Source organism: Gordonia hirsuta DSM 44140 = NBRC 16056 (assembly GCF_000333015.1).
Taxonomy (GTDB): Bacteria; Actinomycetota; Actinomycetes; order Mycobacteriales; family Mycobacteriaceae; genus Gordonia; species Gordonia hirsuta.
In genome coordinates, this window is sequence record NZ_BANT01000002.1 from 172123 (window position 1) to 279701 (window position 107579).

At 68.0% G+C, this 107579-nt stretch carries 97 protein-coding genes, 2 tRNA genes and 1 riboswitch (1 of these 100 running past the window's edge); of the genes, 65 read left to right on the top strand and 34 right to left on the bottom strand.

Annotation, left to right across the window (positions count from 1 at the left end; genetic code table 11):
• The 6 genes from scpB to GOHSU_RS00955 all read left to right on the top strand — a co-directional run.
• Nucleotides 1-56: the end of an SMC-Scp complex subunit ScpB gene (gene scpB / locus GOHSU_RS00930; protein WP_005935343.1), read on the top strand. 664 nt of this gene lie to the left of the window's left edge; 56 of the gene's 720 nt are visible here — the last part of the coding sequence; the start codon falls outside the window, past its left edge; its stop codon occupies nt 54-56.
• Nucleotides 57-136: 80 nt separating this feature from the next.
• Nucleotides 137-1258, top strand: a complete 1122-nt coding sequence (locus tag GOHSU_RS00935) for a pseudouridine synthase (RefSeq protein ID WP_005935345.1) — start codon at nt 137-139, stop codon at nt 1256-1258.
• A complete protein-coding gene (gene cmk / locus GOHSU_RS00940) occupies nt 1255-1956 on the top strand; it encodes a (d)CMP kinase (RefSeq protein WP_005935347.1) in 702 nt (233 codons plus the stop codon). Before GOHSU_RS00935 ends, cmk begins: the two co-directional genes overlap by 4 nt.
• On the top strand, nt 1949-3379 hold the full coding sequence (gene der / locus GOHSU_RS00945; RefSeq protein WP_005935349.1) for a ribosome biogenesis GTPase Der: 1431 nt from the start codon (nt 1949-1951) through the stop codon (nt 3377-3379). The genes cmk and der overlap by 8 nt, the downstream gene beginning before the upstream one ends.
• Nucleotides 3380-3420: 41 nt before the next feature.
• A complete protein-coding gene (locus GOHSU_RS00950) occupies nt 3421-3720 on the top strand; it encodes a GlsB/YeaQ/YmgE family stress response membrane protein (protein WP_005935351.1) in 300 nt (99 codons plus the stop codon).
• Between the two features lie 64 nt (nt 3721-3784).
• Nucleotides 3785-3858 (top strand) — tRNA-Pro (locus GOHSU_RS00955).
• Between the two features lie 238 nt (nt 3859-4096).
• Here GOHSU_RS00955 and GOHSU_RS00965 read toward each other — a convergent pair.
• The gene (locus GOHSU_RS00965; protein WP_155820845.1) at nt 4097-4393 is read right to left on the bottom strand and encodes a hypothetical protein; all 297 of its coding nucleotides are present in this window, start codon (nt 4391-4393) and stop codon (nt 4097-4099) included.
• A 338-nt stretch (nt 4394-4731) separates the two neighbouring features.
• Between GOHSU_RS00965 and GOHSU_RS00970 the strand changes: the two genes are divergently transcribed.
• Both GOHSU_RS00970 and GOHSU_RS00975 read left to right on the top strand, forming a co-directional pair.
• Entirely contained in the window at nt 4732-5856 is a 1125-nt protein-coding gene (locus tag GOHSU_RS00970; RefSeq protein ID WP_005935354.1) for a type I restriction endonuclease, read from the top strand.
• Between the two features lie 407 nt (nt 5857-6263).
• A complete protein-coding gene (locus GOHSU_RS00975; protein ID WP_005935356.1) occupies nt 6264-7301 on the top strand; it encodes an FUSC family protein in 1038 nt (345 codons plus the stop codon).
• 3 nt (nt 7302-7304) lie between these two features.
• Here GOHSU_RS00975 and GOHSU_RS00980 read toward each other — a convergent pair whose 3' ends face one another.
• Complete coding sequence (locus GOHSU_RS00980; RefSeq protein WP_005935361.1) at nt 7305-8216, bottom strand: alpha/beta fold hydrolase; 912 nt, start codon at nt 8214-8216, stop codon at nt 7305-7307.
• A 143-nt stretch (nt 8217-8359) separates the two neighbouring features.
• Between GOHSU_RS00980 and GOHSU_RS00985 the strand changes: the two genes are divergently transcribed.
• Together GOHSU_RS00985 and GOHSU_RS00990 are read left to right on the top strand one after the other, a co-directional pair.
• Nucleotides 8360-9400: a fused (3R)-hydroxyacyl-ACP dehydratase subunits HadA/HadB gene (locus GOHSU_RS00985; protein WP_005935363.1), complete on the top strand. Its 1041-nt coding sequence runs from the start codon at nt 8360-8362 to the stop codon at nt 9398-9400.
• Nucleotides 9401-9453: 53 nt separating this feature from the next.
• Nucleotides 9454-9873: a VOC family protein gene (locus GOHSU_RS00990; protein ID WP_005935365.1), complete on the top strand. Its 420-nt coding sequence runs from the start codon at nt 9454-9456 to the stop codon at nt 9871-9873.
• Nucleotides 9874-9919: 46 nt separating this feature from the next.
• Here the strand turns inward: GOHSU_RS00990 and GOHSU_RS00995 are convergent, their stop codons facing one another.
• Entirely contained in the window at nt 9920-11092 is a 1173-nt protein-coding gene (locus GOHSU_RS00995) for an alkaline phosphatase family protein (RefSeq protein WP_005935368.1), read from the bottom strand.
• Between the two features lie 168 nt (nt 11093-11260).
• Here GOHSU_RS00995 and GOHSU_RS01000 point away from each other — a divergent pair, with 168 nt between their 5' ends.
• The 3 genes from GOHSU_RS01000 (at nt 11261) to thiD (ending at nt 13216) form a co-directional block, all read left to right on the top strand.
• On the top strand, nt 11261-11464 hold the full coding sequence (locus GOHSU_RS01000; RefSeq protein WP_005935372.1) for a cold-shock protein: 204 nt from the start codon (nt 11261-11263) through the stop codon (nt 11462-11464).
• Between the two features lie 115 nt (nt 11465-11579).
• The gene (locus tag GOHSU_RS01005; RefSeq protein WP_005935375.1) at nt 11580-12344 is read left to right on the top strand and encodes a YggS family pyridoxal phosphate-dependent enzyme; all 765 of its coding nucleotides are present in this window, start codon (nt 11580-11582) and stop codon (nt 12342-12344) included.
• Nucleotides 12345-12382: 38 nt separating this feature from the next.
• Nucleotides 12383-13216 carry a bifunctional hydroxymethylpyrimidine kinase/phosphomethylpyrimidine kinase gene (gene thiD, locus GOHSU_RS01010; protein ID WP_024332681.1) on the top strand — a complete coding sequence of 278 codons (834 nt, stop codon included), beginning with the start codon at nt 12383-12385 and terminating at the stop codon, nt 13214-13216.
• A 27-nt stretch (nt 13217-13243) separates the two neighbouring features.
• On the opposite strand, the gene GOHSU_RS01015 is transcribed toward thiD, so the two are convergent.
• The gene (locus GOHSU_RS01015; RefSeq protein ID WP_005935383.1) at nt 13244-13636 is read right to left on the bottom strand and encodes an NUDIX hydrolase; all 393 of its coding nucleotides are present in this window, start codon (nt 13634-13636) and stop codon (nt 13244-13246) included.
• A gap of 63 nt (nt 13637-13699) precedes the next feature.
• On the opposite strand from GOHSU_RS01015, the gene GOHSU_RS01020 reads away from it, so the two are divergent.
• Entirely contained in the window at nt 13700-14179 is a 480-nt protein-coding gene (locus tag GOHSU_RS01020) for a hypothetical protein (protein WP_155820847.1), read from the top strand.
• Here GOHSU_RS01020 and GOHSU_RS01025 read toward each other — a convergent pair.
• From GOHSU_RS01025 to GOHSU_RS01035, 3 genes are all read right to left on the bottom strand, one after another.
• Nucleotides 14136-14504, bottom strand: a complete 369-nt coding sequence (locus GOHSU_RS01025; RefSeq protein WP_005935387.1) for a DUF488 domain-containing protein — start codon at nt 14502-14504, stop codon at nt 14136-14138. The genes GOHSU_RS01020 and GOHSU_RS01025 overlap by 44 nt on opposite strands.
• Nucleotides 14461-15195, bottom strand: coding sequence for a uracil-DNA glycosylase (locus GOHSU_RS01030; RefSeq protein ID WP_081597677.1), 735 nt, complete (start codon nt 15193-15195; stop codon nt 14461-14463). Before GOHSU_RS01030 ends, GOHSU_RS01025 begins: the two co-directional genes overlap by 44 nt.
• A 71-nt stretch (nt 15196-15266) precedes the next feature.
• Nucleotides 15267-16049: an ABC transporter ATP-binding protein gene (locus GOHSU_RS01035; RefSeq protein WP_005935393.1), complete on the bottom strand. Its 783-nt coding sequence runs from the start codon at nt 16047-16049 to the stop codon at nt 15267-15269.
• 114 nt (nt 16050-16163) lie between these two features.
• On the opposite strand from GOHSU_RS01035, the gene GOHSU_RS01040 reads away from it, so the two are divergent.
• From GOHSU_RS01040 to GOHSU_RS01060, 5 genes are all read left to right on the top strand, one after another.
• A complete protein-coding gene (locus GOHSU_RS01040) occupies nt 16164-16646 on the top strand; it encodes a M15 family metallopeptidase (protein ID WP_051139501.1) in 483 nt (160 codons plus the stop codon).
• A gap of 59 nt (nt 16647-16705) precedes the next feature.
• Entirely contained in the window at nt 16706-17365 is a 660-nt protein-coding gene (locus tag GOHSU_RS01045) for a hypothetical protein (RefSeq protein ID WP_005935399.1), read from the top strand.
• Between the two features lie 25 nt (nt 17366-17390).
• On the top strand, nt 17391-18389 hold the full coding sequence (locus GOHSU_RS01050) for a glutathione S-transferase family protein (protein ID WP_005935402.1): 999 nt from the start codon (nt 17391-17393) through the stop codon (nt 18387-18389).
• A 94-nt stretch (nt 18390-18483) separates the two neighbouring features.
• A complete protein-coding gene (locus GOHSU_RS01055; RefSeq protein ID WP_024332683.1) occupies nt 18484-18858 on the top strand; it encodes a zinc ribbon domain-containing protein YjdM in 375 nt (124 codons plus the stop codon).
• 32 nt (nt 18859-18890) lie between these two features.
• Nucleotides 18891-20174: an MFS transporter gene (locus tag GOHSU_RS01060; RefSeq protein ID WP_024332684.1), complete on the top strand. Its 1284-nt coding sequence runs from the start codon at nt 18891-18893 to the stop codon at nt 20172-20174.
• Here the strand turns inward: GOHSU_RS01060 and GOHSU_RS01065 are convergent, their stop codons facing one another.
• Complete coding sequence (locus tag GOHSU_RS01065) at nt 20175-20879, bottom strand: hypothetical protein (protein ID WP_005935412.1); 705 nt, start codon at nt 20877-20879, stop codon at nt 20175-20177.
• A 181-nt stretch (nt 20880-21060) separates the two neighbouring features.
• Here GOHSU_RS01065 and GOHSU_RS01070 point away from each other — a divergent pair, with 181 nt between their 5' ends.
• Nucleotides 21061-23430, top strand: a complete 2370-nt coding sequence (locus GOHSU_RS01070; protein WP_005935415.1) for a Tex family protein — start codon at nt 21061-21063, stop codon at nt 23428-23430.
• A 179-nt stretch (nt 23431-23609) separates the two neighbouring features.
• Here the strand turns inward: GOHSU_RS01070 and GOHSU_RS01075 are convergent, their stop codons facing one another.
• From GOHSU_RS01075 to GOHSU_RS16685, 5 genes are all read right to left on the bottom strand, one after another.
• Complete coding sequence (locus tag GOHSU_RS01075; protein ID WP_005935418.1) at nt 23610-23906, bottom strand: DUF503 domain-containing protein; 297 nt, start codon at nt 23904-23906, stop codon at nt 23610-23612.
• A 13-nt stretch (nt 23907-23919) separates the two neighbouring features.
• Nucleotides 23920-25149: a polysaccharide pyruvyl transferase family protein gene (locus GOHSU_RS01080; protein WP_005935421.1), complete on the bottom strand. Its 1230-nt coding sequence runs from the start codon at nt 25147-25149 to the stop codon at nt 23920-23922.
• Complete coding sequence (ppk2, locus tag GOHSU_RS01085; protein WP_005935424.1) at nt 25146-26000, bottom strand: polyphosphate kinase 2; 855 nt, start codon at nt 25998-26000, stop codon at nt 25146-25148. The genes GOHSU_RS01080 and ppk2 overlap by 4 nt, the downstream gene beginning before the upstream one ends.
• 80 nt (nt 26001-26080) lie before the next feature.
• Nucleotides 26081-27088, bottom strand: a complete 1008-nt coding sequence (locus GOHSU_RS01090; protein ID WP_005935427.1) for a malate dehydrogenase — start codon at nt 27086-27088, stop codon at nt 26081-26083.
• Nucleotides 27089-27150: 62 nt separating this feature from the next.
• Entirely contained in the window at nt 27151-27942 is a 792-nt protein-coding gene (locus GOHSU_RS16685; protein WP_005935429.1) for an META domain-containing protein, read from the bottom strand.
• Between the two features lie 127 nt (nt 27943-28069).
• Here GOHSU_RS16685 and secA2 point away from each other — a divergent pair, with 127 nt between their 5' ends.
• The 8 genes from secA2 to gcvP all read left to right on the top strand — a co-directional run bounded on the left by secA2 (nt 28070) and on the right by gcvP (nt 37682).
• A complete protein-coding gene (secA2, locus tag GOHSU_RS01100; protein ID WP_005935433.1) occupies nt 28070-30361 on the top strand; it encodes an accessory Sec system translocase SecA2 in 2292 nt (763 codons plus the stop codon).
• A gap of 77 nt (nt 30362-30438) precedes the next feature.
• The gene (locus GOHSU_RS01105; RefSeq protein WP_029759893.1) at nt 30439-31038 is read left to right on the top strand and encodes a CDP-alcohol phosphatidyltransferase family protein; all 600 of its coding nucleotides are present in this window, start codon (nt 30439-30441) and stop codon (nt 31036-31038) included.
• Between the two features lie 85 nt (nt 31039-31123).
• On the top strand, nt 31124-31522 hold the full coding sequence (gene gcvH / locus GOHSU_RS01110) for a glycine cleavage system protein GcvH (protein WP_005935440.1): 399 nt from the start codon (nt 31124-31126) through the stop codon (nt 31520-31522).
• Between the two features lie 187 nt (nt 31523-31709).
• On the top strand, nt 31710-32153 hold the full coding sequence (gene garA / locus GOHSU_RS01115; RefSeq protein ID WP_005935443.1) for a glycogen accumulation regulator GarA: 444 nt from the start codon (nt 31710-31712) through the stop codon (nt 32151-32153).
• Nucleotides 32154-32218: 65 nt separating this feature from the next.
• Nucleotides 32219-32899 (top strand): transcriptional regulator FtsR, encoded by a 681-nt coding sequence (gene ftsR / locus GOHSU_RS01120; RefSeq protein ID WP_024332686.1) that lies wholly within the window; start codon nt 32219-32221, stop codon nt 32897-32899.
• A gap of 44 nt (nt 32900-32943) precedes the next feature.
• A complete protein-coding gene (locus GOHSU_RS01125) occupies nt 32944-33444 on the top strand; it encodes a bifunctional nuclease family protein (protein WP_005935450.1) in 501 nt (166 codons plus the stop codon).
• Between the two features lie 415 nt (nt 33445-33859).
• Nucleotides 33860-34465, top strand: a complete 606-nt coding sequence (locus tag GOHSU_RS01130; RefSeq protein ID WP_051139502.1) for a MerR family transcriptional regulator — start codon at nt 33860-33862, stop codon at nt 34463-34465.
• A 64-nt stretch (nt 34466-34529) separates the two neighbouring features.
• Nucleotides 34530-34618, top strand: a riboswitch (glycine riboswitch).
• 178 nt (nt 34619-34796) lie between these two features.
• The gene (gene gcvP / locus GOHSU_RS01135; protein WP_005935456.1) at nt 34797-37682 is read left to right on the top strand and encodes an aminomethyl-transferring glycine dehydrogenase; all 2886 of its coding nucleotides are present in this window, start codon (nt 34797-34799) and stop codon (nt 37680-37682) included.
• 60 nt (nt 37683-37742) lie between these two features.
• Here the strand turns inward: gcvP and GOHSU_RS01140 are convergent, their stop codons facing one another.
• The 9 genes from GOHSU_RS01140 to GOHSU_RS01180 all read right to left on the bottom strand — a co-directional run bounded on the left by GOHSU_RS01140 (nt 37743) and on the right by GOHSU_RS01180 (nt 49114).
• Complete coding sequence (locus tag GOHSU_RS01140; RefSeq protein WP_024332687.1) at nt 37743-39119, bottom strand: flavin monoamine oxidase family protein; 1377 nt, start codon at nt 39117-39119, stop codon at nt 37743-37745.
• A gap of 89 nt (nt 39120-39208) precedes the next feature.
• Entirely contained in the window at nt 39209-40390 is a 1182-nt protein-coding gene (locus tag GOHSU_RS01145; protein WP_155820851.1) for a hypothetical protein, read from the bottom strand.
• Between the two features lie 30 nt (nt 40391-40420).
• Nucleotides 40421-42637, bottom strand: coding sequence for a malate synthase G (locus GOHSU_RS01150; RefSeq protein WP_005935465.1), 2217 nt, complete (start codon nt 42635-42637; stop codon nt 40421-40423).
• 102 nt (nt 42638-42739) lie between these two features.
• Nucleotides 42740-43648, bottom strand: a complete 909-nt coding sequence (locus GOHSU_RS01155; protein WP_005935468.1) for a hypothetical protein — start codon at nt 43646-43648, stop codon at nt 42740-42742.
• A complete protein-coding gene (locus GOHSU_RS01160) occupies nt 43648-44727 on the bottom strand; it encodes a hemolysin family protein (protein ID WP_005935470.1) in 1080 nt (359 codons plus the stop codon). The genes GOHSU_RS01155 and GOHSU_RS01160 overlap by 1 nt, the downstream gene beginning before the upstream one ends.
• A complete protein-coding gene (locus tag GOHSU_RS01165; protein ID WP_005935474.1) occupies nt 44720-46144 on the bottom strand; it encodes a hemolysin family protein in 1425 nt (474 codons plus the stop codon). The genes GOHSU_RS01160 and GOHSU_RS01165 overlap by 8 nt, the downstream gene beginning before the upstream one ends.
• 10 nt (nt 46145-46154) lie before the next feature.
• Entirely contained in the window at nt 46155-47594 is a 1440-nt protein-coding gene (gene guaB1 / locus GOHSU_RS01170) for a GMP reductase (protein WP_005935478.1), read from the bottom strand.
• Between the two features lie 36 nt (nt 47595-47630).
• Nucleotides 47631-48575, bottom strand: coding sequence for a M56 family metallopeptidase (locus tag GOHSU_RS01175; protein WP_005935481.1), 945 nt, complete (start codon nt 48573-48575; stop codon nt 47631-47633).
• A 146-nt stretch (nt 48576-48721) separates the two neighbouring features.
• Entirely contained in the window at nt 48722-49114 is a 393-nt protein-coding gene (locus tag GOHSU_RS01180; protein WP_024332688.1) for a BlaI/MecI/CopY family transcriptional regulator, read from the bottom strand.
• Nucleotides 49115-49412: 298 nt separating this feature from the next.
• Here GOHSU_RS01180 and GOHSU_RS01185 point away from each other — a divergent pair, with 298 nt between their 5' ends.
• The gene (locus GOHSU_RS01185; protein WP_024332689.1) at nt 49413-49832 is read left to right on the top strand and encodes a PaaI family thioesterase; all 420 of its coding nucleotides are present in this window, start codon (nt 49413-49415) and stop codon (nt 49830-49832) included.
• A gap of 178 nt (nt 49833-50010) precedes the next feature.
• Here the strand turns inward: GOHSU_RS01185 and GOHSU_RS01190 are convergent, their stop codons facing one another.
• Both GOHSU_RS01190 and GOHSU_RS01195 read right to left on the bottom strand, forming a co-directional pair.
• Nucleotides 50011-51534, bottom strand: coding sequence for an NAD(P)/FAD-dependent oxidoreductase (locus tag GOHSU_RS01190; RefSeq protein WP_005935489.1), 1524 nt, complete (start codon nt 51532-51534; stop codon nt 50011-50013).
• A 92-nt stretch (nt 51535-51626) separates the two neighbouring features.
• Nucleotides 51627-52253, bottom strand: coding sequence for a GNAT family N-acetyltransferase (locus GOHSU_RS01195; RefSeq protein ID WP_024332690.1), 627 nt, complete (start codon nt 52251-52253; stop codon nt 51627-51629).
• Nucleotides 52254-52313: 60 nt separating this feature from the next.
• Between GOHSU_RS01195 and GOHSU_RS01200 the strand changes: the two genes are divergently transcribed.
• From GOHSU_RS01200 to recD, 4 genes are all read left to right on the top strand, one after another.
• Complete coding sequence (locus tag GOHSU_RS01200; RefSeq protein ID WP_005935497.1) at nt 52314-52763, top strand: acyl-CoA thioesterase; 450 nt, start codon at nt 52314-52316, stop codon at nt 52761-52763.
• A gap of 105 nt (nt 52764-52868) precedes the next feature.
• Nucleotides 52869-56204, top strand: coding sequence for an exodeoxyribonuclease V subunit gamma (recC, locus tag GOHSU_RS01205; protein ID WP_005935501.1), 3336 nt, complete (start codon nt 52869-52871; stop codon nt 56202-56204).
• Entirely contained in the window at nt 56201-59539 is a 3339-nt protein-coding gene (locus tag GOHSU_RS01210) for a UvrD-helicase domain-containing protein (RefSeq protein ID WP_005935503.1), read from the top strand. Before recC ends, GOHSU_RS01210 begins: the two co-directional genes overlap by 4 nt.
• Nucleotides 59536-61407 carry an exodeoxyribonuclease V subunit alpha gene (gene recD / locus GOHSU_RS01215; protein ID WP_005935505.1) on the top strand — a complete coding sequence of 624 codons (1872 nt, stop codon included), beginning with the start codon at nt 59536-59538 and terminating at the stop codon, nt 61405-61407. The genes GOHSU_RS01210 and recD overlap by 4 nt, the downstream gene beginning before the upstream one ends.
• 50 nt (nt 61408-61457) lie before the next feature.
• Here the strand turns inward: recD and GOHSU_RS01220 are convergent, their stop codons facing one another.
• Nucleotides 61458-62243 (bottom strand): PIG-L family deacetylase, encoded by a 786-nt coding sequence (locus tag GOHSU_RS01220; protein WP_005935507.1) that lies wholly within the window; start codon nt 62241-62243, stop codon nt 61458-61460.
• 92 nt (nt 62244-62335) lie between these two features.
• Between GOHSU_RS01220 and htpG the strand changes: the two genes are divergently transcribed.
• Nucleotides 62336-64252: a molecular chaperone HtpG gene (htpG, locus tag GOHSU_RS01225; protein WP_005935509.1), complete on the top strand. Its 1917-nt coding sequence runs from the start codon at nt 62336-62338 to the stop codon at nt 64250-64252.
• Nucleotides 64253-64259: 7 nt separating this feature from the next.
• Nucleotides 64260-64760, top strand: a complete 501-nt coding sequence (locus tag GOHSU_RS01230) for a nitroreductase family deazaflavin-dependent oxidoreductase (protein ID WP_005935511.1) — start codon at nt 64260-64262, stop codon at nt 64758-64760.
• Nucleotides 64761-64772: 12 nt separating this feature from the next.
• Here GOHSU_RS01230 and GOHSU_RS01235 read toward each other — a convergent pair whose 3' ends face one another.
• Both GOHSU_RS01235 and GOHSU_RS01240 read right to left on the bottom strand, forming a co-directional pair.
• Nucleotides 64773-65606, bottom strand: a complete 834-nt coding sequence (locus GOHSU_RS01235; RefSeq protein ID WP_005935513.1) for a crotonase/enoyl-CoA hydratase family protein — start codon at nt 65604-65606, stop codon at nt 64773-64775.
• 82 nt (nt 65607-65688) lie between these two features.
• A complete protein-coding gene (locus GOHSU_RS01240) occupies nt 65689-67458 on the bottom strand; it encodes an alpha/beta hydrolase (RefSeq protein ID WP_005935515.1) in 1770 nt (589 codons plus the stop codon).
• Nucleotides 67459-67609: 151 nt separating this feature from the next.
• On the opposite strand from GOHSU_RS01240, the gene GOHSU_RS01245 reads away from it, so the two are divergent.
• Nucleotides 67610-68341 carry a VOC family protein gene (locus tag GOHSU_RS01245; RefSeq protein ID WP_024332693.1) on the top strand — a complete coding sequence of 244 codons (732 nt, stop codon included), beginning with the start codon at nt 67610-67612 and terminating at the stop codon, nt 68339-68341.
• An 87-nt stretch (nt 68342-68428) separates the two neighbouring features.
• Entirely contained in the window at nt 68429-69322 is an 894-nt protein-coding gene (locus GOHSU_RS01250; RefSeq protein ID WP_155820853.1) for a YciC family protein, read from the top strand.
• A 44-nt stretch (nt 69323-69366) separates the two neighbouring features.
• On the opposite strand, the gene GOHSU_RS17125 is transcribed toward GOHSU_RS01250, so the two are convergent.
• The 3 genes from GOHSU_RS17125 to GOHSU_RS01260 all read right to left on the bottom strand — a co-directional run bounded on the left by GOHSU_RS17125 (nt 69367) and on the right by GOHSU_RS01260 (nt 70966).
• Nucleotides 69367-69669, bottom strand: a complete 303-nt coding sequence (locus tag GOHSU_RS17125) for a chloride channel protein (RefSeq protein ID WP_345917282.1) — start codon at nt 69667-69669, stop codon at nt 69367-69369.
• Nucleotides 69585-70757, bottom strand: coding sequence for a chloride channel protein (locus tag GOHSU_RS01255; protein ID WP_005935523.1), 1173 nt, complete (start codon nt 70755-70757; stop codon nt 69585-69587). The genes GOHSU_RS17125 and GOHSU_RS01255 overlap by 85 nt, the downstream gene beginning before the upstream one ends.
• Before the next feature lie 123 nt (nt 70758-70880).
• Nucleotides 70881-70966: transfer RNA gene (locus GOHSU_RS01260), tRNA-Leu, on the bottom strand.
• A 128-nt stretch (nt 70967-71094) separates the two neighbouring features.
• Between GOHSU_RS01260 and GOHSU_RS01265 the strand changes: the two genes are divergently transcribed.
• The 4 genes from GOHSU_RS01265 (at nt 71095) to GOHSU_RS01280 (ending at nt 74775) form a co-directional block, all read left to right on the top strand.
• Nucleotides 71095-72447, top strand: coding sequence for a M20/M25/M40 family metallo-hydrolase (locus tag GOHSU_RS01265; protein ID WP_428829738.1), 1353 nt, complete (start codon nt 71095-71097; stop codon nt 72445-72447).
• A gap of 189 nt (nt 72448-72636) precedes the next feature.
• Nucleotides 72637-73326, top strand: coding sequence for a hypothetical protein (locus GOHSU_RS01270; RefSeq protein ID WP_005935527.1), 690 nt, complete (start codon nt 72637-72639; stop codon nt 73324-73326).
• A gap of 115 nt (nt 73327-73441) precedes the next feature.
• A complete protein-coding gene (locus tag GOHSU_RS01275; protein WP_005935529.1) occupies nt 73442-73984 on the top strand; it encodes a YbhB/YbcL family Raf kinase inhibitor-like protein in 543 nt (180 codons plus the stop codon).
• Nucleotides 73985-74148: 164 nt separating this feature from the next.
• Nucleotides 74149-74775, top strand: a complete 627-nt coding sequence (locus tag GOHSU_RS01280; protein WP_005935532.1) for a hypothetical protein — start codon at nt 74149-74151, stop codon at nt 74773-74775.
• Nucleotides 74776-74929: 154 nt separating this feature from the next.
• Here the strand turns inward: GOHSU_RS01280 and GOHSU_RS01285 are convergent, their stop codons facing one another.
• Both GOHSU_RS01285 and GOHSU_RS01290 read right to left on the bottom strand, forming a co-directional pair.
• Nucleotides 74930-76060 carry a quinone-dependent dihydroorotate dehydrogenase gene (locus GOHSU_RS01285; RefSeq protein ID WP_005935534.1) on the bottom strand — a complete coding sequence of 377 codons (1131 nt, stop codon included), beginning with the start codon at nt 76058-76060 and terminating at the stop codon, nt 74930-74932.
• Nucleotides 76061-76074: 14 nt separating this feature from the next.
• Nucleotides 76075-77115, bottom strand: a complete 1041-nt coding sequence (locus GOHSU_RS01290) for a WD40 repeat domain-containing protein (protein WP_005935537.1) — start codon at nt 77113-77115, stop codon at nt 76075-76077.
• A 73-nt stretch (nt 77116-77188) separates the two neighbouring features.
• Here GOHSU_RS01290 and GOHSU_RS01295 point away from each other — a divergent pair, with 73 nt between their 5' ends.
• The 6 genes from GOHSU_RS01295 (at nt 77189) to GOHSU_RS01320 (ending at nt 82098) form a co-directional block, all read left to right on the top strand.
• Complete coding sequence (locus tag GOHSU_RS01295; RefSeq protein WP_005935541.1) at nt 77189-78028, top strand: undecaprenyl-diphosphate phosphatase; 840 nt, start codon at nt 77189-77191, stop codon at nt 78026-78028.
• Nucleotides 78029-78098: 70 nt separating this feature from the next.
• Nucleotides 78099-78788, top strand: coding sequence for an MSMEG_4193 family putative phosphomutase (locus GOHSU_RS01300; RefSeq protein ID WP_005935544.1), 690 nt, complete (start codon nt 78099-78101; stop codon nt 78786-78788).
• Between the two features lie 58 nt (nt 78789-78846).
• Nucleotides 78847-79677: a DUF3090 domain-containing protein gene (locus tag GOHSU_RS01305; protein ID WP_005935547.1), complete on the top strand. Its 831-nt coding sequence runs from the start codon at nt 78847-78849 to the stop codon at nt 79675-79677.
• Nucleotides 79674-80489, top strand: coding sequence for an SCO1664 family protein (locus GOHSU_RS01310; RefSeq protein ID WP_005935550.1), 816 nt, complete (start codon nt 79674-79676; stop codon nt 80487-80489). The genes GOHSU_RS01305 and GOHSU_RS01310 overlap by 4 nt, the downstream gene beginning before the upstream one ends.
• A gap of 22 nt (nt 80490-80511) precedes the next feature.
• Nucleotides 80512-81780 (top strand): cysteine--1-D-myo-inosityl 2-amino-2-deoxy-alpha-D-glucopyranoside ligase, encoded by a 1269-nt coding sequence (mshC, locus tag GOHSU_RS01315; RefSeq protein ID WP_005935553.1) that lies wholly within the window; start codon nt 80512-80514, stop codon nt 81778-81780.
• A 9-nt stretch (nt 81781-81789) separates the two neighbouring features.
• Nucleotides 81790-82098: a hypothetical protein gene (locus GOHSU_RS01320; protein ID WP_005935555.1), complete on the top strand. Its 309-nt coding sequence runs from the start codon at nt 81790-81792 to the stop codon at nt 82096-82098.
• A gap of 28 nt (nt 82099-82126) precedes the next feature.
• On the opposite strand, the gene GOHSU_RS01325 is transcribed toward GOHSU_RS01320, so the two are convergent.
• Nucleotides 82127-83002, bottom strand: coding sequence for a PAC2 family protein (locus tag GOHSU_RS01325; protein ID WP_005935560.1), 876 nt, complete (start codon nt 83000-83002; stop codon nt 82127-82129).
• A gap of 51 nt (nt 83003-83053) precedes the next feature.
• On the opposite strand from GOHSU_RS01325, the gene metH reads away from it, so the two are divergent.
• The 5 genes from metH (at nt 83054) to hisG (ending at nt 89642) form a co-directional block, all read left to right on the top strand.
• Nucleotides 83054-86662, top strand: a complete 3609-nt coding sequence (gene metH / locus GOHSU_RS01330) for a methionine synthase (protein WP_024332695.1) — start codon at nt 83054-83056, stop codon at nt 86660-86662.
• 103 nt (nt 86663-86765) lie between these two features.
• Nucleotides 86766-87719, top strand: coding sequence for a DMT family transporter (locus GOHSU_RS01335; RefSeq protein WP_169317519.1), 954 nt, complete (start codon nt 86766-86768; stop codon nt 87717-87719).
• Nucleotides 87720-87732: 13 nt separating this feature from the next.
• Nucleotides 87733-88437 (top strand): HAD family hydrolase, encoded by a 705-nt coding sequence (locus tag GOHSU_RS01340; protein ID WP_005935571.1) that lies wholly within the window; start codon nt 87733-87735, stop codon nt 88435-88437.
• 26 nt (nt 88438-88463) lie between these two features.
• Nucleotides 88464-88727 carry a phosphoribosyl-ATP diphosphatase gene (locus tag GOHSU_RS01345; RefSeq protein ID WP_005935574.1) on the top strand — a complete coding sequence of 88 codons (264 nt, stop codon included), beginning with the start codon at nt 88464-88466 and terminating at the stop codon, nt 88725-88727.
• A gap of 66 nt (nt 88728-88793) precedes the next feature.
• On the top strand, nt 88794-89642 hold the full coding sequence (hisG, locus tag GOHSU_RS01350; protein ID WP_024332696.1) for an ATP phosphoribosyltransferase: 849 nt from the start codon (nt 88794-88796) through the stop codon (nt 89640-89642).
• Between the two features lie 63 nt (nt 89643-89705).
• On the opposite strand, the gene GOHSU_RS01355 is transcribed toward hisG, so the two are convergent.
• Complete coding sequence (locus tag GOHSU_RS01355) at nt 89706-90569, bottom strand: thioesterase family protein (protein WP_005935580.1); 864 nt, start codon at nt 90567-90569, stop codon at nt 89706-89708.
• A gap of 180 nt (nt 90570-90749) precedes the next feature.
• On the opposite strand from GOHSU_RS01355, the gene GOHSU_RS01360 reads away from it, so the two are divergent.
• From GOHSU_RS01360 to GOHSU_RS01420, 13 genes are all read left to right on the top strand, one after another.
• Entirely contained in the window at nt 90750-91580 is an 831-nt protein-coding gene (locus GOHSU_RS01360; protein WP_005935583.1) for a tRNA (adenine-N1)-methyltransferase, read from the top strand.
• Nucleotides 91581-91665: 85 nt separating this feature from the next.
• Nucleotides 91666-93354 carry a proteasome ATPase gene (gene arc, locus GOHSU_RS01365; RefSeq protein ID WP_005935587.1) on the top strand — a complete coding sequence of 563 codons (1689 nt, stop codon included), beginning with the start codon at nt 91666-91668 and terminating at the stop codon, nt 93352-93354.
• Nucleotides 93355-93409: 55 nt separating this feature from the next.
• The gene (locus tag GOHSU_RS01370; protein WP_005935591.1) at nt 93410-95986 is read left to right on the top strand and encodes an FHA domain-containing protein; all 2577 of its coding nucleotides are present in this window, start codon (nt 93410-93412) and stop codon (nt 95984-95986) included.
• A 68-nt stretch (nt 95987-96054) separates the two neighbouring features.
• On the top strand, nt 96055-97557 hold the full coding sequence (dop, locus tag GOHSU_RS01375) for a depupylase/deamidase Dop (RefSeq protein WP_005935594.1): 1503 nt from the start codon (nt 96055-96057) through the stop codon (nt 97555-97557).
• 68 nt (nt 97558-97625) lie between these two features.
• Nucleotides 97626-97817 carry a ubiquitin-like protein Pup gene (locus tag GOHSU_RS01380; protein WP_024332697.1) on the top strand — a complete coding sequence of 64 codons (192 nt, stop codon included), beginning with the start codon at nt 97626-97628 and terminating at the stop codon, nt 97815-97817.
• Entirely contained in the window at nt 97814-98668 is an 855-nt protein-coding gene (gene prcB, locus GOHSU_RS01385) for a proteasome subunit beta (protein WP_005935601.1), read from the top strand. Before GOHSU_RS01380 ends, prcB begins: the two co-directional genes overlap by 4 nt.
• Nucleotides 98665-99459, top strand: coding sequence for a proteasome subunit alpha (gene prcA / locus GOHSU_RS01390; protein WP_005935604.1), 795 nt, complete (start codon nt 98665-98667; stop codon nt 99457-99459). The genes prcB and prcA overlap by 4 nt, the downstream gene beginning before the upstream one ends.
• A gap of 5 nt (nt 99460-99464) precedes the next feature.
• On the top strand, nt 99465-100823 hold the full coding sequence (gene pafA / locus GOHSU_RS01395; RefSeq protein ID WP_005935607.1) for a Pup--protein ligase: 1359 nt from the start codon (nt 99465-99467) through the stop codon (nt 100821-100823).
• Nucleotides 100824-100840: 17 nt separating this feature from the next.
• Complete coding sequence (locus GOHSU_RS01400) at nt 100841-101857, top strand: helix-turn-helix transcriptional regulator (RefSeq protein ID WP_005935609.1); 1017 nt, start codon at nt 100841-100843, stop codon at nt 101855-101857.
• Entirely contained in the window at nt 101854-102813 is a 960-nt protein-coding gene (locus tag GOHSU_RS01405) for a helix-turn-helix transcriptional regulator (RefSeq protein WP_005935611.1), read from the top strand. The genes GOHSU_RS01400 and GOHSU_RS01405 overlap by 4 nt, the downstream gene beginning before the upstream one ends.
• A gap of 55 nt (nt 102814-102868) precedes the next feature.
• Nucleotides 102869-103120: a Sec-independent protein translocase subunit TatA gene (gene tatA / locus GOHSU_RS01410; RefSeq protein WP_005935614.1), complete on the top strand. Its 252-nt coding sequence runs from the start codon at nt 102869-102871 to the stop codon at nt 103118-103120.
• Between the two features lie 17 nt (nt 103121-103137).
• Nucleotides 103138-104145, top strand: a complete 1008-nt coding sequence (tatC, locus tag GOHSU_RS01415; protein ID WP_005935617.1) for a twin-arginine translocase subunit TatC — start codon at nt 103138-103140, stop codon at nt 104143-104145.
• A 28-nt stretch (nt 104146-104173) separates the two neighbouring features.
• Entirely contained in the window at nt 104174-106972 is a 2799-nt protein-coding gene (locus GOHSU_RS01420) for a DEAD/DEAH box helicase (RefSeq protein WP_024332699.1), read from the top strand.
• Nucleotides 106973-107579: the final 607 nt, after the last annotated feature.

Genomic DNA, 107579 nt, shown 5'->3' on the forward strand with positions numbered 1-107579 from the left:
CAGAATCGTCCGTGGACGCATCGGCGGAAGTCCTCCGGGAAGCCGACGGTCAGTAGCGTCAACCGGCGCCGAGCGTGGCGCACGATAGTGCGACTTCGCGCGCCAGCACATAAGAACAACACATAAGGAAGACCTCATGGGAACCGCTAGCCGAGACGGCAGACCGGGACAGGGCAAAGGCCGCCAGGGCCGGAACGAACAGCGCGGTGGCGAACAGCGCCGCAGCGGACACGGCCGTGGTGAACAAGCCCGTGGTGAACAAGCCCGTGGCGAGCAGCGTGGCGAGCGCAGCAAGGCCGCCGCCGGTAAGCGGGCCCGGAAGGCCGGCCCGGGTCAGCGTGCCGGGACAGGGAAAGCGGGTCGGCCGGCGCAGCAGGGCGGCCCCGGCCAGCACGCGTCCAGCCGCAAGCCACATCGCAAGGGCGCGCAACCGGACATCGCCTCCGGCCGGGTCCGGCTGAACAACGCCAAGCCCGCGCGCAATCAGCGCGTGGAGGCCGAGGGGCCGGGCGCCACCTACGTTTCCGACGGTATGCGTCTGCAGAAGGTGCTGGCGGCCGCCGGCGTGGCCTCGCGCCGCGGCGCCGAAGAACTCATCGCTGCCGGACGCGTGGAGGTCGACGGCCAGATCGTCGTCGAACAGGGGCTGAGGATCGATCCGTCGACCGCGATCATCAAGGTCGACGGTGCGCGCGTGGTGATCGACGAGTCCAAGCAGTACCTCGCTTTGAACAAGCCCAAGGGCTGGCAGTCGACGATGAGCGACGAACAGGGGCGCCCCTGCATCGGGGACCTGGTGTCCGAGCGGGTGATGGCCGGTCAGCGGCTGTTCCACGTCGGACGGCTCGACGCGGACACCGAAGGACTGATCCTGCTGACCAACGACGGCGAGCTCGCCCACCGGCTGATGCATCCGTCGTTCGAGGTGCCCAAGACCTACCTGGCGAGCGTCCGCGGACAGGTTCCGCGCGGTCTGGGCCGCGTCCTGCGTCAGGGCGTGGAGCTCGACGACGGGCCCGCCGCGGTCGACGAATTCGCGGTCCTGGAACTCAACGAGGGACGCAGTCTTGTGCGACTGATCCTGCATGAGGGACGCAAGCACATCGTGCGCCGGCTGCTGGCCGAGGTGGGGTTCCCGGTGGAGTCCCTGGTGCGCACCGATATCGGGCCGATCACCTTGGGTAAACAGCGCCCGGGCAGCCTGCGCGTTCTCGACAGCAAGGAGATCGGCGCACTGTACAAGGCGGTGGGAATGTGAGCACGGTGAACGATTCGGTCGATGTGATCGCGATCGACGGGCCTGCCGGGACCGGGAAGTCCACGGTGGCCGGACTGCTCGCCGAGCGCGTGGGTGCGCACTATCTGGACACCGGTGCGATGTACCGTGCGGCGACGCTGGCGGTGCTGCGAGCGGGCGTCGACCCGGCCGATGCGACTGCGGTCGGGCAGGTCGTCGGGCCGCGGCAGATCCGGGTGATGGCCGGCAGTACCGGTGAGACGGTGGTCTACCTCGACGGTGCCGATGTCTCGCGGGAGATCCGCACCGATGCGGTCACCGGCGCGGTGTCGGCGGTGTCGGCGCATCCGGCGGTGCGGGACAAACTGGTGGCACTGCAGCGCAGTCATGCCGAATCGGAGTTCTTGGTGGTCGAGGGCCGGGACATCGGCACCGTCGTCTTCCCGAATGCGGCGGTGAAGGTGTTCCTGACCGCGACGCCGCAGGCGCGCGCGCAGCGGCGTCACCTGCAGAACCTGGAGGCGGGCCGCGACAGCGACCTGTCAGCGGTGCTCGAGAGCGTGAATCGCCGTGACCACCTGGACTCGACCCGCGCGGTCAGTCCACTACGTGCCGCCGACGATGCGGTGCAGATCGATACCAGTGACCTGACCTTGGACGAGGTGCTCGACCGGCTGACGGAGCTCGTCGGCGAGCGGATCGGAGTACGTGATGTCTGACGAGATCTTTGACGAGGGTGCCCTGCCCGGTGACGGGACCTGGAGCGATGAGGCCGACTGGGAACTCTCCGACTTCGTGATCGACGAGGACGGCGGCGAGACCGAGAAGCTGCCGGTCGTCGCCATCGTCGGACGCCCCAACGTCGGCAAGTCGACGCTGGTGAACCGGATCATCGGGCGCCGCGAGGCCGTGGTGGAGGACGTCCCCGGGGTGACCCGCGACCGGGTCTCGTATCCGGCGTTGTGGAACGGCCGCCGCTTCATGGTCACCGACACCGGCGGGTGGGAGCCCGACGCCAAGGGGCTGCAGCAGTCGATCAGCGAGCAGGCCGAACTGGCCATGCGTACCGCCGATCTGATCGTGCTGGTCGTCGATGCGACGGTGGGTGCGACGACGACCGATGAGGCGGTCGCACGGGCGCTGCGTCGATCCAAGACCCCGGTCCTGCTGGCGGCCAACAAGGTCGACTCCGAGCGGGTCGAAGCCGATGCGGCGACCCTGTGGTCGCTGGGGCTGGGGGAGCCGCACATGATCTCGGCATCGCACGGGCGCGGCACCGCTGACCTGCTCGATCTGATCCTGGAGGAGCTTCCCGAGACCCCGCGTGAGCGCTTCGTCGCCGGTGGACCGCGACGGATCGCACTGCTGGGTAAGCCGAACGTCGGTAAGAGCTCACTGCTGAATCGTCTTGCCGGGGAAGAGCGTTCGGTGGTCGACGATGTCGCCGGCACCACCGTCGACCCGGTCGACGAGATCATCGAGCTGGACGGGCGACTGTGGCAGTTCGTGGATACCGCAGGCCTGCGACGGAAGGTCCGGACCGCCACCGGGCACGAGTACTACGCCTCCCTGCGGACGCGTTCGGCGCTGGACTCGTCGGAGTTGGCACTGCTGCTGATCGACGCGAGCCAGACGATCACCGAACAGGATCTGCGGGTGCTGTCGATGATCATCGACTCCGGCCGGGCATTGGTCGTCGTCTTCAACAAGTGGGATCTGGTCGACGAGGACCGCCGGTACGACCTGGACAAGGAGATCGACCGGGAACTGGCCCGCGTGCCGTGGGCCCGCCGCATCAACATCTCCGCCGAGACCGGTCGCAGTGTGCAGAAACTGGTGCCGGTGATGGAGCAGGCGCTGGCGTCGTGGGACAAGCGAGTGCCCACGGGCCGCCTGAACAGCTGGCTCAAGGACATCGTGGCCGCCAACCCGCCGCCGGCGCGCGGTGGACGGGCTCCGCGGGTGATGTTCGCCACCCAGGCGGCGACCCGTCCGCCGACGTTCGTGCTGTTCACCACGGGCTTCCTGGAGGCCGGCTATCGCCGTTTCGTCGAGCGCAAACTGCGGGAGGAATTCGACTTCACCGGCTCGCCGGTGCGGGTGAACGTCCGGGTGCGCGAAAAGCGCGACCGCAAGAAGTAGCGAGACCCGAGGGCGGCGGTGGCTGTGGAATACTGCGGGTCATGCTGATCATCGGAATCATCCTCTGGGGAATGCTCATCGGCGCTGCCGCGCAGCTGCTGCTGGGCGCCAACAAGCACGGTGGAGTCAACTGGACCGTGGCCTTGGCGGCCGGAATCGTGGGCTCCTTCCTGGGCGGATTGATCATCGGGCTGATCACCGGACACGGTTTCGAGTTCCGTCCCAGCGGCATCATCGGCTCGCTGGTGGGGGCGTTGATCCTGACCGCACTGTGGGTCTGGTTCGATCGAAACAAGGGCAATCCGGCGCTGATGGCCGACGCCGGCAAGGGCGATTCGTGAACGCTGTAGCGCGTGCGCTAAGGTAACAATCGCTCCGCACGAAGGAGTGCTCCGCAAGGAGAAACGGGCTGTGGCGCAGCTTGGTAGCGCACTTGACTGGGGGTCAAGGGGTCGCAGGTTCAAATCCTGTCAGCCCGACCGTTTATGCAGGTCAACCGGCCTTCCCGAATCTCGGGAAGGCCGGTTTTCTGTATTCACCCCCAAACCGCCCGGAACGCTGTCGAAGCCCATGTCGCCACCGCCGACATCACGCTCGACGCGGTCCTGGACGCTGCGATTGTCCCGGTCATATTTGTTGCTGCTGACATGGTGGTGGACGCCTAGATCACGGTGCTGGTGGACACGTTGGGCAGTGGAGTCAAGCTCGGCGCAGACATCACCGCTGAGGTGGAGTGTCGGAGGATGTGCAGCAGGACAGACCGGTCACCGCTTCAATCGCCACCGCGATCACGGTGTCGGGCATCGTGGCCGCCACAGGAATGACTGGCGAACACGCCACGGCACCCATCACCCAAACTGGCTCGGTGTCGGCGCCGTCGGACAAGGTCACCACCTTGCATATGGAGCGGATCGGCGGGGCATGAGTTGTCTGGATCGGCACCACCATCACCACCGGATTCGGCGGCAACGCGACCTCGAACGCGCTCCCGGGTTCCAGCTCATGGTCGGCCACCCTCCACCTAATAGTCAATGTCGGCTCGCAGTGGGTCATCGACGGAGCTGTCGAAAGCGCAATCGGAGCGGGCACCGCTTCGATGACCCGCACTATTTCGGCGTCAACGTCGATCGGCCTCTACATCACAGTTGGTGGGACCACCTCGAACACCTCTTGTTTGGAGATCGTGCCCGCCTAACGCCCGCACTTTGGCCGCCTCACCTACGGAAGGGGCGGTTTTTTTGTGCATCCCCGGGTCACCCGTTCAGCCGACAGGTAGTCCGAACCAGGTAACACCGACACCACCGGCGACTAGGGTTCCCAACCATCCGTGCCTAGGGGAGGGACCTGCACCAGTGAGCATCGCTGAAGCCATCAAGAATCTGGCTAAGAAAGTCCAGAACACCAAAGACACCATCGCTACCGAAGAGGCCACCAAGAACGCCCTCATCATGCCGTTCATCTCCAATGTCTTGGGCTATGACGTCTTCGACCCCACCGAAGTCGTCCCAGAGTTCACAGCCGATGTCGGGCTCAAGAAGGGCGAGAAAGTCGACTACGCGATCTTCCACAACGGCGCCGTGCAGATCCTCATCGAATGCAAACCGATCGGCGCCACGCTCGACCTGCACCACGCCGGCCAACTATTCCGCTACTTCTCGGTCACCTCGGCGCGGATCGCGATCCTCACCAACGGCCGGGAATACCAGATCTTCACCGACGGTGACATGCCCAACCGGATGGACGAGAAACCGTTCCTGGTCTTCGATCTCCTCGACCTGGACCGCAGTCTCCTGCCGGAGGTGCAGAAGCTCGCCAAGGATTCGTTCGACCTGGACTCGGTCATCAACGCCGCCCAGGAACTCAAGTACGTCGGCGGTATCCGCCGGATCATCAGCAACGAAGTGAAAGCTCCCTCCGACGACTGGATCCGGTACTTCGTCAGCCGTGTCTACGATGGCAAAGCAACGCAGCGGGTCCTCGAACAGTTCCGGCCGCTGGTATCCAAAGCGGTCAACCAGTACATCGGCGCCCAGGTCAACGATCGCCTCAAGACAGCACTGGGTGAGGATGCGGCGTCGGCGACGAACGAACCGGAACCCGCACGCCCAGCCGCGGCCGTCGACACACCAGCCGCCCAAGAGATTGCCGCGGCGCCGGAGCCGGATCCGGAATCGGACATCGTCACCACCGAAGAGGAACTCGAGGGATTCAACATCGTGCGCGCGATCGCCGTAGCGGAGGTTCCACCAGAGCGGGTCGTCTACCGGGACGCTAAAGCCTATTTCGCGGTGCTGCTCGACGACAACAACCGCAAACCGATTATCCGGCTGCACCTCAACGGCAAGACAGTCAAGTATGTGACGACGTTCGAGACCAGCAACGCCGGCACGCGTCACGACATCGAATCGGTCATCGACATCTACAACGTGGCTGATCCGATCCGGGCGGCGATCCGTCGGCACGAACGGGAAGCATGAGTGTCGACGACTTCGAGGCGCCTGACCCGATCGGGCTGTAGGCGCTGGTGGAGCTCGCGCAGGTCGACGTGATGGCCCGTGTCGAAGCACTGCTCGAAGCGGTGGTCAGGTCTAAACCCTTACCGCTCCGTAAGACCTGAGACCGACAGTACTGTTCGGACGGTGCGATACTCGCTGACACTTGGACGTGCATCGACACCAGACGACCCCCGAAACATGATAATTCGTGTACATGGGGTCGCAGGTTCAGTTCTTGTCAGCCCGACCGGTTATGCAGTTCAGCCGGCCGTCCCGAATCTCGGGGAGGGCGGTTTTCTGCAGCTTCGACCGGACTCGGAGCTAGGTGCTGCGACGACGGGGTCTGCCGCCACTGCGCGTGCGGTCCGGACACGGTAACTTGCCTGAACATGACCTCGAGCTCAACAGCCGACGCGCCGCGAACGAAGCCCCACCGGCTCGCTCTGCCGAAGCAGACCATCGTCTACGCGCTGATCCTGCTGGTGGCCTCGGCGCTCGTACTGGGCGGCACCCGCTATTGGATCGGTCCGAACACGGCGCAGTCGGGGTATCTGGCGATCCTGTTGCTCCTGTCGCCGGCCCGGGCCTTCCCGCTGAAGTGGCGGATCGGCGCCGGTGTGTGGACGGTGGCCGTGGCGATGGCCGGGTACGCGGCCGGTACGGCCGGTCAGTTGTGGGTGGTGCTCGTCGGGCTGGCCGCGGTCTCCCTGGTTCAAGGATTGTTCGGCATCGGTCACGTCGCGGCGATGACCCGATCACCGGTGAACTTCGTCGCCTTCTCGACCCTGGCCGCATCCGGGGCCCAGTGGGGGAGCGTGGTGGTCGGGTCGATCCTCGGCGTTGCGTTGATCACGTTGATGACGGTGCTTTTTCCGGCCAAGGACGTCGACACCGACGTCGCCGAGCATCGTGCACCGGCGCCGGCGGTGCCGTTGGACCGACGCATGGATTCGGGTGTGCTGGTGGGGATCGGTGCGATCATCATCGTGCTGATCGGGGAGCTGACCGACTACTCGTATTCGTCGTGGGCGCTGCTCTCGTACTGCCTGATCGTGGCTGTTGGTTTCGACGATCGCTTCACCCGCGCCTTCGATCGCCTCGGCGGCACCGTACTGGGAGCAGCCATCGCGGTCGCGGTGTCGTTCGCACCGGCGCCGTGGCCGTATGTGGTCGCGGGGATCAGCATGCTGCTGTGTATCGCCTACCTGCGCAACAACAACTACGCGATGTTCGTCGCCTTCCTGACTCCCGCGATCCTGTTGACCACCAGTACCGATGAGCCCGCGTTCTCGCTGGGGCTGGGCCGCATCGGAGCGGTGGCGTTGGCCGCGGCGCTCGCGCTCGTGCTCGGTTGGCTGGTGCTGCGTCTGGAACCTGCCGAACGCATTCACTCGCTATGGTCCTCGCACGCCCGCAAGCGGGTCTGAGGGCTACGGTCGCTGCGCGAAGTGCCCGGTCAGGGCCGTGACGATCTCATCCCACAATGGTTCGGGCAGATCGTGCGCCATACCGTCGACCATGGTGAGCCGGGCACCAGGCACGGCGCGGGCGATCGCTTTGGCGCCCGAAGGCCGCATGAGTCTGTCGTGGGTGCCGTGCAGCACCAGCGTCGGTGCGGTGGTCCGCTTGTTGTAACCGACCAGGGAGCCGGTGCCCTGGATCGCCGCGAACTGCCGCAGGAACCCGGCCGGATAGTAGTTGCGGTCGAAGTATTCGGCGCTGTGGGCCAGCGACTGCTCCCAGCTGGCCGGATGGACCGGGCTGCCGATGATCCGGCCGACCTTCGCGCGGTGGGCGATGAGCCGCTCGCGGTCGGCCCCGCGCGGCGGGGGACTGATCAGCGCACGCAACTGCTGGGGTCCGGGGGGAGGCAGGAACGCCTGGTTGTTGCTCGACATGATGACGGTGGCCGTCGAGGTGCGGTCGGCGTGCTCGGCGGCGAAGACCTGGGTGATCATCCCGCCCATCGACGCGCCGACGATATGGGCGCGTTCCACGTCCAGGTGATCGAGGACGGCCCGGGCGTCACTCGCCATGTCGAGCAGGGTGTACGGCGCCCCGGAGACCGGCCGGCCCAGGAAAGTCTGTCCCAGGCGCAGCGGAAGCGGTGGACCGCCGACCCGCACCCCGTCGAGTTTGCTGGTCAGCCCGACGTCCCGGTTGTCGAAGCGGATCACCCGGTAGCCGTCGTCGGCGATGCGGCGGCAGAAGTCTTCGCGCCAGTAGACCATCTGCGCGCCCAGCCCCATGATGAGCAATACCGGCGGCGCCTGCCGATCACCGAATTCGTCGTAGACCACCTCGAGGTCGCCGGCCCGGGCGACACCTGATCGCTGTTCCATTCTTCCATGATGCACCGGTGTCCCGGTACGAGGATGCATCGCCGCCCCGGCGCGACGGAACAGCACGTAGACGGGCCGCGTGATTTCAGGACACCCACGGGTGCGGACTACCATCTCTTCGTCGGCTAACCGTTAGGAAGAACATGACCTCCACCGAGACTGTCGCGGAGAACAGCGCGCTCATGGCGCGTGTCGGGCACTATTACGTCCGCGAGCAGACCTATGTGGTCGGCCGCGAGAAGGTGCGCGAGTACGCCCGCGCCGTGCAGGACTACCATCCCGCCCACTGGGACGAGGCCGCCGCAGCCGCGCTCGGCTACAGCGGTCTGGTCGCTCCGCTGACGTTCACCTCAATCCCGGCGATGGCGGCGAACCAGAAGCTGATGCAGGAGGTCGTCGTCGGCTACGAGACCTATGTGCAGACCGAACAGGTCTTCGAGCAGTACCGGCCGATCGTCGTCGGCGATGAGCTGACCACCGACGTCGAACTGTCCTCGGTGCGCCGCATCGCCGGCAAAGACATGATCACCATCACCAATACCTTCGTCGACGCACACGGGGAGACGGTGCATCGGATGCACACCACCGTGGTCGGGGTGTCCGCCGACGAGGTGGATCCGGGGATCTCCGCGGCGGTGGCGAAGGTGATGATGCACGACGTCGACATCCTGTCGGTGGAGGCCTCGGCCGCCGACTACGTCAAGACTGTTCGGCAGGGCCAGGCTCCGGCCGATTCGGAGGCGGTCGCCACGCGCACCGTCGGCTCGCGCAACTTCGACGAACTGACCAAGGGTGATCTGATTCCCGAGCACCAGACGAAGCTGTCCCGCGGTGATCTGGTGAACTATGCCGGTGTCTCCGGAGATGCGAACCCGATCCACTGGGATGCCGATATCGCCAAGCTGGCCGGGCTGCCCGATGTGATCGCCCACGGCATGCTCACGATGGGGCTGGGAGCCGGTGTGATCTCGGAATGGTCGGGAGATCCCGGTGCAGTGCGTAAGTACTCGGTGCGGTTGTCGGCGCCGGCGATCGTGCCGTCCGACGGTCGCGGCGACGTGGTGTACGGCGGCAAGGTCAAGTCGCTGGACCCGGAGACCCGCAGCGGCGTGGTGATCCTGACCGCGAAGGCCAACGAGAAGAAGATCTTCGGCATGGCGACGCTGGAGCTGCGTTTCTCCTGACCCATCCCCGTACAGTGGTGAACATCACATCCACTGTTGGAGGGGACGTCCGCATGACCGAATCCATCGCGACCTATATCGCTTTACCGGGCACCACCGAGGCGGCCTTCCGCCACTGGTATGACGTCCTCGGCGGTGACCTTCACATCCAGAAGTACGGTGAAGTGGAGTTGACGGGGATGCCGTTCACTCCCGACCCCGAGGCCGTCGCCCATGCGGTGTTGATCACGCCGGCCGGACGGATCGCCGGCGGTGACGCGATGGACAGCGAGGGCGACTACGCCGTACGTGGCACCGCGTATTCGCTGCTGTACACGGCGGATTCGGTCGAGGGTGCCCGCGCGATCATCGACGGCTTGGCCACCGGCGGCGGCGAGATCGGTATGCCGTTCGAAATCGCGCCCTGGGGTGGCTGGTACGGACAGGTCTTCGACCGGTTCGGGGTCATGTGGGCGCTGTCGGTCGAGGCGTGAGGCCCGCTCCGCGGCGAAGCCGCCCGAGCGGTGCCGACGGCCGGTGTCAGCCTTCGGCGACGATCAGCGGCACCAGCAGTTCGGCGGCGGTCCAGCCGCCGTGGTGACCCGGCATCGCGGTCTCGTCCGGTTCGGCCTGGCTGCGGGTGAGCACAGCGTCGCCGCGTGCCACCGCCACCACATCACCGATGCGCTCGGCGGCATAGGCGGCGACCTCGTCGCCGAACCAGCCCTGCGCGATGACCTGATCCCGGGTGGCCAGATGGACCTGATCGCCCAGCAGCTCTGACCAACGGGCAAGCACCTGATCGGCGGCGCCGGACTCGGTGTACAGGTGGCGTACCCGGGGTTCACCGGCGACCGCCCGGACCTGTCGGGTCAATTCTTCGGTGGTGTCCAGATCGATCCGGTTCCCGGCGGTCACCATGCCGTGATCGCCGGTCACCGTCAGGACGACCTCGGGTATCAGGGCGTCGGTGATCGAGGCGACCAGCTCATCGACCTGCTCCAGACGGTGACACCACTGCGGACTGCCCGGCCCCCACCGATGTCCGGCCGCATCCAGGTGGGGGAGATAGGCGTAGATCAGCCGCGGACCGCGATCACCCTGGGCCAGCAGGGTGCGTATCGCATCGAGCACATCGTCGAACGAGGAGGCCGCCCGGTAATCACCCGGCGAACCGTAGGCGCTGTGGGTGAGCCCCGAACTGCGGAAGGCATCGGGCCCCAGCAGGATCACCTCGGTGCCGGCGCGGACGAGGTCGTCGAACATGGTCGGCATGGGTTGCACCTGCCCCGGTGGGAACAGTGAACTCGCATCCGGTCCGTGCGCGGTGTCCAGCGTCCAGCGCAAGGCGTTGAGGGTGTGCGACAGGCTCGGATCGAGATCTCGAGGGGCGAAACTGTATCCGAGGATGCCGTGCTGGCCGGTGCACAGGCCGGTGCCCAGACTGGTCAGGCTGGCCGCTGTGGTCGACGGGAAGCCGGCGCGCATGGCTTCGGCGCGGTAGCGCACCAGGGTCGGCGCCAGGTCGGCGTGTTCGGTCAGCAGGAGATCGCCGAGGCCGTCGACCATGAGAACGATCACCGTGTGTGCATCCGGCAGGACGAGCGCGCCGGGCTCGCCGAAACCCAGGGCGCTCGAGGCGGCAGGCAGTACATCGGCCAACGTCGGTCCGGATTGCCAGGTGTCGGGTGTGAGTTCGTCGAGGGGGCCCATACCTGAACGCTACTGCCTCGCCCCGAACGGTCGTCGATGATCACCGCCCGGGGCCCGGATCTCCGACACTCGCGAGGTAGGGGTTTCCCTGCTGGGCCGGATGTGACATAGTTCTTTCCGGGTGACAGCTCTGTCCCCGGAAAATCTGAAGTAAGGCAGTAAAAGAGCATGGCACAAGGAACCGTGAAGTGGTTCAACGGCGAAAAGGGCTTCGGCTTCATCGCTCCCGACGGTGGTAGCGAAGATGTCTTCGTCCACTTCAGCGCGATCGCAGGTTCCGGCTACCGGAACCTCGAAGAGGCGCAGCGCGTCGAATTCGACATCGAGCAGGGCCCGAAGGGTCCGCAGGCGACCAACGTCGTCGCGGTCTGATTCACGACTCAAACAAACACCCCAGTTCTTCACAGAAGAACTGGGGTGTTTGCTTTTGTGCAGCCCGCGGAATTCCTCGGTTCCGGTGCGGGTGATAGTTCGGGGGCGGGAGATAATGGCCGGTATGAGCGGTGCGCAGCAGTATCCCGATGCGGTGACGGTCGACGATTTCCGGGCCAATCTGGCCGCGGTCCGCGCACGTATCGATGCGGCCGCACAGCGAGTGGGCCGCGATCCGGCACAGATCCGGCTGCTCCCGGTATCCAAGACGGTTCCCGCCGACCGGGTGCGCCTGGCGATCGAGGCCGGCTGCACGATGTTGGGGGAGAACAAGGTGCAGGAGGCCAAGGCGAAGGCAGCCGACCTGGCCGACACGGGCGTCGCCTGGTCGCTGATCGGTCACCTGCAGACCAACAAGGCCAAGGACGTCGCCGCCTTCGCCGATGAGTTCCAGGCGCTGGACAGTCTGCGGGTGGCCCGGGCACTGGACCGGCGTCTGCAGGCGGCCGGGCGGCAGCTGGATGTGCTGGTCCAGGTGAACACCTCGGCCGAGGAACAGAAGTACGGCCTCGCCCCGGACGAAGTCGACACCTTTCTGCGCGATCTCGCAGAGTTCGAGACGTTGCGGGTGCGCGGACTGATGACGCTGGCGCTGTTCACCGACGACACCGAACGGATCCGCGCCTGCTTCCGGCGGCTGCGGGCCGTCCGCGATCGGGTGCGCGCAGAGGATCCGGCGCTGTTGGGTCCCGGTGAACTGTCGATGGGGATGTCCGGCGACTACGAGCTCGCCGTCGAAGAGGGCTCGACGTGTGTGCGGGTAGGGCAGGCGATCTTCGGGGCGCGGGCGACCCCCGATGCGTACTACTGGCCGGGCTGAGACCGGCGCGGCCGCGACCGGTCGGTACGCTCGTGATCGTGGTTGATCTCGCATATGTCATTGCCGGCTCCGAGGCCACCGGCGGCGCAGGGCTGCAGGCCGATCTCAAGACCTTCCAGGAGTTGGGCGTCTACGGCGTCGGGACCGTGACGTGCATCGTCTCGTTCGACCCGACGGACGGCTGGAATCACCGGTTCGTGCCGGTCGAGCCGCAGGTGATCGCCGACCAGATGGAAGCGGCGACCGGCGCCCACGATCTGGACGTGGTGAAGATCGGCATGCTGGGAACCGCGGCGACCATCGACGTGGTCGCCGACGGCCTGAGCCGACGATCCTGGCGCCACGTGGTCTTGGATCCGGTGCTGATCTGCAAGGGACAGGAACCCGGGGCGGCCCTGGACACCGACACCGCGCTGCGGGAGAAGATCGTGCCGCAGGCCACCGTGGTGACCCCCAACCTGTTCGAGACCCGGACCCTGTCGGGGATGTCCGAGATCTCCTCGGTGGAACAGTTGATCGAGGCGGCTGCGCGGATCCATGCCCTGGGGCCGCAGTACGTGGTCGCCAAGGGCGGTGTGGATCTGCCCGGTGACGAGGCGGTCGACGTGCTCTACGACGGGACGCAGGCGACGGTCTTCCGCGCGCCGAAGATCGGCTCGGAGCGGGTCTCCGGCGCCGGGTGCACCCTGGCAGCGGCGATCACCGCGGAACTGGCCAAGGGGGCCGACATCGAGGACGCGGTCGAGTTCGCCAAGGATTTCGTCACCGCCGGCATCGTCGGACGCGTGGCCGGCCACACCCCGTTCGACACCGTCTGGCAGGGCGCCTACGTCGAACAACTGGCCCTGGACGAGCCCGGCGACGCGCAGTAGTCGCACCGGGCCGGCCGGGGTCACGGCTCAGCCGATACCGGCGGTCCGCAGCCTCTCGCGCAGACCCGTGGCCAGCGGCAGCGTATCGAGTTCGGCCGGTGCGACCCAGCGGGCATCGTCGGCGTCGTCGCCCGAATGCAATTCTCCGCCGAGTACGGTGGCGGCGAAGTCGTGCACCTCGTAGAGGCGCTCATCCTCGAAGGGAACCGTCGCGGTCCACAGCTGTTCACCGACGACGACCTGCAGGCCGGTCTCCTCTGCTACCTCGCGGACCGCTGCCTGGCCGGGGGTCTCCCCGGCCTCGACCCGGCCACCGGGCACCGACCACTTACCCTTCTGCGGCTCGTGTCCCCGTTTGATCAGCAGCACCCGGCCATCGGTATCGACGATGACGGCGCTGGCGGCCTGCACGATCTTCATGGGTTCACGGTAGCCGCTGACCGCACCGGGTGAGCCGGGGCGTTACCGATAGAGTCACCGACCATGCGTACACCGTTAGCACCGCCGGCATCGTCAGCACGGTCGGCGCAGGTCTGGGCCCGGCGCTGCGCTCAGGCCGGGTGGTGGCTCTTCGTCGTCGGTGTCGCGGTGAACATCGGCGCGATCGGGCCGACCGGACCGGCCCGCTACGCACAACTCGCTGCGGCGCCCGACCACGGCTTCACCGACTACCACCTCGTCGCCACGCTGGCAGCGGTGGGCCTGGTGATCACGGTGGTCAGCACGATCGTGCGATACGGATTGCCCCGATGCTTCAGAGCCGCGAGCACGGCGACGGTCGCAACGCTGCTGGGTGCGGTCGTGATCTATCTCGCCGACTGGCTGGCCGACCCGTGGAGCGGTCCGGTGGCTCTGCGCCCGCTGCTGGTCTTCGGGCTGATCCTGGCCGGAGTGGCCCTGCGGGGCGCCGGTCTTGCGGTCAGTGACCGGTCAGCATCCGGAGCAGAACCTCCGCCTCGCTGATCTTTGGTTCCTTGGTGGCCGTCAACAGCGTCACGGGCCCCTCGGCGACGAACGACTTCAGCTTCTGCAGCGCCGCCTTCTGCTCGTCGTCGCTGGTCAACTCGGTGCGATAGCGGTCGGCGAATTCGTCGAACCTAGCCGGATCATGGCTGTACCACTTACGCAGATCCGTCGACGGAGCAACCTCCTTGCACCAGTCGGTCAGCTGCGCGCGGTCCTTGCTGATCCCGCGCGGCCACAGCCGGTCGACCAGGATGCGGGCCCCGTCGGAGTCCTCCGGGTCATCGTAGATCCGGCGTATCTGTACCCGGGGAGTCTGGGCCATCGGCGATCTCCTTTGCGCGCTGCAGTACCTGTTCCAGCATTCCAGGGGTCAGTCGGCCGGTGAAGGTGTTGTGTTGGCTGACGTGGAAACTGCCGAGCACCGTCAACGCCCGCCCATCGTGGTGTTCCACCCGCACCTCGACGCCGTGTCCGAACTTCGGGCGCGGTCGCGGTACGGTCCAGCCCCCCTCGGCCAGCACGGTGAACAGCGCTTGCCACCCGAAGGCGCCCAGGACCACGATCGAACGCAGGGTGGAGCCCATCAGTTCCAGTTCGCGAGCCAGGTAGGGCGAGCAGTTCCGTCGTTCCTGCGGGGTGGGTTTGTTCTCCGGTGGAGCACAGCGCACGGGCGAGGAGATTCGGGTACCGATCAGTGTCAATCCGTCGTCGATCGCCCAGGCGTGCGGCTGACTGGCCAGGCCGACCCGGTACATGGCCTCGAACAGGAAGTCTCCGCTGCGATCGCCGGTGAACATCCGGCCGGTGCGATTGGCTCCGTGTGCGGCCGGTGCCAGACCGACGATCATCAGCGAGGCATCGGCCGGCCCGAATCCGGGTACGGGCCGGCCCCAGTAGGTCTGGTCGGCGAACGAGGCGCGCTTGACCTCGGCGACCTCCTCACGCCAGGCGACCAGCCGGGGGCAGGCGTAGCAGCCGATGATCAGTTCGTCGAGGCGTGCGATGCTGCTCATTGATTCGGCCCGGGCCGGTGCCGTCTCCGGAGAGTCCACGACTGCAGTCTAGGCCTGGACGATCTTCGCCCTCAGGGCTGAGCCCGGGCGGCCCAGCGTCCGTCGCGGTGGCTGATCGCAATCGGGTAGTCGAAGCAGCGGCTGACGTTCTCGGTGGTCAGTACATCGCCGGCGGCTCCGACGGCCAGGAGCCGGCCGTCGGCGATCAACATGGCGTGGGTGGTGCTCACCGGCAACTCCTCCAGATGGTGGGTCACCAGAACGGTCGCCAATTCCGGGTGTGTCCGGTGCAACTCGTCGAGGGTGTGCAGAAAGCGTTCGCGGGCCGCCACATCCAGACCGGTCGTCGGCTCGTCGAGCAGCAGCAGCTCGGGGCCCGGGAGCAGGGCGCGGGCGATCAGCGTCCGGCCGCGCTCGCCCTGGGACAGGTTGGGCCACAGGGCATCGCGAATGGGGCTCAGCCCCAGTGCCGAGATCAATTCCTCGGCGCGTGCGGTGACCGCCGGCTCAGGTGTCCACCGGGGAACCAGATCGTTGCTGCCGGTCGCGCCGGTGAGGACCACCTGGTGCACCGACAGCGGCGAGCCGATCCGCTGCCGAGGATTGACGTGCCCGATGGAATGGCGCAGTTCCCGGATATCGACCCGGCCCAGCTGTTCGCCGAGGATCCGGGCTGCGCCGCGCGTGGGATGCGCGGTGGCTCCACAGATTCCCAGGATGGTGCTCTTGCCGGCGCCGTTGGGCCCGATCAGCGCCCAGTGCTCCCCGGAGCGGACCGTGAACGAGACGTCGGACAGGATGTCACGGCCGTTGCGGACGAAGTCGACGGCATCGAGTTCGAGGAGGACGGGCACGGGCAACACATTACGGCGCCGTGCTCGCGCTGGCAGAATAGGACCTCTGATGTGGTCGGTCGGGTGTCCGGAGGAACTGTGAAGATACTCGTTCTCGCCATCGCCGCGGTGTCGATGATGGTGCTGGCGCTGGTCGCTGCCCCGCAGGCCGGCGCCGCCCCGCCGCCGGTCGCCGGCCAGCAGGGGAGTGCCGCGGCGCTGACCGCCCCGGGAACCGCAGGACTGCGGTGGGATCTGGCGATCGCCTACACGCTGGCGTCCACGGAGGCGCGGGCGTCGGGAGTGCCGATGCACATCACATCGGGCAAACGCAGCCGGGCACAGCAGGCGGCGTTGTGGCGTCAGGGTCTGGCGACCTACGGGGACCCGGCGGTGGCTCGCCGCTGGGTGCTGCCGCCGGGGGAGTCGACCCATGAGACCGGTGAGGCCATCGATGTGGGACCGCGTGCCGGGGCCGCATGGCTGCAACGTCATGGTGCCCGGTACGGGCTGTGCCGGCCCTTCGACAACGAGTGGTGGCATTTCGAACGGCTGACCGTGCCCGGGCTGCCCTGTCCTCCGCGAGTGGCCGACGCGTCGGTTCGCAGCCGGCGCTGATCGGAGCCCAGTGATCAGCGTTGTTTCCGCAAACCCCGTCTATGAGTCAGGATGTATCGGTGCCTGAGTATGTGTCGTACGAAGAATTCGGCCGCAACTTCTTCGAAGTCGCGGTGACCGAAAGCCGCATCGCGGCCGCGTTCTCCGCGATCGCCGGCGAAGAGTTCCAGGTCGGCCCGCTGCCCGCCGGGCCGGGCGGTGTGGTGAAGGTGGTCGCCGACGTGCGGATCGCCGAACCGCAGATCGCCCGGACCGTGGGCGAGCTGATCACGTTCACCGTCGAACTGCCGCTGGCGATCGGGCTGCTGATCGACCTGAAACTCGACCGCATCCACTACGACGTCGCCGGTCTGATCACGCTGCCGCTGACGGTGCGCTGCGCCAAACCGCTGGAATTGCGGATCGAGGTGGACCCGCCGGCGCCCCGGGACGTCTTCGTCGACGTCAACTCCCGGAACATGCGCGGGGAGATCATCCGCAACCTCGCCCAGGTCGACGCCGAGATCCGCCGGGTGATCGCCAAGACCGTCGCCGAGGAGATCGACAAGCCGGAGGTGCGCCGGGCACGGTACATCGACGTCGCCCAGGAACTGTCCCGGGCGCTGGAGGGCACCGTCGAAGACGAGGCCGAGGCGATCGCCGACGTCGAACAGGGTGTGGTCGAGGCCATCGCGGAGGTGGCCGCCGAGGATCAGATTCCACCACCGCCCACCGAATAGCGGACCCATGCGGCATGGTGGAACCATGCCGGAGAACAACGACGCCAGCGCGCAGGGCAGCTACGTCCTGGCCGATCAGCCCTACCAGCGAGATACCAACTACATCGAGACCCGCATCACTCGCGACGGTCTGGACGGGTATCCGGTGGAACCGGGGCGGTATCGGCTGGTCGTGTCGTACGCCTGTCCCTGGGCGAACCGGACCATCATCGTCCGCCGTCTGCTGGGGCTCGACCGGGTGATTTCGATGGGGGTCTGCGGTCCCACGCACGATAAGCGCTCGTGGACCTTCGACCTGGACCCCGGCGGCGTCGATCCGGTCCTGCAGATTCCGCGCCTGCAGGACGCCTACTTCGCCCGGATCCCCGGCTACGAAAAGGGGATCACGGTTCCGGCGATCGTCGACGAACGCAGCGGCGCGGTGGTGACCAACGATTTCCCGCAGATCACCCTGGACTTCGAGACCGAATGGGTCGACTATCACCGGCCGGGCGCACCGATCCTGTATCCGGCGGACCTGCGCGAGGAGATCGACGAGGTCAACGCGCTGGTGTACCGCGACGTCAACAACGGCGTCTACCGGTGCGGCTTCGCCGGCTCCCAGGAATCCTACGACGCCGCCTACGATCAGTTGTTCAGCCGGCTCGACTGGCTCTCCGAGCGGCTGGCAGACCAGCGGTACCTGGTCGGCGACACCATCACCGAGGCCGATATCCGGCTGTTCACCACGCTGGCTCGCTTCGACCCGGTGTACCACGGCCACTTCAAGTGCAATCGGCAGAAGCTCTCGGAGATGCCGGTGCTGTGGGCCTATGCCCGGGACCTGTTCCAGACGCCCGGATTCGGCGACTGCACCAATTTCGACCACATCAAGCGGCACTACTACCAGGTGCATCGCGATATCAACCCGTCGGGCATCGTGCCCAAGGGGCCGGACCTGGCGAATTGGAATGAGCCGCATGGACGCGACAAGCTGGGCGGACGGCCGTTCGGTGACGGCGATCCACCGCCGCCGCTGCGCTGAGTCCTGTGCGGTGAGGCGGTGCTGATCGATCCGGCGGGCCGGCCCCGCGTCGAGCACGCTGCCTGCCGCGCGGGCGGTCATTAGACTCGTGGGCATGTCCGACGATGATTTCGCTCTGCCGCCGTGCCCGCGGTGCGCCAGCGAATACACCTACGAATCCGGCCCGCTGCTGACCTGTTCGATGTGCGGCCACGAGTGGGCCGTCGAGGAGACTCCGGCCTCGGCCGGGGAGCAGACCGATGAACCGGAGGTGCGCGATGCGGTCGGCAATGTTCTGACCGACGGCGACTCTGTGGTGCTGGTCAAAAGTGTCAAGATCGCCGGCGGCGGGGGAGGCACGGTCAAGGCCGGGACCAAAGTGCCGGGAATCCGGCTGATCGCCGACCGCGGTGACGGCCACGACATCGACGCCAAGGTGCCCGGGCTGGGCAGGCTCAAACTCAAGTCCTCGGTTGTGAAGCGGAGCTGAGCACCGCGCAGGTGAAGTCTCCCCGGAGCCAGATGTTCGCGGCGCTTGCGGTACCGAACTTCCGCAAGTACGTCAGCGGCGCGCTGGTCTCCAACATCGGCACGTGGATTCAGCGAGTCGCCCAGGACTGGCTGGTGCTGCAGCTGTCCGGTGGCAGCGCGATGGCGGTCGGCGTCACCACCGCGCTGCAGTTCCTGCCGGCGCTGGTGCTCGGACCGATCGGCGGACTGCTGGCCGACCGGTTCGACAAACGCCGGCTGCTGATGTTCACCCAGAGCTGGATGGCATTGTCGGCGCTGGCCCTGGGCGCCCTGGCGGTCACCGGCATCGCGCGCACCTGGCACGTCTATGTCTTCGCCTTCGTCTTCGGTATCGGGACCGCGCTGGATGCGCCGGCGCGGCAGGCCTTCGTCTCCGAAGTGGTCGGACCCCGCTATCTGACCAATGCGATCGGGCTGAACAGCTCATCGTTCAACGCCGCCCGCCTGATCGGACCGGGTGTTGCGGGACTGATCATGGCCACGGCCGGTGCGGGCTGGGCGATCTTGACCAATGCGGTCAGCTATCTGGCGTTTCTGCTCGCACTGCTGGCACTGGACGGAAGCAGCCTGTGCCGGACCGAGCCGCTGGCACGCGCCAAAGGACAGCTGCGCGACGGATTCCGGTACGTCTACGCGCGCGCCGACCTGATGACCGCGTTGGGGGTGGCCTTCGCGCTGGGTACCTTCGGCATGAACTTTCAGATGACGACGGCGCTGATGGTGCGCAACCAGTTCGAGCTCGGCGCACAGGCCTACGGCCTGCTCGGCTCGATCATGGGGGTCGGCTCGCTGTTAGGCGCATTGCTGGCCGCCCGGCGCGGGCAGGCGCCCCGGCTGCGGTTCGTGGTCGGTTCGGCGCTGTTCGTCGGTGCCCTGATCGCCCTATCGGGGCTGTCCCCGAACTACGTGTGGTTCGCGGTGAGCCTGCCGGTGATCGGGCTGTCGGTGCTGTTGACCCTGACCGCGACCAATATGTACATCCAGACCAGCGTCGACCCGCAGCTGCGGGGGCGGGTGATGGCCCTGTACATGACGGTTCTGATGGGCGGCACTCCGGTCGGAGCGCCGCTGCTGGGCTGGCTGGCCGAGCTGTTCGGGCCGCGGGCGCCGTTGGTCGCAGGCGGGCTGCTTCAGGTGGCTACCATCGGCGCGGTGATCGTGCTGGCGCGCAGAAGAGCAGCGGCCGACGACGCCCTGCCGCCGCCGGGAGGCATCGAGCCGCCGGTGATCGAGGAACCGGTCGACACCGGGCCGCTACCGGCCACCGAGCGCTGATCAGCCCGTCGGGGTCCACCCGGCCAGCACCGCGATCAGCGAACCGCCCAGCACCACCACGGCCACTGCCAGCGCCCACAGCGTCACGATCAGCGCCAGCCACAGCGTCCGCAAGGACACCGGCATGAAGGCCGCCAGCAGCGGCTGCCGCTGGGCGTCGGGGGTGACCCGTGCGGTCAGGGCGGTGATCAGCCGGGTGGCCTGCCACAGGCTGCCCAGCCGCCAGAAAGAGGTCCGGCCGCCGGTGGCCAATCCCGCCAGATCTTTCAGCTCGGTGCCCGAGCGGACGTCGCCGACGTAGTCGACGGCTTGGCGGGCCAGGTGTTCGGGATGTTCGATGGCGCGGGTGATCGGTGCCAGCCTGCGGTGAACCAGAAACGGCAGCGCCACCGCCGGCAGGCAGAGCAGCACCACGACGATCACCCCGACGGGCAGCCGCCAGTGCTCGGCATGCCGCCAGGCCAGCACACCCGCGACCATCGCAACCAGGCCGATCAGTGCGGCCACCGACGCGATCGCGAACACCAACAGGCGCAGGCCGCGTCCGGTCACTTCCAGGGACCGCGCGATCGCGCCGCCGATGACCGCGCGGCGCGAGACCTCGGCGGCGCTCACCTCGGAACCCTCGACGGCTTCGACAGCCTTGACGGGCGCGTCGGCCGCCGGGACGTCGTCGTGCTCGTCGGGATCGACGGAATCGGGCATGGCTCACTGTAAACCGTCGGCGGTGCCCGGTAACCTGGCGCGCGTGCCTGAATCCGACCATGCTGCCTCCAATCGCCCTGCTTCCGAATCGGCCGTTTCAGACCCCGCGGCTCCTGTTTCCTCCGCTGTCCCCGCCGGGGCGAGCGGAACGCCCGCGAGCACCTCACCGGCGTTGCCGTCGGTGAACACCCGGCTGGCTGCCGATCTCGGGGTGCCCGAGACGCAGGTGGCGGCGGCGGTGCGGTTGCTCGACGACGGTGCGACGGTGCCGTTCATCGCGCGTTACCGCAAAGAACTCACCGGCAGTCTGGACGATGCTCAGCTGCGCCGGCTCGACGAACAGCTGACCTATCTGCGCGAACTCGACGAACGCCGCACGGCCGTGCTCGCGGCCATCGAAGAGCAGGGCAAGCTGACCGAGGTATTGCGCGCTGCGCTGCTGGCGGCCGATACCAAGGCTCGCGTCGAAGACATCTACCTGCCGTACAAGAAGAAGCGGCGGACCAAGGCGCAGATCGCCCGCGAGGCCGGCCTGGAGCCGCTGGCCCAAGCGCTCCTGGATGATCCGTCGCGGGTGCCGCAGGAGACGGCGCAGGCCTATCTGAGCGAGGAGGTGACCGACGCTGCGGCCGCGCTGGAGGGTGCCCGGCACATTCTGATCGAGCGGGCCGGTGAGGACTCCGAACTGGTCGGCGCGGTGCGCGAAAAATTCTGGGCCGCCGGTACGTTGCGCACGCAGGTCAAGTCCGATGAGGCGGCCGCGACGCCGGCGGGACAGAAGTTCCGGGACTACTTCGCGTTCAGCGAACCACTGGAGACGATGCCCAGCCATCGGGTGCTGGCGGTGCTGCGGGGTGAGAAGGAGGGTGTGCTGGCGCTGACCTTCGACGGCGCAGACGCCGCACCCGGCGCGACCGACGCCGACGAGGACTACATCGCCATGGTCGCCGCCACTTTGGGCATCGACCGTTCCGGCGGCGGCGCGGCGACCGAGTGGCTGGCCACCACGGCCCGCTGGGCCTGGCGGACCAAACTGCTGCTGTCGGCGACCATCGATGCGCGCCTGAAACTGCGCAGCCGCGCCGAGCAGCAGGCCGTCACGGTCTTCGCCACCAATCTCAAGGATCTTCTGCTGGCTGCGCCCGCCGGTACCCGCCCGACGCTCGGACTGGATCCGGGCTTTCGCACCGGAGTCAAGGTCGCGGTGGTCGACGGCACCGGCAAGGTGCTCCACACCAGTGCCGTCTACCCCCACCAGCCGGCTAACAAGTGGTCGCAGACCAAGGCCGAACTGGCCGCCCTGATCGCCCGGTACGATGTCGAGCTGGTGGCCATCGGCAACGGCACGGCCTCCCGGGAGACCGATGCGCTGGTCAGCGAATTGGTCGCCGACGTGCGCAAGGCCGGCAGCCGCGCCCCCGCCAAGGCGGTGGTCAGCGAGGCCGGGGCCTCGGTGTACTCGGCCTCCGAATACGCCTCGCGGGAACTACCGGAGATGGACGTCTCCCTGCGCGGGGCGGTGTCGATCGCCCGCCGCCTGCAGGACCCGCTGGCCGAACTGGTCAAGATCGACCCCAAGTCGATCGGCGTGGGTCAGTACCAGCACGACATCACCCCGGGCATCCTGGCCAAGAGCCTCGATGCCGTCGTCGAGGACGCGGTCAACGCGGTCGGCGTCGATCTGAACACCGCCTCGGCGCCGTTGTTGTCGCGGGTTTCGGGGGTCACCCCGGGCCTGGCCCAGGCGATCGTCACCCACCGCGACGGAGTCGGTGCCTTCCGCAGCCGCAAGGGGTTGCTCGATGTGCCGCGGCTGGGACCCAAGGCGTTCGAGCAGTGCGCCGGCTTTCTGCGCATCGCCGATGGGGACGATCCGCTGGATGCCTCGGGGGTCCATCCCGAGGCATACCCGGTGGTGCGCAAGATCCTGGAGAAGACCGGGCTGGCCCTGGGCGAACTGATCGGGGACACCGCGACTCTGCGGCGTCTGCGCCCGGCCGAGTTCACCGATGAGCGCTTCGGACTGCCGACCGTCACCGACATCTTGAGTGAACTGGAGAAGCCGGGCCGCGATCCGCGACCGGCGTTCGCCACGGCGACTTTTGCCAGCGGTGTGGAGAAGGTCGCCGACCTGCGGCCCGGCATGGTGCTCGAGGGAGTGGTCACCAATGTCGCGGCCTTCGGCGCCTTCGTCGATGTGGGCGTGCACCAGGACGGGCTGGTGCACGTCTCGGCGATGAGCGACAAGTTCGTTTCCGATCCACACGAGGTGGTGCGTTCGGGTCAGGTGGTCAAGGTCAAGGTGATGGACGTCGACGCCGAACGCCAGCGCATCGGTCTGTCGTTGCGGTTGAACGACGAGCCCGGCGCCGAACGTCAGGGCCGTGGCCGTCCCGACGGACAGGGCCGCGGTCGACCCGGCGGCAAGGACGGTCAGGGTGGCAAGGGCGGTCAGGCCGGCGGCCGGCGGGGTGGCCAGGATCGTCGTTCGTCGACTCCGGCCGGGGGCTCCATGGCCCAGGCTCTGCGCGATGCAGGCTTCGGCCGGTGAGAACGGTGCCCTCCGGGGCGCTCGGCATCGCCGGAGTCCGGTTCCCGGTCTGGTCCCGAATCGGCCACGGGGGTGGGCGACCGGCGCGCAGCGTGACCCTGACTGACCCGGACGGAAACCAGTTCTGTATCGCCGCGGCCGGTGACCGCGAGACCGTCACCGGGTTGGCAGGTCCGGGGCTACAGATCCTCGGAGGAGAAGTAGCGTGGGCGCGCCGACAGCAACTGCACCTCGGGTCTGGCGGCGGCCAGCCGTTCGACGATATCGAGGATCTCGACGACGTGCTCCCGGTCGGCACTGACCACGGCCACCCCGAGTTCGGTACGACGATGCAGGTCGCGGTGTCCGGTCTCGGCGACCGAGACATCACAGCGCCGCCGGATGTCGGCGATCAGCGGACGTACCACCGAGCGCTTCTGTTTGAGTGAGTGCACGTCGCCGAGAAGGAAATCGAGTTCTAAGGTTCCGATCCACATACGGCGCTGAACTCTAGCGGATCCGGACCCCGCGCGGGTAGAGGTCGTCGGCCAGCACCCGCTTGACCGCCACGGCCGCCTCGACCTCATCGGGGAAGTAGCCGCCGGCGGTGGGCCGGCCCGGGACGGGATCGGCGCCGGTCTGCATCGTCCAGCGGCTGCCGAGATCGGTGAGGGAGGCGTGTTTGGTCCCGTAATAATCCGGTTTGGGCACGATCGCCACCCCCGAATCGCCCGCGGCGGCGGCCATCAGGTGCGGATGGAACCGGGTGCACAGCCAGGTGGCTCCGCGCCCGACCGGCAGACCGTCGCGCCAGACGTCCAGGAACGGCAGCATACGGGCGCCGTCGATCCGGTCGCCCATCAGGACCGGTACCGTCATGTCCTGACCCGGGATGGCCTCGACCACGGTGACCTTCTCGCCCGGCACATCCCAGGCATCGAGTGTTTCGGTCAGCAGATCGGCCAGCGCCTGCGGTCCCTGCGCACCGTCGCGCCGGAAATCCTCGGTCAGATCGCTCTGCGCGCAGATGACCACCTCACCGGTCGGCAGGTGCGGGACCGGCCGCCGCAGCCGCGGCGACAACCACGCGTCGTCGCCGTGCAGTGTCCGCGAGCCGATGCCGTCCAGGAAGTCGTACGACGGTCGATCCCGGACGTCGAAGACGTCGAACTGGGCCGCGTCGTCGCGGAAGCGTTCGAGCGCCGCACCCTCCAGCGGAGGCAGCAGCCCCTGCCCGGTGGCCACCGCTCGTGCCCCGGTGACCCGGGAGACCTCGGCGATCGCGGCGACCAGCGCCACATGGTGCGGCCAGACCCGGTTGACGTAGCCCCCGCCGACCAGATGGATGGTCTTGGCGCGCAGCAGCATCTCCACACCCGAGCCTTCGGCCGGAGCGACCCCGAAACGACTCGCGGCTCTGGCCACCCATTCCCAGGGCCGATCAGGGTCGATCTCCGGGTTCTCCGGGCGCGACTGCGCATGCATCGTCAACTCCCAGAGGGTGTTGACGAAGATCGCCCGCGGATTGGCGCGGCGCAGCAGCAGACTCGCCGATCCGGGGCGGCCGCAGTCGACGACGACGGTGGCCAGCGGACGGTGCCGGGCCAGGTGCCGCAGCCACGCCTCGGTGATCAGCTCATCGCCGTAGTTGGGATAGCCCGCTGGCCCGACGAGGTAGACCAGATCGTGGAACTCGAAGGCACGCTGGGCCTTCCGGCGGAACGACGAGACAGCGCTCACCCTTCGGTGTCACCGATCAGGTTGGCGACGTGGTCGGGCACGAACTTGCTCAGCGACCGCGGCGGTCGATGGTAGTTGCCCGTCGACAGCGGATGCTTGGGCAGCTTGACCGTCGGGTGCGGCACGTTGGTGTACGGGATCGTCGAGAGCAGATGGGCGATCATGTTCAGCCGGGCAGCCTTCTTGTCGTCGGATTCGACGACGTACCACGGGCTGGCCGAGGTGTCGGTGTGCACCATCATCTCGTCCTTGGCGCGCGAGTAGTCCTCCCACCGGTAGATCGACTCCAGGTCCATCGGGGAGAGTTTCCACTGGCGCACCGGATCGTCGCGGCGGGCGCGGAAGCGGCGCAGCTGTTCGGAGTCGGACACCGAGAACCAGTACTTGCGCAGCAGGATGCCGTCGTCGATCAGCATCTGCTCGAAGATCGGTGTCTGCCGCAGGAACCGGGTGTGCTCCTCGGGGGTGCAGAACCCCATCACCTTCTCAACCCCGGCCCGGTTGTACCAGGAGCGGTCGAACAGCACGATCTCCCCGGGCGCTGGCAGATGTGAGACATAGCGCTGGTAGTACCACTGTCCCTTCTCCCGGTCGGTCGGGGCCGGCAGCGCGGCTACCCGCGCGACGCGGGGGCTCAGATACTGGGTCACCCTCTTGATGGCGCCGCCCTTGCCGGCCGCATCGCGGCCCTCGAAGACCACGACGACGCGGGCACCGGTCGAGCGCACCCATTCCTGCAGCGCCACCAGTTCGGTCTGCAGGCGGAAGAGCTCGGACTCGTAGGCCTTCTTGCCCAGCGGGTTCTTCACCTTGGTGTCCTTGGCTTTGGCGGACTTCTTCTTATCGGCCATGAGAGATCCTTCTTCTTGTCGGCTCTGGGAGAGACGTGCTGGGGCGGACCAGTGAACCGGTCACCGATCGGCCGAGGGGGTCAGGCGTCGCCGAGGGCGTCGACTGCGGCGATCTCGGACTGCAGTTCGGCGACCGAGGCGTCGATGCGGGCCCGGGAGAAGTCGTTGATCTCCAGTCCCTCGACGATCTGCCAGTCGGTGCCGTTGGAGCGCACCGGGAACGAACACACCAGCCCTTCGGGCACGCCGTACACGCCGGGGGAGACGATCGCCGCCGAGGTCCAGCTGTCGCCGGGGGTGCCCAACGCCCAGTCCTGCACATGGTCGATGGTGCCGTTGGCCGCCGAGGCCGCCGAGGAGGCCCCGCGGGCGGCGATGATCGCCGAGCCGCGCTGAGCGACGGTCGGAATGAAGTCGTCGACCAGCCACGTACGATCCTCGGCGAGCTGGGCGCCGGTCCGGTCACCGACGCGGGCATGGAAGATGTCGGGGTACTGGGTGGCCGAATGGTTGCCCCAGATGGTGACTCCGTCGATGGCGGTGACCGGTACACCGGCCCGTGCCGACAGCTGCGCGATGGCCCGGTTGTGGTCCAGGCGGGTCAGTGCCGAGAAGCGGCTGGGCGGGATGTCCGGGGCGTTGCGAGCGGCGATGGCGGCGTTGGTGTTGGCCGGGTTGCCCACCACGGTGACGCGCACGTCGTCGGCGGCGACGTCGTTGAGGACGGCGCCCTGGGCGGCGAAGATCGAGGCATTGGCCGAGAGCAGGTCGGCGCGTTCCATCCCCTTGGTGCGCGGTTTGGCGCCGATCAGCAGGGCATGGTTCACCCCGTCGAACGCCGCCCGCGGATCGTCGTAGATCTGGACGTCGACCAGCTGCGGCAATGCGCAGTCGTCGAGCTCCATGGCGATGCCCTCGGCGGCGCCGATCGCCGCCGGCAGCTCCAGCAGACGCAGGATCACCGGCTGGTCGTGGCCGAGCATGGCGCCGGCGGCGACGCGGAACAGGGCCGCGTAGCCGATGGTGCCGGCGGCGCCGGTGACCGTGACGACGACGGGCGGTTTGGTGAACGAGGTGGAACGGGGCATGGTCCGCCTTTCGATTGCGGGCAAATGTCGTGATGGTCCGGGCGCGCCCGGACGCGAGGACTCTAGGGGGCGGTCAGACGCAGACCGGTGGTGGGATCGGCGTCGTTGGTCAGGGTGAGGGCCTTACCCTCGATCGTGTAGCTGACGGTGCCGCGCAGAGTGTCCATGACGTTCTTCTCCACGCGGGTGATCTCCTCGTCGCACATCTTCCGGGTGCCGGAGATGCCGCGGAACTCGATCTTGTCGCCGTTGATCACCGCATCGCCGTGGAAGTCGTTGCAGCCGGCGAAACCGGCGACCGTGCCGTCCGCGGACAACGTCAGTCGGGGCCGGATGTCCTCGATCACCCGGGAGGACTCGATCCCCTGGGCGTGGACGATCGACTGCACCGTCCAGTCGGTGCCGACCAGCGCGGTATCGGGCCGACGCTGCAGTTCGACGGTCTGCCCGCCGCGGTGGAGCGTCAGCCGGTCACCGGTGGTCGACCAGGTCAGGGGGCCGGACAGCAGATTCGACAGCCAGGCGTCGGCGCCCTCCTGGGGGCCGGGACAGGCCAGCATCGTGGCGGCCAGCTGACCGGGGGTCATGGTCGACCCCTCGAAGGTGACCTCGCCCATGTGCCGGTTGCAGCCGGCGGTGGCCGCGATGCGGCCGGCCTGCGGGAACGACACTTCCAGCGGGCCGCCGCCGGGAATCTGCTCTCCGGTGACCGAGGTGGACAGATAGGTCTTTCCGGTCAGCGCGGCCGGTCCCGGATCGGCGACCGATTCGTCGGAGCTGCAGCCGGTCAGTGTGAGGGTTGCGGCCAGCACAGCGAGGGCGCCGAGACCGAGGAACCTGCGATGAGTGCTCACGGGTATCACCGTAGTCGAGTTGATTGCGAGCAAGTGGACACTACCGGCGTACGGTAGATCACGATCAGCCGCCGGAAGTGCCGGTGCCGAGCGGCGGAAGAGACGGCGAGGAGTGGGATAGTCACCGATGGGTAAGTTCTCGAATGCGATGTGGCGCATGCTCGGTGCGCAGGCGACCCGGAACCAGTCGAAGTCGGTGGCGATGATCGAAGCCTCGGCCCGGCACGACGAGTGGGCGCAGGGGTTGTCGGACGGGGAGTTCGCTTCGGCCGCCGGTGAACTGGACATGGACACCGAAGACGGTCGGGTCCGGTTTCTGGCGCTGGCCCGGGAGGGCGGTACCCGTGCGCTGGAGATGACCCCGTTCGACGTCCAGCTGCAGGGCGCCTTGCGGATGCTCTCGGGCGATGTGGTCGAGATGGCCACCGGCGAGGGGAAGACCCTGGCCGGAGCGATCGCCGCGATCGGTTTCGCCCTGTCCGGGCACTCGGTGCACGTGATCTCGGTGAACGACTACCTGGCCGGTCGCGATGCGAAATGGATGCGGCCGCTCTACGACCTGTTCGGGGTCAGCGTGGGAGCGCTGTCGGAGAAGGCGAGCCGGTCCGAGCGTCAAGACGCCTACGCCTGTGATGTCACCTACGGCTCGGTCAACGAGATCGGCTTCGATGTGCTGCGCGATCATCTGGCGCTGACCGCCGACGAGCTGGTGGCCCCGACCCCGGATGTGGCGATCGTCGATGAGGCCGATTCGGTGCTGGTCGACGAGGCGCTGGTGCCGTTGATCCTGGCCGGTGCCACTCCGGCGGCCATCCCCAACAGCGCCATCTTCGATGTGGTCTCCCGGCTCAAGAAGAAGCACTACGAGGTCGACGCCGACGGCCGTAACGTCCACCTGACCGATGAGGGCTCCCAGCTGGTGGAGACGACCCTGGGTGGTATCAACCTGTACGACGACGAGCACGTGGGCAGCACCCTGGTGCACGTGAACGTCGCCCTGTACGCCTACTACCTGCTCGAACGCGATGTCGACTACATCGTGCGCGACGGCGGGGTGCACCTGATCAACGCCTCGCGCGGGCGGGTGGCCCGGCTGCAGCGCTGGCCCGACGGTGTGCAGTCGGCGGTGGAGTTCAAGGAGGGGCTGGAGCTGACCGAGGCCGGCGAGGTGATCGACACGATCACGGTGCAGGCGCTGATCGGCCGGTATCCGACGGTGGCCGGGATGACCGGTACGGCGATCGCCGCCGGCGAACAGTTCCGGCAGTTCTACGGCCTCGAGGTCTCCCAGATCCCGTCCAACGCCCCCGATATCCGCGACGACGAACCCGACCGCGTGTACGACACCAAGGCCAATAAGGTCGAGGCCGTCGTCGAGTATGTCGCCGCCACCCACGAAACCGGTCAGCCGATCCTGATCGGTACGCACGATGTCGCACAGTCCGAAGAGCTGGCCTATTTCCTCGAACGCGCCGGTGTCACCGCGGTCGTGCTCAACGCCAAGAACGACGCCGAGGAGGCGGCGATCATCGCCGAGGCCGGCCGCAAGGGAGCGGTGACGGTGTCCACCCAGATGGCCGGGCGCGGCACCGATATCCGGCTCGGCGGCTCCGACGGCGATGAGGCCGCCCGCGAGGAAGTCCTGGAGCTGGGCGGGTTGTGCGTGGTGGGCACCGGCCGGTACGACACCGAGCGGCTGGACAACCAGCTGCGCGGCCGTGCCGGACGCCAGGGCGACCCGGGGCGTTCGGTGTTCTTCTCCAGCCTGGAGGATCCGCTGGTGACCAAGAACATCACCAGCCTGCGCGAGATCACCCCGATCAGCCCGGACGGCTTGGTCGGGGCCAAGGGTGTGGAGACGATCGAACAGGCCCAGCGCATCGCCGAAGCCGCCATGCTGACGCTGCATTCGAACACCTGGAACTTCAACAAGCAGGTCAACGAGCAGCGCGAATCGATCGTGCGGCGCCGGATGAACATCCTCAAGACCGATGAGGCCGCGCGCCAGCTCGAGGAGCTCGAACCCGAGCGGTGGGCGGAGTTGAGCCAGACCGTCGACGAGACGGTACTCGAGGATGCCGCCCGCGAGATCGTCCTCTATCACCTGGACCGGGCGTGGGCCGATCACCTGGCCTATGTCGCCGATGTGCAGGCCAGCATCCACCTGCGGGCGCTGGGTGCGCAGAGTCCGCTGGAGGAGTTCCACAAGCTGATCTTCGCCGAGTTCACCCAGCTGGTCCAGGAGGCACTGGAGGCCTCGCGCACGACCTTCACCACCGCGACGATCACCAACGACGGCGTGGACCTGGACGGCGCGGACCTGCACCGTTCGACGATGACCTGGACCTATCTGGTCCACGAGAACCAGTTCTCCGCAGGCTCGCAGGCGCTGCAGGGCATCGTGGGCATCTTCCGGTGACCCAGATCCCGCACGAGCCGTGGAACCGGGCTCCGGACCAGGCCACGCCGACGGGATCGCCGGACACCCCGGAGGCGCTGACGGTGACCGACCGCTTCTGGACGGTGCCCAATGCGCTGAGCCTGCTGCGGCTGGCGCTGATTCCGGTGTTCATCTGGCTGCTGATGGTCGTCGACTCCCCGGGCTGGGCCTTCGCGGTGCTGTTCTTCTCCGGTGTCTCCGACTGGCTCGACGGCAAACTGGCCCGCTGGCTCAATCAGTCCTCACGGATCGGCGCGCTGCTCGATCCGGCCGCCGACCGGCTGTATGTGATCATCATCCCGATCTGCTTCGGACTCAAGGGGTATGTGCCCTGGTGGATCATCGGGGTGATCATCGGCCGTGATGTCCTGCTGACCGCGACCGCACCGCTGCTGTCGAGCCGGGGAATCACCGCTCTACCGACCCTGTACATCGGGAAGGCGGCGACCTTTGCGCTGATGAGCGCCTTCCCGTGGTTGCTGGCCGGACAACTCGACGGCATGATCGGCGCCGTCTGCTATCCCATCGGCTGGGCCTTCCTCCTGTGGGGGGTGGGCCTGTACGTCTGGTCGCTGGTGCTGTACTGGATCCAGACCGTGGCGGTGGTCCGGGAACTGCCCCGGGTTCGGCGCACGCCCGGCGGCGCCGACCGCTAGAGTTCTAGAACGCAAGCCGCCGTACGGCGCGCAACCTTTGGACGACCCACCGGGCCCCGGCCCGGCGAAGAGAAACGGTGACATCGTGACCAACCTGCCCGCGGAACTGCGCTACACCGAAGAGCACGAGTGGCTTCGCAAGGTCGGGCCGTCGACGGTCCGGGTCGGCATCACCGATTTCGCGCAGAACGCCCTCAACGATGTCGTCTTCGTCCAGGTCCCCGAGACGGGCACCGAGGTGACTGTCGGGGAGTCGTTCGCCGAGGTCGAATCCCACAAGAGCGTCTCGGACATCTTCGGACCGCTCGACGGCACCGTGACCGCGACCAACGACGCCGTCGTCGACGCGCCGGAACTGGTCAACAGCGACCCCTACGGTGAGGGCTGGCTGGTGGAGATCACCGTCGCCGACGACGCCGATCTGGATGCCCTGCTGGCCGCGCTGCTGGACGCCGACGGCTACCTGGCAGTGATCGCCGACTGATCCGGCGCAGAACGCGAACAAGTAATATTCATTCCATGCCCGATCGTCAGCGAGTGCTGACGGTGGGCGACAAGAACCGGTAGGTTCTCTAGGTAAGAGAACTTCCCCGCGGACGCGCTCAACGGTGAGAAGTGTTCGCTTGTCATTGGTGAGCTGACGGCCCGGCCCGAGGGCCGGCGAAGGAGTTGTGGTGAGCGGTAACGACGACGGTTTTGAAGCCCCGGTGGAGACCACCTCGGTCTTCCGGGAGGAGTTCATCAAGGAGATCGACGCTCCCGCGACGGCGGCCGAGCCGACCGATACCGGGGTCGAGCGTCTGCTGCCGGGCACGGCCCTGCTGGTGGTCAAGCGCGGCCCGAACGCCGGCTCGCGTTTCCTGCTGGATCAGGCGACCACCTCGACCGGCCGCCACCCCGACAGCGACATCTTCCTCGACGATGTGACGGTCAGCCGACGGCACGCCGAGTTCCGCCTGGCGGGTACCGATTTCAAGGTGGTCGACGTGGGCAGCCTCAACGGTACCTACGTCAACCGGGAGCCGGTCGACGATGCGGTGCTCACCAGCGGTGACGAGGTGCAGATCGGCAAGTTCCGTCTGGTCTTCCTGTCCGGCCCGCGCGCCGGGGAATAGGACCACGCGCTCTCGTGACAGGTAGTGCCGCACGCGCGGACTCCTCCGATTCCGGCGAACGGTTCATGTCGATCGGCGCCGTCCTGGAGATCCTGCGCGAAGACTTTCCCGAGGTCACCATCTCCAAGATCCGCTTCCTGGAGGGTGAGGGCCTCGTCACGCCCGAACGGGCGCCGTCGGGGTATCGCCGCTTCTCCACCGCGGATTGCGAGCGGCTGCGCTTCGTGTTGACCGCACAGCGCGACCGCTATCTGCCGCTCAAGGTGATCCGCGAACAGCTCGACGCGATCGACGCACAAGCCGCCGACACGCCCGGCGCCCGCCTACTCTCGTCGGCCCGCAGTGCTGTGGCACCGGCCACCGACTTCGCCGAGCGGGGCGGACGGGTGTCGCGGGAAGCGCTCATCGAGCGGACCGGCGTCGATTCGGCGTTCATCGCCGAACTGATGCGCAACAGTCTGCTCGCCGCCGGCCCGGGTGGCTTCTTCGACGAGGACGCGGTGCGGCTGGTCGAAGCGGCCGCGGCCCTGGCGAACTTCGGCCTGGAGACCCGTCACCTGCGGGCCTTCAAGGTCAGTGCCGATCGCGAAGCCGGCCTGGTGGCCCAGATCGCCAACCCGATCGCCAAGGGCAAGGGCACCGGAGCGCGTGACCGCGCCGAGGAGCTCATCCGAGAGATGGCGGCGTTGTCGGTCACGTTGCATACTCAGTTGGTGAAGGCTGCGGTTCGCGGCGTGCTGGACTGATCCGGCCGCAGAGCGACCGCACACGCAGAGGGGAGCTTGATCCGATGGGTGAGATGCGAGTCGTCGGCATTCGCGTGGAGGCTCCGCAGAATCAGCCGGTTCTGCTACTCAAAGAGACTCAGGGTTCCCGGTACCTGGCGATCTGGATCGGGCAGAGCGAGGCGGCGTCGATCGCGCTGCAGCAGCGCGGCATCGAGCCGCCGCGGCCGTTGACTCACGATCTGATCGTCAACCTGTGTGCGGCCTTCGATCAGGACCTCACGCAGGTGCGGATCGTCGATATGCAGGAGGGCACCTTCTACGCCGAGATGGTCTTCAGCGGCGGTGCGGTGGTCTCGGCGCGGCCCTCCGATGCGATCGCCGTCGCCATTCGCGTCGGCGCCGAGATCGTGGCCAGTGAAGAGGTGCTGGCCGACGCGGGTCTGGAGATGCCCGACGAAGAGGGCACATCCGGCGAGGAACCGAGCGAAGAGGATCTGGAGGCCTTCCGCGAATTCCTCGACCACGTGTCTCCGGAAGACTTCCTCGGCCCGGAAAGCTCCTGACCGGATTCGAGTACAGCCGACCCGGGGTCTGTTCGGCGTGTCACCGGTCTTCGCGGGGTCGGGCTGGGCGTGTCGCGACGTATCCCAGCACGTCGCAGCGCCGGTGTGATCGCGACGTGCGGAGATGAGCCGCGACGTGCCGGCTGCGGGCCGTGGCCGGTGATTCCGGCCGATCTCGGTCACGGTGAGGTCACTGCACGATCACCATTGCCCTACACCTGAACTTTAGGTTGAGGTCTACCGCGAGTCGCGTTGTCTACCGGGGCTTCAGACCCTAGTTTCAATGTCGACGCCGCCGGAGGAAGCCGCGCGGCCGACACATGAGAATCGACTCGGCGGAGTATCCTCGAACAAGGACCTCCATTCCGGTCCGACGTTGGGTGAGGGAGACACGGTGGACGATCAGCATACTGATCTGCATCCCGAGGGGCACGACGCACTCGAGGCGCGAGTGACCGCTCCGGTCCAGGGTGGTCTCGACGAGGTGGCGCCCGGGCTGTTCCCGAACGACACGGTGCCCGATGAACTGGTCGGTTACCGCGTACCCAGCGCCTGCCAGATCGCCGGCATCACCTATCGCCAGCTGGACTACTGGGCGCGGACCTCACTGGTGGTCCCGTCCATTCGCGGTGCGGCCGGATCGGGCAGCCAGCGGCTGTACTCGTTCAAGGACATCCTGGTCCTCAAGATCGTCAAACGCCTGCTCGACACCGGCATCTCCCTGCAGAACATCCGGGTGGCCGTCGATCACCTCCGCCAGCGCGGCGTCGAGGATCTGGCCAGGATCACGCTGTTCTCCGACGGCACCACCGTCTACGAATGCACCTCCGCCGAAGAGGTCGTGGACCTGCTGCAGGGCGGTCAGGGCGTCTTCGGTATCGCCGTCTCCGGCGCCATGCGAGAGCTCACCGGCACCATCGCCGATTTCCCGGCCGAGCGGGCCGACGGCGGCACCGCCGAAGAAGCGCCCGAAGACGAACTCGCGGCCCGCCGCAAGAATCGCACGCGCCGCACCGGCTGATCCGGCACGCGAAGAACACGGCCCTTTGGGCCGAGCCGAACGGGTGGGTACACTGGGCGCACGTCGCTGCGCTGCGGGAGAGAGCCGTTCACGGCCGCCGAAGGAGCAATACCTCTCCATCAAACTCTCAGGCACCCGGACCGTGGCAGCTGTCGGCGTCTCTGGAAAGTGACGGACCTGCGGGCCCGTCCGCCCACGGTGAAAGGCACGGCAGACCGCCCCGGTCCGCCGGGCTGAATCTCTCAGGCGTCGCGCATGCCGCGATATGACAGAGGGGGAGGGCCGGAGTCTGGACATCACGTCCGGACCGACGAGACGAGGCCGTCCCGCCATGACCGACGCAGTCACCCCCGCCGCCACCGAGATCAGCAGCGGCAGTTTCGCCGCCCGGCATCTGGGCCCCGATGCCGCCGAGACCGAACGCATCCTGGAAGTGCTGGGGATGAACTCCCTGAACGATCTCGCCGCGGCAGTGGTGCCGCCGGCCATCGCCTCCCCGGATGGTTCACTGTCGGCGCTGGAGGCTCCGCTCACCGAGGCCCAGGTCACTGCGCGCCTGCGCGAACTCGCCGGGAAGAACACCATCGCGCGCAGCATGATCGGTCTGGGTTACTACGACACCCACACCCCGGCCGTCCTGCGCCGCAACATCATCGAGAGCCCCGCCTGGTATACCGCGTACACCCCCTACCAGCCGGAGATCAGCCAGGGCCGGCTCGAAGCACTGCTGAACTTCCAGACCATGGTCGGCGATCTGACCGGTATGGAGGTCGCAAACTCCTCCATGCTCGACGAGGGCACGGCCGCCGCCGAAGCGATGACCCTGCTGCGCCGGGCCGGCAAGTCCAAGTCGCCGCGACTGGTGGTCGACGCCGACCTGTTCCCGCAGACCCGCGCGGTGATCGATACCCGCGCCGAGCCGCTGGGTATCGAGGTGGTCGAGGCGGAACTGGATCCGGCGAGCCCCGATGCCGGTCTGCCCGAGGGGGAGTTCTTCGGCGTGATCGTGCAGGTACCCGGCGCCAGCGGCCGGATCATCGACCTGGAACCGATCATCGCCGCCGCCCACGAACGCGGGGCACTGGTGGCCGCCGGATTGGATCTGCTGGCCGCCACCTTGATCACTCCGCCGGGGGAACAGGGTGCCGACGCCGTCTTCGGCACCACGCAACGGTTCGGCGTCCCGATGGGCTTCGGCGGCCCGCACGCCGGTTACCTGGCGGTGGGCACCAAACTCACCCGCCAGTTGCCCGGCCGACTGGTCGGCATCTCCAAGGACGCCGACGGCAACCTCGCCTATCGACTGGCGCTGCAGACCCGGGAACAGCACATCCGCCGGGAGAAGGCCACCAGCAATATCTGCACCGCGCAGGTGCTGCTGGCCGTACTCGCGGCGATGTACGCCTCGTACCACGGCCCCGACGGACTCAAGGCGATCGCCGAACGCGTCCACGGGCGGGCTGTCACGCTGGCCGAGACCCTCACCGGAGCCGGCCGCACGGTGGTGCATTCCGCCTTCTTCGACACCATCGTCGTCCGGGTCCCCGGCGAGGCCGCGGCACTGGTGGCCAAGGCCAAGGCCGACAAGGGCATCAATCTGCGACTGATCGACGACGACCACATCGGCATCGCCTGCGATGAGACGACGACCGAGGCGGACCTGGCCGATGTGCTGGCGGTCTTCGGCGCCGAGGGGGCCGACGCCTCGTCGTTCGCCGACGACATCGCCGACCGCACCACCGGGTACCTGGAGCATGCGGCGTTCCTGAACCATCGCACCGAGACGGCGATGCTGCGCTATCTGCGCATGCTGTCGGACAAAGACATCGCGCTCGACCGCAGCATGATTCCGCTGGGTTCGTGCACCATGAAGCTCAATGCGACCACCGAGATGGAGCCGATCACCTGGCCCGAGTTCGGCGGCCTGCATCCGTTCGCACCCCTGGAGGACAGCGTCGGTATCCGCGAGCTGATCACCACCCTGGAGGACTGGCTGGTCGCGATCACCGGCTACGACCGGGTCAGCCTGCAGCCCAATGCCGGCTCGCAGGGCGAATACGCCGGTCTGCTGGCGATCCGCAAGTACCACCTGGCCAACGGCGACACCGAACGCGATATCTGCCTGATCCCCTCGAGTGCACACGGCACCAACGCCGCCTCGGCGGTGATGGCGGGGATGCGCGTGGTGGTGGTCGCGTGCCGGGAGAACGGCGACGTCGACACCGACGATCTGCGGGCCAAGATCGACAAGCACGCCGGGCAGCTCGCGGCGATCATGATCACCTACCCGTCGACTCACGGCGTGTTCGAGGACGAGGTCACCGACATCTGCGCGGCGGTGCACGATGCCGGCGGTCAGGTCTACGTCGACGGTGCCAACCTGAACGCGCTGGTCGGACTCGCCCGCCCGGGCCGCTTCGGCGGCGACGTCTCGCACCTGAACCTGCACAAGACGTTCTGCATCCCGCACGGCGGTGGCGGTCCCGGCGTCGGCCCGGTGGCGGTGCGCGAACATCTGGCGCCGTACCTGCCGAGCCATCCGCTGGCGCCGGAGCTGCCGGACACCGGGATCACCATCTCGGCCGCACCGTACGGTTCGGCGTCGATCCTGCCGATCAGCTACGCGTACATCGCGATGATGGGCGGCGACGGTCTGCGCACGGCCACGCTCACGGCGATCGCCTCGGCCAACTACATCGCGCGCCGGTTGACCGAGTACTTCCCGGTGCTCTATACCGACGCCGACGGGTGGGTGGCCCACGAGTGCATCCTGGATCTGCGTGGTCTGATCAAACAGACGGGAGTCAGCGTCGACGACGTCGCCAAGCGGCTGGCCGACTACGGCTTCCACGCACCCACGATGAGCTTCCCGGTGGCCAACACCCTGATGGTCGAGCCCACCGAAAGTGAGAACCTGGCAGAAATCGATGCCTTCATCGAGGCGATGATCGCGATCCGCGGTGAGATCGACAACGTGGCCGACGGCACCTGGACCGTCGAGGACAATCCGCTGCAGGGCGCCCCGCACACCGCCGAGTGCCTGGTGAGCGACTGGGACAAGGCCTACGACCGGCTCACCGCGGTCTACCCGGCCGGCCTGCCGTCGGCGGGCGGGCGTGCCAAGATCTGGCCGTCGGTGCGCCGGATCGATCAGGCCTTCGGCGACCGGAATCTGGTGTGCAGCTGCCCGCCGATCGACGCCTTCGCCGAATCCTGAGCCGGTCTTCACCCAGCCGGTGAGCGGGGCACTGCTCACCGGCTGTGCGGCTGAGTGCGGTCAGCCGAGGGCGGCGGTGATCTCCTCGGCTGCCCGTTCGCCGGATTCGACGGCGCCGTCGATGTAGCCCGGGAAGCGCCGGGCGGTCTCGGTTCCGGCCCAGTGCAGCGGTCCCACCGCTGCGCGCAGGGCCGGACCGAAGCGGGTCAGGGTCCCAGGTGTGCCGAATGCGCCGTAACAGCCGCGACTGAACTCCTCGGCGGCCCAGTCCTTTTCGAGGTAGGCGAGCGGCGCACGGGCCTGCTCGCCGAAGTAGCCGGCGAGGTCGTCGAGCACCGCACGACGGCGCTGCTCCGGCTCCATCCGGGCCGCGGCATCGGCATGGCGGCCTTCGAGGAATCCGACCAGAACACCGCGGTCGTCGCCGGGAAGACAGTTGTCGAATACGGTGCCCATCGGGCGGGTGTCGCTGTTGGCCTGGCCGCTGAACCCCGCGGTGCGCCAGAACGGCTCGGAATAGGCGACGTTGATCTTGATGACCCGGCCCATCGGCATCCGCTGGGTCAGCTGATCGCGATCGGTCGGCAGCAGCGGAGAGTAGCGCAGGCGGCCGGCCAGGGTCGGGGCGAGAGCGATGACGGCCCGTTCGGCATGCACCCTTGTGCCGGGACCGCTCACCGTCACACCGGTCGGTTCTGCGGGCCCGGCCGCCGGGTCCCAGGCGATGTCGGTGACCGGACTGCCCAGAACGACCCGCGGCCCCAACTGTGCGGCGAGTTCTTCGGCGATCCGTACCGTGCCGCCGACGACGCGGTCCTGCTGGGCGCCGCCGTCGGTCTCGATCAACGAATCCAGGCCGCCCCCGGCGCCGATGTAGTGCAGGGCCCACAGCGCCGACAGATCCTCGGGTTCGGCAGAGAACAGCGCCTGGGTGGCGAGCCGGAAGAAGGCGCGGCCGTCGGCCGTCCGGGCGGTGCGCTGCACCCAGCTCGCGAAGGTCTGACCGTCCAGGTGTTGGGCCTCGCGGTCCCGCCAGGGGTCGGTCCGCTCGGCGATCCTGCGGGCGGTGCGGTCCAGACGCCACTGCGCCTGGCCCAGATCAGCCAGAATCCGCGGGCTCAGCCGAGGGATCCGCCCGGTGTAGGTCACGCGTTTGCCGCCGATCTCGGCTAGGTGGCGCCCCGCGACATGGGTGGGGAAGGTCTGCAGGCCCAGTTCGGAGAGCAGTGCCAGCACGCGATGCTGTCCGGGACCCACCCACTGTCCGCCGACGTCGATCGGCACATCGTCGAACAGCTCACCGTTCTGCAGTCGCCCGCCGACCCCGTCGCGCGCCTCCACCACCACGGTGTCGATACCGCGCTGGGTCAGTCGGCGCGCCGCCACCAGCCCGGCGATGCCGGCACCGACCACGACCACCTGCGTAGAGATCTCCATACCCGTCGACTCTAGTCAGCAGCGGCGCCTAGGCCGGCTGGTCTGCGGGGCCGTCGCCGGGGTCGGGTACGGCCGGGCGGGGCGTGGCCCTACTGCTCGTCGGGGACGGCAGAAGGCAGGATGATCTTGTTGATCGTCACCGTGGCCTGCGGTTCGGGAACCGGCAGTTGGTCGGTGACGTCCTCGAAGGCGACGGTCGCGGTCGGTTCCGGTAGGGGACCGGTGCCGCGGAACCCGGTTTCGGTGAGCTTCTTCATCTGCTCGGGTTTGCGGGCGAAGGTGAGGAACTCGGCGGTCGCGTCGGCGACGTGGCCGGGGACCTGGGCGCCGCCGAGTTTGACCACCGGATAGTCGGCGACCGGGGTGGGGCCCTGCGGGGCGACGGCGGCTACCCGGGCCTTGTCGTCATCCTTGGTGATCGCGTAGAGACGTTGCTCGGTGATCGGTACCGCTCGCACCGGTGCCGTGGCCGGCACGGTGGTGTCGGCGATCTCGGTGACCGCGGCGGTCGCCGAACCGTCGCCGACCCGCGGGGGCGCCGACATCAACTGGTTCATCGCGAAGGTGACCGGACCGGAGGCGGCCTGCTCGGCGGTGAGCGGACCGGTCGCCTCGGCGGTCACTGCGGCGACGGCCTGGGCGGCCAGCGATGTCGCATCGGACTGCGGGCCGGTGGGCATGGCGATCCGCAGTGACCCCCAACTGCTGCGGCCGTAGGCGGCCAGCGAGTTGGCCCGGGTCAGTGCCGGCAGGTCAGCCCAGGAGATCGCACCGCCGGCGGCCTGGGCGATCGCCGGCTCCACCGCCAGGCGGACCGGGGAGAAGACCAGTGACTCGGGTCCGCCGGCCAGTGCATCGGGTGCGGCGACCTGGAGGGCCGCCGACCAGACCGAGGATTCGGGGATCCAGGCGCCCGGGTACGCCCCGTGCGCCTGCGCATCCCAGTTCTCGGCGGTCAAGCCCTCCAGGATGCCGCGGGCATCGGCGGGGCGAACCTGCACCTCGACACAGTGGTCGCGCACGATCGAGCCGGTGGCGTTGTAGTCCGCAGCGATCTGCTGCAGCGCCGGGGCGATCGCCGGATCCACCGCCAGTGAGACAAGGCCCTTACCTTCCAGGCATTGTTCAGCAGTGGTGGATCCGTCGTCCCGCCGGTCTCCGAAGCCGCGCCAGGTGAGCAGCAGTGCAACCACCAGGATCACGCCGAGCACGCTCGCGAGCAGCTTCCGGCTGACCAGCTGGCGTGTTTTTCCGCTGGCGTGAGTTCCCACGAGCCCTCCCCGATCGGTTGTGTCCCTTGTCTATATCAGACGCGGGGACACCACCTGGGTACGACGCGCGGCCTTGGCGTCCTGGCGTGCCTTATGCAGGATCGGCTCGGTGTAACCGCTCGGCTGAGCAGCGCCCTCGAGGATCAGCGCCTTGGACGCCTGGAACGCGATGCTGTCGTCGAAATCGGGGGCCATCGGCGTGTACAGCGGGTCGCCGGCGTTCTGCCGGTCGACCACCGGGGCCATCCGCTCGAGTGCAGCGATCACATCGTCCTCGCTGACGACGCCGTGGCGCAGCCAGTTGGCCAGCAGCTGGCTGGAGATCCGCAGGGTGGCGCGGTCCTCCATCAGGCCGACATCGTGGATATCGGGCACGGTGGAGCAACCGACGCCCTGATCGATCCAGCGGACCACGTAGCCCAGGATCGACTGGCAGTTGTTGTCCAGCTCTTCGCGCTTCTGCTCGTCGGTCCAGTTCGGATCGGCGGCCAGCGGGATGGTCAGGATGTCTTCGAGCTTGGCCGGCTCGCGCTTGGCGATCTCGTTCTGCCGCTCGAAGACGTCGACGTCGTGGTAGTGCAGCGCATGCAGCGTCGCCGCGGTCGGCGAGGGCACCCAGGCGGTGTTCGCACCGGCCGACGGGTGAGCGATCTTCTGCTCGAGCATGTCGGCCATCAGGTTCGGCATGGCCCACATGCCCTTACCGATCTGCGCCTTGTGCTGCAGGCCGGCTGCCAGACCGGTGTCGACGTTCCAGTCCTCGTAGGCCTTGATCCAGGTCTGCTGCTTCATATCGGCCTTGCGGACCATCGGCCCGGCCTCCATGGAAGTGTGGATCTCGTCGCCGGTGCGGTCCAGGAAGCCGGTGTTGATGAACACCACACGCTCGGAGGCATTGTGGATCGCGGCCTTCAGATTGGCCGTGGTCCGGCGCTCCTCGTCCATGATGCCGACCTTGAGGGTGTTGCGCGGCAGGCCGAGGACGTCCTCGACGCGGCCGAACAGCTCCACGGTGAAGGCGACCTCGTCGGGGCCGTGCATCTTCGGCTTGACGATGTAGACCGAGCCGGTCCGCGAGTTCTGCATACCCTCGGGGCTCATCCCGTGGATCGCGACGGCCGAGGTGATCAGGGCGTCGAGGATGCCTTCGGGCACCTCGTTGCCTTCGGCGTCGAGGATGGCCGGGTTGGTCATCAGGTGGCCGACGTTGCGGACGAACAGCAGGCTGCGGCCGTGCAGTTCGACCGGCTTGCCGTCGCGCCCGGTGTAGACCCGGTTCGGGTTCAGCACGCGGGTGAAGGTCTTGCCGTTCTTGGTGACCTGCTCGGTGAGATCACCCTTGTTCAGGCCCAGCCAGTTGCGGTAGCCCAGGACCTTGTCCTCGGCGTCGACCGCGGCGACGGAGTCCTCGAAGTCCATGATCGTGGTGACGGCGGACTCGAGGGCGACGTCCTTGATGTTGGCCGCGTCGGTGGCACCGATGGGGGAGGCGGCGTCGAACTGGATCTCCGCGTGCAGACCGTGGTGGCGCAGCAGGATCGCCGAGGGATCGGTCGCATCGCCGGTGTAACCGACGAAGGCCGCCGGATCGGCGAAGGTGGTGACCTCGATGTCCTTGCCGCCCTCGGCCAGGTTGCCCAGGGTCACGTTCACCTTGTCGCCGTCGACGACGTACCGGGTGGCGTCGGTGTGGCTGCCGGACTCGAGCGGGAAGGCCTTGTCCAGGAAGTTCTTGGCGAAGGCGATCACCTTGTCGCCGCGGACCTTGTTGTAGGAGGTGCCCTTCTCCGCGCCGTCGGTCTCGGGGATCACATCGGTGCCGTAGAGGGCGTCGTACAGCGAACCCCACCGGGCGTTCGAGGCGTTCAGCGCGAAGCGGGCGTTGAGGATCGGGACCACCAGCTGCGGGCCCGCGGTCTCGGTGATCTCGGTGTCCACGTTAGCGGTGGTGATCTCGAAATCGGCCGGCGGGTCGACCAGGTAGCCGATCTCCTTCAGAAAGGCGATATAGGCGTCCTGATCGACGGCGCCGGGATTGTCGCGGTGCCACTGGTCGATCTTGGTCTGCAGCTCATCGCGCACCGCGAGCAGCTCGCGGTTGCGCGGCGCGAGGTCGTTGATGATGGCGGCGGCACCGGACCAGAAGGCGGCCGGCTCGACACCGGTACCGGGCAGGGCCTCGTTGTTCACGAACTCGTACAGCTCGCTGGCGACCTGCAATCCATCGACGGTGACGCGCTCAGTCATTGGCAACCCTCTCTAACGGTGGTGATCTTGACATCGGGCACAACCCGCGCTGGGCCCAAAGAATTCCGCGGGCACCCCGAGTGTGCCCGTACCCGAGACATCCTACCCGGGATTAACCTGCAGTTCCTCGCCGGTCTCGCGGGTGTGGACCAGGTCACCGCAGATGCGAGACAACCGGTCCCGCACCGCCTCGCCGCGGCGGGACAGCATGCTTTGCCGGTGTACGTACTCGCTGCGCCCGGCGGGGGTCTCGATCGGTACCGGCGGGTAGCCGAGTTCGGTGAGGTCGTACGGGCTGGCCTGCATGTCCAGGGTGCGTGCATCCAGGGCCAGTTCGAAGGCGTCGGCCAGTAACTCCCCGGGGATCAGCGAACCGAGTTTGAGGCAGTAGCGGTAGAGATCCATGGTGGCGTGCAGGCAGCCGGGTTGTTCGTGCCGGTGCTGGGCGGCCCGTGACAAGGCGGTGGCGTTGCGCGGGGCGGCCTCGGGGGTGAAGAAGCGGTAGGCGTCGTAGTGGGTGCACCGCAGCGGCATGGACTCGACCACCTGGTCGGTGCCGGCGGCACCCAGGCGCAGTGGCAGCGCGTGCCGGGGTGTGTCGGTCCGGTAGACCATGGCCCATTCGTGCAGTCCGAAGCAGCCGAAGCGGGCGGGCCGGGAGGCGGTGGCCGCCAGCATCTGCCCGACCGCCTCAATCAGCGGGCGCCGGCGTTCACGCACCCGCTCGGCCACCACGGCGGCCCCGTCGTCGCGGCATCGATAGTCGGCCAGCGCAAGATACTCGGGTGCCTGCGCCAGGGCGGTGCCGTAGCCGGGATGCCAGCGGCGCACCATCGCCGGCCGAGCCGAGTAGTAGGTGAACAAGAAGTCGATCACCGGATGTGTGCGGCCGCGCCGACGGTCCAGCAGATACGGTCCGATGAGGGCGTCGATGCGCTCGGTGTGCGCGCGGGCGCGCTGTTGCCACTGGTCCTTGTTCAGCGGTGCGGTGGGGTGGGCCGGAGGGCTCATCAGCTGAGCCGGTTGGTGGCGTCGCGCAGATCGCCGACAAAGGCTTCAGCCAGATCGGCCAGGGCGATGACGCCCAGCAGCGTCCCGTCGGCGTCGACCACACCGGCCAGGTGAGCGCGCACCCGGCGCAGCAGGACGACGGCCTCGTCGAGCGGGGTGGCCGCCGCGATCCGCGGCAGCGGACGGATCTTGTCGCGGCCCAGGATGCTGTCCGAATCGAGGTTCTCGTCCAGGATGTCGTCGAGGACGTCCTTCAGATGCAGGTAGCCGATGTAGGCGCCGTCCAGGCCGCGAACCGGGAAACGGGAGAAGCCCGTGTCGCGGACCGCGCGCTCCACATCGCCGAGGCGGGGCCCCAGCCGGCCGGTGCCCCGGTCGACGGCGACGCGGACGGTGCGGACGTCGGCCAGCGGGATCATCAGTTCGGCGGCGGTCCGTTGCACCGTCTCCAGGGCGCGCGTCAGCCGTTCGTGCTCTTCGGCGTCGAGCAGACCCAGTTCCCGCGATTCGGCGATCATATCGGCCAATTCGGCCTCGGTCACCGTGGCGGCGACCTCGTCCTTGGGTTCGACACCGAACAGCCGCAGAATGCCGTTGGCCAGGGTGTTGTAGAACCAGATCACCGGGCGAACCAGCTTGATGAACAGCAGCTGCGCGGGGATCAGGAGCATAGCGGCTCGTTCGGGGCCGGCCAGGGCGATGTTCTTGGGAACCATCTCCCCGAGCAGGATGTGCAGGATCACCACCAGGCTCAGCGCCACCACGAACGAGATCGGATGCAGGAGGCCGTCGGGCACCTGGGCCCAGTGCAGCGGCTTCTCCAGCAGGTGGGCGATGGCCGGTTCGCCAACACGGCCCAGCAGGATCGAGCAGATCGTGATGCCCAACTGGGAACCGGCGAGCATCAGCGACAGTTGTTCGCCGGCCTTGATGACCGTGCGGGCCCGTTTCTTCCCGCTTTCCTCCAGGGCGACGAGCCGGTCGCGGCGGGCGGCGATGAGGGCGAATTCGGCACCGACGAAGAAGGCGTTGGCGGCCAGCAGCGCGATGGTCAGGGCCACACCCCACAGCTCACCCATGGTCGGCCTCCGGCTGCGGTGATCCGTTGCGGCCGCGGCGCGGGCGGCGGCCGGCGGACGGATCGGCGGTCGGGTCGATCGGTGTCAGCCAGACCGCGTCGACGCGGCGTCCGTCCATGGCCACCACGGTCGCCCGCCAGGCGGTCTCGGGGGCGGCATCGGGGTCGTGGATGCCCGGTCGCAGGGGCAGATCGACGATGTCGCCGACTTCCGGGATCTCGCCGAGCAGGTACATCACCTGGCCGCCGAGGGTCTCGTAGGCGCCCTCCGGGGCCAGATAGCCGATGGCGTCGGCCACCTCGTCGTTGCGCAACAGACCCGAGCAGCGGTAGCCGTTGCCGACCCGAGTGACCTCCGACTCCTCGTCGTCGTGCTCGTCGGCGACATCGCCCAGGATCTCTTCGATCAGATCCTCGGAGGTGACGATTCCGGCGGTGCCGCCGTATTCGTCGACCACCACGCAGATCTCCAGCCCGTCGGTCTTGATGCGATCCATCAGCGCATCGCCGTCCAGGCTGCCCGGGACGCGGGTCACCGGGCGGGCCAGGGACCGCAGTGAGGTGCCGGCCTGCGCCTGCGGCGGCACGGTGAACGACTGTTTGATGTGCACCACGCCCACGAGATTGTCCAGGTTGCCGTCCTCGACGATGAGGAATCGGGAGTGGCCGGTGGAGGAGGCCGCCGAGACCAGATCGCGGACGGTGTCGCCGGGTTCCAGGCAGCGCACCCGCACGCGCGGTGTCATCAGTTCGTCGGCGGTGAGTGAACCGAACCGCAACGACCGGTCGACCAGGGTGGCGGTGTCAGGATCCAGTGCCCCGCGCAGCGCCGAGTTGCGAACCAGGGCGGCCAGCTCGGCGCCGCTGCGGGCCGACCCGAGTTCCTCGGTCGGCTCCACGCCCAGGCGGCGGACCACGGCGTTGGCCGTCCCGTTGAGGCCGACGATCGCCGGCTTGAAGAGCGCTGAGAAGGCGATCATCAGACCGGAGGTGGCGCGCGCGACGGCCAGCGGCTTGGTGATGGCCAGGTTCTTCGGGAGCAGTTCGCCGATCACCATCGACAGCGACGTCGCGATGATCAGTGCCAGCGCCAGGGAGATCCCGCCGGCGGCGGCCTCGGACAGGGGCAGATGCCGCAGCACCGGGTCGAGCAGCTGCGCCAGCACCGGTTCGGCCAGGTAGCCGGTGATCAGGGTGGTGATGGTGATACCCAATTGGGCGCCGGAGAGCTGAAACGACAGGGTGCGGTGTGCGCGGGCGACGCTGCGGGCACGGCGGTCGCCGCGACCGGCGACGTCGTTGTTGACCGTCGAGCGCTCCAGTGCGGTCAGCGAGAACTCGGAGGCCACGAACAACGCGGTGCCCAGGGTCAAAGCCAGGAAGCCGGCCAGTTTGCCGATGATCAGGAGGATGTCCACGACGGGCAGATCACCAGCCTCCGGGCAGCGGACGCCCCTCGGCGAAGCCGGCGGCCGACTGCACCCCGAGGACGGCATTACGATGCAGCTCGCCTAGATCACGGGCGCCGGTGTAGGTGGCGGTGCTGCGCAGTCCCGCACAGATCTGATCGATGAGGTCCTCCACACTCGGCCGGTCCGGATCGATCCGGATCCGGGAGGAGGAGATACCTTCTTCGAACAGCGCCTTGCGGGCGCGGTCGTAGGCGCCGTCGGCCGAGGAGCGCGCAGCGACGGCCCGTTTGGACGCCATCCCGAAGTTCACCTTGTATTCGCCGTCGGCATCGGTGTGCAGGTCGCCCGGCGACTCGTAGGTCCCAGCGAACCAGGAGCCGATCATCACATTCGAGGCACCGGCAGCGATCGCCAGCGCGACATCGCGGGGGTGGCGCACCCCGCCGTCGGCCCACACCGCCGCGCCCATCTCGTGGGCGGTGGCCGCGCATTCGGCGACCGCGGAGAACTGCGGGCGACCCACCCCGGTCATCATCCGGGTGGTGCACATGGCGCCGGGCCCGACACCGACCTTCACGATCGAGGCTCCGGCATTGACCAGATCGCGGGTGCCGGCGGCGGTGACGACGTTACCGGCGGCCAGCGGCACACCCAGATCGGCCTCGGCCAGCGCCGACAGTGCCGCGAGCATCTTGGCCTGGTGCCCGTGTGCGGTGTCCACGACCAGCAGATCGCTTCCCGCCTGCGCGAGCGTGCGGGCCTTGCTGACGACGTCGCCGTTGATCCCGACGGCGGTGGCGATCCGCAGTCGGCCGTCGCGGTCGACATTGGGCCGGTAGATCCCGGCACGCAGTGCGCCGATGCGACTGAGCACTCCGCTCAGCCGCCCGTCGGTGTCGGTCAGCACCGCCAGGTCGACGTTGGCCTCGGTCAGGGTGTCGAAGGCGATGCGCGGTTCGGTGGTGTCGGGCAGCAGCACCGGAACGGGCACCATCGACAGGCGCAGTTCGGAGAACATGTCCAGATCGCCGCCGCCGTGAGCGCGCGGTATCAGGCCGATCGGGCGGCCGTCGTCGTCGACCACCACCGCGCACCCGTGGGCCCGCTTGGGGATCAGCCCCTGCGCATGGGCCATCAGATCGGTCGGCCCCAGCACCACCGGGGTGTCGGCGATCAGGTGCCGTGATTTCACATAGGAGATGGTGTCGGCGGTCGCGGTCTCGGGAATGTCCTGGGGGATCACCACCAGGCCGCCGCGGCGGGCGACGGTCTCGGCCATGCGTTTACCGGCCACGGCGGTCATGTTGGCCACCACCAGTGGGACGGTGGTTCCGGTGCCGTCGTGGGTGGCCATATCCACGTCGAACCGCGAGGAGACCTCGGAGCGGTTCGGCACGATGAACAGATCGTCGTACGTCAGATCGTGGTCTGGCTCATGACCGGACAGGAAACGCACGGATGGACCTTTCTGGCAGGCGTCGTCGGCGGGCGGTCAGGGGGCGAGCAGGCGGTTGAGCTCGGTGAGCCACGGCAGGGCGACAGCCAGGGTCGGTACGATCAGCAACGCCGCGGCCAGGGTGTACGCGGTCAGATTGAGGGTGCGCACCGCTTCGGCGGACGGCAGGAAACAGAGCCGGCGGATCCGGTCGGCGGTGGTGGGGCCGCCGACGGCCATCGCTCCTCGCGGGGCGGTTGCATCGGCGCAGGCCAGCAGGGCCCGGCCGACGGCCGTCCGACCGGTGACGCGCACCGCCTGGTCATCGGCCAGCGCCTCGGCAAGCATGCGGACAGCCGCCAGCGCCGACTCCGACCGGACCCAGCGGGGGAAGGCGGCGTGCAGGGCGATGAAGGCCTCCAGCACCAGATCGTGCCGGGCGCGCAGGTGGGCACGCTCATGCTGGATCACCGCGGTCAACTGGTCGATGGTCAGACGGTCCACGACGCCCTCGGACAGAACGACGCGCTGGCGCAGACCCGGCAGACAGTAGGCCATCGGGGCCTGGGTCTGCAGAATCCGGATATCGCTGCCGGCGGCGCGCCGCAGTCCGGCGTGGTCGAGCAGGTCGATCAGGGCGCGGTGACGGTGCCTGCGGGTCCGGGTGCGCACACCGATGGCCGCCACCGTGACGACGAGCCGGACGCCGATCACCAGGGTGGCCAAGAAAGCCAGAAGACAGGCCGACCAGGCGAACCAGCCCAGGCGGGTGAGCTGCGCGGCGGGAGTGAAGGTCAACGAGCCGTCGGGGGCGGTGCCCAGCAGATGGACGGCGACGGCAAGTCCGGTGCTGAATGCGGACAGGACGGCGGCCAGCGCCATCGACTGCCACAGCACCATGGCTGCCCGCGGGACGTAGAGAGGCCACTCGGCGCGAGCCAGAGCGGCAGGCAGCGGTCCGACCAAGGCAAGGGTGAGGACACCGAAGAGCAGTGCGGTCATCGCGGGTCCTCGAAGGTCGTCGTGCTGCGGCCGGGTGGTCGATTACCAGAATAGGCGTGGACGCCAGAATAAGCATGCCGGCCGGTGCGGGATCTCCGGGTGTGGGTCATCGGACCGAGACCGAGGGGCCGCAGGCTGCCGGGATGTCAGTGCACAGCGCGTTCGGCGACTTCGAGATCGTCGAGGGCTGCGCGCAGTGCGGCGGCCTCATCGGCGTCGACCCGGCCGACGAACGAGACCAGTGCGGCGTGGCGCGAATCGGGTGCATCGGTGGCGTGGAGTGCGTCGACCATCAGGCTGGCGACAAGATCCTCGCGCGGGCGGGTCGCGGTGTACCGGTGGGCGCGATCGTCGCGGATCTGGGTCACCAGGTCCTTCTTGGCCAGTCGCTGCAGCACCGTCATCACGGTGGTGTACGCCAGAGATCGCGTCTTGGACAGCTCGGCATGGACCTGGCGGACGGTCTGCGGGGTCGGGGAGGCCCACAGCGCATCCATCACCGTGCGTTCCAACTCGCCCAAACCGTTCATCTTCTTCATATTACGTCCGTCTCCCACACAGCTCTACTCGTCTTCTGCTGGTACAACGCCGAGTGTCGGGAGAAAGTTCCCGAACACCGGGTCGGCACCTTTGACCTGGCTCTTTTCGATGCAGTTGACACCGAGGTAAGGCTAGCCTACATTACTTCTCAGGGATCGAGCGAGTGTCCTGAGGGCTGCAGAGACCCCCGATCCTCACCGGCGACGACCTCCGGAACCAGCGTGGTTCCGGAGGTCGTCGCTGTTCTCCCCGAATACCTGGCATCGCCGGGTCTGTGCCGTGTGGCACGCTGGCCCCATGGCAACCAACGACGACGCGCCCGCCTACGACGGCGCAGGCCTGGACAAACTCCTCGGCAACACGGTGACCACGGCCACCGGCGACGGAGTGGAGGCGACCCTGACGATCACCCCCGACCACCATCAGCCGTTCGGCATCGTCCACGGCGGCGTCTACTGTGCAGTCGCCGAGAGTGCGGCGAGCATCAGCGGCTTCTGCTGGCTTCAGGAGCAGGGGATCGGGGGTGTGGCCGTGGGGGTCAACAACAGCACCGACTTCCTGCGGTCGATCAGCGAGGGGACCCTGCACATCAGCACCACCCCCGTGCACCGCGGACGCCGTCAGCAGCTGTGGCAGGTCGATATGAGGGACGAGCAGGGCCGACTGATCGCCCAGTCACGGGTCCGCCTGCAGAACCTCGACGACCCCGGGAAATAAGCATCCGCACGGCTGCCTAGTCGGCGTGTCGCGACGCTCCTGCGCATGTCGCTGCCCGTCCGGGTTCGCGACATGTCCGAACAGGCCGCGACACGCCGAAGGAGCAGCGCCGAGGCCGCGACACGCCGAGGGATCCACGCCGAACCGGTGTGGATCCGTAGCGATGGAACGGCCGTCGTCAGACCTCCTTGGCGACCTGTTCAGCCAGCTTTGCGTCCGGGGAATCGGCAGCCTTTTCCACCGCGTCGTCCGCCTTCGCCGCAGCGTCGTCGGCCTGCTGGGTGCGCTTGCCGCGCTTGGCGTCCCGGAGTTCCTGCCGCTGCGCCTCGGCCAGGCGCAGGCGCTCGAGGTAGCTGAGTTCCTTCAGTGCGGACCGGGCGTACACCTGCTGCTCGGTGATCGCCAGCTGGCTGCGCCCGCGAGTGGAGAAGGCGAAGAACCAGTTGATCAGCGTATTGAGGCGGTTGCGGTAACCGACCAGATACACCAGGTGCAGGGCCAGCCAGCCGAGCCAGGCGAAGTAGCCCTCGGTTTCGAACTTCTTCTTGGTGCCCGGGATCGGGACCTGCATCACGGCACTGAACCGTGACACCGTCGCCATCGACCCCTTGTCGAAGTAGCTGAACGGCTTGCGCTGATCGGGTGTCTGGCCGTGCTTCATCTCGGCCTTGATGGCGTCAGCGGCGTAACGACCGCCCTGGATCGCTCCCTGGGCCACACCCGGGACCCCGTCGACGGCCATCATGTCACCGACCACGAACAGGTTGGGATAGCCGGGCACCGCCAGGTCGGGTCCGACCTTGACGCGGCCGGCACGGTCGAGTTCGACCCCGGTCTTCTCCCGGAGAACCTCGCCCAGGCCGCTGGCCTGAACGCCGGCGGACCACACTTTGCACTGGCTCTCGATGCGGCGCTGGGTGCCGTCCTTGTCGCGCACCACCAGGCCGTCGTAGTCGAGGTCGACGACCATCGCGTCGAGCTGGATCTCCACGCCGAGCTTCTCCAGGCGCTTAGTGGCCTTGGCGCCCAGCTTCGGGCCGAACGGGGCCAGGACGGCCGGAGCGGCGTCGAGCAGGATCACCCGCGCTTTGGTCGGGTCGATGTTCCGGAACGCGCCCCGGAGGGTCTTGTCGCTCATCTCGGCGATCTGTCCGGCCATTTCCACACCGGTGGGGCCGGCGCCGACCACCACGAACGTGAGGAGCTTCTCCTGTTCGGCAGGGTCGTGCGACAGTTCGGCCTGCTCGAAGGCACCCAGGATGCGGCCGCGCAGTTCCAGAGCGTGGTCGATGGTCTTCATACCGGGCGCATACTCGGCGAAGTGATCGTTGCCGAAATACGACTGGTCGGCACCGGCGGCGATGATCAGATCGTCGTAGGGCGTATCGGTGACCCGCTCGAGCAGCTGAGAACGGACCACCTGCTTGTCGACGTCGATATCGAAGACCTCACCGAGAAGCACGCGGGTGTTCTTCTGCTTCTCCAGCACCACGCGCGTGGCGGGGGCGATCTCACCTTCGGCGATGATCCCGGTCGCCAGCTGATACAGCATCGGCTGGAAGAGGTGATTGTTCGTCTTGGCGATCAGCGTCACATCGACGTTCGCCCTCTTCAGGCGCTGCGCGGCGAACAGCCCGCCGAAACCCGAACCGATGATGACGACCTGTCGACGGCGTGGCTGGTCGGTGCGGGTGACGGTCATCGGGGGACTCTCCTGTCGCGGGGGTGGGCTGTGCGAGCGTGCTGACCTTCGCCGGGTAGGCGGGGTCCTCCAAATACGGTAGCGCGTGTGGGTCAGGCAGTCATGCCGGACGTGGAAGCAGATCCTGCCGTCTTGATCACCCGGCCGCCGCGGCCGCGCCCGGCATACCACTGTTCGCGCAGCAGTTCGTACTCGACGCTCGCCCCCGGACCGGCCAGCGCGGCCGGATCGCTGTCGGCGGCCAGCCGCATCCCCAGCGCCTCCATCACCCGCCGGGAGGCCAGATGATCGACGTCGGTGCCGGCGAAGATACGACGGACCGGGCTCGAGGTGAACATGACCGCGACCAGCGCCGCCGAGGCTTCCCGGGCCAAGCCCCGTCCCCAGGCGGCACGACGCAACCGGTAGCTCAGCTCCAGCTCACCGGAACGGCTGTGCCGAGGTGTCCGCAGCTGGACCCAGCCGGTGAACGCCGATTCGCCGGGGTCGGCCTGGGCGCCGGTCGCCGCGGTGTCGAAAAGCACCCACATTCCCGTGCCGTATTCGCGCTGTTGCGCCTGCATCCGGGGGATCACCGAATCGGTGATGACCGCGGGAGGCGTGGCCGGCCCGCCGCTGACGAAGCGCATCACTTCCGGATCGGAGTCGAGATCGACCAGCAACCCGGCATCACCGGCCTCGACCGGGCGCAGGCGGAGCCGGGCAGTGTTCAGCAGCACCTGCATCACTGTAATGAGGCGATGGCGCCTTCGCAGGGACCTTGGGCTAGCGTGCTGAACGTGTCACGAAATCACGATCACCTCGGCCCCACCGTCGTAGAAGTCGCCCTCCGCTGGGGTGATATGGACCTGCTCGGCCACATCAACAACGTACAGATCGCGCGGCTGTTCGAGGAGGCGCGGGTGCGGGCGATGAACGCCTGGTTCGGCGATCGGCGCCAAGGCGGCATGGGTCTGGTGGTGGCCCATCAGGAGATCGAGTTCACCGCTTCGCTGATGTACTCGGTCGAACCTGCTCGCTGTGAGGTCGTCGTTTCGCGGATCGGCGGAAAGTCGTTCGATTTCGCCTGCCGGTTGATCGATGCGCAGGGTGTGACCTGTGCCCTCAACGAGACCACCGTGACAGCGATCGACCTGGGGGCCGGTCGGGCGATGGAGCTCCCCGCGGAGTTGCGCGAAATGCTGCAGGCCCGCCAGGGCGAGCCCGCCCCGTTCCGCCGCCGACGCTGAGGGCGGTACCGGGGCGCGGGATCGCGGCCATGTGCCCGGCGTTGTCGGAGGCCGGGCCTATGCTCGGCCAGTGAGAGATCGGCGAGGGGAGAGGCGGGTGCGCACATGCTGACCGTGCATCGGGCCGAACGGGTGGATGTGCTCGCCGACGTGCTCGCCGACCAATTCGCCACGCCGCTGCCCGACCCGCTGCAGGCAGAGCTGGTGGTGGTTCCGGCCCGCGGAGTCGAACGCTGGCTGAGTCAGCGACTGGCGCTGCGGCTGGGGGCGGCGGGCGCATCGGATGGTATCGCCGCCAACATCGACTTTCCCTCCCCGGATTCCTTGCTGCGCCGGGTGGTGTTGGCCACCGCCGCCGACCCGGATGCCGCGCAGGCCTGGTACACCGATCGCCTGGTGTGGCCGGTGCTGCAGATGATCGACGCGCACCTGCACGATGAGCGACTGTCGGTGCTGCGCAGACACCTGAGTGGGCCGGACGGTGCTGGCCGGCGCCTGTCGGCGGCCACGACGATCGCAGAACTGTTCGCCGCCTACGGCCGGCAGCGGCCGACGATGCTGGCCGACTGGGCCGTCGGCCGGGACACCGACGGCGCCGGGCGCCGACTCGACCCGACGCTGGACTGGCAGCCGTGGTTCTGGCGGTTGGTCCGCGAGCAGATCGCCGCTCCGCACCTGGCCGAACAACTCGACGACGTCGCGGCGGTGCTGCGAACCGACCCGGCCGTGGTCGACCTGCCCGAACGGTTCGCCTTCTTCGGTGCCACCCGCATCCCCGAAGCACTGCGGTCGATCCTGGCGGCGTTGGCCGAGCACCGCGAGGTCTCGGTGATGCTGCCGCATCCGTCGGATGCGTTGTGGCACAAGGTGGCGGCTCACCCAGGCCGGGTGCCGCGGGCCCGCGCGGTGGCCGACCAGGTGCGCCCGGCACACCCGCTGCTGGCGGCCCTGTCCCGGGATGTGCAGGAACTGCAGGAGGTGCTGTCTCCGCAGATCGGCGCGGACGTGCTGCACCGGCTGCCGGCGCGGTCGCCGTCGCTGCTGGCGGCGATCCAGGAGGGCCTCGCCGACGACCGGCTCTCGCCTCGGTCGGGGCCGGCCCCGGACGATTCGTTGGAAGTTCACGCCTGCCACGGCCCCGAACGGCAGGTCGAGGTGCTGCGCGACCGGTTGCTGAGGTTGTTCGACGACCATCCCGATCTGCAGCCGCGCGATGTGCTCATCATGTGCCCGGATGTGGAGGCGTTCGCCCCGCTGATCCAGGGCGCCTTCGGTCAGACCGGTCTGGATCACCCCGGCTTCTCGCTGCGCGTACGCCTGGCCGACCGTGGTCTGCGCGAGACCAATGAAGTGCTCGACGTGCTGGCGGCCGTGGTGGATCTGGCGGCAGGGCGTGTGCGCTCGGGCGAATTGCTGGACCTGCTCGGCCTGCCTGCGGTGCAGCGTCGCTTCGGCCTGTCCGACGATGATCTGGAGACCCTCGCGGGATGGATCGAACGGGCCGGTGTGCGCTGGGGGATCGACGAGGTGCAGCGCGAACGCTTCGGAATGGGCGGCTTTCCGCAGGGCACCGCAGCGGTGGGACGCGACCGGCTGCTGCTCGGCGTGCTCGCCGAGGAGTCGGAGAACCAGTGGCTCGGCTCGGGTCTGCCGCTGGACGGGGTCGAGTCCACAAAAGTCGATCTCGCCGGCCGGTTCGCCGAATTCGTCGATCGGCTCGGGCGGCTGCTGCGCGCCCTGGACGAACGACGTTCGGCTCCCGAATGGGCGCATGTACTGTCCGGGGCCGTGGACGCACTGACCGAATCTGCGCCGGACACCCAATGGCAGCGGGTGCAGGCGATCAGCATGCTCACCGAGGCTCTCGATGTGTCCGGAGCCGCCGAGGCGGTGCTGGGCCGCGACGACATCCGCGAGATGCTGGGCCGGCTGCTGGCGGCCCGGCCCACCCGCGCCAACTTCTGCACCGGTGAACTGACCGTCGCCACGCTGACCCCGATGCGCTCGGTTCCGCACCGCGCCGTGGTGCTGCTGGGCATGGACGCCGAAAGCTTCCCGCGATCGGGATCGATCGACGGTGACGACATCCTCCGCAGGGTGCCGCTGATCGGGGAACGCGACCGCGCCGACGAGGACCGGCAGGTGTTCCTCGACGCTCTCGGTTCGGCGGTGGACCATCTCCTGGTCTTCTACACCGGAGCCGACCCGGTGACCGGGGCCGTCGTGCCGCCGCCGGTGCTGGTCAGCGAACTCATCGAGACCGCCGACACCGTGTCGCAGGGTTCGACGGGGGTGGTGCATCGGCACACGCTGCACGCCTTCGACGAACGGAACTTCCGGCCGGGCCCCGGCACGGCCCCGCTCAGCTACGACAGCCGGCTCCTGCGCGGGGCGCGGGCGTTGGCCGCGGTGACCGCCGGCAGTGTTCGCGCGACCGACTTTCCGGTGGCAGCCGAGACGGTGCTGCCGCCGGTGGACCCGACCGTCGACATCGACCTGGCAGACCTCATCGCCGTACTCCAGTCGCCGGCCGAACGCTTTGTCCGCGACCGGCTCGGCGCGGTGCTGCCCGATCACGACGAGACCCATCCCGAAGAACTCGACGTGCAACTGGACGGACTGCAGACCTGGAAGATCGGTGACCGCTATCTGCAGCACTTCCTGGCCGGAGTCGATTCGCACCTGATCGAGAGTGCGGAGATCCGGCGGGGCACGCTGCCTCCGTTCGATTTCGGCCGCCAGGTACTCGAGAGCGTGCGCGATAAGGCCGAGGCCGTCGGAGTGGTCGGCGCCCAGCATCGCAGCGGCCACGGGGACACCGTCGATGTGCGGGTTCGGCTGGCCGACGGTCGCCGGGTGTACGGCACCGTGCCCGATGTCTTCGGTGACCGCCTGGTGACCGTCGGCTATTCGAAGCTCAGTGCCAAACAGCGACTAGCCTCCTGGATCCGGCTGCTGATGATCGCCGCCGGAGCGTCGTATCCGATCACCGAGGCGCTGACCATCGGTGCCGCGCGCAGTGGAACGGGGGCGCAGATCAGCCGGCTGCGGCGTCCCGACGATCCGCTTGCACTCATCGAGCAGCTGGTGGCGGTGCGCGATGCAGCGCTGCGGGCGCCGCTGTGGCTGCCGCCGACGGTCGGCGACGACGCTGCGCAGTCGTTCGGCAGCGGTCGTGCCGACCGGGCACTGGCGCGGATCCGGAGTGAACGCGGCTTCGTGGTGAACGACCGTTACGTCAACTGGCTGCTCTTCGACGATCCGGGGCGCGGCGCCACGGTCGATCAGCAGATCGATCTGGCCGCTGCCGCGCCGTTCGCCGAACTCGATCCGATGCTGCCGGATCTGAGCGCCGCCGGGGTCAGCGGTGCGGCGGCCCGGCTGATCGGAGTGGCCGTCACCATCTACCGGCCGCTGCGCGAACGGGAGACCAGCCGATGACCACGACCGATCGCACACCGCGCGACTTCGACCTGCGGGACCCGCTGCCGACCGGCACCGTGGTTCTGGAAGCCAGCGCGGGCACGGGCAAGACGTACGCGATCGTGGCACTGGCGGTGCGATACCTGGCCGAAGGCACACCGGTGGACAGGCTGCTGATGGCCACGTTCTCCAATGCCGCCTCCAATGAACTGCGCGACCGGACGCGTGCGCGCCTCGCCGAATGCGTGGCGGCCCTGGGCCGCCCGGCCGCCGGCGGCGATGACGAGTTGGTGACGCTGCTGCGGCGGGGGACCGACGACGAAGTGGAGCACCGCAGGTTGAACCTCGCGGCGGCAATGAGTGATTTCGATTCGGCCACCGTGGCGACCACCCACACCTTCTGCAACCGGATGCTCGCGGCCCTGGGATTCCTCGGAGAACGCGCACAGCAGTTCCCGATCCTGGAGAACGTCGACGAGATGGTCGCCGAACTCACCCGTGACCTCTATCTGAGCCGGTTCGCCGGCGCCGCGGCCAGCGCCCCGGACTTCACCGCGGTCGCCACGGTGACCGAGGAGGCGGTGAATCAGCCCGGTACCGCCCTGGCGCCCGACGCCGAACAGGCCGATGAGGCCACCGCGATCAGGCTGGAGCTGGCTGCCGCGGCACGCCGGGAGACCGACCGTCGCAAACGTCTGGCCAGGGTGCGTACCTACGACGACCTGCAGAACGCGTTGCACACGATCATCGACGATGCCGCCGTCGGGGAGGCGGCGCGGTCACGGATCGCCGAACAGTTCTCGGTGGTCCTGATCGACGAGTTCCAGGACACCGACCCGCAACAGTGGGCGATCCTGCAGGGTTGCTTCCACGGACGCGTTCCGCTGATCCTGGTGGGCGATCCCAAACAGTCGATCTACGGCTTCCGCGGCGCCGAGGTCCGCAGCTATCTCAGTGCGGTCGCGGCCGCCGCCGACACCCGGAGGCTGGTCACCAACTGGCGGTCGGACGGGCCGCTGGTCGATGCCCTGGCCGGGATCTTCGCCGGGGCCACCTTCGGCGATCCGCGCATCGCCTTCCACCCGGTCGGATCCGCGCGGGGCGCCTCGCGCCTGCACGGCACCCCACCGGTGCGGTTGCGGGCCTTCCTCGGCGAAACCGATTTCACCGAGGCCGAGCCGAAGCTCGCCAAGGTGCGGGCCGCGGTGACCGCCGACGTCGCCGACGACATCGCCGAACTGCTGAACTCGCCGGTCACCATCGACGATCCCGGCACCGGGCAGACCCGGCCGGTCCAGCCCGGGGACATCGCCGTCCTGGTCCGGACCAACAGCACCGTCGACCCGCTGCAACATGCCCTGGCCGAACGCGGCATCTCCGCGGTGGTGCGTTCGGGGACGTCGATCTTCAAGACCCCCGCCGCCCGGCACTGGTGGTACGTGCTGGCCGCGATCGAGCAACCGTCGAACTCGCGGCGGGTGCGCCTGGCCGCCTTGACCCCGTTGATCGGCATCACCGCGACCCGGCTCGACGCCGAGGGCGACGAGGGTGTGGGCAGGCTGGCGGCACAGCTGGCCGAACTCGGCCGCGTCTTCGGCGAGGGAGGGTTCGCTTCCCTGTCGGCGCGGCTGTTCGACGCCTTCGACACCGACGAACGACTCCTCGGTGCGGTCGGCGGCGAACGGCTGCTCACCGATCTGCGGCAGCTCGCCGATCTGTGCAACGGCCGGATGGCCTCGGCGGTCGGTGGGCTGGCCTCGCTGACCGCCTGGCTCGGGGCACAGATCGACGATCCGTCGAAGATGCGGCACGGGCAGGCGCAGACCCGTCGACTGGACCGGGACGCTCGCGCGGTGCAGATCATGACGATCCACGCCAGCAAGGGCCTGGAGTTCCCGATCGTGTACGTCCCGTTCGGCTGGGACGGCGCCCGCCCACCCCAGGACCAGACGCAGCTTCTGCACGACGCCGCCGGCAATCGCCGTCTGGACGTCGGCGGTAAGAACGCCCCCGGGTTCGCCGAACGGCGATACGCGGCGCTGTCCGACGAGGCCGGGGACGATCTCCGGCTGCTGTACGTGACACTGACCCGGGCCGCCTCCCAGGTGGTGCTGTGGTGGGCTCCGTCGGGGCTGACCGATCGGGGGCCGCTGCATCGGCTGCTGTTCACCGCCGCGCAGCGCACCCGCGCGCTCGAGGCGGGTGCGGGGGCGTCGCCGATCGACCTGTCGGTACCGGTGCCGATGAGCGACGAGGAGACTAAACAGGTCCTGCTGGGGATCCGCGACCTGGCCGAACCCGGCCTGATCGCCGTGGAAGCGGCCGGGCGCCACGGGGACGGTGTGCAGTGGGATCCGCCGCCGGCCGCCGATACAACCGAGACGCTCACGGTCGCGTGTTTCGACGCCGATATCGACCAGGATTGGGCGCGGACCTCCTACTCGGCGATCGTCCGCTTCGCCCACGGTCCCCACACCGATGGGGCGATCCAGACCAGCAGCGAACCCGAAGACGGGCTGATGGCCGACGAGCCGGTCGACGTCGATCCGGAGGCGGCGACGGTCGCCTCCTCCGACGGGACCCCGTCGCTGATGAACGGGCTGCCCTTCGGTGCGGCCTTCGGCACCCTGGTGCACGAGGTCCTCGAGCACGTGGACACCTCCGCACCGGACCTGGCCGCCCATGTGTACGCCCGGACCGTCGAAGGAGCTGCCCGCAGCGGGTTGGAGGTGGACACACACCAGCTCGCACGGGCACTGACGGCCGTGCTGACCACCCCGCTGGGTTTCGGTGATCTGGCGGGTATCGCCCCACCCGACCGGCTGGCCGAACTCGACTTCGAACTGCCGCTGGCGGCACCGGGATTCACCCTCGAGCAGGTCGGCGATCTACTCGAGCAGCATCTGCCCGCCGACGACCCGTTGTCCGGCTACGCCCACGCAGTACGCCAGGTGTCGACCGAATCGTTCCGCGGCTACCTCACCGGCAGCATCGACTCGGTGCTGCGCATCCCCGACGGCAGTTTCGCGGTGGTGGACTACAAGACCAACCGGCTGCGGCCCGGTGAGCTGACCGCCGAAGACTTCCACACCGAGGCGATGGCCCAGGAGATGGTCACCGCGCACTATCCGCTGCAGGCACTGCTGTACTCGGTGGCCCTGCACCGCTACCTGCGGTGGCGGCTGCCCGGCTACCGGCCCGAGGTGCATCTGGGTCCGGTGCAGTACCACTTCGTGCGCGGCATGATCGGGCCCGACACGCCACGGGGCTGCGGGGTCTTCGACTGGCGTCCGCCTCCGGCGCTGATCACCGACCTGTCGGATCTGCTGGCGGGAACGGGGCAGGAGCGATGAACGCACAGGTGGTGGCCGCCGAGATCGGTCCGCTGCGGATCTTCAACGACGCCGGGGTGTTCACCGCGGCCGACGTGCATGTGGCCAGACGAGTCGCGGCCCTGTCGGGGGCCGATATCGGCGACGACGAGTTGATCGCGATCGCGCTGGCCGTGCGAGCGGTGCGCACCGGTTCGACGTGCGTGCCACTGGCCACGATCGGCGAGATCACCCCCGAGCTGGAGTCGGCCGAGGATCCGGCGGCCGATACGGTGCTGCCCTGGCCCGACCCGGACCGGCTCGTGGCGACGCTGCAGGCTTCGCCACTGGTCACCGGGTGCCCCAGCGGCCCGTTGCGACCGTTGGCGCTGATGACCTCCGACGAGGGCCCGCTGCTGTACCTGCGCAAATACTTCCGTCAGGAGCAGGCCATCCGCGCGATCCTGGAGCAGCGCGGGGCCAGCCGACCGACGATCGACCCGGCGGCATTGGAGCAGGCGATCGACCGGGTCTTCGGCCCCCTCGTACCCGGGAGCGATTACGACCGGCAGCGAGCGGCCGCGGCGCTGGCGGCGACCTCCTGGACCACGGTCCTGGCCGGTGGGCCGGGCACCGGAAAGACCTACACCGTCGCCCGCCTGCTGGCGGTGATGGAACAGCTGCTCGGTGCCGACGTCAGGATCGGACTGTGCGCCCCCACCGGCCGGGCCGCAGCCCAGATGCAGGCCTCCATCAACGACTACCGCGCCACCTCACAGCACCTGAGCACCGTCCCGGTGGCGACCACCGTGCACCGACTACTCGGCTGGCGGCCCGACGGCAGCTTCGGGCGTGGTGCCGGCAATCGGCTGCCCTACGACGTGGTGGTGGTCGACGAGACCTCCATGCTGGCGGTGACGATGATGAGCCGGCTCCTGGAGTCACTGCGCGAGGACACGCGGCTGATCCTGGTCGGTGACCCGCACCAGCTGGCCTCGGTGGATGCCGGCGCCGTACTGGCCGATCTGGTGGACCGGGACGGCACCGGAACCGAATTGCCGTCGGCCTTCGTTCAGGTGGCGCGGCCACAGGGGCACTTCACCGAGGCCGAAGAACGGCGCCTGGCCGGCGGGGTGATCACCCTGACGCGAGGGCACCGCTACGGCGGCCAGATATCGGAGGTCGCCGAAGCCATCCGGGCCGGCGATGCCGATCGGGTGGTCGACCTGATCACCGGCCCCGCGGCCGGCGCCTTCGAATCGAGGCAGGTGAGTCTGCTCGCCCCGGACGCCGTGGAGCCGGTGCGCCGGGACGTGTTGCGGTGGGCGGCGCAGCTGCAGAACGCGGCCCGCGCCGGTCAGGCGGGCGAAGCTCTGGAAGCATTGGTCAGCCACCGGGTCCTGTGCGCCCACCGCGACGGGCGGCATGGTGTCTCCGGCTGGTCCCGCCAGATCATCGACTGGATCACTGAGGCGGGCGGGGCGGTCCCACGCGCCGGGTGGTACAGCGGCGAACCGGTGCTGGTCAACGCCAACGACGCCGCCCACCAGGTCTTCAACGGCGACTCCGGAGTGGTGATCACCGATACCGGTGGCAGCAGTGGCGACGGGTTGGCGGTGGTCTTCGCCCGCGGCGACGAGATCAAGACGCTGCATCCCAGTCAGCTCTCGGATGCCTCGCCGGTCTATGCGATGACGATCCACCGGAGCCAGGGCAGCCAGTTCGGCGCGGTCACCGTCGTCCTGCCGGAACTGGATGCGCAGCTGCTCACCAAGGAGCTGCTGTACACCGCCGTCACCCGCGCCCGGCACACGGTACAGATCGTCGGCACCGAAGAGGCGCTGCGGGCAGCGGTCGGCCGGTCGGTACAGCGCGCCAGCGGTCTGGGTTCCTCGGTCCGGGAGCTGTAACGGACCGATTACTGCCGGCCGTGGGTGTCCGGGTCGTCAGAGGTTGCTCGTCAAGGGTTGATGAAGTACCAGTTCCTGGTCAGATCGCGTCCGCCGGGCACCAGATCGCGGCGCCGGTAGCTCTCCCAGCCGAGGAACAGCCGCTGCGGTTCTCGCGGCAGCTTCATGAACGCCTGCATGCCCTTGCTGCGCGCGAGTTCGGTCTTGTGCGCGTTGATGGCACGCACCTTTGCGCCGATCCGATTGCGCAGATCCAAGGTCACGTTGACCTTGTCCGGGGCGGTGCCGGTGATCTTCACGTTCGGTTCGGCCGACAGGAACGGCCGCAGTTCGGCGACCGTGCTCTGCGGCAGCGTCGAGAAGTACAGCGTCGAGGTCTGCCAGGGCGGCCCCAGATCGGGACGGTAATTGGCGATCGCCGCGATGTCCGCGGCCGCGGCGGCGATCCGGTGAGCGTGGATGTGGTCGGGATGCCCGTAGATTCCGTAGGCGTTGTAGGTGACGATCACCTCCGGCCGCAACCGCCGGATGTGCTCGACCACCTGGGCCACCTGGTCGTCGAAGGGCACGTCGATCAATCGCGGCGCACCGGGGGCCGAATCGGGCACAAAGCTGTCGGCGTAGCCGAGCATCACCGGCGGCTCCGACAACCCCAGCTCGGCGGTCGCGTCCAGGAGCTCACGGTGCCGATGGGTGCCCTCTGCCCATGTGCACGTGATCAGCCAGGTGCGCCCACCGCGCGCGGACAGGTCGGCAATGGTGCCTCCGGTCCACAACGATTCGTCGTCGGGGTGGGCGTGGATGAACAACGCACTCGGAGCGGGGGTCACCCACATGACAATACGTGTCCGACGGCGACGGTAAACTATGCTCGCGCCGGTGCGCGCAGTCCGCATGTCGATTCGACCCGATAGGGGATGGTTCTCTCATGAGTTCACAAGTGCACGAGTTCCAGGCCGAGGCTCGCCAACTGCTCGACCTCGTCGTGCATTCGATCTATTCGAATAAGGACAGCTTTCTGCGTGAGCTGATCTCGAATGCGTCCGATGCGCTCGACAAGCTCCGGCTGGAATCGCTGACGAACACCGACTTGGACGCCGACACCTCCGATCTGCATGTGCGGTTGACCCCGGACACCCAGGCACGGACCCTGACGGTGGCCGACAACGGCATCGGCATGGGCCGTGACGAGGTGGTCGACCTGATCGGCACCGTCGCCAAATCCGGCACCGCCAAGCTGCGCCAGGCGCTGTCCGAGTCCGGTGACGCGGCCGCGTCCGAGGAGCTGATCGGCCAGTTCGGTATCGGCTTCTACTCGGTGTTCATGGTCGCCGATCGCGTGGTGATGGTCACCCGCAAGGCCGGCGAGTCGATCGGCACCCGCTGGGAATCGACCGGTGACGGCACGTACACCATCGACGACGCCGCCGATGCGCCGCAGGGGACCTCCATCACCCTGACGCTCAAGCCCGTCGACACCGACAACAGCCTGCACGATTACGCCGACCCTCAGGTGCTGCGTTCGCTGGTCAAGCGGTACTCGGATTTCATCTCCTGGCCCATCCGGATGTTCGAGACCGTCGAGGTCCCCGCCGAGGAGGAGGGCGGCGAGCCGACGCAGGAACAGAGCGATGTCACGCTCAACTCGCAGAAGGCCCTGTGGGCCAAGATCCCCAGCGAAGTGGCTCCGGAAGAGTATGCCGAGTTCTACCGGCATGTGAGCCACCAGTGGGACAGCCCGCTGGAGACGATCTCGATGCACGCCGAAGGCACCTTCGAATACCAGGCGCTGATGTTCATCCCCTCGCAGGCGCCGATGACCATGTTCGCTCCCGAACGACCCTGCAATCTGCAGCTGTACGTGCGCCGGGTCTTCATCTCCGATGACGTCCCGGAGTTGCTGCCGACCTATCTGCGCTTCGTCCACGGCGTGGTCGACGCCAACGATCTGTCGCTCAACGTCTCCCGTGAGATCCTGCAGCAGGACCGGCAGATCCGGGCGATCCGCCGCCGGCTGGTCAAGAAGGTGATCGGCACCGTGCAGGAGATGCAGGACCGCAAACCCGAGGACTATGCCGGCTTCTGGAACAACTTCGGTGCGGTGTTCAAGGAGGGGCTGGCCGGGGATCAGGACAACTTCCAGGCGATCCTGAAGGCCTCGGTCTTCGATTCGACGGCCTCCGACGACGAGCGCACCACTTTGGCCGACTACATCGAACGATGCCCGGCCGAGCAGAAGGTCATCTATTACATGACCGGCGAGTCGCGCAAGCAGATCGAGCGGTCGCCGCACCTGGAAGGATTCCGGGCCAAGGGGATCGAGGTCCTGCTGCTGTCGGATCCGGTCGATGAGTTCTGGACCTCGCAGATGCCCGAGTTCGACGGTCGCACCTTTGTCTCGGTGGCCAAGGGTGAGGCCGGACTGGACGATGAGGACGATGACGCCGGAACCGACCGCGACGCCGAGTTCGCGGATCTGCTGACCTGGCTGACCGGCGTGCTCGATGCCGATGTCAGCACCAGCCGGCTGACCAAGCGCCTGACCGATTCGGCGGCCTGTCTGGTCGGGGAGGAGTTCTCGATCTCCCCGCAGATGGAGAAACTGTACCGGGCGTCGGGACAGGAGATCCCGCACATGAAGCGGGTGCTCGAGCTCAACCCGGACCATCCGCTGGTCACCGGGCTGGCCAAGGCCTATGCCTCCGGCGGCGAGGACCACGGCGATCTGGAGCCGACCGCGAAGCTGATCTACGCGATGGCTCTGCTGGCAGAGGGTGGGGAACTGGCCGATCCGGCCGAGTTCGCCAGGCTGCTGTCCGACACGCTCGTCGCGGGTCTGGAATAGACGCCGCATGGGGCTGTTGACTCCGCTCGCCGTTCGCATCGGATCCATCGAGTGGCTGCCGCGGTATCTGCCGTGGATCGTCAAGGTCGACGACGCCGTTCAGAAGGTGAGCGGCGGGCGGGTCGACCTGCTCGACATCGCCGGGCTGCCCAGCATCACGATGGTGATCGCGGGTCGCAAGAGCGGGATCGAGCGCACCACCACGGTGCTGGCAGCCCCGGACGGGGACGACTGGATCGTGGCCGGCTCGTACTTCGGCAACCCCAAGGCGCCGGCCTGGGTCTACAACCTGCGTGCAGCCGACTCGCTGAGCATTGTCGGGCGCGCTGGCACGATGCTGCCGATGGTGCGAAACGAACTGGACGGTGTGCAGCGCGCCGACGCCTGGGCGACACTGCTGGCGGTCTGGCCCAACTTCGAGCTGTACGAGCGGCGCACCGCCGGGCACCGCATCATCCCCTTGTTCCGGCTCAGTCCTGCCCCGGATACCGGGCCGGGGCAGGACTGAACCGGACCGGGCTCATTCGCCCTTGAACTGGGGTTCCCGCTTCTCGAAGACGGCGGTGATGGCCTCGGTGAGATCGTTGCTCGGCAGGAAAGCGGCGTTCCAGGCCGCGACATAGCGCAAGCTCTCATCGACGCGGGCCGCGCGGGCCTGGTCCAGGACCGTCTTGGTACCCTGCACCACCAGCGGCGGCAGGGCGGCGATCTCAGCGGCCTGGGAGCGGGCCGCGGTCAGCAGTGCTTCGCGATCGTCGTAGACGTCGCTGACCAGGCCGATCTTCTCGGCGCGCGCAGCATCGATGTCTTTGCCGGTCAGTGCCAGCTCGCGGGCGTGACCGTCCCCGACGATCAGCGGCAGCCGGGCCAGCGAACCCATATCGGCGACAATGGCCACCCGGACCTCGCGCACACTGAATTTGGCATCGGCGCTGGCCAGCCGGATATCCGCGGCGGTGATCAGGTCTACGCCGCCGCCGATGCACCAGCCGGCGACCGCGGCGATGACCGGCTTGCGGCAGTCGGCGACGGCATTGATGCCGGACTGCATCCGCTTGATCAAGTCGTGGAAGTCGGTGCGCACCTTCGCCTTCGCGTTGTCGGCCAGCACTGCACCGAAGTCGCCGGCCATCGCCGGCAGGTCCAGACCGTAGGAGAAGTGGTTGCCCGAGCCGGTGAGCACCACGGCGCGCACCTCCGGATCGGCATCGATTCCGGCGAAGATCGGCACCAGCTCGGCCCAGAAATCGGGACCCATCGCGTTTCCACGGCCGGGACCGACCAGGGTCACCTCAGCGACATGGTCGGCGACGGCGACCTCGAAGGCCTTGTAGTCAGCGGTGCGGTAGGACATGGCTTCTCCTGACGAGTGCGAGTAAGGGCTCTAGCGAGCGTAGCCGCAGCCCGCCGCACCCTCGCGGTCGCCTGGGGTCCGGTCAGTCCCGGGTCAGCAGGGGGATCAGTCGTTGGGTCTTGGCCGGAGTCCAGCCCGGTGGGTGCAGGATGTCGGCCCAGGCGGCGGGAATGGCGGCCAGATAGGTGTGGCCGTGCCCGTCGGGGACGTCGGCGGCGACCGCCATATCGGCGGCGACCTGCAGAAAGGTGACCACCGGAATCCAACGGGTCGCCGGCAGCACATCGCGCCCGCGTTCTTCGGTGAGCCAGTCGGGTTTGTTCAGCAGCAGATCCGGGGACCACCACGAGATCGGATCGGACGGATGCTGCAGATAGACCAGCCGCCCGTCGGTGCTCCACGGAGCATCGGGCCGAGCCAGATCACCGGATTCGGCGATGAACCGCACCTGATCGCCGTTGTCGTAGATCGGGAGCCACTCGGGAGAACCGGAATCGCGTTCGGCGGTGGTGTCGGCCCACAACTGGTTACTGAAGGTGGGACCCGACAGCAGGGCGCCGTCGGTCCGGGCGGCCATCGTCGGAATCGAGCCGAACGGGGCCTCGGCGCCGAAGGAACCCAGGCTCTCCCCGAAGACGACGACCTTGGGACGCTGGGCTTCCGGGATGTTGCGGACCTTGCGATCGACGGCCTCGAACAGGGCGATACCGGCCAGTCGGGCGCGTTCCTGGTCGACCAGGAACGACAACCAGCTGGGCAGCATGGAGTACTGCATGGAGACCATGGCGGTGTCTCCGTTGTACATGTACTCGAGCGAGTCGACGGTGGCCCGGTTGATCCAGCCGGTACCGGTGGACATGCCGATGCCGATCAGTTCGCGCTCGAAGGCGCCGGTCCGCTCGAGTTCTGCGACCACCAGGTCGGCAGAGGCGCGCGGCCCGTCAGCCGATTCCAGACCGGCGTAGACCCGGATCGGTTCGACGGCCGGGGCCTGGTTGAAGTCGGTGAGTTCACTCACGGTGGGACCGGTGGAGACGAAGGCTCGTCCCATGCGTCCCAGGCTCGGCCAGCTGACCAGGGACTCGGGGCCGCCCGAGCGCAGGTTCGAGGTCGGTGGTGCCGAATCCGGGGTGCTCTCCCGGTTGAGCGCGGCGAAGGAACTGTCCAGTGCACGCATACCGTAGTCGCCGACGGCGCCGTTGATGATGAAGATCGTCAGCAGCCCGATGACCGCAGCAGCGGTGATCCCGGAGATGCGACGCGGCACGAGCCGGTTGAGTTTGCGGGACAGCCCACGAACGGAGGCGCCCCACAGCTGACCGACGACCAGCAGCAGCGTCAAGACGATCGCCATCACCACCACGATGATCGGATAGGCCGAGGCCTGCAGGTGCTCCACGCCCATCAGATCGCGTATTTGGTTCTGCCAGCGGCCGTAGAAGAACATCATCACGGCGGTGCCGGAGACCGCGATCACCGCCAGCCCGACCCACAGATAGTGCGATGGTCGCGGCCAGGGCTGGTCGCGGGAGACCAGGTAGCGGGCCAAGAAGGCCAGGAAAGTTCCCAGAGCGTAGCCGACCGCCCCGGCGCCTCCGGCGACGATGCCTTGGAACAGTGGTCCGCGCGGGAGCAGCGACGGCGTGAACGACAACCACAGCAGCAGCGTCGCCATGATCGCGCCGCTGTAGGAGAAGTGCGTGACGTTGGCGTGCCACCACGCCCATACCCGCCGCAGCCTGCCGGGAGCGGGCGAGTGCGCCGACGGTGCCAGGCCCGAATCGTCCGGCGGTGGGGTGGTGGACGTCGGGGTGCGCTGATCGGCCGCGGCGCCGGTTTCGCATGTACCCACGTGAGGCTCCCTCGACTCGATCCCGGGTCTCACCGGCGGTCCGGCCGCCGGTGGCGCCATGGTCCAAACGTTGAAAAGTCGATCCTAATACGCGGCGGACCGCACCGAGCCTGTCCGCGATCGACGACGGTGCTGTGTCACGATGGCTGCCATGTCTCCGGATCCGCTGTCTCTGACCGATGTCGCGATCACCGTCGCCGCCGCCCCGGCCGCCAGTGCCGAGCTGTATACGGCGTTGCTGGGAGCACCGGTGGGGCCCGGCCACTGGGCCGCAAGCAACGCCTCGGTGACCGTTCGCGGGGACGATGAGCCTGCATGGGCGGCCTTTCAGGTCGCCGACCTGCCGGGCGCGGCAGCGCTGCTGGCACGCCGGGGACGGGACGTATCCGGCCCCGATCACGCTGGTGCGCGCCGGCTGGTGTCAGAACCTGCGCTGGGGATCGTCGCCGACGCCGGGGCCAGCGCCGGTGCGCCGGCGCTCGACCACGTCGTCTTCACCGCCGCCTCGGTCGACGCGGCGGTCGCCCTGTTCGCCGGATGCCTGGAACTGAATCTGCGGTTGATCCGTGAATTCGGCGAGCTGTCGCAGCTGTTCTTCCGGTCGGGCAGCACGGTGGTCGAGGTGCTCGCCGGCCAAAGGGGAGCGGCGGTGGACACCGGCGGATCCGGCGACGATCAGGACCGCCGGACGGTCGGACTGTGGGGGGTGGCGTGGCGCTGTGCGGACCTGGATTCTGAACACCGGCGATTGACGCAGGCCGGTCTCGAACTCAGTGAAATCCGCACCGGCCGCAAGCCCGGGACTCGGGTCGCCACGATCCGTGAGCATGCGCTGGGAACCCCGACCATTCTGCTGGAGCAGGCGCCCCGGCCCGATCGGTAGCAGCACCGCTGCCGGCCGCCAAAGTCCCGGCCGGCAGGACCGGTCCGATACCGCCGAGGAGGTCCGGCGGCCGTGTACGCTTCACTCATGACCACTCCCGACCATCCGGAGCAGCCGGAGCAGCACGCCCAGTCGGAGCCACCGCCGATCTCACCGGACGCCCTACCGCCGGCCGGGAACTACCCGCCACCGCCGTACCCGCCGCCGGGACCAGGATTCGCGCCGCCGGGCGGCTACCCGCCTCCCGGTTCCGAGTACCCGGTGGCGCCGCCGTCGGGACGCGCGGATTTCGGCCAGGCGCTGACGTGGTCGTGGCAGGTGTTCTCACGCCGGCCTGGACCGATGGTCCTCCCGGGTCTGCTGATGCTGGCCAGCACGCTGGTCGGCATCATCTTGATCGTGGTGGCGCTGCTGTGGATGTTCGGCGACTCGTTCGTCTACGACGAGTACGGAATGGAAGTGGCGAGCACCACGGATTTCGTGGTCAACGCGGGCGGCGTGGTGCTGCTGGTTCTGGCGGGTCTGCTGATGGCGATCGCCACTCCGTACCTGCAGGGCGCCGTGCTCTCCGGGGTCCTGAAGGTCTCCGACGGCACCCCGGTCTCGGCCCGGGACTTCCTCGTGCCCGTGAGATTCGGGGCTTTCCTGGTGACCGTTGTGCTGACCGCGATCGTCGTCATGATCGGCTTTGTTCTGCTGGTGATTCCGGGTCTCCTGGCGATTTTTGCTCTGCAGTACGCTCCGGTGATGGTCCTGGATCAGAAGAAGTCTCCGATCCAGGCGATGACCGCCTCGGCCCGGCTGGCCTTCGCCAAACCCGGCGACAGCGTGCTGGTGGCGATCCTGCATTACGTATTCGGCTACGTTGGCAGCCTGGCCTTCGGGCTGGGCGCCATTGTGACCCTGCCGATGGGGGAGGCCTTCCTGGTGCACTGCTACCGGAGTCTGGTGTCCCGGCCGGTTCCGCCGGGCCTCACCTGACCCTGTCCCCCTGGGTGGGGAGCCGGCAGGATCGGCCCCGATACTCAGTCTGCTCCCGGATGCCGGCGTGCCAGCATCTGGACGCGCAGGGTGTCGTAGACGGGTTCTGAACGCAGCGCGACAGCCACGATCATCGCGCAGGCGGCGGTGGTGACCATCGCGATAGACAAGGTGTTGAGCGCGCACATCTCACTCACCAGCACGACTCCGGTGAAGGGTGCGCGGACGGAGGCGGCGAACAGGCCCGCCATTCCGGCGACCATCAGGACCACCCGAAGGTCGTCGTCGACGGGAATCCCGACGACGTCGGCGAGGCGGGAGAAGAACAGACCGCTAAGGGTGCCCAGTGTGCGAGCATCGGGGCGAAGAGTCCGCCGGGGGTGCCGGCGGCGTAGGAGACCGGGCCGGAGAAGAAGCGCAGCACCAGGTAGAGCGTCAAGGTCCAGAACGCCAGATTCCTCCCGTCGAGCAGTGACTGTGCGACGTCGTCGCCGCCGCCGACGATCTCCGGCAGGTAGACCAGTGCGACGCCGATCAGGACACCGATCGCGGCCCCCTTGACGACAGCGGGTAGCCGCAGGTCGCCGATTGCGGCGTGCAGACGGGTCACCACCAGGTTGTACGCAGTACCCAGCAACCCGGTGAAGACACCGAACGCTGCGAACAGCGGCAGGTATTCGGTGCCGGGATCGGGAACCAGGGCCACCGTGAAGTCCGGATGGTTGCCGAGCACGATGCGGGAGCAGCTGATGGCCGCGGCCACGGCCACCATGGTCCACACCAGGTACCGCACTCGGATCTTGTGTGCGACCTCCTCGAAGACGAAGACGGCTCCGCCGATGGGTGCGTTGAAGGCCACGGCCAGACCGGCTCCGGACAGGCAGGTCTGCAACACTCGGATCTCGTCGCGGGCGGCCCGGCCGATCCGCCCGGCCAGTGCGCCGAAGGTGGCGCCCATGTGGACTGTCGGGCCTTCCCGGCCCAGCACCATGCCGCCGACCCCGATGCTCAGGGCGCCGCCGATGAACCGGGCCGGAATGGTGCTGGGGCGGGCGGCGTCGTCTTCGCCACGTTCGACGGCCTCGACCTGCTGGATCCCGCTGCCGGCCGACATCGGCCACCGGGTACCGATCCAGGCGCCGAGCGCGGCGGCACCGGCTGCGACCATGATCATCACCAATGGTCCCCACCAGCCGTGCTGTGTCGCCCAGGCGGCGAACGACTCGCGCCACGCATCGGCTTTGAGGAGAACCCAGCGGAAGGCGCCGCCGGTGAAGCCGGCGGCGATACCGGCGATCAGCGCCAGCAGCGTCAGATAGAACATGGTGCGAGAGCCCGGAAAATCCGAGTCGGCCAGTGCCGGCTCGGGGCCGGGATCGTCCGACGGAACCGGGTCCGGCGCGGCGCAGTCACCGTCCTCTGGCTGCTGTCGCATCAGACCTCCCGGTTTCGGCACCGCCCGCCGGCGGTGACTCCGTGACAGCGCCGGTCCGGTCGGCGCTGTCGATGCAGACCACCCCGGCTCTGAACAGGGCCGGGGTGAGTGTGTTTTCGAGGGTGTCCGAGGGGGGACTTGAACCCCCACGCCCGTTAATAGGGCACTAGCACCTCAAGCTAGCGCGTCTGCCATTCCGCCACTCGGACTCGTGCACGTTCCGCGTTGTCTCCCGCGGCGCGCCGTGTAACTCTAACCAAGGTCGCCGGTGTATCCCAAATCTCCCGGTCGACGGGACCCGCGCCGCTCGGCCGGGCGCTCCCCGACCGGCTGGGAAATGGGATTGAATGGTGAGGTGACTACCCCGCGCGCGACCGATGAAGTAGTGGATCTGGTGAGCCGACTGATCCGCTTCGACACCTCCAACACCGGCGAACCGGAGACGACCCGTGGTGAGGCCGACTGTGCCAAATGGGTCGCCCAGCAGCTCGAAGAGGTCGGCTATGTGACCGAGTACGTCGAATCGGGGCAGCCCGGTCGCGGCAATGTCTTCGCCCGGCTGGCCGGTCCGGCTGACAGCGATCGGGGCGCACTGCTGGTGCATGCGCACCTGGACGTCGTTCCGGCCGCCGCCGAAGACTGGAGCGTCGATCCGTTCTCCGGGGCGATCCGTGACGGCTACATCTGGGGCCGCGGTGCGGTGGACATGAAGGATATGGCCGGGATGGCGCTGGCCCTGGCCCGCCAGTTCAAACGAGACGGCGTCGTTCCGCCGCGGGAGATCGTCTTCGCATTCCTGGCAGATGAGGAGGCCGGTGGGACCTGGGGCTCGCAGTGGCTGGTGGAACATCGGCCCGATCTGTTCGAGGGGATCACCGAGGCGGTCGGCGAGGTGGGCGGATTCTCGCTGACCGTCGACCGGCCCGACGGCGAGATCCGGCGCCTCTACCTGGTGGAGACCGCCGAGAAGGGATTGAGCTGGATGCGCCTGACCGCCGAGGGGCGGGCGGGCCACGGTTCGTTCCTGCACGAGGAGAACGCGGTCACCGAGATCGCCTCGGCGGTGGCCCGGATCGGCGCGCACACCTTCCCCCTGGTGATGACCGAATCGGTTGCGCAGTTCCTGGCAGCACTGTCGGAGGAGACCGGACTGGAATTCAGCCCCGACACCCCGGATCTGGAGACCGCACTATTCAAGATCGGGAACCTGGCACGCATCATCGGGGCCACTCTGCGTGACACCGCGAACCCGACCATGCTCTCGGCCGGATACAAGGCCAATGTGATTCCGCAGAGGGCCGAAGCGGTGATCGACTGCCGGGTCCTGCCGGGCCGCCAGGCCGAGTTCGAGGCGACGATCGATGAGCTCATCGGCCCGAACGTCCGCCGCGAGTGGATCACGCATCTGGACGCGGTCGAGACGACCTTCGACGGGCATCTGGTCGATGCGATGAACGCGGCGATCCTGGCCCACGATCCGCAGGGCCGCACCGTGCCCTACATGCTCTCGGGCGGCACCGATGCGAAGGCCTTCGCCAAACTGGGCATCCGCTGTTTCGGCTTCTCACCGCTTCGGCTGCCGCCGGACCTGGATTTCGCCGCGCTCTTCCACGGCATCGACGAGCGGGTGCCGGTGGACGCTGTGCTGTTCGGCACCGATGTTCTGGAGCACTTCCTGCTCCACTGCTGACGGCGCTGGCCGTCGCGGCGGCGCCGACCGAACCCGAAAGCGGTCGGGCGCCGGAGGAAGTCTGCTGTGATGGACCCAGGGTGTTCGACGATCTCATGGCCGGGAACCTTTTGGTGATCGGTGTTCTCTGACCTTGTGAACAACCCAGTACACCCCGCCCCGTCGGGGTCGACCAAGGAGACAGCAGCCATGCAGGGTAAGCCGACAGATCCGACCACCACCGGGACCGGGAGCGAGACCGAAGGTGTCCCGACCGGATTCTCCGAAGCCGATCTGCCCGAAGGGATGACCCTGGACTCGGTGGTCGACGTCGACCGCGACGGAATCCCGGACGTCGCCCACGTCACCGATGCCGACGGCACCAAGATGAACGTCTATCTGGACTCCGAGGGCGAGGTGCTGCTGGTGGAGAGCGATCAGGACGGTGACGGGAACATGGATACGGTCACCTATGCCACCGAAGACGGCAGCATCGTCCAGGAGGTCGACGTCGACGGTGACGGCTCGGTGGATGTGCGCACCGTCTCGACTGCGGACGGGCAGACCTATCAGGTCGACCAGATCGAAGACGGCGTGGTGGTCTCCTCGACCTTCGATCTGGACGGCGACGGCGTAGGTGATGTGTCCCTGGTGGACCTGGACGGTAACGGCACCCTGGAGTCGGCCGTCCTGGATCTGGACGGCGACGGCATCGCCGATGTGGTGGTCTCGGATCTGGACGGGGACGGTATCCCCGATTCGATCACCACCGCCTATGGCGGCCCGGACTTCCTGCCGGATGAGCTGAGCGCGCCGGGCGAGGACAGCGGGGTTCCCTACAACCTTCCGGATGTGGACGCCGAACAGGCCGCCGTCGACGTGGACGACCTCGACCTCTGAGTCGGACCTGGCCGGTGCCACCCAACCTCCCGGCGCCGGCGGCGCCGATGGGCCAGGATGGGAGATGAGCCTTGAGTCTCATGCAGCCCCGTCGACCCGATTGAGAGGAACCGCAGTGAACTCCTACGACCCCTATGCCGCGCTCCCGCCCCTGCCCCGGATCACCGTCACGTCCACCGATTTCAGCGAGGGACAGACGCTGCCGATGGCACAGGCCTCCGCCATCTTCGGCGCCGGCGGCCAGGACGTCTCCCCACAGCTGAGCTGGTCGGACTTCCCGGCCGAGACCAAGAGTTTCGTGGTGACCGCCTACGACCCGGATGCGCCTACCGCCGCCGGTTTCTGGCACTGGGCGGTCGCCGACATCCCGGTGTCGGTCACCTCGTTGCCCGCCGATGCGGGAGCTCCCGGCAGCGCCGATCTGCCGGCGCAGGCCGTGACCCTGCGTAACGACGCGGGGCTGGCGCAGTTCGTCGGTGCGGGCCCGCCGCCGGGGCATGGGCCGCACCGGTACTTCTTCGTCGTCCACGCCGTCGATGTGGAATCGCTGGACCTGCCCGAGGGGGCGAGCCCGGCGTTCTTGGGCTTCAACCTCTTCTCGCACGCGATCGGTCGCGGCAAGCTCATCGGCATCTTCGAGCAGCCCGGCAACGACTGAGTACCGGCTGCGGCCGCCGGCGATGGCGGTAACGAATGCGCGGCGATTTCCTCACTGTGACCAGTGTGACTATTGGTGCTTAAGTGACTTCGCCTCTATGGTGGATTCTGATCGTCAACGATGTTTGGCGACCGAAACGACCAACGGAGAGGAGCGGAACCGTCATGAGGACGAGCATTCGAATCGGACTGGGCGCCGCAGCCGCGTTCGCCGCAGCCGGGCTGACCGCCGGCATCGCCGGCGCAGAGGTGACCGACGCCAACCACACGGCCACCGGGGTGGTCAAGGACAACGGCCGCCAGGTCGACGTGATCATCACGACCGACAAGCAGAAGGCCGACCAGACCTGCGACATCAGTCTCTATCCGGTCGGCAGCAGTGCCGCCGCCGATGCCTTCGCAGAGAATCTGAACACCGGTAAGGCCACCGAGTCGACCGACGACCAGGCGGCGGCCACCGCCGGTCTGGATAGCGCGATTCTGGTGCAGGAGAAGGCTGTCGCAGTCACCGCCGGCACGCCCAAGACCGTCACACTGACGGTTCCCGCCGAGAAGGTGGCGACCTCCTACACCGTCAGCGCAGTCTGCGATACGGCCGAGACGGCCACCGCCCGCTCGGCCGAGAGCAGCCAGCGGGCCGTGACCACGGTGGTGGGTCAGTCGGCCACCACACCCGGCACCTCGACCGGCAACGGCAGTCTGCCGGACTCCCTCAGCGGGGTCCTCGGCGAACTGCCGGAGGCACTCACTGGACTGCTCGGCGACGTCCTCGGTGGTCTGCCGACCGCCTGACCGGAATCGAACCGGCCCGATCGGCGCCCGGTACCACCGGCTGTTCCCCGTCGCGCGCGCCGAGGCGGGGAACAGCCGTCTGCAGGTGCCGGTATCGGTCCGTAGCAGCGATCGGCACCGACGCGAACACCAGCGACAAGCGCCCGGGCCAGCGTCAGGAACCAGAACCGACCGCTTCGGACAGATGGGAGAAGCCGCCGTCACGCAGTCGCTGGGCGAGACCGGCGTTGAGTTCGCGCAGCCAGACCGGCCCGCCGTAGATGAACCCGGTGTAGACCTGCAGCAGGCTGGCACCGGCGAGGATACGTTCCCAGGCATCGTCGACGGTCTCGATGCCGCCGACGCTGATGAGCGTGACCGAGTCACCGACCCGCACGTGCAGTCGCCGCAGAACCTGCAGCGAACGCTCGCTGACCGCCGGGCCGGACAGCCCACCGGCGCCGATCACCTCGACCTCGGCCGCCGGGGTGCGCAGACCGGCACGCGAGACGGTGGTGTTGGTGGCGACGATCCCGGCCAGACCCAGTTCGATCGCCAGATCGGCCACGGCGTCGACATCCTCGTCGGACAGATCGGGGGCGATCTTCACCAGTACCGGCACCTCGGCGACTTCCTGTACGGCCGCCAGAATCGGGCGCAGGGACTCCACCGCCTGCAGGTCGCGCAGACCCGGGGTGTTGGGGGAGGAGACGTTCACCACCACGAAATCGGCGAGTGGACCCAGCAACCGGGCACTGAACCGGTAGTCGTCGATCGCCTCGTCGACCGGCACCACCTTGGTCTTACCGATGTTGGCGCCGATCGGCACCCGGCGCGGTCCCGGCCGTGGTTCGGCCAGCTTCAACGCCGCTGCCGACGCGCCGGGGTTGTTGAAGCCCATCCGGTTGATCAGCGCCCTGTCGGCGGGCAGGCGGAACAACCGCGGCTGCGGGTTGCCCTCCTGGGACTGGCCGGTGATGGTGCCGATCTCCGCGTAACCGAAGCCCAGCTGTCCCCAGGCGTTGACCGCCTCGGCGGACTTGTCGAAACCGGCCGCCAAGCCGATGGGTGCGGGAAAGTCGACACCGAAGGCACGCGAATGCAGCACCGGATCGTGCGGTGCCAGGAGCCCCGCGATCAGCGAGCGCAGGATCGGGGCGTTACCGGTGAACTGCAGCAGCCGGGCCACGATCCGGTGGATCCGCTCGGGCGGCACCTGGAACATCAGGGCCCGCAGCGGCGGGTACAGCAGCCGGTTCAGCAGAGACAGGACGGCGCCGCGGCGCCGAGCGGGAGGGGTCGTCATGGGATGTTCGAGTCCTATCGTCCGGCCTGGATCAACGTGCGTGGGACCACCTGAAGCCCGTCGCCGCGCTGGGAGATCAGATACAGCATCCCGTTATCCGGATCGGCACGCATCGCCGCCACCTGGGCGACCGTGGCGAAGCGGACCAGTTCGCGCGGTTCGCCGGTGCTCAGGTCGTAGCCGATGGCCTGGTTGTCTTCGGTGGTCGAGACCCACAGCAGCTTCTGGTTCTGATCCCACGCCACCGCCCATGGACTGGCGGCCACCGGATAGCGGAAGCGCATCACGATCGGCGTGCCGAAGAATCCGAGCAGTTGGTCATCGGGCGTGTTGGTCAGCAGAACACGGCCGTAGGAGTCGATCGTGGCCACCGCGGCGCCGTTTCCGGCCCGCAGGGCGGCCTTGCGATCGCCGGTGGCGATGTCGACGGGGGCGACCATCGACTGGGCGCGATCGACCACGATCACCTGTCCGGCCACCTCGGAGGACTCCGGAGCCACCAGAATCTGGTTCACCTGCACGAAGTCGTGAATGTCGCGCTGCAGCTGACCGGAACGGTTCAGCACCCGCAGGTGCCCGTCGGAGGTGCCGACCAGGATCTGATCGTCGGTCACCGCCAGGGACAGGACCGGGCCCTGCCCGCCGGCGACGCGCGTGACGGCGCCGGCGCGGTCGACCCGCGCGATCTGATCGGGCGTGGCCGCAAGAAAACCGTCCCCGTCGTCGATCACGGCGGTGACCCCGGGCAGGTCGACCTCCCGCGGGGCGGGGGTGTCGGCGGCACCCGGTGCGGTATGCAGACGGAGGAGACGATCGGTGCCCAGCACCGCCACCTGCGAACCGGCCTGCGCCAGGGCGGTACCGCCGGCGGTCTGCACCACCGTGCCCTGCGGCTGGCCGCTCTGCGGTGGGGAAGCGGCCGGTGTGGCCGGTTCGACCGTCGGCACATCGCCGGCGCCGCTACCGGAGCTGACATCGTCATCGCCACATGCGACGAGGCTGGCGGCCAGGGCGGCAGCGACGACGGCGACGGCGAATCTGGAGGGTACGCGCATGCCTCCATCTTGCGCGATCGGATCGTCGGCGTGTGCGGAGGGTGGGGTGCGGCAGTAGGTACAGTGAACCCCCGTGACTGATATGACTTGGGCGCAGTCCATCGTTCTAGGGGCCGTGCAGGGCCTGACCGAATTCCTGCCCATCTCCTCCTCGGCGCACCTGCGGATCGTGTCGGAACTGTGGTTCCACGATGACGCCGGCGCCTCGTTCACCGCGGTCAGCCAGCTGGGCACCGAACTGGCGGTGCTGGTCTTCTTCGCCAAGGACATCGGCCGGATCATCGCCGCCTGGTTCGCGGGCCTGCGCAATCCGGCACGGCGCGGGCTGGACTACCGTGTGGGTTGGTATGTGATCTTCGCGACCATCCCGATCGTGGTGCTCGGTTTCATCTTCACCGACCAGATCCGCACGGTGGGCCGCAACCTGTGGCTGATCTCGATCATGCTGATCCTGTTCTCCTTCGTCTTCGTGATCGCCGAACGGTTCGCCACGCAGCGGCGCGGCCTGGATCAGCTCTCGCGCACCGACGCGATCGTGATGGGTCTGGCCCAGTGTCTGGCACTGATCCCCGGGGTCTCGCGCTCGGGCGCCACCGCCAGCGCGGGCCTGTTCCTGGGGCTCAACCGCGAAGCGGCCTTCCGATTCTCGTTCCTCATCGCCATCCCCGCCGTGGTGGGCTCGGGCGTCTACAGCCTCAAAGACGCTTTCGAGCCGTCCGATCAGGGGCTGCAGGCATCCGGCGGGCAGATCGTGCTGGCCACCGTCATCGCCTTCGTCGTCGGCTACGCCGCCATCGCCTGGTTGCTGCGCTTCGTCAGCGATCATTCGATGAACTGGTTCGCCGGATATCGGATCATCCTGGGTGTGACGATGCTGGCGCTGCTGGCCACCGGGGTGGTCTCGGCGACCTGATCCCGGCACCGGTACGCGGTATCGGCAGCGCCACGCCCCGGCGCGGCCAGCGCACCCCTAAGCTGACGCCATGACGGTGATCTTGGTGCGGCACGGCCGGTCCACGGCCAATACCTCCGGTGTACTGGCCGGGCGCACGCCCGGAGTCGGGCTCGACGAGATCGGTGCGGCACAGGCCGCGGCCCTGACGGGCCGGCTCGGCGGAGTGCTCGGCGATCTCAACGCCGTGGTGCGCTCACCGTTGCAGCGCTGCGCCGAGACGGTCGCCCCGTTGGTCCGTTCGCTGGCCGAGCGGCCCGGCGAGGGCGCACCGGAGATCATCGACGACCAGCTGGCCGAGGTCGACTACGGCGACTGGAGTAACCGGCCGCTGACCGAGCTGGTCGGCGAGCCGTTGTGGAAAGTGGTGCAGCAGCAGCCTTCGGCAGCGGTCTTCCCCGGCGGCGAGGGGCTGCTGGACGTGTCCCGCAGAGCCACGGCCACGGTGCGGGCGTTGGACAAGATCTACGGTGGGCCCGACGGCACCGGGCTGTGGCTGGCGTGCTCTCACGGTGACGTGCTCAAGGCGATCCTGGCCGACGCTCTGGGAATGCACCTGGACGCATTTCAGCGCATCGTGGTCGACCCGGCGTCGATCAGTGTCGTGCACTACGCTTCAGCGCGGCCCTACGTGCACACGGTCAACAATCCCGGCGACCTATCGCTGCCGCCGCGACCGGCACAGGCCGCAGCGGTGGGCGGGTCCACCGGAACCCCGTGAACCGCGCGGCCCGCAGGTACCGTTGAGATGGTCGCCCAGAGGAAGGAAGGGAGTCCCGATGGCACGCACGATTCATGAGTTCCGCCGGCCCGAGCGGTTCGTCGCCGGAACCGTCGGCCAGCCCGGCGATCGGACGTTCTTCCTCCAGGTGACCTCCGGTGCGCAGACCCTCAGTGTGCAGATCGAGAAGCAGCAGGTGGTGATCCTGGCCGACCGGCTCGGCTATCTGCTCGACGAGGTCGAGCGGCGCTTCGGCACCCCGGTGCCGGCGGAGGCCGATGTCACTGACACCTCACCGCTGGAGATGCCCATCGACGCCGAGTTCCATGTCGGTTCGATGGGACTGGGCTGGGACGCCGAGGCAGCCTCGGTGGTCGTGGAACTGCTGGCGGTCACCGATGAGCCGATCGACGAGGACGTCATCCTCGATGACACCGCGGCCGGCCCGGACACCGTCCGGGTATTCCTCACCGCCGAGGCGGCACGGGAGTTCTCCGCGCGCTCACAGCGGGTGGTGGCAGCGGGCCGGCCGACCTGCCCGCTGTGCAACCAGCCGCTCGATCCCGGCGGGCACATCTGTGCGCGCAGCAACGGGTACAAACGCGATGGTGAATTCAGCCGTTCGCTGGAGTTCGTCGACCCCGAGGTCCTGGCAATGTTGGGACGGCTGATGCCCGGCTTCGACGCCGCCTTCGAGGCCGAGGACCTACCGGCGCCCGGATCGGATGCACCCGGACCGGCGGCCGACGGCGACGATACGCACGACAACGGCACCGACGACAACGGCACCGACGACAACGGCACCGACGACAACGGGTCGGACGAGAGCGGCGGGGACGCACCGGGCGGAACCGGGCCCGGTGGGGGCGGACCCGCCGGTCGCACGTGAGCGACCCTGCGCTGCGTCGCCTGCTCGGCGAGGGTGAGCTGGCGCTGATCGAGCAGATCCCCTCGGCCAGTAACCTGACCCTGGCCTGCCGGGTGAGCCTGGACGGGCAGACGGCCCGCTGCGTGTACAAGCCGATCCGCGGGGAGACGCCGCTGTGGGACTTTCCCGACGGCAGTCTTGCCGGACGCGAGGTCGCGGCCCGGATGGTCGATGCGGCCCTGGGCTGGGATCTGATCCCCGAAACCGTCCTGCGCGCGCAGGGACCGCCGGAGGCCGAGCTGGGTCCGGGGATGGTGCAGGCGTGGATCGACCAGCCGGCCGAGCCGACCGCGCCCGAACCGATCGAGATCGTTCCGGTCGGGGACATCCCCGACGGTTACATCCCGATTCTGCGGGCGCACGACGACGACGGCACCGTGGTGGCTCTGGCGCACGGCACCGGTGAGCGGCTGCGGCAGCTGGCGGTGCTGGACGTGGTTCTGAACAACGCCGACCGCAAAGGTGGGCATATCCTCCTCGATCAGCAGGGCCGGCTGTACGGCATCGACCACGGGTTGACCCTGCACACCGAACCGAAACTGCGGACCCTGCTGTGGGGGTGGGCCGGGACGCCTGCCGATGACCGCCTGCGGGCTGATCTGGCCGGTCTGCGGGATCGGCTCGGCGCTGACCATGATCTACGAGAAGCCTTGTGCGCCTTGATTTCCGAGGCCGAACTGGGCGCACTGATCGAGCGGGTGACGGCGCTGGCGGAGGGGGCGGAGTTGCCGTATCCGCCGCACCAGCGTGCCATCCCGTGGCCCCCGTTCTGAGGACCCCGATAGACTCGTCGGCATGCAATCCTGGCCGTCGCCCACGGTTCCCGAAATCCCCGGCACCGGACCCGCACTGCGGCTGCACGACACCTCCGATGAGCAGGTGCGACCGGTGGCACCCGGACCCGTCGCCACCATGTACGTCTGCGGTATCACCCCCTACGACGCCACCCACCTGGGACACGCGGCGACGTATCTGGCCTTCGACATCATCCACCGGGTGCTGCTCGATCAGGGCCACCAGGTCCACTACGTACAGAACATCACCGACGTCGACGATCCGCTGTTCGAGCGTGCCGCACGCGACGGCATCGACTGGCGCGACCTGGGGGCCCGCGAGATCGATCTGTTCCGCTCGGATATGGAACGGCTGCGGATCCTTCCGCCGCGGGACTACATCGGCGCCGTCGAATCGGTCGACGAGGTGATCGAGGCGGTTGGGCAACTCCTCGCTTCGGGAGCCGCCTACATCGTCGACGACCCCGAATACCCCGACGTCTACTTCCATTCGGGGGCGACCGGCACGTTCGGCTACGAATCCAACTACAGCCGTGAGCTGATGGACCGGCTGTTCGCCGAGCGCGGGGGAGACCCGGACCGTCCCGGGAAGAACGATCCCCTCGATGCGCTGCTGTGGCGGGCCGCCCGCCCCGGAGAGCCGTCGTGGGAGGCGCCGTTCGGTGCCGGCCGGCCCGGCTGGCACATCGAATGCTCGGTGATCGCCCTGAATCGGCTCGGCGAAGGCTTCGACATCCAGGGCGGCGGCAGCGATCTGATCTTCCCGCACCACGAGTACTCCGCCGCGCACGGCGAAGCACTGACCGGTCAGCGCCGCTTCGCCCGGCACTACGTGCACGCGGGCATGATCGGCCTGGACGGGGAGAAGATGTCCAAGAGCCTGGGCAACCTGGTGCTGGTCTCCCGGCTGTGCGCCGAGGGAATGGATCCGCGGGCGGTGCGACTCGGTCTGTTGAACGGTCATTACCGTCAGGACCGGATGTGGAGCGACAACGTGCTCACGGCCGCGCGCACCCGGCTGCAGACCTGGCAGCAGGCGGTCCTGGCTCCGCGCGGTCCGGACGCGGCCGAGACGATCGGCCGGGTGCGCACCCATCTGGCCAACGACCTGGACACCCCCAAAGCCCTGGCGGCCCTGGACGCCTGGGCCAAGGACACGCTGACCGGGCTCGGCGCCTCGGCGTCGGCCCCCGGGCAGATCGCCGATGCCGTCGATGCGTTGCTGGGTGTGGACCTGCGTGCCGACCCGTGCGGCCCGCGGGTCGGTTAGGCTGCCGGCGTGGCCCATGTGACACAGATCCCCGAGACCGCCGACACCGGTGTGTTCACGGTGGTGACCCACACCTCCACCTATCTGATCGACCTGGGCGAGAAGACGCTGCTGCGGGCCCCCGGCGTGGGTCGACATGAGGACGTCTCCTGGGAGGTCAGCGATCTGCTCCGGGACTCCGAGGACATTCCCCTGATCGGGGTGCGCAGCTGCCGGGTCGGTGAACCCGCACAGTTCTGGGTCAGTGCCGCCGATGATCCGGACGTGCGGACCTGGCGCATCACCACCCCGGTGGTGCAGATCGAACGGATCGACTGAGCAGCCGCCCGCCGGCCGTCACCGACGGCTATTCGGGTCCGCGGCCGCGCAGGTACCGCTCGAATTCGGCCGCCAGCGTGTCGCCGTCGACCTCGGTGAGCGGATCCCCCGGCGATTCGGGCTCGTCCTCGGAGTCTTCGCGCTCCTCCAATTCGCGCACATAGGTCGACATCTCATCGTCTTCGGAGAGCATGTCATCGATCGACTCCCCCCACTGACGCGTCTGCTCGGGCAGCATGCCCAGCGGGATCGGTGTGGCCAGGATCGTCTCCAACCGCTCCAGCAGGGCCAGCGTGGCCTTCGGGTTCGGCGGATGGCCCAGATAGTGCGGGACCGAGGCCCACAGGGAGATCGAGGGGATGCCGGCCTCGACGAAGGACTGCTGCAGGACGCCGGTGATCCCGGTGGGCCCCTCGTACGTAGAGGCGGTGATGCCGTACTGTGCGGCGGCTTCGGGGGTGTGCGCCGAGCCGGTGATCGGCACCGGCCGCGTGTGTGGCGTATCCGCAAGCAGGGCCCCGACTGTGACCACCAGCTCCACATCCAGTGCCATGGCCACGTCGACGATGTCCTCGCAGAAGGCACGCCAGCGCAGATTGGGTTCCATCCCCATCACCAGGACCAGATCGTGTTCGCCGCCGGGAATCCGGCAGTAGGAGATGCTTGTCGACGGCCACTCCAGCCGCCGCGTCACCCCGCCTGAGCTGCGGATCATCGGGCGTGAGGTCTGGTAATCGTAGTAGTCGTCGGGGTCGATGTCGTAGAGCTCGGCGGCATCCCAGGTGAGCGACAGATGTTCCAGGGCCGCCGAGGCCGCATCGCCGGCGTCGTTCCAGCCGCCGAACGCCGCCAGCAGCACCGGGCGGCGCAGTTCCGGCAGGGCATCGGGGGTATCGCGGCTCACAGCGACCAGCCTACGGACACCGTCGAAACAGGGCGAACTACCCTGGTGGTCATGCCAGTGACTCCTCCTGACCCGTCCCGCTACGACACCACCTTCCTCGAGGCGATGTCCCAGCGGGTGTTGATCGGCGACGGTGCGATGGGAACCATGCTGCAGGCGGCGGATCTGAGCGTCGACGAGGATTTTCTCGGCCTGGAAGGCTGCAACGAGATCCTCAACGACACGCGACCCGATGTGCTGGCCCAGATCCACCGGAGCTACTTCGAGGCCGGAGCCGATGCGGTGGAGACCAACACCTTCGGCTGCAACCTGTCGAACCTGAGTGATTACGACATCGCCGACCGTATCCGCGAGCTGGCGTTCAAAGGCACGTCGATCGCGCGCGCGGTCGCCGACGAGATGGGCCCGTCGCCGCGCGGCGACCGATACGTCCTCGGCTCGGTCGGTCCGGGCACCAAACTGCCCAGCCTGGGACACGCCACCTTTGCGGTGATCCGGGACGCCTACATCGAGTGCGTACTGGGCATGCTCGACGGCGGGGCCGATGCCATCCTGATCGAGACCTGCCAGGATCTGCTGCAGCTCAAAGCCGCAGTGATCGGTGCGCGGCGGGCGATGGAACAGTTCGGCCGGCACCTGCCGATCATCACCCACGTCACCGTCGAGACCACCGGCACCATGCTGGTCGGATCCGAGATCGGTGCCGCCCTGGCCGCGATCGAACCCCTTGGGGTGGATGTGGTCGGCCTGAACTGTGCGACCGGGCCGGAGGAGATGAGCGAGCACCTGCGCTACCTGTCGAAGCACTCGCGGCTGCCGGTCTCGGTGATGCCCAACGCCGGACTGCCGGTGCTGGGACCCAACGGCGCCGAATACCCGCTGAGCCCCGAGGACATGGCGCAGGCACTGGCCGGCTTCGTGCGCGAGTTCGGTCTGCAGTTCGTCGGCGGCTGCTGCGGCAGCACCCCCGAACACGTGCGTCAGTTCGCCGAGGCGGTCGCCGCGACGATCCCGGCGATTCGCACCCCCGACCACGAGTCGGAGACCTCCTCGCTCTACACCGCGGTGCCGTTCAACCAGGACGCCAGCTTCCTGGTGATCGCCGAGCGCACCAACTCCAACGGCTCCAAGGCCTTCCGCGATGCGATGATCGCCGAGGACTATCAGACCTGCCTGGAGATCGCCAAGGAACAGACTCGCGACGGCGCACACATGCTCGATCTCAACGTCGACTACGTCGGCCGCGACGGTGCCGCCGATATGCGGGCGCTGACCGGCCGGCTGGCCACCGCCTCGACCCTGCCGATCATGATCGACTCCACCGAACCGGACGTCATCCAGGCGGGTCTGGAACACCTGGGCGGACGCAGTGCGGTGAACTCGGTGAACTACGAGGACGGGGACGGCCCCGATTCACGGTTCACCCGCATCATGGAGCACGTCGCCGAGCATGGTGCGGCGGTGGTGGCTCTGACCATCGACGAGGAGGGTCAGGCCCGCACCGCCGACCACAAGGTTGCCATCGCCGAGCGGCTGATCGCCGACCTGACCGGCAACTGGAACCTGGAGCAGGAGGACATCATCATCGATGCCCTCACCTTCCCGATCTCGACCGGTCAGGAGGAGGTGCGCCGGGACGGGATCGAAACCATCGAGGCCATCCGGCGGCTGCACGAGAAGTACCCGGAGGTCCACTTCACCCTCGGCGTCTCCAACATCTCCTTCGGGCTCAACCCGGCGGCCCGGCAGGTGCTGAACTCGGTGTTCCTGAACGAATGCGTTCAGGTGGGCCTGGATACCGCGATCGTGCACGCCTCCAAGATTCTGCCGATGGCCCGCATTCCCGAGGAGCAGCGGCAGGTGGCGCTGGATCTGGTGTACGACCGCCGGCGCGCCCCCGGTACCGACGGCCCCGACGATCCCGGCTACGACCCGCTGCAGCGACTGATGGAGCTGTTCGAGGGCGTGTCGGCGGCTTCGGCACGAGAATCGCGAGCCGCCGAACTGGCCGCCATGCCGCTGTTCGAGCGGCTGGCCGCCCGCATCGTCGACGGTGAACGCAACGGACTGATCGACGATCTGGACGAAGCGCGCGCCCAGATCCCGCCGCTGGAGATCATCAACGAGCATCTGCTGGCCGGGATGAAGACGGTCGGCGAACTGTTCGGTTCGGGCCAGATGCAGTTGCCCTTCGTGCTGCAGTCGGCCGAGGTGATGAAGACCTCGGTGGCCCACCTGGAGCAGTTCATGGAGGCCAGCGGCGAAGACGGTAAGGGGCGCATCGTGCTGGCCACGGTCAAGGGCGATGTGCACGATATCGGTAAGAATCTGGTCGACATCATTTTGAGCAACAACGGCTACGACGTGGTCAACATCGGCATCAAACAGCCGATCGCCACCATCTTGTCGGTGGCAGAGGAGCACAACGCCGATGTCATCGGCATGTCTGGACTGCTGGTCAAATCGACGGTGGTGATGAAGGAGAACCTGGAGGAGATGAACACGCGCGGGAAGAGCCAGATCCCGGTTCTCCTCGGCGGCGCCGCCCTGACCCGCACCTACGTCGAGGGTGATCTGTCGGAGGTGTACCAGGGGGACGTCCGTTACGCCCGCGATGCCTTCGAAGGGCTCACGCTGATGGACGAGATCATGGCCGTCAAACGGGGGGAGGGCCCGGACCCCGACAGTCCGGAGGCCAAAGCCGCCGCCGAGAAGGTCGCCGAACGCAAGGCCCGCCGGGAACGGTCTCAGCGGATCGCCGCCCAGCGCAAGGCCGCCGAACCGAAAGTGGAACTGCCGGCCCGCTCGGATGTGGCCGCCGATAACGAGACGCCGACTCCGCCGTTCTGGGGCACCCGCATCATCAAGGGCATCAAGGTCGCCGACTACTCCTCGATGCTCGACGAGCGGGCCCTGTTCCTGGGACAGTGGGGTCTGCGTGGCACTCGGGGCACAGGCGGCCCGGATTACGACGAACTGGTCGAGACCGAGGGCCGGCCACGGCTGCGGTACTGGCTCGATCGGCTCGCCACCGAGGGCATCCTGCAGCACGCCGCGGTCGTGTACGGGTATTTCCCGGCCGTCAGCGAAGGCGATGTGCTGCACGTGCTGACCGAACCGCGTCCGGATGCGCCGGTAAGGCACAGCTTCGAATTCCCCCGCCAGCAACGGCCCAGGTTCCTGTGCGTCGCCGACTTCATCAAGTCCCGGGAGCAGGCGCTGGCCGACGGCCACGTCGATGTGCTGCCGTTCCAGCTGGTCACGATGGGTACGCCGATCGCCGACTTCGCCAACGAACTGTTCGCGGCCAACGCCTACCGGGACTACCTTGAGGTCCACGGAATCGGTGTGCAACTGACCGAGGCGCTGGCCGAATACTGGCATCAGCGGGTCCGCAGCGAGCTGATGTTCGCCGACGGGACCGCCGCCGACGACGACCCCGATGCCACCCAGGGCTACTTCGATCTGGAGTACCGCGGCGCGCGGTACTCGTTCGGATACGGCGCGTGTCCGAATTTGGAGGATCGTGCCAAAATGGTCGATCTGCTGGAGCCGGACCGGATCGGTGTGGAATTGTCGGAGGAACTGCAGTTGCATCCGGAGCAGTCCACGGACGCGTTCGTGCTGCATCACCCCGAGGCCAAATATTTCAACACCTGAGTACGTCGACACCTGAGAGTTCTTCATCTGGAACGTGCCGTTCGCGGCGACCCTCCGAATGCACTGACGCGGCCGGACCACAATGTAAGGAAGAGTGAACAACGTGACAGCAGTGGCGATCGTTCTTGCCCTCATCGCATCGGTGCTGTTCGCCGTTGCTGCGGTGCTGCAGCAGAAGGGGACCGAGGGCATCGCCGACGACGACTCCCTGGGCCTGGGTTTCTTCGCCACCTTGGTGAAGCGCAAGGTGTGGGTGGCCGGCATCACCGCCGATATCGCCGGGTTCATCTTCCAGGCGGCGGCGCTGGCGATCGGCAGCCTGTTGCTGGTGCAGCCGCTGCTGGTCTCGTCGTTGCTGTTCGCTCTGCCGTTGGCCGCCTACGGGCAGCGACGTCGCCTGCGAGCTAGCGAATGGTTCTGGGCCGCGGTGCTGATCGCCGCGCTGATCATTTTCCTGGTGCTCGGCGAGCCGAGCGAGGGCATCACCCAGCCGACGCTGAAATCCTGGATCTTCCCGCTGGCCTTCCTCGTGATGGTCACGCTGGTGTGCGTCCGAGGCAGTTCCCGCATGCCGCACGGCAGCGCCCGGTCGCTGGTGCTAGCGATCGCCGCGGGTATGCTGCTGGGCTTTTCGGCGGCGTTCACCAAGACCGGCATCGACGCCTTCGGTAAGAGCCTTCTGGACGGTCTGGCGTCATGGGAGTTCTGGGCGATGGCGGTCACAGCCACGCTGGGCACCCTGTGGCAGCAGTCCAGTTACCAGGCCGGGGACGTGCAGACCAGTCTGCCCACGGTCACGGTAATGAAACCGATGGTCGCCATGGCCCTGGGGCTGACGATCTACCAGGAGCATCTGCGGGTGGAGAAGGCCGGCGACGTGGCCGTCATTCTGGCGCTGATCGCGATGTGGCTGGCCACCTTCGCGCTCGGTCGGCTGGGGGCGCCGGCGCAGTTCTCCGCGGCGACGGGCGATACCACGCACACCTTGGCCGATACCGCCACCGATGCCAGCCCCGGCAGCGACGGACCGACCGGCGCACCGAGCAGCTCGTCCTGAGGGTGGTGCGACGATGATCCGGAACGAACGCGCCGCTGCGGCAGACCTGCCTGCGGCGCTGCTGTGGGATATGGACGGCACGATCCTGGACACCGAACCGATCTGGGATGTCGCGATGGAGTCGCTCGCCGGTCGTCACGGTGTCGAGATGACTCCGGAGTTGCGGCTGGCGACCCTGGGAAACAATGCCGTCGACGCGTTGACCAAGGTCTATGACGCGGCCCGGCTGCCCGAATCCGGCCGGGATTTCGACGGTGACGAGGCGTGGATGGTGGCTTTGGTGGCGGACCTGTTCACCGCCGAGCTGCCCTGGCGTCCGGGTGCCAGACAGACCCTGGATCTGGCGGCATCGGCGGACATCCCCATGCTGCTGGTGACCAACACTCAGCGCGAGATCGCCGATGTGGCGATCGACACCATCGGCGTCGAACGGTTCCTGACGACGGTGTGCGGCGATGAGGTGGCGGTGGGCAAGCCCGCCCCGGACATCTATCTGCGAGCCGCCGAACTGGCTGGGGCGCATCCGCACGACTGTCTGGCGATCGAAGATTCCCCGACCGGGGCTGCAGCCTCCCACGCTGCCGGGGTACCGACTCTGGTGGTGCCGTCGCAGGTGCCGGTGCCGGCCGCCAGTAAGCGGACTTTCCGCGACACCCTGGCAGGCCTGACGCTGCCGGAGCTGGCCGCCGACTTCGCCAGGGCCTCGAGCGCACGCTGAGCGCGGTCGTGACAAAATAGTCAACCGTGAAGACCTTCGACGACCTTTTTGCCGAACTGATCGAAAAGGCGGCCACCCGCCCGGAGGGCAGCGGCACCGTCGCCGCGCTGGACAAGGGCGTGCACACGCTCGGCAAGAAGATCATCGAAGAGGCCGGTGAGGTGTGGCTGGCCGCCGAGCACGAGTCCGATGATGCGCTGGCCGAAGAGATGAGTCAGCTGCTGTACTGGCTGCAGGTGATGATGATCAAGCGCGGCCTGAAACCCGAAGACCTGTACCGCTTCCTGTGATCCGGCGGGGCCCGCGTGCCCCGTGAGACCCCCGAAGCCCGAGAACCACTGGAAGAGAGCCTCGCCATGTTGCGCGTTGCCGTGCCCAACAAGGGCGCCCTGTCCGAAGCCGCTGCGGCCATCCTGTCCGAAGCCGGCTACCGCCGTCGTTCCGATCCCAAGGATCTGAACGTGATCGACGTGGCCAACGAGGTGGAGTTCTACTTCCTGCGACCCAAAGACGTCGCGATCTACGTCGCGGCCGGTCAGTTGGACGTGGGGATCACCGGCCGGGACCTGGCCGCTGATTCGGGCGCCGAGGTGATCGAGGAGGTGGCGCTGGGATTCGGCTCGTCGACGTTCCGCTACGCCGCGCCGTCAGACGAGCAGTGGACCGTCGAAGGGCTCGAGGGTAAGCGGATCGCCACCTCGTACCCGAATCTGGTGCGGCGCGATCTGGCCGAACGCGGCATCGACGCCGAGATCATCCGCCTCGACGGCGCCGTGGAGATCTCCATCCAGCTCGGCGTCGCGGATGCGATCGCCGATGTGGTGGGGTCGGGCCGGACCCTGCGGCTGCACGGGCTGACCGCTTTCGGCGAGTCGCTGTGCGACTCCGAGGCCGTGCTGATCCGGACGGCTGCCACAGCGCAGCCCAGCAAATACGCCGCACGGTTCATCAAGCGGGTGCAGGGCGTCGTCTTCGGCCAGCAGTACGTGATGATCGACTACGACTGCCCGAAGGAGTTGCTCGATCTGGCCGTGGAACTGACTCCCGGGCTGGAATCGCCGACCATCTCGCCGATGGCCGACCCGGCCTGGCTTGCGGTGCGCGCGATGGTTCCGCGTAAGAGCCATCAGCAGCTGATGGACGAACTGTCCGATATGGGTGCCCGGGCCATTCTGGCCTCGGACATCCGCTCCTGCCGGTTCTGACTCGGCAGGTCGCGGCACCCGCCTGCGCCGCGACCGCGAGCCGAGCCTGCAGCAGCGACCGACTCAGGAGGTCGGTGAGAGCAGCACCGCCTGTGCGGTGCGGCCCAGGTAGCCGCGGGTGTCGTACAACTCGCCGACGGTCGCCGCGTATCCGTCGGCGCCGGCAGCCAAGTCTGAATCCACACCGATCCATGGTCCCTGCGGTACCCGGACCAGATGGACGGTGGTGTCGACGTTCATCCACGACCACTGCGTCGGATTCAATGCCGAGCCGATGCCGTTGGCGATGTCGATCACGGTGAACGCCGAGGCCAGATCGCTGGTGACTTCGCCCTTGACCAACGGCAGCAGCGGGCGCAGCCAATATGCTGGGGTGGCGCCGTTGCGGCTGGTGGCCACCGCCGTCTCGACGGTGCCGATGAAGCCGATCTGGCCCCACGGGATAGGTTCGTCGCCGATCTGCGGGAAACCGATGTGATGCTCCGCCTCGTCGACCCCAGGAGTCAGCGGGGGGCGGGGGAGCGACTGCACCTGTGACGAATCTCGCGTCGTAAGCCGCCACGCTGTGGCTCGGCCGACCGTTCGGAAGGTGCCGTCGGGTTGCCGTTCTTCCAGTTCGGCGGCGATCTGACTGATCTGCCGGCCCGGCCGGGGGACCCAGGTGCGCACCCGGTTGACCTCGTGACTGATGGCACCGAGGATCTCCATCGTCACTCGCGAGAAGGCCTGACCGTCCGGAGCGGAGGACCCGCCGGTGGCCTGTTCCATGGCGCGGACCAGCAGCCCGGTCGGCGGCCCACCGTGTTGTAGCGCCGGTGACCACACGCTTGTGGTCGCCTGAGTCGGCTGAAAGTACTCGTAGTCGGCGTCGGCACCGTCGGGGACGGCGAGCGGCAGATAGTAAGCAGTCGATGTGGACTCTGTCATAGCCGCACTCTACGACAGCGACTGAGCGTTCGCTTATCGACTCGGGTTTGGTCCGGCGCAGCTGCAGGAACACGACGTGCATCAGTAGGGGTGTGACAAGCTGAACGACGAACCGGTGCCCGGCGGAATCCTCTTCCGCGGCAGGGGCGCCGCATCCGAGGGAAGAGGACCACAGCACAGATGGCGACGACCGGGCCCTTCGCCGTAGGCGACCGCGTACAGCTCACCGACGGCAAGGGACGCAAATTCACCGTTGTCCTCGAGGCGGGCAAACAGTTCCACACCCACCGCGGCGGTATCTTGCACGACGATCTCATCGGCGCCGACGAGGGCACCGTGGTCGCAGCGACCAGCGGCACCGAATACCTGGCGCTGCGGCCACTGCTCACCGACTACGTGGTCTCGATGCCGCGCGGTGCGCAGGTGATCTACCCGAAGGATTCGGCGCAGATCGTCGCCGAAGGAGACATCTTTCCTGGCGCCAGGGTCCTGGAAGCCGGCGCCGGCTCGGGGGCTCTGACGCTGTCGCTGCTGCGAGCCGTGGGCGAGACCGGTTCGGTACTGTCGTACGAGGTCCGCGAGGATCACGCCGAGCACGCGGTGCGCAACGTCGAGACTTTCCTGGGGACCCGGCCGGAGAACTGGGAACTGCGGGTGGCTGATCTGGCCGACCACGATCCGGCAGAGCAGGTCGACCGCGTGGTCCTGGACATGGTGGCGCCGTGGGACTGCCTGAACACGGTCCAAAACTGTCTGCGGCCGGGCGGAGTGCTAGTGGTCTACGTCGCCACCGTCACCCAGCTGTCCCGCGTCGTCGAAGCGCTGCGCGAGCAGCAGTGCTGGACCGAGCCGCGGGCCTGGGAATCGATGGTGCGAGAGTGGAGTGCGGTGGGATTGGCGGTGCGGCCCGAGCACCGGATGCAGGGTCACACGGCGTTTCTGATCACCGCTCGCCGGCTGGCCGACGGCACCCAGACGCTGCGTGTGCAACGTCGACCCACCCGCGGGTAGGGATAAACTAGGTAAGGCAGGACTTAACGGGCCGACCGACCCGAGGCGAGCGACTCGCCGGTCCCGAGGCAAGGAGCAGGTGCGCATGACTTCGTCCGAACGCTCGACCGACCGACCGGGAGTCATCCGTGCCACTCCCGCCGAACTCGCCGAACGGATCGAGCAGCTGACCGCGCGCAACGAGAAGCTACTGACCACTCTCAAAGAGGCGCGCCAGCAGATGCTGCTGCTGCAGGAGGAGGTCGATCGGCTCGGACAACCGCCGAGCGGCTACGGCGTACTGGTGCGCACCTACGACGACGACACCGTCGACGTGTTCACCTCCGGCCGCAAGATGCGACTGAACCTGTCGCCGAACATCGACGCCGATCAGCTTGAACGTGGCCAGATCCTGAGGCTGAACGAGGCCCTCAACGTGGTCGAGGCGCTCGGCTACGAGGGAGTCGGCGAGATCGGCACCCTGCGCGAGCTGCTGGGCGACGGCAGCCGCGCGCTGGTCGTGGGCCACACCGACGAGGAACGCGTCGTGCATCTGGCGACCGCGCTGGTGCACACCGGCGACGGCGGCTCGGCCACCCGGAAGCTGCGCCCCGGAGATTCGCTGCTCGTGGACACCAAAGCCGGCTTCGCGCTCGAACGCATCCCCAAGGCCGAGGTGGAGGATCTGGTTCTGGAGGAGGTGCCCGATGTCGATTACGAGGACATCGGCGGCCTGCGCCGGCAGATCGAACAGATCCGCGATGCGGTCGAACTACCCTTCCTGCACGGAGATCTGTTCCGCGAATACGATCTGCGGCCGCCGAAGGGGGTTCTGCTGTACGGCCCGCCCGGGTGCGGTAAGACGCTGATCGCCAAGGCGGTCGCCAATTCGCTGGCCCGCAAGATCGCTGAATCCCGGGGAGAGGATGCCCGCGAGGCGAAGAGCTATTTCCTCAACATCAAGGGCCCGGAGCTGCTCAATAAGTTCGTCGGTGAGACAGAACGCCACATCCGGCTGATCTTCCAGCGTGCTCGGGAGAAGGCCTCCGAGGGCACTCCGGTGATCGTTTTCTTCGACGAGATGGATTCGATCTTCCGGACCCGCGGCTCGGGAGTGAGCTCGGATGTGGAGACCACCGTCGTCCCGCAGCTGCTGAGCGAGATCGACGGCGTCGAGGGGCTGGAGAACGTCATCGTCATCGGTGCCTCCAACCGCGAGGACATGATCGACCCGGCGATCCTGCGGCCCGGCCGGCTGGATGTGAAGATCAAGATCGAACGCCCCGATGCCGAATCGGCGGTCGACATCTTCTCCAAGTACCTGACCACCGATCTGCCCCTGCACCCCGACGATGTGGCCGAGTTCGGCGGCGACGCCCAGGCCTGCGTGGACGCGATGATCGAGCGGGTCGTCGAGCGCATGTACGACGAGAGCGACGACAACCGCTTCCTGGAGGTGACCTACGCCAACGGCGACAAGGAGGTCATGTACTTCAAGGACTTCAACTCCGGGGCCATGATCCAGAACGTGGTGGACCGGGCCAAGAAGTTCGCCATCAAAGAACAGCTGGACTCCGGGCGCGGCGGTCTGCGGATCGGGCACTTCCTCGATTCGATTCTCGACGAGTTCGCCGAGAACGAGGACCTGCCCAACACCACCAACCCCGACGACTGGGCACGGATCTCGGGCAAGAAGGGCGAACGGATCGTGTACATCCGCACCCTGGTGACCGGGAAGGGCAACGGCGCGGCACGTTCGATCGATACCGAGTCGAACACCGGCCAGTACCTGTAGGCCACGCCGCAGCCGTGACCGGAACGAGCCCGGTAGGCGGCTAGGATAGCCCGTGATGAACAGCACCTCGCCGCCTCCGTTGCACGTCCGCGTCGACTCCGGGCCGGTCCAGATCATCACGGTCTCCCCGTCGACCCTGGGCCGCACGCCGGACAACGCGGTGATGCTGAATCATCCGCAGGTCTCCCGGACGCACCTGGCGTTCGTCTGGAGCCCGGGCGGCTGGATGGTGGTCGACCGAGGCAGCACCAACGGATTCTTCCTGCACGGAAGCCGTGTGCAGCAGACACCGGTCAACGGCACGACGATGCTCCGGCTCGGCGATCCCCACACCGGGCCGATGCTCGAGGTCACGGCCCACGCCGGCGCATCGGCCCCGCCGAGGCAGCAGCCGCCGGTGCCGTCGCAGCCGATCGGGCGCCAGTCCCGGCCGCAACCACCGGTGCGACCGCACAGCGGACCGGCGAATCCGGGCCGCTTCCACTCCCGGCCGCAGCCCCCGACGCCGCAACCCCCGACGCCGCAGCCCCCGTCGGCACCGATACACAGCCAGCCCGCGAACCGGCCGGCGCCTCCGCCGGCATTCGGCAACCTTCCCGATGCGCCGCACCTGTCGGCACTGCACAACAACGCCTCGGCGGTCTATCAGATCCCCGGTGAACTGCGCTCGGGCCGCGAGACGATCTCAGTGACCGGTGCCCAGACGATCGGCCGCACCCCCGACAACGACATCGTCGTCGCCGATGTGCTGGCCTCGCGCCGGCACGCCCGATTGAGCTCGGTCGGCGGAGCCCTGGTGATCGAGGACCTGGGTAGCGTCAACGGCACATTCGTCAACGGGCACCGCATCACCGGCCGCCAGCAACTGGCCGAGAACGACGTCGTCACCATCGGCAACAGCGACTTCGTGGCCTCCGGGGGCAACCTCAAGCGCGGGCAGGCCCGGGCGTTGGTCGGCGGCGGTCTGCAGCTGGACGGCATCGGCCTGACCGTCGACGGCGGCAAGGTGCTGCTCAATGACATCTGCTTCCAGGCGGCCCCGGGAAGTCTGACGGCCATCATCGGTCCCTCCGGCGCCGGAAAGTCGACCGTCTCCAAAATCGCTGCCGGACTGAACAGTCCGACCGTCGGTGTGGTGACCTTCGAGGGCCGCAACGTCAACGCCGAATACGAGGCGCTGCGCAACCGCATCGGCATGGTTCCGCAGGATGACGTGCTGCACAGCAAGCTCACCGTGCGCCAGGCGCTGCGCTATGCCGCCGAACTACGCCTGCCGGCGGACCTGTCGACCGCCGACCGCGATCAGGTGATCGACGGTGTGCTGGCCGAGTTGTCGCTGACCGAGCACGCCCAGACCCGGATCGACAAGCTCTCGGGCGGTCAGCGCAAACGCGCCTCGGTGGCGATGGAACTGCTCACCGGCCCGTCCCTGCTGATCCTGGACGAGCCGACCTCCGGACTGGATCCAGCACTGGATCGTCAGGTGATGTACATGCTGCGCGATCTGGCCGACGCCGGCCGCGTGGTGCTGGTGGTGACCCATTCGGTGGCCCACCTGGACATCTGTGATCAGGTGTTGCTGCTGGCACCGGGCGGAAAGACCGCCTACTGCGGCGATCCGAAGACCAAAGCCGTGGAGCTGGGCACCGACGACTGGGCCGAGATCTTCGAGCGCACCGCCCGCGAACCGGATGCCGTCTGGGAGGAATACCGCCGTCGGCACCCGCACCGTCCACCGCCGGCGGCGCCGGCGATGGGGCCGCCGGTCTCACCCCCGCAGGCCGAGCCGATGCGTCAGCTCAGCACCGTCGCCCGGCGACAGGTCCGGCTGATCTTCGCCGACACCGGCTATCTGGCGTTCCTGATCGCCCTGCCGGTGGTGTTGGGTCTGCTGACCCTGGTGATTCCGGGGGAGACCGGTTTCGGCCCGAACGTCTACAACGTCGCCGATGATCCTGCGTCGGGACTCAAAGAGGCGTCGGCGGCGCTGAAGCTACTGGTGGTGCTGGTGATCGGCGCGGCCTTCATGGGTGCGGCGCTCACGGTGCGCGACCTGGTGTCCGAGCGCGCGATCTACGAACGCGAACGGGCCGTGGGTCTTCGGCCGGGCGCCTATCTGGGCGCGAAGATCCTGGTCTTCTTCGTGCTGGCCGTCGTCCAATCGGCGATCATGGTGGGCCTGACCTATCTGATCCGAGCGACGCCGGAGCAGGGCGGGGTGCTGCTGCCGCCGGCCGCGTCGCTGTTCGTGGCCATCGCCGTGCTGGCCTGCGTCAGTACCCTGGTCGGCCTGGCGATCTCGGCATCGGTCAAATCCAACGAGCAGACCATGCCGCCGCTGGTGATCGTGGTGATGGTGCAGTTGGTGTTCTCCGGCGGACTGTTCGCCATCACCAGTGCCGGCGCCGCGCAACTGGCGTGGATCTTCCCCTCCTTCTGGGGATACGCCGCCGCCGCCCAGGCCGTCGATCTTCCGGAGACCAATGCGATGGCCGAACAGGTCACCTCCGGCAAGTACCAGTTGTGGGAGCCGTCGGTGGTGCACGTGAGCCTGTGCTACGCGGTGCTGATCGTGATGGGCATGGCACTGGGGGCGCTGATCTACTCGCGGCTGCGGCTGCGCAGGCGCTGAGGCCAGCGCGGCGGTACGGGGCCGACACCGTCGCCGGCGCCGCGGCGGCAGGGCATAGGGTGTCAGACATGGATCGCATCATCGGTACGGAAGTGGAATACGGCATCTCCGCTCCGGGGGATCGGAGCGCCAACCCGATCATGACCTCCACACAGGCGGTTCTGGCCTACGCGGCTGCGGCCAATGTGCCGCGTCGAGACAAGCGCACCCGCTGGGACTACGACGTTGAATCGCCGATGCGCGACGCGCGCGGCTACGACCTGGGCCACCATCGTGGACCGGCACCGATCATCGACGCCGACGAGATCGGTGCGGCCAACATGATCCTGACCAACGGCGCCCGGCTGTACGTCGATCACGCGCACCCGGAGTATTCGGCGCCGGAGGTCCGCGATCCGCTGGATGCGGTGATCTGGGACAAGGCCGGCGAACGGGTGATGGAGGCCGCCGCCCGGCATGTGGCCAGCGTTCCCGGCGCGCCGAAACTGCAGTTGTACAAGAACAACATCGACGGCAAGGGTGCCTCCTACGGCACCCACGAGAACTATCTGATGCGGCGGGACACCCCCTTCGATGCGGTCATCGCCGGTCTGATGCCCTTCTTCGCCTCGCGGCAGGTGATCTGCGGATCCGGCCGGGTCGGTATCGGCCAGCACGGCGAGGAGGACGGCTATCAGCTCAGCCAGCGCGCCGACTACATCGAGGTGGAGGTCGGGCTGGAGACCACCCTCAAACGCGGCATCATCAATACTCGCGACGAGCCGCACGCCGAACCGGACAAGTACCGCCGGCTGCACGTGATCATCGGTGATGCGAATCTGGCCGAGACGGCCACCTACCTCAAGGTCGGGACCACCGCGCTGGTCCTGGATCTGATCGAGGCCGGTGAAGATCTGTCGGATCTGGCGCTGGCCTGGCCGGTGAACGCCGTGCACGAGATCAGCCACGACCCGACCCTGACCACAGCGGTCGCCCTCGCCGACGGCCGCGAACTGACCGGACTGGCGCTGCAGCGCGAATACCTGGACCGGGTGCGCCGCTTCCAGGCCGGCCGGGCCCACGACGATCCGCGCGCCGACCATGTGATCGCCACCTGGGCCGAGGTGCTCGACAAACTCGAACGCGATCCGATGGAATGCGCCGAGATCCTGGACTGGCCGGCCAAACTCCGGCTGCTGGAGGGTTTCCGCCGGCGCGAGGGCCTGAGCTGGGGCGCGCCTCGCCTGAAGCTGATCGACCTGCAGTACTCGGATGTGCGGCTGGACAAGGGCCTGTACAACCGCCTGGTGGCCCGCGGATCCATGCAGCGGCTGGTCACCGAGGAACAGGTGCAGTGGGCGGTCACCAACCCGCCGGAGGATACCCGCGCCTACTTCCGCGGCCGCTGCGTGAGCCGGTTCGGCGCCGACGTCGCCGCAGCCAGCTGGGATTCGGTGATCTTCGATCTGGGCGAGGACAACCTGGTGCGCATCCCCACCCTGGAACCGCTGCGCGGCACCAAAGAACTGGTGGGCGAGGTCCTCGAGCGTTCGCAGTCCGCGGCTGAACTCGTGGCCGCGCTGGCGCCGTAGAGCGCGCCCGGGTCCGAACCGGGCCTGCCCCGGTAGGGTGGGCTTACTTACTTTTTCAGGAGGCGATGATGGCGCAGGAGCAGACCAAACGCGGCGGCGGCAGCGGCGACGACGACCCGATCGGCGGCGGCCCGGCCGGGCAGGAGCGTCGCGAACTGCTGACCAGCGAGACCGATGATCTGCTCGACGAGATCGACGACGTGCTCGAGGAGAACGCCGAAGACTTCGTGAAGGCCTACGTCCAGAAGGGCGGCCAGTGAACGACGTCTCGTCGTTCAGCGAGTTCCTGCGTGCCACCGCTCCGGACCGACTGCCCGGCGGAGGTCTGCTGAGCTCCGGAACGGGCGACGGCGCGGCGCACGGCGGTCGGCCCCGGCCGGGCGATCTGGCCCCGCACGGCACCACCATCGTGGCGGTGGCCTACCCGGGTGGGGTCGTCCTGGCCGGGGATCGTCGTTCCACGATGGGCCATGTCATCGCCACCCGCGATGTGCAGAAGGTGTTCGTCACCGATCAGACCTCGGCGGCCGGGATCGCCGGTACCGCCGGCGTGGCATTCGAACTGGTCAAATTGTTCACCGTCGAACTCGAGCACTACGAGAAGATCGAGGGTGTCCCACTGACCCTGGACGGAAAGGTCACGCGTTTGGCGTCGATGGTCCGCGGGAATCTGGGAGCGGCCCTGCAAGGACTGACCGCGCTGCCGTTGTTCGTCGGCTACGACGGGGCGAACCAGACCGGTGAGGCCGGCGCCGGCCGGATCTTCTCCTTCGATGTGGCCGGGGCCCGGCACGAGGAACGCGCCGGCTACGACGCGATCGGATCGGGCGCGGTCTACGCCAAATCGTCGCTGAAGAAGCTGTACCACCCCGAGGTGACCGGTGACCAGGCGCTGGCGCTGGCGGTGGAGGCGCTCTACGACGCCGCCGACGACGATTCGGCCACCGGCGGACCCGATCTGGTGCGACGGATCTTCCCCACGGCGGTCCGGGTGGATGCCGCCGGTTCCCGGCAGGTCCCCGAACGCCAGATCGCGAGTGCCGCCGAAGCGGTGATCGCCCGGCGACGGGCCGAAGCCGGGAGTGCGTCGGCGCAGGAGGAGCAGCGATGACCTTCCCGTACTACGCCAGTGCCGAACAGATCATGCGCGATCGATCAGAACTGGCGCGCAAAGGCATCGCCCGCGGCCGCAGCGTCGTGGCGCTGACCTACGGACAGGCCGAGGCCGGTCACGACGGCTCCGGATCGGTGGGAGAATCGGCCGGGGTGCTGTTCGTCGCCCACAACCCGTCGAACACGCTGCGCAAGGTCAGCGAAATCTACGACCGCATCGGCTTCGCCGCGGTCGGCAAATACAACGAGTTCGAGTCCCTGCGCCGGGCCGGCATCCAGCTGGCCGACCTGCGCGGCTACAGCTACGACCGGGCCGATGTGACTGGACTGTCCCTGGCCACCGCCTACGCCACCACCCTGGGCACCGTGTTCACCGAGCAGCCCAAACCCTACGAGGTGGAACTGTGTGTGGCCGAGGTCGCCCAACCCGGCCGGGACACACCCTCGCAGCTCTACCGCATCGGTTACGACGGCTCGATCTCCGATGAGAGCGCGTTTCTGGTGATGGGTGGCACCACCGAACCGATCGTCGCTGCGATGACGACGGGTTACCGGCCGGCGATGACGCTGGCGCAGGCACTCGCGGTGGCTGTCGAGGCGCTCTCGGCCACCGGCGACGGCGCCAAATCCGATACCGCCGATGCGGCGCAGAACGCCGACAAGGCTGCCGCCGGATCCCGACTGACCGCCGACCAGCTGGAGGTGGCGGTCCTGGATCGCCGCCGGCCCCGCCGTGCCTTCGAACGCCTGTCGACCGCCCGGATCGTCGAAATACTCGAACAGGAGTGAGCGTGATGGAACGCCGCATCATGGGGATCGAGACCGAGTTCGGGATCACCTGCACCATGGACGGGCAGCGCCGTCTGGGTCCGGACGAGGTGGCCCGGTATCTGTTCCGGCGGGTCGTGGCCTGGGGGCGCTCGTCGAATGTCTTCCTGCCGAACGGATCGCGACTGTACCTCGACGTCGGCTCGCATCCGGAGTATGCGACCGCCGAATGCGATTCGGTGCATCAGCTGGTGGCCCACGACCGGGCCGGTGAACGCATCCTCGAAGAGCTGATGATCGACGCCGAACAGCGCCTGGCAGAGGAGGGGATCGGCGGGGACATCTACCTGTTCAAGAACAACACCGATTCGGCCGGCAACTCCTACGGCTGCCACGAGAACTATCTGGTCTCGCGCACCGGCGAATTCGGGCGTGTCTCCGATGTGCTGCTGCCGTTCCTGGTGACCCGGCAACTGATCTGCGGGGCCGGGAAGGTCATGACGATCGGCAACGAATCCCGCTACTGCCTGTCCCAGCGCGCCGACCACGTCTGGGAGGGCGTCTCGTCGGCGACCACGCGGTCCCGGCCGATCATCAACACCCGCGACGAGCCGCACGCCGACGCCGAGAAATACCGGCGCATGCACGTGATCGTGGGCGACTCGAACATGTCCGAGACCACCACGATGCTCAAGGTGGGCTCGGCGCTACTGGTGCTGGAGATGATCGAGTCCGGCATCAGTTTCCGCGACTTCGCGCTGGACAATGCGATCCGGGCCATCCGCGACGTCAGCCACGACCCGACCGGCCGCCACGAGATCCGGCTGGCCGGCGGGCGCACCGCCACCGCACTGTCGATCCAGCGTGAATACCATGCCTGCGCCGTCACCCATCTGGCCGGGCGCAGCCCCGATCCGGTGTTCGATCGAGTGGTCGACCTGTGGGGCCGGACCCTCGATGCCGTCGAATCCGGCGACTTCAGCCAGGTGGACACCGAGATCGACTGGGTGATCAAACGCAAACTGCTGCAGCGCTACCAGGATCGTTACGGAATGGACCTGGGCGATGCGAAGATCGCGCAGCTGGACCTGGCCTATCACGACATCCGGCGTGGTCGCGGCATCTTCGATCTGCTCTCGCGCAAGGGACTGGCCGCCCGCATCACCACCGACGAGGAGATCGACCGTGCGGTCGACGAGCCGCCGCAGACCACCCGGGCCAAGCTCCGCGGCGATTTCATCCGGGCCGCCCAGGCTGCCGAACGCGACTTCACGGTCGACTGGGTCCACCTCAAGCTCAATGACCAAGCCCAGCGGACCGTGCTCTGCAAGGACCCCTTCCGAAACGTCGACGAGCGCGTCGAACGCCTGATCGCCTCCCTGTGACGACTATCCTCTAGACCGTGGCCCCTGCGAAGATCGCCAAGAGTGAACGACTGCTCAATCTCGTCATCTGCCTGATGTCGGCCAAGACCTATGTCACCGCCGAATATCTGCGCAAGAACGTGGTGGGCTACGCCGACGGAGAGCAGAGCGCCGAGACCTTCAAGCGGATGCTCGAACGCGATAAGAACGAGTTGCGCGCCCTGGGGATCCCCGTGGAGACCGGCAGTGCACCCCTCGGCGGTGACGAGGGCTACCGCATCAAGCCGGAGAGCTACGCACTCGGCGAGGTGAACCTCGATCGCGACGAAGCGGCAGCGGTCGCGGCGGCAGCGGCCGTCTGGCACGAACCGGAGGTCGCCGTCGAATCGCAGACCGCCGTACTCAAACTCAAAGCCGCGGGACTGGATGTGACCCGCCCCGAGGAGCTGGGTTTCGGGCAGCCCGGCGGCGGCCGGTCCCTGGGGGACGAGCGAGCGGTGCGCGCACTGATCTCGGCGACCACCGAGGGCCGGGCGGTGACCTTCACCCACCGCACCGCCGGGGCCACCGCGCAGCGCAGCCTGGAGCCGTGGGGGCTGGTCAGCGACGGCGGCCGGCTCTACGTCGTCGGGCACGACCGGGATCGCGGGCAGACCCGCACCTTCCGGGTCTCCCGGATCTCCGAGGTCGAGGCGATCGGCGAGGCCGGTGGGGTCACCGTGCCCGAGGGCACCGATGTGCGAGCCCTGGTGACCGCGGCGGTGGCCCGGGGCTCGGGGGAGAAGTCCACGGCCCGCCTGTGGCTGGCCGACGGGCGGGCGCACGATCTGCGCCGCAACGCGGTGCAGGTGCACGCCGCCGACTTCGACGGCGAACCGGGACACGAGGCGGTGGTCGAGATCTCCTCCCGCTCGACGCTGATGCGGTCGATCCTGGCCGCCGGCCGCGATGTGGTGGTGCTGGATCCACCGGAACTGGTTGCGGCGGTGATCGCCGAACTCGACGCGCTGGCCGTCTCGGCGCAGGCTCCGGCCGAAAAGGAGTCGACGCGATGAGCACCCCGGCGCCCACCCGGTTCTCCCGGTTGCTGGCCATGGTTCCGTACTTCCAGGCCCATCAAGGCATCGAGGTGGCCGTGGCCGCCCGCGACCTGGGGGTCAGCGAAGCGCAGCTGATCAAGGACATCGAGCAGCTGTACGTCTGCGGTCTGCCCGGTCACGCCGGCGGTGATCTGATCGACATCCAGTACTGGGACGGATACGTCACCGTGCAGTTCACCGCCGGGATGGATCATCCGTTGCGGTTGACCGGTACCGAGGCCAACGTGCTGCTGGTGGCGCTGCGGATGCTGCTGGACGCGCAGGGCGCCCTCGACGGCGATGCCATTCGCCGAGCGATGGTCAAAGTGGAGGCGGCCGCCGGCTCGTCGCGGGCGGTTCTGGTCGACGACGACCGCGCCCCGCGCGAGCACCCGTCGTCCTCGTCGCTGCGGCAGGCCGTGGCGGCCCGCCGGGCGCTGCGCCTGCGGTACTACACCCCCGGTCGTGACGAGGTGACCGAGCGCACCGTCGACCCGATCGGTGTCCAGGTGATCGACGGGCGCAGCTACCTGGACGCCTGGTGCCGCGAATCGGAGGGACGGCGGCTGTTCCGTTTCGATCGGGTCCGCGATGCACAGGTCCTCGACGAGCCGGCCGACCCGCCGGCCGATGTCGCCGCAGCGCCCATCGCGATGCCCACCCACGGATCGGGACTGCCGGTGGCCCGGCTGCAGGTCGACCACGACGTGCTGTGGATGATCGAGTACTTCCAGGCCAGGCCGCTGACCGAACCGGACGCCGGCGGCCGGGTGATCGCCGAACTCACCTACGGTTCACGCGAGTGGCTGGCGCGGGTTCTGCAAGGGTTCGGCGGTCGCATCCGGCTGATCTCGCAGGACCCCGAAAGTGCCGCGGTCCGCACCATGATCGCCGGTGCCGCCGCCTCGGCCCGCGCCCGTTACGCCGACTGAGGCGGCGACGGTGTCTCAGGTAGCATGAACCACACCGGCGATGCGGAGGTTTTTGATGAACATTGGAGCTGCGGAGATCGCGATCCTCGTGATCGTGCTGATCCTGCTCTTCGGCGCGAAGAAGCTGCCCGATATGGCGCGCGGACTGGGGCGTTCCATGCGGATCTTCAAGTCCGAGATCAACGAAATGAAGAGCGACGGCAAGACCGATGAGCAGCCGGCGGCCGAGCCGCGGGAGCTGCCCTCGGCGACGGAGAAGCAGGTCGACGGCGTCGTGACCGAGGTCGACGACAAGAAATCGGCCTGACCGCCCGCCGTCTGCGAGTGCGCGCACCCGATCTGCTGCGCCGGTTCGATCCCCGGCGGCGGCGCAGAAAAGTCAACCCCGACGGCAGTATGCCGTTGGCAGAGCATCTGTACGAACTCCGTGACCGGCTCCTGATCTCCCTGGCCGTGGTGGTGGTGACCACGGTGCTTTCTTTCTTCTGGTACAGCCATTCGTTTCCAGGCCTACCGACCCTGGGCGATCTGCTGACCCGTCCCTACTGTGATCTGCCGCCGGAATCGCGGGCGAGTTTCACCGACGACGGCGCGTGTAAGCTGCTGGCGATCGGGCCGTTCGACCAGTTCATGCTGCGACTGCAGGTCGCACTGGCCGCCGGCGTCGTCCTGGCCTGTCCGGTGTGGCTGTACCAGTTGTGGCAGTTCATCACCCCGGCCCTGCGGCAGAAGGAGCGCCGGTACGGCCTGACCTTCGTGATCAGCGGCACCGTTCTGTTCTTCCTGGGCGCCATCGTGGCCTACCTGGTGGTCTCGGAGGCCTTCGACTTCCTGTTGCGTATCGGCAACGAAGTACAGGTCACCGCGCTGACCGGTGACCGGTACTTCGGATTCATGCTGCAGCTGCTGCTGATCTTCGGGGTGAGCTTCGAACTGCCGCTGCTGATCATCATGCTCAACCTGGCCGGTGTGCTCTCCTACGCCCGGCTTAAGAGATGGCGCCGCGGCATCATCTTCGGACTGTTCGTCTTCGCGGCGATCGCCACCCCCGGCCAAGATCCGTTCAGCATGCTCGCACTGGGTCTGGGCATGTGCATTCTGCTGGAACTGGCCATCCAGTTCAGCCGCTTGCACGATAAGCGGAAGGCGCGCAACCAGCCGGAATGGCTGAACGTTCCCGACGATCAGGCCTCTCCGCTGGAAGCATCGGATCTGGAGTCCTCCGGCGGACTGGACCGGCCGGCGCCCGTGGCGGCCCCGGAACCGGTGCGTGCCGAACCGCTGCGCTCCGGCCGTGCCCGCGACACGAGCGCCTACGACGAGGTGCTCTGAACACCGCCGTCGTGACATGCTGGGACCGATGAGCACTCTGGACAACTTCGTCGCCGGACTATCGTTTCCCCTCGACGGATTTCAGCGCGAGGCCTGCGAAGTTCTCGAGAGCGGGCGCGGAGTGCTGGTGTGCGCGCCGACGGGCGCCGGTAAGACGATCGTCGGCGAGTTCGCCGTCTATCTGGCACTGGCACAGGGCACCAAGTGCTTCTACACCACGCCGATCAAGGCGCTGAGCAATCAGAAGTACCACGATCTGGTCGACGTTCACGGGGCCGAGGCAGTCGGCCTGCTCACCGGCGATAACGCCATCAATTCATCGGCGCCGATCGTGGTGATGACCACCGAAGTGCTGCGGAACATGATCTACGCGAATTCTCCTGCCCTGCAGGGGCTTTCGCATGTTGTCATGGACGAGGTGCATTTCCTGGCCGACCGCTTCCGCGGTGCGGTCTGGGAGGAGGTCATCTTGGGCCTGGACCCGTCGGTGCGCGTGGTCTCGCTCTCGGCGACGGTCTCCAATGCCGAAGAATTCGGCGACTGGATCGCCACCGTCCGCGGAGACACCGAGGTGATCGTTTCCGAACACCGTCCGGTGCCGCTGCACCAGTACATGCTGGTCGGCGGCCGGCTGTTCGAGTTGTTCGACCGCAAATCGCCTCCGCACGGAAGACGCCAGGTCAATCCGGAACTGACCCGCTACATCAAACAGCGAGCCCTGCTCGATCACGATGACCGCGACTCTGGGCGTGGACACCGGGGGCGCGGGGATCGTCGGCATCGGCGTTCGACGACGATGCCGCGCCCGCGGCTGATCCAGCTGCTGGAGGAAGATGCGCTGCTGCCGGCGATCTTTTTCATCTTCTCCCGCAAAGGCTGCGAGGATGCGTTCGTTCAGTGCGTGCGCAGCGATCTGAATCTGCTCGAACCGGAGCAGGTCAGCCAGGTCGACGAGGTGGTCGAACGGCATCTGACCGACCTGTCTCCCGGCGACGCCGAGGTGCTGGGCGTCGAGCAGTGGTGGGCCGGGCTCCGGCGTGGTTTCGCCGCCCACCACGCGGGCATGCTGCCGATGTTCCGGCAGGCGGTCGAGGAACTGTTCGTCCGCGGTCTGACCAAGGTGGTCTTCGCCACCGAGACACTTGCTCTGGGCATCAACATGCCGGCCCGGTCGGTGGTGCTCGAGCGGCTGATCAAGTACAACGGCGAAGCCCACGTCGACCTCACACCGGGGGAGTACACCCAGCTCACCGGCCGGGCCGGGCGGCGCGGCATCGACGTCGAAGGCAATGCGGTGGTGCTGTGGACCCCGGAGGTCCTGCCAGATCGGGTGGCCGGGCTGGCCGGTGCACGCACCTTCCCCTTGCGGAGCTCGTTCCGCCCCGAATACAACATGGTCCTCAACCTGATCCACCGCCTGGGCGTCGAGGGATCGCGCCACCTTCTGCGTCGATCGTTCGCCCAGTTCCAGACCGACCGCACCCTGGTCGGTCAGGCCCGCCAGCTCGATCACGCGCGCCGGCGGCTGCGTAAGACCGATGCTGAACTGATCGCTGCGGCCGACAAGGCCGGACTGGATCCGGGCATCGGCCTCGACGATGCCGGGGACGAGCGGCCCGGCACCGATCCGTACGCAGGTTTCCTGGGCTATCTGACGTTGCGGGAAGACATCCGCCGAGCCGAGCGGGAGGAGCGCTTCACCCGCCGGATCGAGAATGAGAACGCTGTCGCCGAGGACCTTGCCGCGCTCAAACGCGGGCACGTCATCGCCGTCAGCTCGCGGCGTCATCGGGGGCTGGCCGTCGTGCTGCTGCCCGCCGAACAGCACCTGGATCCGCGTCCGCTGGTGCTGCTGGAAGACGGCTACACCACGCGCGTGGGCGCCGACGACTTCCTGAATCCTCCGCAGGTGCTGGGCAACCTGCGGATTCCGCGCGATGCCGACACCAAATCCGGGCGCGGCCGGCGCCGCGTCGCCGAACTGCTGGCATCCAGTGGTATCACCCGGCCGGTGGGCCGGCAGAGCAAACGTCGCCGTCAGACCGGGGGCGACTCGGAGGTGGCGCGTTTGCGGAACCGGCTCCGGTCCCACCCGATCCACAAGCAGCCCGGACTGGACAAGCTGTTCCGGCTCGGGGAGCAACGCAACCGGCTTGTGCGCGACGTCGCCAGCCTCGAACGATCGATCGACGAACGCAAGTCCCGCCTGGAGGAGGACTTCGACATCGTGGTGGCGGTGCTGCGAGAGCTCGGATATCTGGAATCCGACGGCCGGGGCGGCCTGCAGGTGACGCCGACCGGGGACGTCCTGCGGCGCATCTACGCCGAGACCGATCTGCTGGTGGCCGAGTGCATTCGCGCCGGGATCTGGCACCGCCTCTCGCCGGTGGAACTGGCAGCGGTGGTCTCGTCGATGGTCTACCAATCCCGCCGGGACACCTACGGCGGCGGTATCGATTCGATGCCGGGCAGCAAGACCGTGCGCGAGGCGCTGGCCGAGACCCTGGCGGTGTGGCAGGCGACCAACGAGGTCCAGGCACGACATTCGGGCGGCTCGGAGTCGCTGGTCACCGCCGAGCCGGATACCGGGTTTTGCGCACCGATCTCGGCGTGGGCGGCCGGCCGATCCCTGGACGAGGCGCTCACCGCGGCGTCGGCGGGGGGAAATCTGTTGTCACCGGGAGACTTCGTCCGCTGGAACCGGCAGGTGATCGATCTGCTCGAGCAGATTCGCAACAGCGTCGGCGCCGACGATCCGCTCGCCGGTACCGCACGCCGGGCGGTGAAGAGTCTGCGACGCGGAGTGGTTGCTGCCGAATTGGAATGAGGACCTGCGGTAGCGTGACGCCGAGCGCACCCGTGACCGGGCGGCGCAGCAACGTGAGCGAGTGGGCTGAGGAGCGCCAACGATGACCAACCCGAGCGACCACGGGCAGCGCGACCGCGGACCGAATGAACCGGACCAGCAGCCGGGTGCGGCCGGGCCCGGCGGTCCCCTGCACGATCCGCGGGCACAGGATCGGCAGCGGCAGGGTCCGCCGCCCGGATGGAACCCACCGCCGGGCGCTCCCCGGCACGGCCGACCCGGACCCGGAATACCGGTGCAGGGTGTCGGGCCCCAGGGTGCCGGGCCCCAGGGTGCCGGGCCGCAGGGACAGGGCCCGGCGGGAAGCCCGGCCCAGGCACGCCCGCCTCAGCAGGGTGCTGGGCATCCGGTTCCCCACGGGCATGGCTATCCGCCGCAGGGCCGCCCGCCGCAGGGCCTGCCGCCCCAGAATCTCCCACCGCAGGGGCCACCGCCGCAGGAAGTCCGGCACCAGGTCCCACCCCACCCGACCATGCCCCCGGCCGCGCCTCGCCAGGGTCCGCGGGGTCCGGATGGCCGACCCGAGCCGGCACCGCGGTTCGCGCCGCCGGGTCCAGCAGACCCCGCG

Coding starts and splice junctions, on each gene's coding strand:
- GOHSU_RS00935 (WP_005935345.1), top strand. CDS start 137: ATGGGAACCGCTAGCCGAGACGGCAGACCGGGACAGGGCAAAGGCCGC.
- der (WP_005935349.1), top strand. CDS start 1,949: ATGTCTGACGAGATCTTTGACGAGGGTGCCCTGCCCGGTGACGGGACC.
- GOHSU_RS00950 (WP_005935351.1), top strand. CDS start 3,421: ATGCTGATCATCGGAATCATCCTCTGGGGAATGCTCATCGGCGCTGCC.
- GOHSU_RS00975 (WP_005935356.1), top strand. CDS start 6,264: ATGACCTCGAGCTCAACAGCCGACGCGCCGCGAACGAAGCCCCACCGG.
- GOHSU_RS00980 (WP_005935361.1), bottom strand. CDS start 8,216: ATGGAACAGCGATCAGGTGTCGCCCGGGCCGGCGACCTCGAGGTGGTC.
- GOHSU_RS00985 (WP_005935363.1), top strand. CDS start 8,360: ATGACCTCCACCGAGACTGTCGCGGAGAACAGCGCGCTCATGGCGCGT.
- GOHSU_RS00990 (WP_005935365.1), top strand. CDS start 9,454: ATGACCGAATCCATCGCGACCTATATCGCTTTACCGGGCACCACCGAG.
- GOHSU_RS00995 (WP_005935368.1), bottom strand. CDS start 11,092: ATGGGCCCCCTCGACGAACTCACACCCGACACCTGGCAATCCGGACCG.
- GOHSU_RS01000 (WP_005935372.1), top strand. CDS start 11,261: ATGGCACAAGGAACCGTGAAGTGGTTCAACGGCGAAAAGGGCTTCGGC.
- GOHSU_RS01005 (WP_005935375.1), top strand. CDS start 11,580: ATGGCCGGTATGAGCGGTGCGCAGCAGTATCCCGATGCGGTGACGGTC.
- GOHSU_RS01015 (WP_005935383.1), bottom strand. CDS start 13,636: ATGAAGATCGTGCAGGCCGCCAGCGCCGTCATCGTCGATACCGATGGC.
- GOHSU_RS01020 (WP_155820847.1), top strand. CDS start 13,700: ATGCGTACACCGTTAGCACCGCCGGCATCGTCAGCACGGTCGGCGCAG.
- GOHSU_RS01025 (WP_005935387.1), bottom strand. CDS start 14,504: ATGGCCCAGACTCCCCGGGTACAGATACGCCGGATCTACGATGACCCG.
- GOHSU_RS01030 (WP_081597677.1), bottom strand. CDS start 15,195: ATGAGCAGCATCGCACGCCTCGACGAACTGATCATCGGCTGCTACGCC.
- GOHSU_RS01040 (WP_051139501.1), top strand. CDS start 16,164: ATGATGGTGCTGGCGCTGGTCGCTGCCCCGCAGGCCGGCGCCGCCCCG.
- GOHSU_RS01050 (WP_005935402.1), top strand. CDS start 17,391: ATGCCGGAGAACAACGACGCCAGCGCGCAGGGCAGCTACGTCCTGGCC.
- GOHSU_RS01055 (WP_024332683.1), top strand. CDS start 18,484: ATGTCCGACGATGATTTCGCTCTGCCGCCGTGCCCGCGGTGCGCCAGC.
- GOHSU_RS01060 (WP_024332684.1), top strand. CDS start 18,891: ATGTTCGCGGCGCTTGCGGTACCGAACTTCCGCAAGTACGTCAGCGGC.
- GOHSU_RS01065 (WP_005935412.1), bottom strand. CDS start 20,879: ATGCCCGATTCCGTCGATCCCGACGAGCACGACGACGTCCCGGCGGCC.
- GOHSU_RS01075 (WP_005935418.1), bottom strand. CDS start 23,906: ATGTGGATCGGAACCTTAGAACTCGATTTCCTTCTCGGCGACGTGCAC.
- ppk2 (WP_005935424.1), bottom strand. CDS start 26,000: ATGGCCGATAAGAAGAAGTCCGCCAAAGCCAAGGACACCAAGGTGAAG.
- GOHSU_RS01090 (WP_005935427.1), bottom strand. CDS start 27,088: ATGCCCCGTTCCACCTCGTTCACCAAACCGCCCGTCGTCGTCACGGTC.
- secA2 (WP_005935433.1), top strand. CDS start 28,070: ATGGGTAAGTTCTCGAATGCGATGTGGCGCATGCTCGGTGCGCAGGCG.
- ftsR (WP_024332686.1), top strand. CDS start 32,219: ATGTCGATCGGCGCCGTCCTGGAGATCCTGCGCGAAGACTTTCCCGAG.
- GOHSU_RS01125 (WP_005935450.1), top strand. CDS start 32,944: ATGGGTGAGATGCGAGTCGTCGGCATTCGCGTGGAGGCTCCGCAGAAT.
- gcvP (WP_005935456.1), top strand. CDS start 34,797: ATGACCGACGCAGTCACCCCCGCCGCCACCGAGATCAGCAGCGGCAGT.
- GOHSU_RS01140 (WP_024332687.1), bottom strand. CDS start 39,119: ATGGAGATCTCTACGCAGGTGGTCGTGGTCGGTGCCGGCATCGCCGGG.
- GOHSU_RS01150 (WP_005935465.1), bottom strand. CDS start 42,637: ATGACTGAGCGCGTCACCGTCGATGGATTGCAGGTCGCCAGCGAGCTG.
- GOHSU_RS01155 (WP_005935468.1), bottom strand. CDS start 43,648: ATGAGCCCTCCGGCCCACCCCACCGCACCGCTGAACAAGGACCAGTGG.
- GOHSU_RS01160 (WP_005935470.1), bottom strand. CDS start 44,727: ATGGGTGAGCTGTGGGGTGTGGCCCTGACCATCGCGCTGCTGGCCGCC.
- GOHSU_RS01175 (WP_005935481.1), bottom strand. CDS start 48,575: ATGACCGCACTGCTCTTCGGTGTCCTCACCCTTGCCTTGGTCGGACCG.
- GOHSU_RS01180 (WP_024332688.1), bottom strand. CDS start 49,114: ATGAAGAAGATGAACGGTTTGGGCGAGTTGGAACGCACGGTGATGGAT.
- GOHSU_RS01185 (WP_024332689.1), top strand. CDS start 49,413: ATGGCAACCAACGACGACGCGCCCGCCTACGACGGCGCAGGCCTGGAC.
- GOHSU_RS01190 (WP_005935489.1), bottom strand. CDS start 51,534: ATGACCGTCACCCGCACCGACCAGCCACGCCGTCGACAGGTCGTCATC.
- recC (WP_005935501.1), top strand. CDS start 52,869: ATGCTGACCGTGCATCGGGCCGAACGGGTGGATGTGCTCGCCGACGTG.
- GOHSU_RS01210 (WP_005935503.1), top strand. CDS start 56,201: ATGACCACGACCGATCGCACACCGCGCGACTTCGACCTGCGGGACCCG.
- recD (WP_005935505.1), top strand. CDS start 59,536: ATGAACGCACAGGTGGTGGCCGCCGAGATCGGTCCGCTGCGGATCTTC.
- GOHSU_RS01220 (WP_005935507.1), bottom strand. CDS start 62,243: ATGTGGGTGACCCCCGCTCCGAGTGCGTTGTTCATCCACGCCCACCCC.
- htpG (WP_005935509.1), top strand. CDS start 62,336: ATGAGTTCACAAGTGCACGAGTTCCAGGCCGAGGCTCGCCAACTGCTC.
- GOHSU_RS01230 (WP_005935511.1), top strand. CDS start 64,260: ATGGGGCTGTTGACTCCGCTCGCCGTTCGCATCGGATCCATCGAGTGG.
- GOHSU_RS01235 (WP_005935513.1), bottom strand. CDS start 65,606: ATGTCCTACCGCACCGCTGACTACAAGGCCTTCGAGGTCGCCGTCGCC.
- GOHSU_RS01245 (WP_024332693.1), top strand. CDS start 67,610: ATGTCTCCGGATCCGCTGTCTCTGACCGATGTCGCGATCACCGTCGCC.
- GOHSU_RS01250 (WP_155820853.1), top strand. CDS start 68,429: ATGACCACTCCCGACCATCCGGAGCAGCCGGAGCAGCACGCCCAGTCG.
- GOHSU_RS01255 (WP_005935523.1), bottom strand. CDS start 70,757: ATGCGACAGCAGCCAGAGGACGGTGACTGCGCCGCGCCGGACCCGGTT.
- GOHSU_RS01265 (WP_428829738.1), top strand. CDS start 71,095: ATGGGATTGAATGGTGAGGTGACTACCCCGCGCGCGACCGATGAAGTA.
- GOHSU_RS01270 (WP_005935527.1), top strand. CDS start 72,637: ATGCAGGGTAAGCCGACAGATCCGACCACCACCGGGACCGGGAGCGAG.
- GOHSU_RS01280 (WP_005935532.1), top strand. CDS start 74,149: ATGAGGACGAGCATTCGAATCGGACTGGGCGCCGCAGCCGCGTTCGCC.
- GOHSU_RS01285 (WP_005935534.1), bottom strand. CDS start 76,060: ATGACGACCCCTCCCGCTCGGCGCCGCGGCGCCGTCCTGTCTCTGCTG.
- GOHSU_RS01290 (WP_005935537.1), bottom strand. CDS start 77,115: ATGCGCGTACCCTCCAGATTCGCCGTCGCCGTCGTCGCTGCCGCCCTG.
- GOHSU_RS01300 (WP_005935544.1), top strand. CDS start 78,099: ATGACGGTGATCTTGGTGCGGCACGGCCGGTCCACGGCCAATACCTCC.
- GOHSU_RS01305 (WP_005935547.1), top strand. CDS start 78,847: ATGGCACGCACGATTCATGAGTTCCGCCGGCCCGAGCGGTTCGTCGCC.
- mshC (WP_005935553.1), top strand. CDS start 80,512: ATGCAATCCTGGCCGTCGCCCACGGTTCCCGAAATCCCCGGCACCGGA.
- metH (WP_024332695.1), top strand. CDS start 83,054: ATGCCAGTGACTCCTCCTGACCCGTCCCGCTACGACACCACCTTCCTC.
- GOHSU_RS01340 (WP_005935571.1), top strand. CDS start 87,733: ATGATCCGGAACGAACGCGCCGCTGCGGCAGACCTGCCTGCGGCGCTG.
- hisG (WP_024332696.1), top strand. CDS start 88,794: ATGTTGCGCGTTGCCGTGCCCAACAAGGGCGCCCTGTCCGAAGCCGCT.
- GOHSU_RS01355 (WP_005935580.1), bottom strand. CDS start 90,569: ATGACAGAGTCCACATCGACTGCTTACTATCTGCCGCTCGCCGTCCCC.
- GOHSU_RS01360 (WP_005935583.1), top strand. CDS start 90,750: ATGGCGACGACCGGGCCCTTCGCCGTAGGCGACCGCGTACAGCTCACC.
- arc (WP_005935587.1), top strand. CDS start 91,666: ATGACTTCGTCCGAACGCTCGACCGACCGACCGGGAGTCATCCGTGCC.
- GOHSU_RS01370 (WP_005935591.1), top strand. CDS start 93,410: ATGAACAGCACCTCGCCGCCTCCGTTGCACGTCCGCGTCGACTCCGGG.
- dop (WP_005935594.1), top strand. CDS start 96,055: ATGGATCGCATCATCGGTACGGAAGTGGAATACGGCATCTCCGCTCCG.
- GOHSU_RS01380 (WP_024332697.1), top strand. CDS start 97,626: ATGGCGCAGGAGCAGACCAAACGCGGCGGCGGCAGCGGCGACGACGAC.
- prcA (WP_005935604.1), top strand. CDS start 98,665: ATGACCTTCCCGTACTACGCCAGTGCCGAACAGATCATGCGCGATCGA.
- pafA (WP_005935607.1), top strand. CDS start 99,465: ATGGAACGCCGCATCATGGGGATCGAGACCGAGTTCGGGATCACCTGC.
- GOHSU_RS01405 (WP_005935611.1), top strand. CDS start 101,854: ATGAGCACCCCGGCGCCCACCCGGTTCTCCCGGTTGCTGGCCATGGTT.
- tatA (WP_005935614.1), top strand. CDS start 102,869: ATGAACATTGGAGCTGCGGAGATCGCGATCCTCGTGATCGTGCTGATC.
- GOHSU_RS01420 (WP_024332699.1), top strand. CDS start 104,174: ATGAGCACTCTGGACAACTTCGTCGCCGGACTATCGTTTCCCCTCGAC.